This is a genomic window from Shewanella inventionis (assembly GCF_014641855.1).
Lineage (GTDB): Bacteria > Pseudomonadota > Gammaproteobacteria > Enterobacterales > Shewanellaceae > Shewanella > Shewanella inventionis.
The window spans coordinates 1-115,343 of sequence record NZ_BMII01000015.1 but is presented as its reverse complement, the minus strand read 5'-3'; the positions used below and the strand labels follow the sequence as shown (position 1 = coordinate 115,343).

Genomic DNA, 115,343 nt, shown 5'->3' with positions numbered 1-115,343 from the left:
CATCCTGGGGAATTTGATGGCACTGCATGACTTGGCAAATGCATAATAAGGCGACGACTTCTGCGTGCAAATAAATATGGGTTTTGTAGTATTGCCCTGGGGTGAGTTCAAATGAGCTGGTGATGTTGATACCACTGCCACCAAATTGGTTGCCTTTAACGTGTTTGCCTTCTTGTACTTCTTTTTCGAGTACATGTTGTAGTACTAAGTCGACTTTGCGTGATTGCAGTTTTAAAAAATCAACTACCGCTTTGGCGTCATTATCTAAATTACGTAATTGCAGTAAGCAGCTGGCTTCGAGACTTTTGACCTCAGTTAACAATTTTAAGCCAACAGATTGCATGTCTTTGAGCTCATCTTCGCTCGGCAAACCTTTACTTGCATCCCATAATGATAAGTAAGCATTAAAGCTATGAGGCACACTAAAATAAGAATTGCTGTCAGGTATCAAGGTTTGCCTCTTTATTTATCACTCTAATAACCCTATTATCGTGCCCAACTTAATGATTTAGCAAGTCATACGCATAGGCTTGTTGGTTTCATGCCCACAATTTGCTTGTTTGTCAGACTAATACGCTGTGATTAGCGCATAGGATTAGTATTTTTTTATGAATTTCGGATTTTCGTTTTTTATCGGTTATCGTTACTGGCGTGCTCGAAAGGCTAATGCTTTTGCGTCTTTTATTACCTTTTTTGCGGTTTCAGGTATTTTTTTAGGCGTTGCAGCATTAATTGTGGTGAGCTCGGTGATGAATGGCTTAGAAGGCCAATTAAAAAACCGCATTTTAGGTGCTGTGCCTCAGCTTACATTAATTAACGAGACTGGTTTTAATGATTGGCAATCACTTAGCGAACGGGTATTGGCCGATGGTCACTTAAAGCAAAATGTTCGTGGTGTGGTGCCAAGTACCACGACACAGGCGATGATCCAGTCAAGTAAAAATATCAGTGCGGTACAAGTCTATGGGGTTTACCCTGAGCTTGAGCAGGCGCTATCAAGTATTGCCTCTCATACATACTCTAATGCGTTTGAGCAGTTAACTGCAGGTGACTATTTTATTGTGCTTGGGAGTGAACTGGCGCGTAAACTTGATGTGAACACCGGTGATAGAATACGTTTACTCAGTGGTGACGGGGTTGTGTATTCCCCTATGGGACCTGTGCCTAGTCAGCGTAAATTTACCGTTGCAGGTGTGTTTGAAATGGGTTCACAGGTTGATGCGAGTGTGGCGTATGTCCATTACCAAGATGCCCGAAAACTGATGCGTAAAAACAGCCAAAGCATCGATGAACTAAGAGTGTATTTGAACGATCCTTTTACGGCGCCACAGATTGCGCCATTGATGGTGGCCTATTTTGCTCAACAAGGCGTTGAGATTAAAACCAGTGATTGGCGTCAAGACTATGGTCATTTGTTTTCTGCCGTGAACATGGAAAAAAACATGATGTCTTTAATGCTGAGCTTAATTGTGGCTGTCGCCGCTTTTAACATGGTTTCAGCCTTAGTGATGATGGTAATTGATAAAACCACCGATGTCGCAGTATTAAAAACCCAAGGTGTGTCGACGTCGTCGGTTATGACCATTTTTATTGTGCAAGGGCTGCTAAATGCGTTACTAGGATTAATATTAGGAACCATTGTGGGTATTGGGCTAACCCTTAATTTAAACACGATATTGTCTGGGCTGGGTATTTCTATTTTAGGCGCAGGGCAATCCTTGCCTGTTGCCTTATCTATGACCCAATTGAGTGTAATTATTGTTGGCTCGTTATTAATTACCTTACTTGCCACTCTTTACCCTGCGCTTTCTGCTGCTAGGGTTCAACCCGCTACTGCTTTGAGATACGAATGATGAGTCAAACACAAACCCCGTTATTACAAGTTAATCATGTCAGTAAACAATATCATGACGGTGAAGTGACCACACAAGTGTTGTCTGGTGTTGATATTACGGTTTATAAAGGTGAGCAATTAGCCATTGTGGGAAGTTCTGGCTCAGGTAAAAGTACCTTACTACACATTATGGGCACCTTAGATACACCCAGTTCTGGCACTGTGTTACTTGATGGTGAGGATTTGTATCAACTCTCTGCCGCTCGCCAGGCCCAGGTGCGCAATCAAGATTTAGGGTTTATTTATCAATTCCATCATTTATTGCCAGAATTTACCGCGCTAGAAAATGTCGCCATGCCGGCATTTATTCAAGGCAAAGATAAAAAGCAAACTTTAGCCGATGCACATAAGCTACTTGAACGCGTAGGGTTAGGGCACCGAGTTAATCATATTCCTGCTCAATTGTCTGGCGGTGAGCGTCAACGTGTGGCGATAGCAAGAGCCTTAATCAATAAGCCTAAATTGGTGCTTGCCGACGAGCCAACGGGGAACTTAGATGCCAGCAGCGCTGCTAATGTTTATGCGATGATCCGCGAACTGGCACATCAGTTCGACACGGCATTTGTTGTGGTAACCCATGACCACAGTTTAGCCGCAAAAATGGATCGTCAATTGACCATGAAAGATGGTTTGTTACAAACGGTTAAACAGGCCACAGGACAAATCAATGAGTAAGTGGTTGCCGTTAACAATAGGCTGGCGATTTTTTAGAGCTAAGCAGTCAAACAGTTTTATTGGGTTTATTTCATTTGCATCTACTGCAGGTATTGCCTTGGGTGTCAGTGTATTGATTGTATTGTTGTCGACCATGAATGGCTTTGAAAGGGAGTTGCAGCAGCGTTTGTTGGGTGTCGCCTCTCATGGTGAGCTGGTGGGCGTGAATGAGCCTATTGCAGATTGGCATGTTATTGCTAATAGTGCGCAAAATTTGCCACAAATTACTGGTGTCGCTCCTTTTATTCGTTTGCAGGGCTTGGTGCAAAAACCAGGCGGTTTTCAGGGCATAGTGGTGAGCGGGATTGATATTAATTACGAAGCTGATGTGTCGAGCATTCAACAGTATATGCCTGCAAAGGCCTGGCAGTCTTTGCAAGGCAAACAAAACAATGTGGTATTAGGGCGAAGCTTGTTGAATAAGCTTGAGCTTAAAGTGGGCGATACGCTAGCCATGTACACACCTGATGCCAATAACAGTCAACTGACGTCGGCTAAAAGTCATCGTTTTGTGGTGTCTGGTGTTTATGATGTTGGTGGCGAAATTGAGTCAACACAGGCTTATGTTCCTATTGAATACCTAGCTGATATTTTAGGCTTGGGCACAGGTGTCAGTGGCGTGCGTATCGAAGTCGCCGATGTGCTAAATGCCGCGGCCGTAGTGCGTGATTTAGGGTTTGCTCAAGAGCAATATTTGTACATTAATGATTGGACTCGCTCGCAAGGGCATGTATATCAAGACATTCAGTTAGTGCGGTTGGTGATGTACCTGGTATTAGCGCTGGTGATCGGCGTTGCTTGCTTTAATATTGTGTCCACATTAGTGATGGCGGTACGTGATAAAGCGTCAGAAATCGCCATTTTGATGACCATGGGATTAGGCCGTGCTGCTGTAATGACCATTTTTATTTTACAAGGGGCATTAAACGGGATCATGGGGTGCACTATTGGCGGTGTGTTGGGGGTTGTTTTGGCTTATAACCTCAGTGCTATTGCTAAGGGGATTGAGCAACTTTTTGGTTTTCAGTTGTTGGCGTCTGATATTTATTTTATTGACTTTTTACCCTCTGAATTACATAGCCAAGATGTGATAGTGGTGCTGATCATGGGATTAGTGATGAGCTTACTCGCCACGATTTATCCCGCGTGGAAAGCGACTAAAATTGCCCCAGCTACGGCGTTAGCGGGCCGATAAGGAATGCAAATAGGCTATGGCATGTGAGCAATGTAATGAGTCGGTTTTTAGGCAAAAAATTGGCCGTTGTAAACGCTGTATGGTGCAGTTAACTGTACTGAGTTTACTAACATGGCCAATTTGGTGGTTTGGGTTTGCCGACCAGCCTAAAACGGTTAATTCAATTGCACTGTTGTTTTTTGCAATCAGTTTTACACTCTTACTTGCTCTGCATTTATTCGTTTGGAGTTATCGAACGCTTTATCTGAACATCAGCCAACGATTATAACGGTTCAAGCTTTTTTTGCTGGCCAAAAGTGTCGGCGTCTGTTCCCCGTTTCCAATATCCTGTTGCACTGATTGCCCGTAGAGGCAATTGACGCTGGTCGAGAAAATGCTGTTTAATCAAGCGAACTTGTGAGGCTTCTAAGCCGATAAATACCTGCGTGTCTGAGGAAATATTGTCTAGTTGGCTAACCTTTTCTTGTAACCATTGATCTTGCTGTGTCTCAGTGATTGAAGGGGTTAATATTAGCCAATCAACGTTAAGGTGAGCAGGTATTGTGAGAAGGGCTTTTTCATGCTCACTGTGAATTATCATGATCACATTGCCACTTGCAGTTGCTGGTATGCGATCAATTACTGCATTAACAGCATTGATTGACGTTGAGTCACCAAGTAATACATAGTGGCTAGCATCAAACTGAGTCATTTTTAAAGGTCCTGGCCCGGCAATGGCAACCATGTCACCAATTTGTGCGCTGCTAACCCAATCAGTGGCAGGGCCGCGATGTTTGTTTATTACAAAATCAAGACTCAGTAGGCCTTGCTCTGCGTCAAAATCTCTAATGGTATATGAACGTTTAATCGCGGCATTAGGGCCACTTATTTGAGTATTAAGTTCAATGTCGCCAGCATTAGGGATTAACACTTTGACATAAGCACCTTGTTGATTGTCGGGGAAGTCAACCAATTGCTCACCACCTAATACAACACGACGTAAATATGGGCTGATATCAATAATATCACTAATGTGAGTCACTCTTACGGACGGTTTATTTGTTTTAAGGGAATGCATAAAGATTGCCTATATTGAAGTTGCATGAAGAAGTAATTTAGATGATAATATCTACTATATTTGAGTTTGTTGATTAAGTCAACTATATTGTGTGTTCAGCTGTTTTTGCTCGCTGAGATTGCACTAAGGAAGTTTTGTGTCAGAAAATATAAAAGAGCCGCTGTTTAATTTATTACACAGTATAAAGCGTTCATTACGCCAGGCCATTGACAGTAATGATTTGCAGCTAACGCCGTTGCATATGCGGGTTCTTAAAATGATTTCATTTAACAATAATCACGTTACCGCAAATGATATTGTGCAAAAAACCTTAATAGATAAGGCACAGTTAGCAAGATTGATTAAAGAACTCATTGGCCTTGGGTATGTAACTAAACTCGACAATCCAACAGATAAACGCAGTTATTACTTGGGTATTAGCTCAGAGGGGATTGATGTGGTTAAGCAATTAAGCGTTGCAGAGCAGCGCGTTAATGAAATCATGAAAAGCGGATTAACAGAGCAAGATATTGCAGACTTTACCCGGTTAGCAAAACATATGGCGCAAAATTTAAATCAACAAAATGACTAACGATGTACTGACAACAAAAAGGCCACAGAGAGTGGCCTTTTTGTTGCTTTTTCAACACGCTGCGAGAATTATTCGCCTTTACGTTTTTGCCATTTAAACAAAATCGAATAGCGCCACATACTTTTGATCACTAAATAGCCTATTAATGCCGACACGATGCTAAGCACTAAACTACCAACAAGAAATGGTGGGCCAATTGTTGACAGTGAGGCTTCAATCCATGCCCAAGTTGCTTCAAATTGAAATGCTTGTGGCTTTTGTCCAAGAATTTTTGCACCAATTAAATAGGCGCCGTAAAAGATAATGGGCATGGTAAACGGGTTTGTTATCCAAACCAGCGCAACTGCCACAGGAATATTAACATTAAATAAAATAGCAAACCCTGCTGCCACAACCATTTGAAATGGGATTGGGATAAATGCCACAAATAAGCCAACTGCGAATGCACCGGGAGCCGATTTTCGGTTAAGTGCCCATAAATTTGGTTTGTGTAATAAGGTACCAAATATCCGTAAGTATTTATGTTCACGGAGTATTTCTGGCTTGGGCATAAACTTTTTGATTATTTTTTTTGGCATATTTGTTAATTAATGTCTTAACTCATTCACTATGAATCAATTTATCTATGGCTTTTGTGCCTGCTCACTGTCAGCGATGTTATGGCCATCGCTTGTTCCTATTGGGTATCTGCCTATTTTATGTTTTTTGGCGTTGTTGTGTCTTAAAAAAGGCCCGTTTATAGCGGGTTGCCTGTTGGCTATTGTGTGGCTAAGTGCGTTTGTTCAATGTTTATTTTTGCACCAAAATGCTGAAAAGCCACAACAAATTCAATTCACGGCGCAGATAGTAGCACTTGTGAGCCAAAACAGCGACTGGATAAGTTTTGATGTGAGGGTTATACCACAAACACAAAATCGAACTTTTTTTGAAGCCGCTGCGTTAGCCAACGTGCAGCGATATTACCGATTAACTTGGCAAAAGCCAGCGAAAATTGAACCAGGGCAAATTTGGCAATTTACTGCACGGATGAAAGGCATTAGCAGCATTCAAAATCAAGGCGGATTTAATCAACAAAAGCACTATATTAGTCAGCATATTATTGCTAAAGGTCGAGTTAAACGGGCTGAAATACTGAATGAAGGGACTTCAATAAGACAAAAAATAATGGAGGTGACGTTACCGATTTTGCAACGCTTATCTCATGGTGACATTTTACAGGCGTTAATATTTGGCGATAAAAGCGCACTCGATGACGCGCGATGGCAGCAACTACGTCAAACAGGCTCAGGTCATCTTGTGGCGATTTCAGGTTTGCATTTGTCGGTGGTGTTTGGCCTTTTTTATGGTTTGTTAATGTTAGGCACCCGTGCGCTTGCACCAAAGCAACACCGGTTGAGAGTGCAGGTTATTATGCTCGTCGCTGCGCTTATCACTCTAGGTTATGGCTATTTGTCGGGTTTTGCCATTGCGACGCAACGGGCGTTGTTGATGATGTTATTGCTGGTTATTTTTAGCCTGGTTAAACAATTTAGTCATAGTTGGGATAGGTTACTCTATGCGTTATTTTTTGTGTTATTGATTGACCCTGTCGCCACGTTAGGTGCAGGTCTGTGGTTGTCTTTTCTTGCCTTGGCAATCATTCTCCTTGCTGTAACGCCGCAGCCAATATCGAATAAACCAGCAACTCCATTAGCTGCACATTCTACAAATGGTGTTTGGCAAAAATGTATGACAACAGGGCGTGCTATGCGTTTGGCTTTGTGGCAAGGCATTAAAATTTTGTGGTCAATTCAATGGCGTTTGGCGATTGGTTTAGGTGGCTTGCAAGCGGTGTTATTTGGCATGGTGACACCACACAGTATTTGGCTGAACTTATTGTTTGTGCCCTGGTTTAGCCTTGTCGCCATCCCTTTAACTATGCTGTGTTTTTGTTTGTGGCTGCTTTGTTTTACAGTGTTCGCTTTTTTAGGCACGGATCTGCATGTAGTTACATCGGTTGGCGCAACGCTATTTACCTTGGCTAATTTCAGCCTCATCCCTTTTGATAAGCTATTGCACTTAAGTGATCACCTGCCTTGGGCCTTGTTGCCTATATCTGAGCAGGCGTTGGCAGCACTGTTGTTTATGCTGATAGCCATATTAGCCATACATTTACGATTACACAGTGTTGTAGATAAACGGATTATTCGTTTTTGCTTAATGATTTTATGTTTACCTGTTGGTTTTCAAGCTATTGCAGCGTGGCAGCAACGTGGCTTGTTAAATCAAGAGTATGCAGGATTGTGGCAAATGCATGTGTTAGATGTTGCTCAAGGAACAGCAATTGTTATGCAGCAAGGACGGCATGGTTTTATTTATGACACGGGTGCTGCATATGGTGAATTTAGTTATGCTAAGAGGGCCATTGTGCCATTTTTAACAGCAAGAGGGATTTCTCAAATAGATTATATTGTGGTAAGTCATGATGATAACGACCATGTGGGTGGCTTATCTGTGCTATTACAGGCATTTAAATCTAGTCAGTTAATTGCTGATTTTAGTGATACACCCCATTCTCAAAATGCCATGTTGCAGCCCTGCAGTGGTAATATGCGCTGGTTAAATGTTGACATTCAATTGATGGCTAACCCTTTGATCAAGGCAAATGATAATAATAACTCATGTGTTATGAGCGTCACAGACGGACTCACTCGGGTGTTATTAACCGGCGATATTGAAGCGCCACGTGAGCTATCTCTACTGCAATCTGACAACAATATTACTGCGGATATATTGCTGGTGCCACACCATGGGAGTCGAACCTCTTCAACAGAGGCATTTATTGAGGCGGTTAACCCGAGTTTGGCCATTGTGAATGCAGGGTTTGCAAATCAATATGGTTTTCCTAAAGCGGATGTAATGGCCCGTTATCATCAGCGCAATGTACTAACGTTGCAAACGGGCTATGTAGGGCAAATAAGTCTTACATTTACAGAAAGAGGCTACAAAATAGCCACTTACAGACAAGATTTGGCGCCATTTTGGTACAATCAATTGTTTAAATTTGGTGAGACAACTAAAGCAGAGTAGAATACGGCTTATGTTTGCTAGTTAAGTATTGGATTCAATGTCAGCATCAACTTCGAATGAAAAAAATGAAATGTGGGTCGTTTTTAAACGTCTTATGACCTATGTTGCCCCGATGAAAACCATGTTTGTTATGGCTGTACTTGCGTTACTGACTTATGGTGCCGTAGATGCCGCGTTTATTGCGTTTATAAAACCGTTTATTGATGAAGGTTTTAGTCAGACGCCAGCGGTTGTATCTGGGGTAGATGTGCCCACTCATGGTGGATTTAATGCAGACAATGACATTATGTTCATGGCGCCGATAGTGGTTGTATTAATGTTTACCTTGCGTGGATTTGCTAACTTTGTGTCGACTTATTGTGTGTCTTATATTAGTGCGCAGCTGATTATGGTTATGCGCCAGCAAGTGTTTGAACATTATTTACGATTACCTGTGAGTTATATCGATAGAGAAAACAGCGGTAATTTGATTTCACGGGTAACGTTTGACACAGAACAAATTGCACGTGCGTCGGGCAGTGCGCTGATTTCAATCGTTCGCGATAGTATGACTGCGGTAGGCATGTTAGCCATTATGTTTTATTACTCATGGAAACTGTCGCTGTGCATTTTAGTGATTGGGCCAATTATTGGTGTCGTGATCAGTGTGGTTTCCCGCCGTTTTCGTAAGGTGTCTAAGCAGATCCAGGCTGCAATGGGCGGCGTGACAGCAACCACTGAGCAAATGATTAAAGGCCATAAAAATGTGTTGGTATTTGGAGGCCAAAAAACCGAAGTTGATCGCTTTTTTAAAGTCAATGATCGTAACCGATATCAAAACATGAAATTAGCTGTCGCTCAGTCGGTTAGCCAACCATTAATCATGGTGATTGGTTCGTTTGCGTTGGCATTTGTATTGTATGCTGCCACCTGGGACAGCATGAAAACTGATTTAACAGCAGGGACTTTTGCCGCCATTTTGGGGGCGATGCTTGCCACCTTGCAACCGATTAAAAACTTAACTCGAGTAAACGCTGAGTTTCAGCGTGGTATTGCAGCCTGTACTACTGTTTTTGAATTGTTAGATACCGCGCCAGAACCGGATAATGGTGCTTTTTCAGTTGATCGTGTTCAAGGGAAATTACGTTTTGATAACGTGACGTTTGCCTACCCAGAACAAGATAAACTTGCATTAAATGGGATTAACTTTGAAGTTCAGCCTGGTAAAACGGTTGCGTTAGTTGGCCGTTCTGGTTCGGGTAAGTCAACAATTGCGAGCCTTATTACTCGCTTTTATGGTGGCTTAAGTCACGGTGATATCACCCTCGATGACACCAGTATTTACGACTACCAGTTAAAATCATTACGTAATCAAGTTGCGCTCGTATCGCAACAAGTGACCTTATTTAATGACACCATCGCTAACAACATTGCTTATGCTTATCCTGGTGAAGTCACTCGCGAGCAAATTGTGAAAGCCGCCGAACTTGCCTATGCCATGGAGTTTATTAACACTTTGCCCGAAGGATTAGAAACACAAGTCGGTGAAAACGGAGTGTTATTGTCTGGTGGTCAGCGTCAGCGGATTGCCATTGCCAGAGCCATGCTGCGAGATGCGCCAGTACTTATTTTAGATGAGGCAACCTCAGCATTAGATACTGAGTCTGAAAAAGCCATTCAAAAAGGCTTAGATAATTTACGTCACAACCGTACCTCGATTGTTATTGCTCACCGTTTATCAACCATTGAAAGCGCTGATGAAATTTTGGTTATTGACCAAGGTCAAATTGTTGAGCGCGGTAATCACAGTGACTTGATTGAGCAAAAAGGCATTTACGCCAATTTGTATAAGATGCAGTTTAGCCAGTAAGGTCAGGGTGATGCAGCAACTTATCCATCGAATTTGGTATAAAAACCATTGGGCTAAATGGCTTTTATTGCCTTTTTCTTGGTTATTTAGTGGGATTTCTATGTTTAGGCGGACCTTGTTTCGTCTTGGTATTCAATCTGCTGAAGTATTACCCGTACCCGTGATTGTTGTAGGTAATATAACCGCTGGTGGCAGTGGTAAAACGCCTACAGTGATTTATTTAATTGAGCTTTTACGCCGTCAAGGCTATAACCCTGGCGTGATCAGCCGAGGCTATGGTGTTGATATCAAGGGCTGTGTTTTGGTTAGCTCTGGGGCTAAAGCCTGTGATGTAGGTGATGAACCGGCAATGATTATGGCGAGAACGCAGGTCCCTATGGTTGTTGGACCAAGGCGAGTCGACGCTGCAAACATGTTATTGGCGCAATCTAATGTTGATGTGATTATTAGTGATGATGGCCTACAGCATTATGCATTAGCACGAGATATTGAAATCGCATTGCTCGATGGGCAGCGCCGATACGGTAATCAGTGCTTGCTTCCAGCAGGGCCATTACGTGAAGGGCTTTGGCGTTTAGACAGTGTCGATTTTGTGATAAATAATGGCGGCCCAGCCTACCCAAATGAAATTTTAATGAGCTTAATACCTGCTCTTTTAGTGAATCTAAATAATCCATTAAGCGAGATGTTTAACATAGATAATCCCATAGTTGCGATGGCGGCTATCGGTAATCCACAACGTTTTTTTAATACTCTTTCTCAATTAGGCTATCAATTAGCTAATACTGTTGAATTTACAGACCACCAAGCTTTTTCAGCGTCAGAACTCAATAGTTTGTCTAAGGTACACCCATTAGTGATGACAGAAAAAGATGCGGTTAAATGTCGCGATTTCGCTCAAAGTCACTGGTGGTATTTACCGGTTAATGCGAAGCTTACCCCAGAATTTGATCAAGCATTGTTGAGCCGATTACAACAAGTGGCTCAAACTAAAAAAGGACTGTCTTATGGCATTTGATAAAAAATTACTCGAAATTGTAGCTTGCCCTGTGTGTAAAGGTAAGCTGGAATATGACAAAGCGCAACAACAACTAATTTGTAAATTTGATAAATTAGCCTACCCAATTACAGAAGGTATTCCGGTATTGCTAGAAAATCGTGCAACACCTTGGGTTGCTGAATAATACTGAGAATTGCTTTATTTAAAAACGTCCTTTGAGGCGTTTTTTTATGTCTGCGATATAGAGTCAGTAGGGCGATTGCCGCGTTTTGTATGCTAGCTGTTTTCACATAGCAGGTGGCGTCGCTATGGCCTATAACGATATCGCTAAGAGTTAAGGTACTTAATTGGTTTTTAATGCGCTTTTGTGTAATGCCTAGCTTAAATAAAAAAGCTTGCTGATGAGCAAGCTATTTTTTGTTTTACGTTTTTGTGCTTAAGTCTTGATAAAGCGTTTCTATCCATTTATCAGCAGAGATAAAGTTCCATTCCCAGTCTTTATATTCTTTGGGCACGCCCATTTGCTTGATTGCTGCAAGGTCATTCCCTTTTTCGATTTCGCCTCGCATCCAATTAATGCTGTCATCGAGCATATGTTTAAATTTTAATAACTCGTTACGAGTGGCAAGCTCGCCATGGCCAGGAATAACTTTGGTCTTGTTGTCTAGTTTATCTAAAATCGCACTGACATTATCGCGATACCCCATTACTGAACCACCGCCATTGAGATCTATGTATGGAAATCGGTCTTTAAAATACAAATCTCCCATATGAACAATATTGGCTTTTTTCCATATTACCACACTGTCGCCATCGGTATGCCCAGGGCCAAGGTGTACAACTTCAAGTGTGTCGTGATTAAAATGAATAGAGATGTGTTCTGCATAGGTGATAACCGGTAAGGCAGATTTTGGGGTTTTGGTGTCTTCTTTTAAGCGTTTTAATACATTGTGATGAGCTAAAATGGTGCCAGTGGCGCCAAAATGCGCATTACCGCCAGTGTGATCACCATGATAATGGGTATTAACGATGTATTTCGGGGTGCCAGCTTGTATATCGTTTAACGCAGCTAAAATTTTATCAGCCAGTGGCGCAAATTGGTCATCAATAATTAATATGCCATCACTGCCTGCCGATACACCAATATTGCCGCCTGCGCCCATAAACATGTAAGTATTGTCAGCAAGCTTTTTTGAGGTGATGTTAACATCGCTCATGCTGTTATCTGCCATAAGATTGCTACTCAGAGCCAATATGCTTAACCCAATCAATGGAGTGTAAAATCTCTGTTTCATGTGTGTCCCTTTATTTGCGCAGTAATATCTGCGATACACTACCTGTTAATACTGATATTTAGGTTTGTATGATCACTTTTAGGTTGCAAACTTGTTGTTATTTTCATTGTTAGGTCCAAGGTAACAGTTTTTGGGCAAAATTGTTGGCTAATCCTAATCGAATAGCCGCACGATGACGGATTAAATATAATGCTTGGTAACATAAAGGCACTAAATACAAGCTGGTTACCGTTGAAAAGGTCAACCCGCCAATAATAGCGATTGCCATTGGGGAGTATGGTGGACCACCTCCACCAATTTGAGTGTCTCCCATCGCCAATGGCACTAAGCCCAACACCGTGGTTGCAACCGTCATCAATACGGGGCGCAAGCGAGTGATACACACACTAATAATCGTGTCGCTTAGTTTGTCTAATTCCGGTGTCATTTGGTTTATTTGATCAACCAAAACAATGCCGTTATTCACCACTATGCCCATTAAAATCAAGATGCCAATCATCGCCATCACCGACATTGGGGTGCCAGTCAGCCACAACGCCCAAAATACTCCAGTGATTGAAAACATTATTGATGTAATGATTGCTGTGGGCAGAAGTAGTGATTCAAATAACGCAGCCATGACGATGTAAATCATTGCGATGGCTAAAATCATATTCACTGCCATTATTGATTGGTCTTCATCTTGACGTTCAAAACCGCCACGAAGCGAATAGCCGTAACCGTAAGGGAAATTCACAGAGTCCATTACCTGGGTAATTTTTTCTTGTGCTTCTTCGGTGGTAAAGTCGTCTAAATTAGCGCCAATCGATAGCGCTGTCTGGCGATTAAAATGTCTTATTGTGTCAAAACGAGGCACCACAGAGACCTGGGCTAAACTGTCGAGAGTAAACACTCTGTCACCTTGACGAATAATCGGCAGCTGTTTGAGTTTTTCCAGTGACTGTTGCCAGTGCTTGTCATAGGCTAATTCAATGCGCAGTTCACCGCTGGGATCATGTCTAAATGAGCGCAATGGTGACCCGCGAAGTGCGATGGCAATGTTGGTGGCAATATCATTTAGGGTAAGATCTAAACGTGCAGCTATTTCTCGGTCTATCACTATGATGACTTCTTGCTGTGCGCCGTTAACCTCAGAGCGTACATCAACTAGGCCTTTAATGTTGTTCAGTAGTGGAACCACTTGCTCACTGATCCGAATAAGCTCAGTGGTTGAGCGCCCAGTGAGTGTGACTCGTATTCCACTGCTTTCATTACCCCAGCCAAATTGTGGTGTGGCAATTGAAAACTTAGGAAATCCTTCACGGATCATTTTTTTCAACTCACTCATTTCGATAGGAATATCTTTTTTTAATAGAATGGTTGATTGTGCATCGTGTGGCGCGTAATAACTGTAAACAGCATCAATGTAAAACGTGTCTTTATTAGCGTATAAATAGTCTTCCATGCTGTTAATCATGGCTTCAGTTACGGCTAAATTATGGCGGCCTTCAAGTTGATAATTAATGTAGAGCCTATCGTTACCTTCGCCGTCACCTTGATCTTGTTTAACTAAACTCAATGGTAACGCTGTAGACACTAATAAGGCGATCGCGATTACACCCGAACGTTTAGGACGGGTTAATACCCAGGTTAAGCTACGTTGATAAAATAGCCCAAGACGGGTGTTGTGATTGGCTGGTTCAACCTCAAAATGAAAATGATTAAGCATGAGTGGAATAAGTGTTTTGGCAACTAATAAAGAGGCCGCTAACGAAATACAAATAGCCACAGCAACATGCTCTAAAAAGATAGTGAGCTGCACTTTTACCCCAAATATATTAGGTAAAAACACAATGGCCGTTGTTAGTGTTCCAGCCAATACCGCTAAAGACACTTTTTCAACACCGCTTAACACGGCTTGTTGATTTGCCTTTATTTGGCAGGTGTCGTCAATATTGGCCGCTTGTTTTTCTTGCAATACGCTTTCAGTGACTACTACGGCATTATCAATTAGCATTCCAACAGCCAGTAGTAGCCCCATCATAGATAAAATATTGAGGCTATAGCCTAATATGTACATGCCTGCAAAGGTCATACACAGCGAAATGGGCACAGACGACACCACGACTAAAGTCATTTTTAGGTTTCGTAAAAACAGAAACAAAACCCCAAACGATAACAATGCGCCGATTAACCCAGACAATAAGAGATCTTTTAGTGAGGATTTAACGCCAAAGGCTTGGTCCTCCATAATAAATAACTTTATCCCTTGAAATTGCTGATCTTGTTTAACGAGCTCGATAACGTTAAGCACTCGGTCTGAGACTTCAACTAGGTTGGCGCCAGACTCTTTAAACACATCAATACCGACTGCGTATTTTTGATCTAAATGTCTGCCTTCTATTTTTTCAGGTAACGCATAACTGACCGTTGCGATGTCTTGCAAATGAATACCAGGAACTATCACTAAGGTGTTTATGTCGTCGAGACTGGTAAATTCTCCTTTTGGGGTTACTTGGTAAACTTGGGCATTTGTGCGAATGGTGCCCGCACTGATGACAAAATTTTCAGCTAACAACCGACTACGAAGTGCCTGGCTGTTTATACCTGACGCGGCTAATTTATCGGCATTTAGCCGTATTTCAATTTGTTTTTGTTCAACGCCATAGAGGGTAACTTTAGATACACCATCGACCCGTTCAAGCGGTTTACGTAGCTGTTTATCAAGTAAATCAAATGCGTTAGACAGCTCTCTCTCGCTCGATATACGAATGGTTAGCACCGGCATATCAGCAGTAGAAAACTGTTGAATAAACACTCGCTCAACATCTTTAGGCAGCATATGCCTTACAGAATCTATTTTTTCACGGGCTTCTAGGCTTTTGGTTGCGACATCTTCACCCCATTTCATATTCAGTTGTATAAAGGCGCCGTCTTGGGTTGAGTCTGAGCGTACTTCTTCTATGCCGCTCATTGTGGCCAATGACTCCTCAAGAACTTTGGTAATATCGCGTTCGACCTCTGCAGGGCTTGAGCCTTTATAAGGCACATTGACAACGATTTGTGGAATATCAATGCCCGGAAACATCTCTAGTGGCAACATTCGGCTTGCCGCCATACCAAATAACAAAATGGCGATAAAAAACATGCTCGTGGTGACTGGGCGTTTTATTGCCAGTTGGGTGATATTCATATTGTTGACTCCATATTGTCGAACTCAACTGGCGCATTGTATTGTTTACGGTCAAATAATGCGTAAAGCGCAGGGATCACAACAAGAGTTAACATGGTTGAAATACTTAAGCCGAAAATAACGGTGATAGCCATCGGCGCGCGCACTTCACTGCCATCACCCATGCCAATCGCCATGGGTAATAACCCCAATGTTGTTGTTAAGGTTGTCATCAAAATGGGGCGTAAGCGAGATTGGGCTGCATCATTAATGGCTGTCAATTTATCTACGCCTTCACGGCGAAGTTGATTGATGCGATCAACTAATACAATGGCATTGTTGACAACAATACCGGCGAGCATGATAAGTCCAATAAACACCACCACACTTAAGTGAGTGCCAGTGATAAATAAACCAACAATACTACCTGCAACCGCCATGGGTACTGCTATGAGTATTAACAGCGGATGTAATAAGGATTCAAACTGACTGGCCATCACCAAGTAAACTAAAAAGATAGCCAGCACTAAAGCGATTTTTAATGAATCAAAAGAGTGTTCCATTTCTTCATTTTGACCGCCAAAACGAGCTTGAATTGAGCCAGGTAGTTGCTGTTTAGCGAGGATGTTATTGGCCTCAAGTACTGCCTCAGCAATATCGCCATAAGCTAAATTAGATGACACAATCGCCACGCGTTGTTGGCTAATTCGGTTAATGGCTGAAGGCCCGATTTGTAAATTTACTTTTGCAATGGCATTAAGGGGGATAGGTTGGCTGCTGTCAGGATTAATAATCAAGGACTCTATGTCACTAATTTGATCCCGCTCAGCGAGTTCACTTCGTACTAAAATATCGACTTTACGGTCTCGCACCGTGAACTGACTTGCAACGGTACCGCCAACACGTTGAGCGATACGATTTGCAACCGTTGGTGCATCCATGCCAAGAGCGGCTAAACGCTCATGATCAAAATGAATACTGATTTCGGGTTGACCATCGCGCAGTGAAGTATTGATATCGCTAAAGCGGTCATTTGCTGCCAATGCTTTAACCAGTTGATCAGCACTTAGTTTAAGTAACGTTAAGTCATAACCTGAGAGCTCAATTTCTATCGGCGTTTTAAAACTAAATAATTCAGGATGCTCTATTTGTGCTTCAAGCGCTGGAATGCTACGGGCTGTTTTACGAAGCACCTGGCTAACGGCATCAAAGGCTAAGTGATCAGCCAATACCACTTGTAATCGCCCCCAGTTTTCGCCACCTCTTGCTGTGTCTGATGTCATTAAGCCGCCGCTACCAGCCTGGCTGTATGCGTGTTTTACATCGTCGCGATCGTTAATTGATAATGCGAGCTGTTGAAGAACAGCGTCTGTCTCGCTAACTTCGGTACCTGGTGGTAATAGTATTTCTACATAAAACTCACCCTGATTCATGGGGGGAATGAGCTCCATACCAAGCCTAGGCAATAAACTGCTAGCAGCCAATGTCATTATCAACGCGACAACCACAGTGAACACTTGATGGCGCAGCGCATGACGTAAAATGCGGTAATAAAATGACTCAACTATGCGATAAACTGCATTAAAACCTGCACAAATTGGCCTTAATATTAATCCCATTACGCTACTGACACATCTGCTGATAACGATAACTGCGGTGAGTAGGCCTGCTGGGATATAGCTAAACAGTAACTTAAATGGAAATTGTACTATCGCCAGGGCGTAGTAACCTGTTTTGCCTTTTAGGCTGGTTGGTTTTGTTACAACATTAGCTGTAAGTGGCTGAGGCAAGCTAGTAAACCCATTGCGTGATGCCAACATGGGGATGGCGGTTAAAGCAACAAACAGTGAGGCAAGTAGAGCAAAGGTGACGGTTAACGCTTGGTCGGCAAACAGTGCACCAGCTATTCCATCAACAAACACTAACGGTAAAAACACGGCTAATGTGGTTAACGTTGAGGCAAAAATGGCGCCTGATACCTCTTTACAGCCTGTAACTGCGGCCTCAATTTTGCTCATTCCTTGTGCTTTGTAACGGTCTATGTTCTCTAAAACCACAATGGCATTATCAACTAACAAGCCGATGGCCAGTGCAATGCCGCCCAGTGACATGATGTTTAAACTAATATCAGCAAAATACATCATATTAAAGGTTGCAATAACTGAGAATGGAATGGAGATTGAAATAATGAGGGTGGCGATAATGTCGCGTAAAAAGAGGTAAATCACCATCATTGCCAATAAGCTACCAAACAAGGCGGCAGAGGTGACTTCATTAACGGCACTCTCAATAAATTCAGATTGATCGTAAATTACTTTTAATTGATGTTCATTGCCGGCCTGATTAATGTTAGCCAGTTCTGCGAGTAACTTTTTAGCCACGGCAACGGTATTGGCATCACCTTCTTTATAAATGGCAAGTTCAATCGACTCCATTTCACCGATACGCGTAATGTCACTGCGCTCTTTGTAAGCATCTGATATGGTTGCAATGTCAGCTAGCCTTACGAGAGTTTGTCCGTGACGATAAACGATGACTTGGCCAAGCTCGTCCAGTGAGTTGAATTGATTTAAGGTTCTAACTAAATATTCTTTGTCGCCTTGAATCACTTTACCCGCAGATAAATTGATATTTTCTTCATTTATGCGACGTTTTATTTGGTCGGCATTAAGATTTAATTGACTGAGTTTTTGCTGATTGAGCTCAATGTGGACTTCTTGTTCTAGCCCTCCTGATAATCGCACTGCCGCAACACCAGATAATGCTTCAAGACGACGTTTAAGTTCTTCATCAGCAAAGGTACGCATTTGTTTTAATTGTTCTGCGTCGGCATTAGGGACAGAAAACGCTAAGCGCATAATAGGATCTAAATTAGGGTTAAAGCGCAATAACAGGGGTTTATTAATGTCTAAGGGCAGCTCAATGGTGTCGATTTTTTCGCGCACTTCTAGGCTTGCCATGTCCATGTTTGTGCCCCATTCAAACTCAAGCACTACATCAGACATACCTGATCGTGAAATCGAGCTGATTTTACGTAAGCCTTTGACGACGCCAACGGCTTCTTCTATGGGTTTAGACACAAGCTGTTCAATTTCAACCGGTGCTGCGCCATCGTATGCGGTACGAATGGTCACGCTAGGGTAGCTTAAGTCGGGTAATAATTTTACAGCTAGGCGTGAAAAGCCCACCATTCCAAAAAGCATTACTGCAAGCATGAACATCCACACAGTGACCGGACGGTTCACTGAAGTATTTATCATCGACATGTTCTTGCTCCGTTATCTAATTGCAGCAAAGTTAAGTGGTGTAATTATCTCAACCAAAGACTGATCTTTAAGGTTTTGTTGGCCACGAATAACAATTTGCTCGCCAGCACTAACGCCAGACAAAATTTCAACGGTATTGTTTTCACGGTAGCCTAAGCTAACTTCACGTCGCTCGGCTGTTGTGTCTTTGATAACATATAATGCTTGAGTATTATCTTGGTTTATCAGTGCATTATAGGGCACGGTTAACACATTTTGATGGGTGTCATATTTCAATTCTACGCGGGTAAACATACCCGCTTTTAAGGCTGCATTTTGATTGGGTACCGCTAAGGTTACTTTAAATGTGCCACTTTGCGGATCGACAATCGGGCTAATCCGCAAAACCGTGGCATCGATTATCGTGTTGTTTGCTGTTGGATGTTGTTGAGAAATACTGGCATGTTGACCAATGCGTAAGCTGGTCAGTTCTTGTTCTGGCAAATGTAAAATACCGTGGAGCTGATCTTGATTAACCACATAAAAGAGTTCTTGAAATTCTTTAGCCATATTACCCACTTTGATATGGCGCGCTGCGATTACACCGTCAATAGGTGAGGTGATCTGACTTTCTTTGACTTGTAATTGCGCTAAGTCGCGTTGCGCTTTAGCGGCTTGAAGGTTGAATTCAAGTTTTGCTAATGCATCTTGGCTAATAAACTCTTTATTACTCATTTTATTTAAACGATTGAGTTCTTGCTCAATGATTTGTACTTCAGCTTCTGAGCGATTAAAGTCATATCGTTGGCGCTTAGCATCAATTACCGCCAGTACTTGTCCTTTAGTCACTCTGTCGCCTTCTTCTACATTAATGACTTCTACAATGCCTGAGATACGGCTCATCACGTGTGATTCTTCGGGGGCTTCAAGTGTTGCAGTGGTACTGTAAAATGAGGATACATTGCCGGTTTGAACGACTGTTGTTTCAACGGGTATAGCAAACTTTTCTTCCTGTTTACTCTTTTCTTCTTCGCCGCCACATGCGCTGAGTGCCGTGATACAAACGAAGGGGATGATGAGTTTTTTCATGCTGTTAAACCTATCCATTGGATACCTGCCAGTGTTATATTTTTTAGTTAATGACGGTTTAAAAATATGTTATGCCTTTATTGGTAAACGTCACGTTATCATTTGTAACTAATGTTAATTAACTGGGTGTAGCACTAAGTGTGCCAAAATTTATAAGTATTAAATTACAAAGAGTTATGTGGTATGACTTACTGTGTTGGCGAAATTGACAATGTTAAATTAGTGAGAATAATTACAATTTGGTGTGATTCGTGATCATTTAATCGTTGAATTGGTAGACGGGTGTTTGATGTGGATAACAATTGATCTTAATAAAAGGGAATATTAATGAGAGCAGCAATATGGTTGTGCACAGTAACAGCGGCATTGTTATTGTCTTCTTGCAGTATGTTAGTGAGTCAGCAAACAGGTAAGCAGTCAGTATCAAGTAGTTTGACAGACTTTTTGTATCCTAAAAAAGAGCAGCGAGCAATACACAGTGAAGAAATCCCTGTGCTGACTTTGCCTGTTAAAGTGGGTATTGCATTTGTGCCTTCGTCTGGATGGCAACATGATGGTATCCATAATAAAGATCAATATGAGTTACTTGATAAGGTTAAAAGCGCATTTGTTAAATATGACTATATTGATCATATTGAGGTTATTCCTAGCTCATATTTAGCGGGTGGCGAGGGGTTCACAACACTTGAACAAGTAGGGCGTTTATATGATATCGATATTATCGCGTTAGTGTCGTACGATCAGGTTACACAATCGGTTGAAAATAACGCGGCACTCTTGTATTGGACCATTGTGGGTATGTATGTGATACCGGGTAACGAAAATACCATTCAAACGTTTGTTGATACCGCAGTATTTGATATTAAAAGTCGTAAAATGCTATTTAGGGCACCAGGGATCAGCAAACTCGAAAAACGCACCACAGCTATTGGTATTGATGAAACCATGACTGAAAAATCGATGGAGGGGTTCAATATTGCTGTCAGTGATATGAGCAAAAATCTCGATGATGAACTTGCTCGATTTAAAGTGAGGGTGAAAGAAGAGAAGATTGCGAAGGTTGAGCACAGCAGCAATTACAGTGGTGGTTCTGTTGATCTGTACTTTAGCTTGCTGCTATTAGCCATGTTATGCATTCGATTTAGCGGTCATTACGTTAAGCGCTTGGTGTTGAGTGCTAAGTGCTAGCAAGCATTTTTCCTCTGCTGCATTGTAAACACCAGTTAATTTTACACAACAAAAAAGCGCCTTTCGGCGCTTTTTTAGTTTGGTTAATCAGGAGATTAACGCTTATCAACGCTCACAAAATCACGCGAAGACTCACCAGTGTATAACTGACGAGGACGGCTGATTTTATGGCCTGGTTGATCTAACATTTCTTTCCAGTGAGAAATCCAACCAACAGTACGTGACAATGCAAATAGCACTGTAAACATGCTGGTAGGGATACCAATGGCTTTCATGATGATACCAGAGTAGAAGTCAACGTTAGGGTATAGCTTCTTAGAGATGAAGTACTCATCTTCAAGTGCAATACGCTCAAGTTCCATTGCTACATCTAATAATGGATCAACCACTTTCAGTTCTTTAAGGACTTCATGACAGGTTTCACGCATGACTTTAGCGCGAGGGTCGAAGTTTTTATAAACACGGTGACCAAAGCCCATTAGGCGGAATGGATCATTTTTGTCTTTCGCTTTCTCGATGAACTCAGGAATGCGATCAACGCTGCCGATTTCTTCTAGCATCTGCAGACACGCTTCGTTAGCACCGCCATGAGCAGGTCCCCATAACGAAGCAATACCTGCTGCGATACATGCAAATGGATTAGCACCTGAAGAGCCAGCTAAACGAACTGTAGATGTTGATGCATTTTGCTCGTGATCTGCGTGTAATACAAAAATACGTTCCATGGCTTGTTCAACCACTGGATTAACTTTGTATGGTTCACAAGGCGTCGCAAACATCATCGACAGGAAGTTACCCGCATAACTTAAATCGTTGCGTGGGTAAACAAAAGGTTGACCCATTGAATATTTGTAGCACATCGCTGCGATGGTCGGCATTTTCGACACTAGGCGGTAAGCTGCAATTTCGCGATGCTTTGGATTGTTCACATCAAGAGAGTCTTGATAGAAAGCAGAAAGTGCACCGGTCACACCACAAAGCATTGCCATTGGGTGTGCATCACGACGGAAGCCTCTGAAGAAGAAGGCAATTTGCTCGTGAACCATAGTGTGTTCTTTCACCGTGGCAACAAATTGTTCATATTCAGCTTTCGATGGCAAATCACCGTAAAGGAGCAAGTAGCATAAATCTAAATAAGTTGATTCAGTGGCTAGCTGTTCAATTGGGTATCCACGATGTAACAAAATACCTTTATCACCGTCGATATAGGTAATTGCTGACTCACAAGATGCAGTCGCTAAAAAACCTGGATCAAAGGTGAAATACCCTTTTTTCCCAAGTGTACTGATGTCAATAACATCAAAACCTTCAGTACCTTTTTTAATAGGCAGGTCGATTGAATCGTTTCCTGGTAACTCTAATTTGGCTATATTATCAGCCATACCCCGTTCTCCTTACGTCATTCTTATCTATGAGTGCGGCATGTTAAGCGGACATTACTGTACAGCGAATGTGGATCTCAGATCAATTTAAATAAGCGTTTAAATTTGTTAGACCATGGTATATGTCCACTGAAAACCGCACTGTGCTTGCATTAGAATAAAAAATTACTAAAAAAACTTATTTTGCATAATGTGAGGTTTGTATTTGACAATTCCCGCGAGTATACTTGCCTGCGTCCCTAAGGGAGACCAACGTCACAGTTTAGAAATGATGAATTTACGAACTAAATAGTGATTTCTCAACTGACTAGATGTTTGAGAGTAGTCTGTTTTTTGTTTAATAGTGTTGTGCCGAATGTCGACATTGTCCATTAAGCAAAGAATAGACACATAACAAAAATAATGCTCAATGGAGCTGAGTGAGCAGAACGTGAAAAAGCAAAGACCTGTCCATCTAGACCTGCAAACGATTCGCTTTCCTGCAACAGCGATCGCGTCAATCCTACACCGTATTTCCGGTGTCATCATGCTATTTGCTATTGGTATCCTTCTTTGGTTGTTAAATTCAACTTTAACATCAGCAGACGGTTTCGCTAGCGTACAATCCTTGTTTGATAGTTTCGTGATGAAGTTCATCCTCTGGGGAATTCTAACCGCGTTGGGTTATCACTTATTAGGTGGCATTCGTCATTTAATTATGGATACCGGCCGTTGGGAAGAGTTAACGTCGGGTGTCGCATCAGCTAAGGCTACGTTTGCATTAGCAGCGGTCTTATCAATCATAGCGGGGATTTGGGTATGGTAACAAACGCAGCAAGTTTTGGACGCAGTGGTGTTCATGACTATATTTTATTACGCGCAAGCGCAGTGATTCTCGCTTGTTATACTATCTTTTTAGTAGGCTTTATCGCGTGTAGTGCCCCGTTAACCTTCGAGATTTGGAGTGGCTTATTCAGCTCGCTTCCAATGAAAGTGTTTACCCTAATAACGCTGATTGCTTTACTTATCCATGCATGGATTGGTGTATGGCAAGTGTTGACTGACTATGTCAAACACACTGCGTTACGTGGTGTATTACAGTTTACCTTTGTTGTTGTCGCGTTTAGTTATTTAGCGTCAGGCATTGTAATAGTGTGGGGTGTTTAAGTGAGTATTCCAGTACGCGAATTTGATGCTATCGTAATCGGCGCTGGTGGCGCTGGTATGCGTGCAGCATTACAGATTTCTAAAGAAGGTAAAAGCTGTGCGCTTTTATCAAAAGTGTTTCCAACTCGTTCACATACCGTGTCTGCTCAAGGTGGTATCACCGTAGCATTAGGTAATGCGCACGAAGACCATTGGGAACAGCACATGTACGATACGGTTAAAGGTTCTGATTTTATCGGTGACCAAGAAGCCATTGAATTTATGTGCCAAACCGGCCCAGAAGCCATTATCGAACTTGAACAAATGGGCTTACCATTTTCTCGTTTCGATAACGGTACTATTTATCAACGTCCTTTCGGTGGTCAATCTCGTAACTTTGGTGGCGAGCAAGCAGCACGTACTGCCGCAGCGGCTGACCGTACAGGTCACGCGTTACTGCATTGTCTATATCAACAAAACGTTAAGCATAAAACAGATGTATTTTCTGAATGGTATGCATTAGATCTCGTTAAAAACGAAGATGGCGTTGTTGTGGGTTGTACCGCGATTGAAATCGAAACTGGCGAAATTGTTTACTTTAAAGCTAAAGCAACCATTTTAGCGACGGGTGGTGCAGGGCGTATTTACGCGTCAACCACTAACGCCCATATTAACACTGGCGATGGTGTTGGTATGGCTGCTCGCGCTGGTGTTCAGTTACAAGACATGGAAATGTGGCAGTTCCACCCAACGGGTATTGCTGGCGCAGGTGTGTTGGTTACTGAAGGTTGCCGTGGTGAAGGTGGATATCTGTTAAACAAAGATGGCGAACGTTTCATGGAACGTTATGCGCCAAACGCAAAAGACTTGGCGTCACGTGACGTAGTTGCGCGTTCAATGATGACAGAAATCCGTGAAGGTCGTGGTTTAGATGGTCCTTTAGGCCCACACTGCTTGCTTAAACTGGATCACCTAGGTAAAGAAACTCTAGAAGCTCGTTTACCAGGCGTTTGTGAACTATCGCGTACATTTGCGCATATCGATCCGGCTGATGGCCCGATCCCTGTATTACCAACTTGTCATTATATGATGGGTGGTTTACCGACTAAAGTTAGCGGACAGGTTATTCGTAAGAATGATGACGGCACAGAACAAGATGTACTTGGCTTGTTTGCAGTAGGTGAGATTGCCTGTGTATCAGTACATGGTGCTAACCGTTTAGGCGGTAACTCACTTCTCGATTTAGTGGTATTTGGTCGTGCAGCAGGTCAGCATTTAGGTAAAGCATTAGATGCAACACCTGATCCAAAAGCAGCGACAGACGTAGAAATTAATGCATCACTTGCCCGTCTTAACCGTTGGGAAAGCAACAAAGACGGTGAAGATCCAGCGGTTATCCGTAAAGATCTTCAATTGTGTATGCAATTAAATTTCTCTGTTTTCCGCAGTGGTGAAGCCATGGCTGAAGGTTTAGAACAGCTTCAAGCAATTCAAAAGCGTCTTGAAAATGCTAAGTTAAGCGATAACTCAAAAGAGTTTAATACTCAACGTATTGAATGCTTAGAGTTAGACAACTTAATGGCTACAGCGCTAGCGACTGCCTATGCAGCTAACTTCCGTACTGAAAGCCGCGGCGCGCATTCTCGTGAAGATTATTTAGAGCGTGATGATGATAACTGGTTATGCCATAGCTTATTTGACCCTGTCACTAGAGCAATGAGCAAGCGTGATGTCAACATGGCACCTAAATTACGTGAAGCCTTCCCACCTAAGAAACGTACCTACTAAGGCAGGAGTTGCAAAGATGAAATTAACATTTGCAGTGTATCGTTATAATCCTGATGTAGATACTAAGCCTTACATGAAGGATTACACCCTAGAAGTGCCAGACGGCTCTGATATGATGGTGTTAGATGCATTAATCAAACTGAAAGAACAAGACTCAACGCTTGCGTTTCGTCGCTCATGCCGTGAAGGTGTTTGTGGTTCTGACGGTTTAAACATGAATGGTAAAAACGGACTTGCGTGTATCACGCCATTATCGACCTTTAAAGGGAAGAAAATTGAAATCCGTCCTTTACCAGGCATGCCGGTAGTTCGTGATTTGGTTGTAGACTTAACGCAATTCTACAAGCAATACGAAAAAATTAAGCCTTATCTAATTAATGATGAAAAGGCGCCAGCTCGTGAACATTTACAATCACCTGAAGAGCGTGCTCATTTAGATGGTTTATATGAATGTATCATGTGTGCCTGCTGTTCAACTGCGTGTCCATCTTTCTGGTGGAACCCGGATAAATTTATCGGGCCAAGCGGCTTATTACATGCTTATCGCTTCTTGATTGATAGTCGTGACACGGCCACTGAAGAGCGTTTGTCTGAGTTAGACGATGCTTACAGTGTGTTCCGTTGCCACGGTATCATGAACTGTGTTGACGTTTGTCCAAAAGGATTAAACCCAACAAAAGCGATTGGCCATATTAAGTCAATGTTGCTTAAGCGAGCTGTTTAATGCACGAAGTAGAGCAACATAATATTTATTATTAGCTCTTGTAAGAGTCATCTTCATATTGGGGATGGCTCTTTTGTGTGTTTAAGAAAGACCTTCTGCAATAATCTTGTTAAGATAATTTCAGAATACGTGTGAATAACCCTGCTTATTCACTGTTATGTTTATGGCTAGCACGTGTATCAAGTTTGAAAGGAATAACAATGCACCAAGGCATCATGAAAGCCTGGCTCGATTCATCACATTTAAGTGGTGCTAACTCGACCTACGTAGAAGAGATGTATGAAGCCTATCAAGAAGATCCGCAATCGGTAACTGCTGATTGGCAGCTTGTTTTTGATAATCTCCCGCCAGTGAACGGTGCCTCAGTAGATGTGCCCGAAACCGCCCACTCTAAAGTTCGTGACTATTTTCGTAGTTTAGCCCTTGAAAGTCGTTCAAAAGGCGCAGCGCGCGTAAGCGACCCCGAGCTAGACGCAAAACAAGTTAAAGTCTTGCAACTTATTAACGCTCACCGTTTCCGTGGTCACCAAAATGCAAATCTTGATCCTTTAGGATTATGGAAGCGTGAGGCTGTTCAAGAATTAGACCCTGCTTACCACGGCTTAACGGCTGAAGACATGCAGCGCGAGTTTAATACTGGTTCGTTTGCTTTAGGCGGCGAAACCATGAAGCTTGCAGATATAATTCACGCGTTGAAAACCACCTATTGTGGTTCGATTGGCGCTGAGTATATGCACATTACCGACACTGACGAAAAACGTTGGATCCAACAACGTCTTGAGCCAACACTGGGTAAAGCAAAATACGATAACGCGGTTAAAAAACGTATTCTTGAAGGGTTGAACGCTGCTGAAGGTATGGAAAAATACCTTGGTGCTAAGTTCCCTGGGGCTAAACGTTTCTCGCTAGAAGGTGGCGATGCGTTAGTACCTATGATGCGTGAAATTATTTACCGTGCAGGCGAAGCCGGAACCAAAGAAATTGTCGTGGGTATGGCTCACCGCGGTCGATTAAACCTGTTGGTCAATATTTTAGGTAAACGTCCTGCTGAATTGTTTGACGAATTTGCTGGTAAGCATGCTGATACTCATGGTTCTGGTGATGTGAAATACCATCAAGGTTTTTCATCTGATTTTGAAACCCCAGGCGGCAATGTTCATTTAGCATTAGCCTTTAACCCATCTCACCTAGAGATCGTTAACCCAGTGGTTATTGGTTCTGTTCGCGCTCGTCAAGACCGTCGTGGTTGTAAAGATGGCTTACAAGTGATGCCAATTACCATTCACGGTGATTCGGCCATTACGGGGCAGGGCATTGTACAAGAGACGTTTAACATGTCTCAAACACGTGGTTTTACTGTGGGCGGAAGTATTCGTATCGTAGTGAACAACCAAGTGGGCTTTACTACGTCTAACCATGCTGATGTGCGTTCTACAGAATACTGTACTGACATCGCCAAAATGGTGCAGGCGCCTATTTTCCACGTTAATTCAGATGACCCAGAAGCGGTAGCGTTTATTTCTCAGCTTGCTGTCGATTATCGTAATGAATTTAAACGTGATGTTGTTATTGATTTAGTGTGTTACCGTCGTCATGGCCATAACGAAGCCGATGAGCCTAGTGCCACTCAGCCGTTAATGTACGCAAAAATCAAAAAGCATCAAACTCCTCGTAAAATTTATGCTGACAAGCTGATTGCTGAGAAAAGTATAGATGAGGAAGAAGTAACAGGCTTAATTAACCATTACCGTGACGCACTAGATGCCGGTGATTGTGTGGTAAAAGAATGGCGCCCAATGACGCTACACACGGTTGACTGGACACCTTATTTAAATCGCGAATGGGATGAAGATTACGTCAGCGAAATTCCGATGGAACGCTTACAGAATCTAGCTAATAAATTAGTCGATATTCCTCAAAACCATGCTTTACAGTCACGTGTTGCTAAAATATATAGCGACCGCGTAGCAATGGCGAAAGGCGAAAAATTATTAGATTGGGGTTTTGCAGAAACCTTAGCTTATGCTTCTATCCTTGAAGATAAAAAGCGTGTGCGTATAACAGGTCAAGACTCTGGTCGTGGTACTTTCTTCCATCGCCATGCTGTTTTGCATAATCAAAAAGATGGCACAACATATTTACCACTTCGTAATGTGGCCGAAGATCAAGCGCCAATTAACATTACCGATTCTGTGTTGTCTGAAGCATCAGTACTTGCATTTGAATATGGCTACGCAACTGCAGAGCCTGGTGGATTGACTATTTGGGAAGCTCAGTTTGGCGACTTTGTTAACTGTGCTCAAGTGGTTATCGATCAGTTCTTGTCATCAGGTGAGCAAAAATGGGGCCGTTTATGTGGTCTAACAATGCTGCTTCCTCATGGTTATGAAGGCCAAGGCCCTGAACATTCTAGTGCACGTTTAGAGCGTTTCTTGCAACTTTGTGCTAACCATAATATGCAAGTGTGTGTACCTTCAACACCTGCACAGGTTTACCACATGTTACGCCGTCAAGTGGTTCGCCCTATGCGTCGTCCATTAGTGGTAATGTCACCTAAATCTTTGCTACGTCATCCTCTTGCAGTGTCAAGTTTGGAAGAGCTGGCTGAAGGGACGTTCCAAAACATTATTGGTGAAATCGATACATTAGATGCCAGTAAAGTCGATCGCGTAGTATTTTGTAGCGGTAAAGTTTACTTTGAACTGCTCGAAAAACGCCGTAAAGAAAACATCGAAAACATCGCCATTATACGTGTTGAACAGTTGTACCCGTTCCCTGATGTGGAAATGCGTGCAGCACTAGAAGCATATCAACATGTTAAAGACTTTGTATGGTGTCAGGAAGAACCACAAAACCAGGGTGCATGGTACTGTAGTCAGCATCATTTCTGGGCTAACATTCCAGCAGGTGCGCAATTAACGTATGCCGGTCGTGAAGCGTCAGCTGCGCCAGCATGTGGTTATCCAGCATTACATGTACACCAGCAAGAATCATTAGTGAATAGCGCATTAAAACTGTCGTAATAGATAATATATATAAGGGAAGCTTTCAATGAGTATCGAAATTAAGGTACCCGTATTACCAGAATCTGTTGCTGATGCAACGATTGCTACTTGGCATGTTAAACCTGGTGAAGCGGTCACTCGCGATCAAAATTTAGTTGATATCGAGACTGATAAAGTCGTGTTAGAAGTGGTTGCACCAGAAGACGGTTCTATTTCTGAATTGTTGTTCCAAGAAGGCGACACAGTTTTAGGTGAGCAAGTAATTGCTAAGTTTGTTGCTGGTGTTGTATCTGGTCAAGAAGTGACTAAAGCTGAAGCGCAAGCTCCAGCAGCATCTGCAACTACAGAAGCGGCAAGTGATGAGTCTAACGATGCATTAAGCCCATCTGTTCGTCGTTTGATTGCCGAACACAACCTTGATGCTGCCAAAATTAAAGGCACTGGTGTTGGTGGACGCATTACTAAAGAAGACGTTGAAGCATTCGTTAAGTCTGCTCCTGCAAAATCTGCCCCAGCAGCTGCACCCGTTGCACCTCTTGAAGGCCGTAGCGAAAAACGTGTCCCTATGACTCGTTTACGTAAAACCATTGCAACACGTCTGTTAGAAGCTAAAAACTCGACAGCCATGTTAACGACGTTTAACGAAGTTAACATGAAGCCAATCATGGATATTCGTAAGCAATACCAAGATGTGTTTGAAAAACGCCACGGTATTCGTTTAGGTTTTATGTCTTTCTATATCAAAGCGGTTACAGAAGCACTTAAACGTTTCCCTGAAGTTAACGCGTCAATCGATGGTGATGATATTGTTTATCACAACTATTTCGATATCAGCATCGCAGTATCAACTCCTCGTGGCCTGGTAACACCAGTACTACGTGATACAGATACCATGAACCTAGCTGAAATTGAAAAAGCGGTTCGTGATCTTGCTATTAAAGGCCGTGACGGTAAATTATCTGTTGCTGACATGACTGGCGGTAACTTCACTGTGACTAACGGTGGTGTGTTTGGCTCACTTATGTCTACCCCTATTTTAAACCTGCCACAAAGCGCAATCTTAGGCATGCATGCCATTAAAGATCGCCCAATGGCAGTTAATGGCCAGGTTGAAATCCTGCCTATGATGTACCTAGCACTCTCTTATGACCATCGTATTGTTGATGGCCGTGAGTCAGTTGGCTTCTTAGTCGCTATTAAAGACTTCTTAGAAGATCCAACACGTCTACTACTTGATCTATAAGTCAGTAGATAAACCCTCGTCGCTGGCTCACAACGAGCCAGTTGGATTTGATTAGAAGTATATGGATAGATCATCATGAATTTGCATGAGTATCAGGCAAAATCTTTATTTGCCGAATATGGTTTACCAGTCTCTGAAGGTTTTGCATGTGATACTGCTCAAGAAGCAGTTGAAGCAGCTGGCCACATTGGCGGAAATATGTGGGTTGTTAAGTGTCAAGTACACGCTGGCGGCCGTGGTAAAGCTGGTGGCGTTAAAGTGACTGGCAACAAAGACGAAATCAGAGCATTCGCTGAAAACTGGTTAGGTAAAAACTTAGTAACATATCAGACTGACGCTAAAGGTCAGCCAGTTGCTAAAATCCTAGTTGAAAGCTGTACTGACATCGCTAACGAACTGTACCTAGGTGCAGTAGTTGACCGTAGCACTCGTCGTGTAGTGTTTATGGCGTCAACTGAAGGTGGCGTTGAAATTGAAAAAGTAGCAGAAGAGTCTCCTGAACTTATTCACACTGCTATTATCGACCCATTAACAGGTCCTCAAGCATACCAAGCACGTGATCTTGGCTTCAAGTTAGGTTTAAACCCAACTCAAATGAAGCAGTTCACTAAGATCTTTATGGGTCTAGCTAACATGTTTAACGACCATGATTTTGCGTTATTAGAAATCAACCCACTTGTTATCACCACTGAAGGTAACCTTCACTGTTTAGATGGCAAAATCGGTATCGATGGCAACGCATTATTCCGTCAACCAAAAATCAAAGCAATGCACGATCCATCTCAAGATGACGCTCGTGAAGCGCACGCTGCTAAGTTTGAATTAAACTATGTAGCATTAGATGGCAACGTAGGTTGTATGGTTAACGGTGCTGGCCTAGCAATGGGCACAATGGATATCGTAAATCTACACGGCGGCAAGCCAGCTAACTTCCTCGACGTTGGCGGCGGAGCAACAAAAGAACGTGTTGCTGAAGCATTTAAGATCATTCTTTCTGACAGCAATGTTAAAGCCGTATTGGTTAACATCTTCGGCGGTATCGTTCGTTGCGATATGATCGCTGAAGGTATTATCGGTGCAGTGAAAGAAGTGGGCGTTAAAGTGCCAGTGGTTGTTCGTCTTGAAGGTACTAACGCCGAATTAGGTCGTGAAGTATTGGCTAAGTCTGGTCTTGATATCATCGCGGCAACAAGTCTAACTGACGCGGCTGAGCAAGTTGTTAAAGCTGCGGAGGGCAAATAATGTCTGTTTTAATTAACAAAGATACCAAGGTAATCTGTCAAGGTTTCACTGGTGGTCAGGGTACTTTCCACTCTGAGCAGGCGATTGCTTATGGCACGCAAATGGTTGGTGGTGTTTCTCCAGGAAAAGGTGGTCAAACTCACCTAGGTCTTCCAGTGTTCAACACTGTTAAAGATGCGGTAGCGGCAACAGGCGCAACTGCAACTGTTATCTATGTACCAGCACCATTTTGTAAAGATGCAATCCTTGAAGCAATCGATGCTGGCCTTGAGCTAATCGTTTGTATCACTGAAGGTATCCCTACACTTGATATGCTACAAGTGAAAGTGAAGCTAGAAGAAACTGGCACTCGCATGATCGGTCCTAACTGCCCAGGTGTTATCACTCCTGGTGAATGTAAGATTGGTATTATGCCTGGTCACATTCACAAGCCAGGTAAAGTGGGTATTGTTTCACGCTCTGGTACTTTAACGTACGAAGCGGTTAAGCAAACAACTGACGAAGGTTTCGGCCAATCTACTTGTGTTGGTATTGGTGGCGACCCAATTCCTGGTACTAACTTCATCGACGTATTGGAAATGTTCCAAAACGATCCACAAACTGAAGCGATTGTTATGATCGGTGAAATCGGTGGTAACGCTGAAGAAGAAGCTGCTGAATATATTAAAGCACATGTAACTAAGCCTGTTGTATCTTACATTGCTGGTGTGACTGCACCAGAAGGTAAGCGTATGGGCCATGCTGGCGCAATTATCGCTGGCGGTAAAGGTACTGCTGCTGATAAATTTGCTGCGCTTGAAGCTGCTGGTGTAACTACTGTTCGCTCTTTAGCTGACATTGGTAAAGCATTACGCACTAAAACTGGCTGGTAATTCATTACCCAGTTGGAAAAAGGCGCTTAGGCGCCTTTTTTATTACCTTTTATATAGGTTTTATAGATGGCCATTGCGAATATTATTTTTCCGATTATGTTTATAGTTACTCTTGGCTATGGACTGACTCGTGCTGGCTTTTTTAATAAAGATCACATTGCAGGCCTGAGTAAATTTACCTTTTATGTCAGTATTCCTGCGTTTTTATTTATTAATATGTTGGCGGCACCTTTTGCTCAAAGTATTGACCCGTATTTGTTATTAGCATTTTATATTCCAGTGATATTGGTGTTTGTTATCGGCTATCAGATTAATCGACATTTTGGCGCAAACACACACAGAACCAGCGATGCTAGTGCTGTTTTTGGATTAGGTTGTAGTTATTCAAACACTGTTATTGTTGGGTTACCGGTGATTTCTGCTGCACTGGGCAAAGCAATGATTGGTTCGATATTCATGATCATTACTTTCCACAGTGCTGTCTTGTTTGCGTTAACATTCTTATTGGCTTCACGCGCTCAGCAGCATGGCTTTTCTTGGCGCAACTTTGCCCGCTCCATGGTGCTAAATCCTGTGGTGTTAAGTATTACTCTTGGGATTATAGCTAACGGTTTGAATATCAATTTAGGCCAACAACTTAATGATGGACTGTCATTATTAGCTACGCCTGCTCTTGCTTGTGCTTTATTTGTGTTAGGTGCAAATCTGAGTTTTTATCGAATTGGCGAAAACTGGCGCTTTGCTTTGGTTGCGAGCATGCTGAAAATTTTAATATTACCGGCTTTGGTTTACCTGATGGCGGATAAGGTATTTGGCTTTACTTTACAAAATACCGTCATGCTGGTCTTACTAAGTGCTTCACCCTTAGGTGTTAATGCCTATTTGATTGCGACTGAGATTAAACAATATCAATCAACGTTAGGCAGTACAGTAGTGTTATCAACCTTGTTATCAGTATTGAGCTATAGCTTATGGCTAACCTGGTTGATTTAGGGATAAACAGGAATGATAGGCAATAAAAAACCAGCTAAACAGCTGGTTTTTTACATACTGACTATTCGTCGGCGTGATCGCAAGTGTCGTTGGTGCAGTGACCATAAAGATACAAACTGTGATGAGTTAATTTGATATTGTGGCGCATGGCGATTTCGTCCTGGCGACGTTCAATTACTTCGTCAGAAAACTCAATCACTTTATCACAGGTTAAGCACACCAGATGGTCATGGTGGTGTTGCGTTGACATTTCAAATACGGCTTTGCCACTTTCAAAATGATGACGATTAAGGATCCCTGCATCGTCAAATTGGTTGAGTACGCGATATACCGTTGCTAAACCAATTTCTTCGCCGACTTCGAGAAGTTTTTTATACAAGTCTTCGGCGCTGATGTGCTGATTTTCAGGGTCTTGCATCAGTTCTAGGATTTTAACTCGCGGCAGGGTTATTTTTAATCCGGCTTTTTTTAGCGCTTGATTTCCATCTGTCATTGCTAATCTCTTGATTGCAGAACCCATCGGTTCATCGGTGGATAATATAATCATTATATGTCTTGATGTTGCAAACATAAACCTCTTAACGCGCTTTATCAACTAATATGGAGAATATTTAGTAAAACACCGACTCAAGTTGATGCAATTTGTGCGATATTGGTTAAATAACAACAGTAAACTTACTTCTACTAAGGGATTATTGCACTTACTATGGGTAAGGTTATGATGAGACTATAAGATTTACAGTTAAAAAATGTGCTAATTTGTTGTAGATTTGACTGATATCTATCCAGAAAGTGTTAATGTTAAATCATGCAATTATATAAAATATAACAACAATAAAGGACGTAACATGTACCGGCATATTGTGGTACTGACCGGCGCGGGGATTTCAGCTGAGTCAGGGATTAAAACGTTTCGAGATCAACATGGTTTGTGGGAGGAGCACCATATAGAAGATGTGGCTACTCCTGAGGGGTATGCTCGTGATATTGAGTTAGTTGAGCGTTTTTACAATACACGTTGGCAGCAATTACGTGGTGGTGATGTCGCCCCTAATGCCGCCCATGAAGCCTTGGCTAAACTTGAAGCTGAGTTTGACGGTGAGCTTTTAGTTATCACCCAAAATGTGGATGATTTACATGAGCGAGCGGGTTCACGTCGTCTTTTGCATATGCACGGTGAGCTTGCTAAGGGCCGTTGTCCGCAATCCTTACAAACGTTTATATTACGTGAGCCATTTGGTGTCGATAACTGTTGTACCTGCTGTATTCCTGCAAGGCGATTACGCCCACATATTGTATGGTTTGGTGAAATGCCTTTTGGTATGGACAGAATTCATGATGCGTTAGACAGATGTGATTTATTTATCGCTATTGGCACATCGGGTACGGTGTATCCTGCTGCAGGTTTTGTCGATTCAGCAAATCATCACGGCGCACAAACGGTTGAAGTTAACTTATTGGCGGCAGACAGGCATAGCCAGTTTCAATATCATTTTACCGGCAAAGCAGGTGAGATTATGCCAAGGTTAGTTGAGCAAATATTAGCAGGGAAGGTGATAGGTAGTGACTCAGCAGAGCAATAAAATACCAACTGCGGATTTGTCAAAAGTAGCAATTATCATGCGTGGCTTACCAGGTAGCGGAAAATCATATTGGGTTGAACAATACATTAATTCTCTAGGAATTGAGCAATCATTGCATATTCGACAATATGGCTATTTTTCTACAGATGATTATTTTATGGACAATGGTGAGTACCATTTTAATCCCAAACATTTGGCACAATTTCATCAAGCAAATCTAACGGCATTTATTAATGCTATGTCGCACGGTGAGCCTGTGGTTATTTGTGATAATACCAATGTGGCTACATGGGAGTTTATGGCGTATGAAGCCGCAGCGAGGGCATTAGGTTATCAAGTAAGAGTGGTGTTGATTGGTCAGCCCAAAGATGCTGAACATCAGCTATTGTGTGCAGAGCGTAATCGTCATCGTGTTCCGTTAGCGCATATTCAAAAAATGGGACACTTATTTGACATAGATTAGGTGATAAAAAAGGCGCGGTTAGCGCCTTTTTTGTATTTGCTTTAGATTTATTGAGCGGTAAGAGGTGTTGTTAGATCAATACTGTAAATCGCAAAGCCAGCAACAACATCGTCAGTTGTTGGTAACTTCACCATTTTACGTTGTTGATTTTCTGCAACAAATTTATCAGCAAGTTCACTGTCCTGTGTTTCAAAACGAATGTCTAATGCAACGGTAGCATTGTCGATAGTTTTAAAGTCCCAGTTATAATCAGCAGATGGATCAACCATTGCTTCATATTCGCCCGCAGCATTAGGTTGTGATTGCTCTGTAATATAAGCAGATAGCGCATCACGGTTGGTATCTGGTAGTTCAAGCACAACATGATCAGAACCAGTGCCAGCAAATGATCCACCAAACGCGCGGTAGTTATTAGATGCAACTATGAATGACATCGCGGCTAATTCGTCACCTGTAATCACAGTACCATCAGGTGCTGTGTAAGCTAAGTCCACAATTCGATTAGCATCGGCATTAACTACAACACAACTACGGTCAAATTTGCTTGGTTGCGTCACGTCAATTTTATACGTTAAGCCATCGATAACATCAAAGTTATAGGTTGGGTGACCAGCACGGTTAATCAAGTTTTGTGGTGTGCTGATTGTTGGGTCAATTTGGTTGAACTGGTTGGCCGAACATTCTAGCCAATCTTTTAGCTCTGCACCGGTCGCTTTGACTGCAACCATGGTATTTGGGTAAAGATAGAGATCAGCTGCGTTTTTGTACGATAAGTTGCCCGCAGGCACTTGTACATATTGGCTGGCATCACCTTCTGCATAGCGTCCACCTGCTTTAAACGGCGCAGAGGCAGACAAAATAGGTAAGTCTTTTAAATCATCGGTGATTAAGGCCTTTACACGGGCGATTTGAGCATTTGAGACAATTTGAACCGTAGGATCATCTTGAACCAGGGTTAAAAAGCTATACATGTCAGCAGCGGCAACACCGATAGGTTGGCTAACATAATCAATGGTACCATTGTGCTCAACTTCAATCGCATCTCTTAGACTGGCTTCACCTGTGACTAACTCTACTTTATTGGCATTGTCGTAAATAGGGCGAGCTTTAGCGGTAGATTCTTCATGGATCACAGTCCATTTTCCTTCCACTTGACGTAGTACTAAATCGACAACGCCTAGGTTATCTCCCCAGCGACCTGGCATCACGGCTGGTATACCGTTTAATATACCTTTTTCTACATCAGTGTTTGGAAGATCACTGTACGTTGCTGATGGGAACACAGAGTGGCTATGACCAAAGAAAATAGCATCAATACCGTCAACATTGGTTAATGCGTAAGTTGCGTTTTCTGCCCAAGGATCGCCAGGATTTTCACTCGAGCCAATACCAGAATGCGGTATGGCTAAAATAATATCAGCGCCTTCAGCTTTCATTTGAGGCACAAATTTATTTGCGGCCTGAACAATGCCTAATACTTCAACTTTTCCGTCTAAATTTGCTTTGTCCCATTGTAAAATCTGCGGTGGAACAAATCCGATATACCCAATTTTTATTGTGTGCTCGTTACCATCAAGGTCAGTAACGACTTTTTCTTTGATGATATAGGGAGTGAACATGTTTTCATTAAATAAAACATCATCCCAACAGCCGTTTTTGTCTGCACAAATAACGTTAGCATTAATATAAGGGAAGTTTGCGCCATCTAATGACTGTTCTAAAAAATCTAATCCATAGTTAAATTCGTGATTACCGATATTGCCTACTTCATAGTCAAGCGTATTCATCGCTTTATAAACAGGGTGAGTATCGGTAAGCATATTACTGTCGGTTTTGAATTTATTTGCAACATAATCGCCCATAGGGCTGCCTTGCAATAAATCGCCATTATCGACTAATACTGAGTTTGTGACTTCAGCACGTGCAGCATTAATTAAGCTAGCTGTGCGCACAAGACCGATGGTTTTATCTTCTTTACCAGAATAATAATTATAATCCATCATGTTTGTATGAAGATCAGTGGTTTCCATCACGCGCAGTGAAATGTCTGCAATCTCTGTGTTTTTACTGTCATTATTTGAGTTACAGCCGCCAAGCCCCATTGCACCGGCGATAACAACGGCTAATATTTTTTTGTTTAACATATGTGTCTCTCTATTTAATTGACCCCAGGGCATATTTATTGTTATTTGCCCTTACGTAGCGTTAACATTGTTTACCTATTTTGATAATAAAATGAAAACACGGTCGTGATTATAAGCATAATAAATGAATAAATTGTGATGAAACGCTAAATTAAATGGATTAATCAGTGGGCTTGCTTATTTATTAATCATTTGTGTAAGTGTTTTTTTAATTGGTTTGTTAAAACGAGTGATTAAATTATGAAATGGTTTTAATGATATGTTTTTTATTCATCATTAATGATGAATAAAAAACACAAATAAAAATCATAGAGATAGCATTTTTAATCATAAAATTGGCGTATTTATTCTGATATGTTTTGAGTGCTACAGATAATATTGTTTTTTAGATTGTTGTTATATAGAAATGTAAACGCTTACATTGTTGTAAATAAAAAACCGAGTAACATTACGGTTACTCGGTTTAATTATTTTTTACACAAATGTGCATTACGCCAAATTATTTTATGGCTTAAGGATCACTTTTACAGTGGCATCTACATCTGCTTCGTCTATATAGCCGATAGCATTGGGACTACTGGCAACAGCTGATTTCATTGCCGCAGCATTGGGTACTGTAGCCGGTGGATTACCTTTACCGGTAAATACCTGCTTTGACCAGAAGGCCTTTAACTGCGCATCTGATTTACCCGTTACAGCTTGGTGGAATTCACTGCGAGTTGCATTGCCTTCTTCAAGCTCATATACCACAACAGAAGAATCACCTTTACCTAAAAAAGCTTTTTTTGCATCACTGGCAGATAAATCTCCAGCAGCAGGATTACCAATAACGACCACAGCGGCCTGTGCTGAAATAATCGTTGAAATGCTTAGAGCTAATACACTTAGTAACGTTCTCATTTCGACACTCCTTAGAATACTGCGTCAAATTTAACGGTGTAGATCAGGGTGTCATCATAAGTGAATTTACCTGTTGTAGTATCAAGACTGTTACTGGTTAATCCGCCTGAGGTATCGCCAAATTCGTCTGCATAGGTTATGTCAAATTTAACCGCTAGGTTATCAATTGCGTCCCAGCGTAAACCAAGGCTATAAGCCATGCGTTCAGCATTAAACGCAATCATTTGAATCGCCGCTGCTTGCGATAATGGCAAACGTTCGTCATTATCTTTCGTTTCCATGTAGGCGACTGTGACATAAGGCGTAAACGCTTTAATGCGGTAGCCTAAGGTTAAATAACCTGAGTCGGTATCAGGGTAGGCTTCATTTATCTCAGAGCGAGTCCATTCAGTAATCGCAATGATTTCACCGTTATCATAACTTGCACCAACACCGACAAAAGATCCTTTTTCATCGTCGATATCAAGTACAGTATATTTTGCGGTGGTGTTAACGTTGCTGGCTAATTCAACATCAACTTCGTTGACTACAGGGCCATCTAATTGTGCTTGAGCATAAACAGCGCGCAGGGTCCAAATTTCGTCTGTCCAGCTGACGTTAGCCCCCATTAAATTACTGAGTTTTACAGCTGAGTTTTTAACGTCAGACTCGCCACCAAAAGCTTGGACGGTAAGAGTTGAGTCATCGTAATCAACATCATATGACACCCCTGCACCAGTGTAAGAAGAAAAGGGGATTGTGCCATACACTTCTTGAGGTGGACGTGAAAACGGTTGAGCATATCCAACGTCTAAATAGTCAGAATACATAAATAATGGCACCCGCAGTTTACCACCACGAACTCTAATACCGTTGTCGAAACGGTGAGCCAAATAGGCCCATTCTGCTTCTACTTCCCAGTCGTACTCTCCGCGCATCATTAGCTGTAATACAGCCTGAGTCCGGTCTGTAATATTGAACGTGCCTTGGAAACCTAATTTGCTATCTTCACTAAAATTGGCGCTAGTGTCGGCATTGTTATAGCCTGCATCATTATCAGAGCTGATATAAGCGCCGCTAATAAAGCCATTAAACTGGACTTTATCGGCAAGACTGGCATTTTGCTGAGATTGCAATGCTTGCACTTGTTGCTCTAATTTGGCAATTTTGGCATCAGCAGCTTCATCAGCCTGTGAAGTACTTGATATCATGGCAATCGACATTGCGACTGACAGTGCTTTTAGCTTAAATGTCATGTTATGACTCCTGGTAGTGACTCATCATTCGCCCAATGGGCTAATTTTTATAGTGAATATGGTTAATGCAATTAACTCAAACCTTAAATTGATTTGTAATCGATTGCAGTTTTTCACTGATATTTTGGATATCAACGCTTATGCCGCCCATATCCGCTGTTGTCGCCCTGACTTTTTGCGCGCCATTTTCCATTTCGGCAACATATTGTTGGATTAATACAGATGTATTGTGTTGCTCCTCTGTTGCAGCAGCAATTTGATCATTGACCTCAGATATTGCGCTGACTTTATTGGTAATACTGGTTAATGCATCTCCCGCTGTAGCGGTAGATTGAACACCTTTATCTGCTGTTTCTATTCCACGCTGCATTGCATCAACTGCTTGTTTTGAGGTTGTTGTTAGCTCTTTAAGTACGATTTGGATTTCTTGTGTTGATGTTTGTGTGCGTGAAGCAAGTGTCCTGACTTCATCCGCTACTACCGCAAATCCTCGGCCATGTTCACCGGCTCTTGCGGCCTCAATGGCAGCATTTAAAGCCAACAGATTGGTTTGTTCAGCAATACTGCGGATGGTGTCAAGGATGCCATTAACTTTATGAGTAAAGGCGTCTAATTGATTAACAACAACGGCAGTGGTTTGCACTTCTTCTGCTAATGTTTTGATGGTGTTAACGGCATCGTTAACAATCACAAACCCTTTTTTAGCTTCGGTGTTGGCATTTTCAGCCTCTAAAGCTGCGCTTGAGGCGTATTCTGCAATGTGGGTAACGCTCACAAACATTTCTTTCATTGCATGAGATATCTGCTCAATCGCTGCATTTTGCTGCTCTACGTTCAATTCACTTTGTTGGCTACCATTTAATAAACTGGTTGCGACTTGGTTTAAGTGGTCTGTCGTGTGTTTTGTATCAGCAATAGACGATTGCAGTTTAGTGATGAACTGATTAAACCAATGCACTAATTCTGCTATTTCATCTTTACCTTTGTATTGAATACGTGAGCGTAAGTCGCCTTCACCTTCGGAAATGTTTCGTAAAGATTGGGTGACGTTATCAATTGTGCTGATAATTGACCTGTTAACTAACAAGCCCACTATAATCATGACTGCGGTAGCGACTAACCCAACAATTAGCACACTGTTTTCAGCTTGCGCTGTGCTGGCTATCGTGGTTTGGATTTGGTCTTGAAATTGCTTTGAGTATTCTTGTTTTTTATTGGCAAACTGTTTAACCAATTGCTGATAACGCTCAGCATTTGCAGCTGCTTGTGTTTGAATTTTAGTAAAATCAACATCGTCTTTAATAAATTCAGCGGCTAAATTTCTGGCGTTTTCATGGTAAAGGGTGATTTCTTTTTTTTGCTGTTGAACATGGCTCGTCTCTGAGGGCAGAAGTACTGCTAGCTCAGTCAAATTATCGATAATCTGGCTCACCATATTAGCAGCAACATCTAGGCTATCTTCTTCACCAGTGGTAATCGCCGACTGTATCGTTTGATCCAGTTGCAATAGTAAGCCTTGATTGACTGTCGCTAAATTAAGCGCAGGATAGAGTTGGTTTTGAAGTCCATTTAAGCGTTGCGCGTTGTCTTCACCGGTTTGGTTGTTGATGATTAATGAAATCACAAACGAGACGATCGCAACAAAGGTAAGCAGAGCAATTCTATGCCTGATTTTTAAGTTAGTTAGTTGCATAGTACCTTTTCATATCAAGTTGAGAACACAATGATAATATCATTTAAAAAAATGATGTAATCACTAATAAAAACTTACATTTAGAACATCTTTATATAAGTATGATCAGTTATTACAACAATGCAATTGCCGGTTGTTTAAATTTAAATGAGGATAGCTTGAATAAGACATTAGATTTTTCTAATGCTATGAATGTATTCAATTTAATGAGGTTGTATGCGAAAGGGCTGTTTACATTTTTTTTATGGTTGTTTAATTGGTATTTGGCGAGTCAATAAAAATCAAGAAAAATAAATTTGCATCAGAAAAATATCACTCGTTCAATTATAATATTTCAATCTTAATAATGGCGACTTTGCTAATTGTAAAGTCGCCATAGAAGTGAACTAGCTAACAATATCGAACAGGATTAATGACCGATGGCCGCTGAGCCTGCACGGCGTGGATCTGATGCCCCAAAAATACCTTGTTCAGTCACCATGATTGATTGCGTACTGCCAATAGACTCCTGAGTCTTAACTTGGTGGCCTTTTGCTTCTAGCAGTGAAATGGTATCGCGGTTTAACGTATGCTCTGCCCAAATAAAATCTGGTTGCCATTGATGATGGATTCGCGCAGCAGCGGTGGCTTCAGCGATATTCAATTTATGATCTATCACATTCATGATGATCTGTAAGGTGATGTTGATAATACGTGAACCACCAGGGCTACCTGTCACGATAAACGGTTTTCCGTCTTTCATTACAATGGTTGGGCTCATGGAGCTCAGAGGTCGCTTATTGCCCTGAACAGCATTGGCGTCACCACCAATTAAGCCATAGCCATTTGGTGTGCCAGGTTTTACTGAAAAATCATCCATTTCATTATTTAATAAAATTCCCGTTCCTTCAGCAACTAGGCCTGAGCCATAGCTAAAGTTAAGCGTATAAGTGTTAGCAACCGCATTACCCCATTGGTCTATAACTGAGTAATGTGTTGTTTGATCGCTTTCATATCCTGCAAGTTTACCTGGCTTAATTTCGCTGCTAGGGGTTGTTTTATTAATGGCGATTTTATTTGCAATACTGGTTGCATAGTCACGGCTAATGAGTTGTTTAACGGGCACCTTAACAAAATCAGGGTCGCCTAAAAATTCACTGCGATCTGCGTAGGCATACTTCATTGTTTCTGCCATTAGGTGCAGTGTATTGGCGGTATTGTGACCTAATTGATCAATTGGGAATTTTTCGAGCACATTTAGCATCTCAATAATGTGAATTCCGCCCGATGATGGAGGTGGCATTGAGACGATTTCGTACCCGCGATACTGGCCGCGAACCGGTTCACGTTCAACCACTTTATAATTAGCTAAATCTTGTAAACTCATTACGCCGCCAGCGTCTTTTACTGCAGCAACAATTTTTTCAGCGGTTTCACCATAATAAAAACCTTTACTGCCCTTGTCGGCAATGAGTGACAGAGAATGTGCCAGCTCAGGTTGTTTAAGGAGATCATTTACTTGAAAATCACTTCCATCAGGACGATAAAATATTTTTGCAGAGCTTGGCCATTGGGCAATACGTGATTTGAGTCCACTCAGTGAGTTTGATAAATCAGAGGTAACAAGAATGCCTTCTTTAGCTAATTTAATTGCTGGGGCAATGACTTGTTTTAAGTCCATTGTGCCGTATTTTTCAAGTGCTAGTTCAAACCCTAAAACGGTACCAGGCACGCCAACGGCCAAACCATGCTCACGACTAAGTTTGTCGACAGCATTGCCTTGTTCGTCTAAAAAGATATCTTTATGCGCTTTGCTTGGTGCTGTTTCACGGTAATCTATCGCGATGGTTTTATTTTGTTCGGCTAAGTGCACTAACATAAAACCGCCACCACCGATGTTACCCGCACGAGGCAGTGTTACAGCAAGTGCATAACCTACCGCAACCGCAGCATCAACAGCGTTACCGCCTTGCTTTAAAATATCAACACCAATTTGGCTGGCGATAGCTTCTTGGCTTGAGACCATGCCATGTTTGGCATAAATGGGTTGAGCTGTCGCCATTTCGCTGAAAATAGAGATATCATTGGCGTATACACCAGTGCTTAATGCCGGGTAGCAGAATACAACTGACAATGCAGTGCTAAGTAAAAGAGGTTTCAGTTTAGGGAGTCGGCTCACGATCATTCCTTGGTATTGATTTGATTATGTTGTAGAACATGCCACATGATAGTGACAAATGGTACGAGATTTTAACGAGAACGATTTAGCATAAACAGGTAGGATTCGGTGGAACAAAGTAAAACGTTAGTGTATCAATTCAAATTTGTTAATACTATTAGTGACATAAAAATATCTGACTGGAATACATATTTTGGCCATTTGAATCCCTTTACCCGTCATGAATATTTATCCGCTTTAGAATTAAGCCAATGTGTAAGCCATAACACCGGCTGGCAACCGCATCATCTTGTGGTCACTCAAGGTGATACGATTGTAGCGTTAATGCCGTTGTATATTAAAACTCATTCCTGGGGCGAATACGTGTTTGATTGGGCGTGGGCTGAAGCCTATGAGCGTAATCAATTAGACTATTATCCTAAACTGGTGAGCAGTATTCCCTTTACGCCAACAACGGGTGCCCGTATTGGTTTTTTGCCTACGTTAAGCGACATCGACAAGCAGCACGTCATTTCAGAAGTCATCACAGTCATAAAGCATCAATTAAGCGAGCGGCAATGGTCTTCGTGGCATGGTTTATTTAGCCATAAAGCAGAACATACCTTGTGGGCAAATACCGGCATTATTGAGCGTCATGGTTGCCAGTTTCATTGGCGTAATAATGACTATGTGGACTTTAATGATTTTTTAAGCAGCATGAGTTCTAGAAAGCGTAAAAATATCAGCAAAGAGCGGGCACAAATACACAAGGCGCAACTGCGTTTTACCTTTATAAATGGCGATAATGCTACCGATGAGCAATGGCAAGGTTTTGTTCGCTGTTATCAACGCACTTATCTTAAGCGTTCTGGCCATCAAGGGTATTTATCTGCGGAATTTTTCAGGTTAATTGCCCAAACAATGGGAGAGTCAATCAGATTATTAATGATACACAATGCACAAGATGAATTGGTGGCATCAGCGCTTTATTTTGTTTCAAACACCCATTTGTATGGTCGTTACTGGGGAGCATTGAGCGATTACGACGGTTTGCATTTTGAAGCTTGTTATTATCAAGGTATCGAATATGCAATTGCTAATCAGCTAAATGTGTTTGATGCTGGCGCGCAAGGTGAGCATAAAGTGGCAAGAGGTTTTTATCCGGTACAGACGTATTCAAGCCATGTGATTGAACACCCAGCATTTAGTGATGCCATTGCTCATTTTTGTGAGCAAGAGCAAGCACACATTAAATTGTACATGGAGCAGATGACGCAACAATTACCTTATAAAACCAGTAATTAATCTCGTTTTTTAAAGGGGCTAATCCAGCGCGAGCCAGACTCCTACGAGCATCATTAAGCTGCCGGCGATGCGGTTCATCCAGCGGATATTATCGCCGCGGCTTAAAAACAAACGTAAGCTTTTTCCGCCGCTAGCATACGCTAACATCGACACACTTTCGGTTATCATAATAATACCCAGCAACACTCCAAGTTGTGGACCAACTGGACTGTCGACATTGATAAACGGAGGCAGTAACGAAATCATAAATGCCCATCCTTTGGGATTGGCAATGGCAGTAATAAACCCCTGGCTAATTAAGCTTGTTCTGCGGGTGTTCACTTGTGCACTGTCGATAACCGCCATTTTACCTTTGGCGCGCCACATATTAATGCCGATATAGATTAAATATCCGCCACCCACCCATTTGAGTAAATCAAATACCTGTGGGTAATTAAGCATAATGCTGGCTACGCCCAGTACGGCTGCAATGGCCACTAATGCCACTCCGACCAGCTCGCCTAGCATCATCCATAAGGTTTTACGTACGCCAACACTCATGCCCAGTGTCATGGCTAAGGTCATGCACATACCAGGGGTGATGGAGACAAAAAAGAAGGTCGGAATAAACACGGCAAGTACGGCGTAATCAGGCATTGGCGTCAATTATCAATAACAGAATGTGGCCAAGTGTAATGGCCTAAAATGATAAAAACCAGCAATTTGCTGGTTTTTATGTATCAAATTATACCTATTGGTTATAACACACCGCGTTTGATTTGGTCGCGTTCAATAGATTCAAATAACGCTTTAAAATTACCTTCACCAAAGCCTAAGTTATTTTTACGTTGAATGATTTCAATAAAAATAGGGCCAAATAAGTTTTTAGTGAAAATTTGCAGTAAATAACCCTCGTCATCACCATCAACTAAGATTTGATGATGCTTAATACGTTCACGGTCTTCAGTGACCTGCGGTAATTTATCAAAAATGGTGTCGTAATATTCCGGAATAATATCCAATGTTTGGATTGATGTGCCTTCCATTGCATCTAAAGACGCCACAATATCGCGGCTTCTAAAGGCTAAATGCTGTACACCTGGGCCGTTATATTCACCTAAGTATTCATCGATTTGGTTGTTATTATTGCCTTTACCCTCGTTGATGGGGATACAGAAACTGCCATCGGGTGAACGTAAGGCATAAGAGACTAATGCCGTTTGTGCGCCGCTAATGTCAAAATAACGCACTTCGGTAAAGCCAAAGATATCTTTATAAAAGTTTGCCCATTTTTCCATGGTGCCTTTGTAGACGTTATTGGTTAAGTGGTCGACTTCCATAAAGCCTTTTTCTGGCGTGACAATTGGTTGGTCTAAATCGACAAAATCGCTTTGATAAATGTTGTTTTGCTCACCAAAGGTATCAATAAAGTAAATTAAGCTGTCGCCAATACCGTAAATGGCAGGATAAGGCATGTCTTTATTGGCGTCATCTGCCGGTTTTGCACCACGATTAACAGCCTCGCTGAAGGCAAAGTCAGCATCTTCAACACGCCAGCCCATAGAGCAAATTGCTGGACCGTGTGATTTAGCAAACTCAGCCGAAAAACCACTACGGCCTTTATTGAGTAAAAAGTTAATGTCGTTTTGTTTGTAGTAGACGATGTCGTTGTTTTTGGCTTTTTTTAACATCGAAAAACCAAAATCAATAAAGACTTGGTGCATAAATTGAGTATCCGGGCTGGCAAATTCAGTAAATTCGATACCTAAAAGCCCCAGTGGATTAAGTTCGCTAGCCATTTTGTTTTCCTTTATTTTTCTGTCAACACGCCATCACTCTTGGGTGACTTGGGTTAGTTAAATTACATCTTAGTTTTCTAACCAAGAACGGTTGTAGTCAGCACTCATGCAACGTTTAACATGGGTGGTTAAATTGAGTGGGGCGAATGTATCGACCATCACTGCGTATTCGTAGGTTTCTGTTTTGCCAATGGATGCTTCTGTGCGCCCAGGTTGTGGGCCGTGAGGCACCCCTTTTTGATGCAGCGTCATGTAACCGGCTTCAATACCGGTGCGGCTCATAAAGTCACCGTCGACGTAGTAAAGCACTTCGTCGCTGTCGATATTGTTGTGGTAATAAGGTGCAGGGATAGACTTAGGGTGAAAGTCGTAAGGGCGTGGTACAAAATTGCAAACCACAAAGTTGTGAGCACTAAACACAAGATGCTCAGATGGCGGCAAGTGGATCTGGCCCACTTTAGGGGCATATTCTGTAATATTAAATGCCCATGGGTACACACAGCCGTCCCAACCCACGAGGTCAAAAGGATGCCACTGCAATAGCATTTGTTGGTATCGCTCGCCAAATTTACACACCAAAGCAAACTCGCCTTTTTCAACCACAGCATCGGTTAACGTTGGTGTGCGAATATCGCGTTCACAATAAGGAGCGGATTCGAGCATTTGGCCATATTCATTTCTAAAGTGTTTTGGCACTTCAACCATTGACGATGACTCAATGACAAACAAGCGCACGTTTTGATAATCGTTAAAGGTTAATTGGTAAGTGGTACCGCGTGGAATGACCAAATAATCCCATTTCTTGGTATTAATCACGCCATATTCACTTAATAACTGACCTTCGCCCTCATGGATAAAGACCACCTCATCTGCATATGCGTTGCGATAAAACTCATTCGTTGGCTCAGTGACCTTAGCGGTATACATAGCGACATCGTTATTAAAAAAGATTTTATTACGCGCGCTGAAAAAATTGCCTTGGCAATCGGCCTGGCGTGAGTCAAGTTTGTAGTTTTGAATTAATGAGTCTTGCCATTGCTCGCCGTGACTTAACGCATAGGGTTTAACATCAATCGCTTTGGTTGGCATATTGTGATGATATTTATTGGAATAAATATTTGAAAACCCGTGAGTGGAGAACAACTCTTCACGGTAAAGTTCACCATTTTCTTTTTCGAAAGCGATGTGACGTTTTGGCGGCACTTGACCTTGTTTAACATAGAATGGCATTTGATTGTCCTCTGGCAAATCGACTGCATGTGATGCGGCTGAGTGTTAATTATTGTTATGGCCTAATCGCACTGGGCAAACCAATATGTGATCTTATTAACAATTTAGTGGTAAAGATCAACAAAAAAAAGAATAATAAAAAGCTTAACTCAATCAAATTTTTAGATTGTCTTGCTGGCTTTACATAGGTGTATTGATAACAAGACACGGGAGTGGGTATGCGGATTGATATCGATGCGTTTAATGTTTTGCAAGTTCTTGTTGAAGAAGGGAGTTTTGCTAAGGCATCCGAGCGTTTACATAAAGCGCAATCAGCGGTGAGCTACCAAATTAAGAAGCTAGAACAACATTTAGGGGTGACATTATTTAATCGAGATCACTACCGAGCAGAGTTAACGCCAGAGGGTAAAGTCATTTTGGCAGAGGGTCAGCGACTGCTTCAACATTTAGCCAATATTGAGCATCTTGCAAGTCGTTATAGTCAGGGCTGGGAGCCTAAGCTTGAATTAATCATTGACGGGGCATTGCCGATGGAGCCCATTATGAGCGCATTAAAGCTGATGTCAGAGCACAATATCCCCACCAAAATTCAATTAAATATGGAGTTTTTAGGTGGTGTGCAACATAGGTTTGAGCGAGAACAAGCAGATTTGATGTTGGTTAAAGATTATCGTACTGGGCCGTCGTATCATCCTAAACCCTTACCCACCATTACCAGTGTGCTGGTTGCGGCAAGATTGCATCCATTAAGCCAAAGGCGAGACATAAGCCTGCCTGAGCTGCAACAGCATGTAGAGCTCACCATTGAAGACTCATCGCCGGGTAAACGTGCGCGTGATGAAATGCAATTTGGCGGTGATAAAGTGTTTTATCTGTCAGGCTTTATTATGAAAAAAAATGCATTATTAAAAGGCCTGGGCTTTGGATGGATGCCGGATTTTTTAATCACAGAAGAGTTAGCCAATGGTGAGTTAACGGCAATTGATTTTGTGGGCGGCAACCGTTTTAGCTTTACCCCGCAATTAGTGTCAACCTCAGAGCGTCCTTTAGGCCGAGCTGGGCAATTATTTACTGAACTTATTTTGCAAGAATTTGCCTTATTTCAACAGCAACAAACAGGATTAAGTGGTGCAGGATTAGGTTAGTTAGGTGCATGTAATCCTCTTTGACATATTCTGTCATAAAGTTTCCATAGGAATAAAAGTAACATCTTGTTAACCTAAAGCAATAATAGCATCTGTGCTAACGCTGAATCTGCCACACTCATTTTTAAGGAGCAAAAAATGACCAGAAAATGTCACGAAGTTGATTACGAAATTATCGGTTCAAGTATGCAATTAGTTGAAATTGAACTAGACCCGCATGAGGCAGTGGTCGCCGAAGCTGGGGCCATGACATACCTTGAAGAAGATATTTCATTTGAAGCCAAAATGGGTGATGGCTCAGAACCAGAGTCAGGCTTTTTTGGTAAATTGTTGGGTGCAGGAAAGCGAGCCATTACAGGTGAGGGGATTTTTATGACTCACTTTACCAACGAGGGCGGTCGTAAACGTAAAGTGGCTTTTTCAGCCCCATTTCCAGGCACTGTCTTAGCTATCGATCTTGCCAAGCATAATGGCGAACTAATTTGCCAAAAAGACAGTTTTTTAGCCGCGGCAATGGGTACCCAAGTGTCGATGAAGTTTAATAAACGCCTTGGTGTGGGGTTCTTTGGTGGTGAAGGCTTTATTTTACAGAGCCTTAAAGGCGATGGCATGGCGTTTGTGCATGCTGGTGGCACCTTGATTAAAAAAGAATTACGCGGTGAAACTTTACGTGTTGATACCGGTTGTTTAGTGGGTTTTACCCCAGGCATTGATTATGATATTCAGCGTGCAGGCTCATTAAAATCGATGGTGTTTGGCGGTGAGGGGTTATTTCTTGCAACGTTACAAGGTCACGGCACTGTGTGGCTGCAAAGTTTACCGTTTTCTCGCATGGCTGATCGTATTATTGCCCATGCACCGTCAAGTGGTGGTAAAGATCAAGGTGAAGGTTCTGTGTTAGGTGGCATTGGGCGAATGATTAATTAACGTTTCTTTTTTCTGCTCAATTAAAAGGGGGGCTAAATTCAGTCACCCTTTTTTTATACTTAAATCATTGCCCTAGCATAACAATATGAGCAAATTCATCAGCGCTGACAGGTTGAACGCTTAACCGTGCACCTTTGGTCACTAATACCATGTCTTGTAAAGCCGGGTCACTTTTGAGTTGTTGTAAACTGACTATCTGATTCAGTTTTGCAGTAAATTGAATATCCACTTGCCACCACCGCGGTTTGTCTGGCTCTGACTTAGGGTCAAAGTAGCGAGATTGTGGATCAAAAGCACTTTCATCAAGTGTAGGCTGGCTAACAACTGTGGCAATACCGACAACCCCTGGTACTTTGCAACTAGAATGGTAAAACAACACTTGATCGCCATGTGTGATGTCATCGCGGATAAAGTTCCTTGCTTGGTAATTTCGAATACCTTGCCAAGCCATTGTATGATTTGGGCTATCACGTAAATCATCAATACTGATGTCATCGGGTTCGGACTTCATTAACCAATATTTCATACTTTACTCTTTTATATTCATTTTTTGGCATATTATCATCCGCACACTAAAAAGCCGACTACGAGATGTAATCGGCTTTCACTAAGAGGTTGTTTATACGGGCTTGGTAACGATAGTTTGACCAATTGGCGTTAAGCTTAATAGCGCTAACTTAATGTGTTGTATTGCAAACGGGATACCAATGATAGTGATAAAACAGGCCAGGGCATGGGCTAAATGACCAATCGCCAACCAAATACCAAAGAATAAAAACCAAATAACGTTACCAATTAAGCCAAAGCTACCGGTGCCAAGATCTTCATGGCCGGTTAAATGCTTGCGGTTAACGCTTTCTTGTCCAAATGGCCAAAACGCCATTTCACCAATCACAAAACACGCACGACCAAATGGAATACCGACAATACTGATAAAGCATAAGAGTCCGGCAAGCCACCAGGCTAAGCCCATCACAAAACCGCCCAAAACAAACCAAACAATATTAAACAGTAAACGTAAAAGTGACATTGTTTTTCCTTATTGAAATCTAAAAATTCAAAACGGGTACTGAACTGACTTAAGTTTAACTAAGCGATATTTATGCCAAAGTTTTAACTTATTGATTATAAATGTTTTACTGTTATTTTAATAAGGAGGGAATAACGCACGTTAGTGAAATCGTTAAATCAATCGGTGAGTTTTATCATTTATTAGTTAAAATACTCATATCAAGTATTTAGAGAGCGCCAATGTTTGCTATAAGCCCTGTACAGCCAATGCTATTTGAACAAAGACCTATCTTTGTCAAACGAGATGACTTATTACACCCTGACTTTAGCGGTAATAAAGCGCGTAAGTTTTATCATTTTTTATCGCAAGATTATGCGCATATTACCCAACTTGTCGGTTCGGGTTCTGCCCAAGCAAATTCGTTATATTCGATGTCAGTGCTGGCTAAACAACAGGGTTGGCAATTTGATTACTATGTCAGTCATATCAGCGATTTTATTCTCCAGCACCCTAATGGAAATTATGCAGCAGCTATTGCCAATGGCGCTAATATTATTGAAGTTGGCCAACTTAAGTTAGCGGATAAATATCAGCAGATGCATTTAGATGACGTCGTACAATGTATTGTTGCATCTGACTACAATAACAAAAATTCATTGTTACACATCCCTGAGGGAGGACGTTGCGAGTATGCTGAAACGGGTGTTGCCATATTAGCAACAGAGATTATTGATTGGGCAAGATTACGTAATACCAAAGCATTAAAAGTATTTTTACCTTCAGGCACAGGTACAACGGCAGCGTATTTAAATAAGCAGTTGCTACAACAACAGACAAACAACAATATTAATATCGAGGTATTAACTTGCAGTACAGTTGGCGGGGATGATTATTTACGCCAACAATTTTCTCAATTAGTTGCTCAAGAGTATTTTCCAACCATAGTGAATGACGGACACAAATACCATTTTGGCAAATTAACTCAGCGTTGTTATGAAATGTGGCAAACGGTGTGTCAATCTGGAATTGAATTTGAGTTGTTGTACGATCCGGTTGGTTTTTTAGTGTTAAAACATTATTTACAGCAACATTCGCAGTGGGCCGGCGACATCGTGTATGTACATCAGGGTGGGGTTTTAGGTAATCAAAGCATGTTACCTAGGTATCAGCGTAAATTTGGCTATTCTGAATAAATCAGAAAACGACAGACAGTTAACAACTAAATAAAAGTTAACGTTAGAGTGAGTGAGGTGTAACAGGAGGAGGTTCATTTTGCTCTGTTTTAATAAACATCGGTAAGTGAGAGGAGAATACCGAGAAATGAGTTTATTAAATAACAGAGCAAATGATTAACGCTAGGCGTTAGGAGTATTACTTATTTGCAGTAATTAACCATTTCATGAAGTTTAGTGCTTCAGTACGCTTTGAAAAGGTTTTTTTGTTTTTACCTAGGCTGTCAGTAAAAGCAATTGAATTTTTGTTTGATGAAATTGAATTAACTGGAAAGCTAACTGAAATTTCATGTCCATTAATGTTGTATGACATATGCCACACTCCTTATTTTTGCTATTCACCCTTGGGTGAGAAAATTGTTCAATAAAATATCCTTGGCATTTTTTAGTGGTGCGAAAGATTAACTTGTCGAGATTTAACTTAACCTATTCTGAACTCACTAATCAAGTGTTGTGATATAAATAGTTGATTAAAGTCAGGTTAACTTGTGATCACAATCAATGATCTGGGTTAACTTACAACTAGAATAACGTTTCACTTAACTCAGTAAGTTGAACATAATCATGTGACAAAAGCATGACCAATACAGTTTGTTTTTAAATTTTACAAACATTGGTGCTATGTCATGAGTATGTACAGAAGCTTGTCTTGGGTTTACGAAGGAAGTTGAGCAGACTTACAGGTAGGTAACCAAAATTAACAAGATTTTTAAATCTGTGTAGATTCTATACTCACTTTTCATTTATAGCAACAACGTTTTTCTAAAAAAAGACAAATAACATGCAATTTGTACGTATTTTAATCGATAAAAACTACAGCCGTAATAAAACACGTGATAAGTAGATGTTTTTAATCGCGATACGCTGTAGCTGATAAAGACACGTATCGCGATTAAAGGTTACATCACTTGCGTTAATACAATAAGTCACCAATTGGATTAAGTAACTTGCTTATCCCTTTTGTGAAATATAACGGAGCATCAACGATGGTGTAACACAAACAGCCTTCGGTTGTTTTAGGTGAATGCTCGTGGTTTTGGTCTAGCAGCATAAAGTCGCCAGGTTTGTAAGTGTTGTAGCAATCACTAAATTCACCTGCTAATAATAGGGTTAACTCTGAACCTTTGTGAGTATGGTCTGGTATTTCACCATTGGCTGCAATGTGTAATAAGCTTGCTCGAGCTTGTGGCTCGCCAGTGTCTAGTCGTAACCTACTCACCTTACCAATACCTTGCCATCCACTTGTAATCTGCTGTTTAAAAACACGAGGTAACATGTATTGTTGCCCCTTAATGGTGACGCTATTGTCTGCGACCAAGGAGGATTGTGGTTTCGTTTTTACTTCGGTGTCTAATGAATCGAGAGTATTATTTAAAAACTGATTCAGTAGATCATCAAGTTGCCCATGTTGCTCAATAGAGGCTGGTTGAATGGTTTGATTTTGCTCAAACTGCTGCTCAGAAAGTGCAAGTGTCATCTGATCTAATTGCTGCTGACAGTGTGCACAAAACTCGGCATGGGCTGAGATGGCGATAGACATAGACAGAGGCAATTCGCCTTTTGCATGGAGAGACAGCAAATGCTGATCTGGGTGGTAATTAATCATAATGTTTCTCCATAAAGCTTTTTAATTTTTCTAGACCTAGTCTGAGCCGTGACTTAACGGTTCCTATTGGGATATTGAGTTTGTCTGCGAGTTCTTGTTGTGTGAGTTCTTGCATGTAAATACCTTGCACAACTTGACGTTGCAATGGCGGCAGTTCTTCGACATGTTGCAGTAAACTGGCCGACAGTAAAAAATCGTCGTCATTATTTTCAGCGTCATCAGACTCAAATAGTGGCCAAATGTCGTCGCCAAATGCATCTTCACGGTTGTGTTGCACTTTACGCAGCATGTCAAAACACTGGTTGCGCATGATGGTGAACACCCATGTACTCACAGCCGCTTTGTCAGCATTGTATAGATGTGCTTTGGTCCACACTCGTGACATGGTTTCTTGCACCAAATCCATTGCCAGGCCTTGTTGACTTAATCGCTGAACCCCAAAAGAATTGATTTTTGGAGCAAAATGCGAAAACAATTTTGCAAATGATGTTTTACATCGGTTGTTAGCAACGAGCATCATCAACTGCGCAAGCTCATCTGTGAGCGGATTAGGTTCGTCTGAATTCATAGCACCACTTCGTTGATTAGAAGATCTTAGTGAAAGATTTCCTTTATCATAACGAGTTTGACTACTTTGTGATTGAATATTTTCCATTTTTTCACTCATATCCAGTAAATCACGATGAAGCATAGTATTTATGCCGTTTATGCTGCCTATAAAACAACCTTGGAAGATCGTTTGACATCACGTTATTGAGTAATACGCTGGTGAGCGATAAGTGGATCAGGAAAGCCGGAATTATTTTATGATGTCGAGCAAAAATGATTTTGCTAAAAGATGATCATGGTTATTAATGCACTGATATTTTTGGCTGGCACTTAAAGGGATTATCTCTAACCAACGTTGACAAACCCAGGCGATATCATTGAAGTCGCTTTCACTGTAGTGGGCTAAATGTTGTGGGTATTGCTGTAATAATTGTTTTAACGTATTACTGAGAAATTGATCCTTATCCCGCGCTTGTGATCGTATGTGTGGTTGAGCACTGTTTTCATCAATAATATTACTTGGCCAGCCGTCGATGAGTGTGACGTCTGCTCTCTTAAGCCCGTCATCTTCTACTGTTATGTTGTTAATTTTGAATGTTTGTTTACCTTGAACACAGATCCCTAATAGACCATCCTCAAGCGTTTCAAAATCAATGATGTGTGTCAAAGTGCCAATTGGCATAATGGTTTTTTTGTCATCAGACAGCATGCAAAGTCCAAATCCTTGGCCACTTTTGAGTGATTCAGACACTAATCTTTTGTATCTTGGTTCAAAAATGCGCAGTTGCGTATACCCTTGTGGGAGTAAGCAAATGGGTAAAGGAAAAATGGGGATTATCATTACAGCCTCTGGGTAAAATAAAACAATGTATCTGGGTTAATGTACGTGTTTAGTGTAATTATCGATCACCTTGATTAACCCATATGAGCTGATCTTCACTGATTGACAGGGCATTAAGTTTACCAATGAAGCGCTGTTTTATGGTTGGATTTATGTTAGGTGTTCGAGATAAAATCCATGCGTACTTGTTATTAGGTCCAATCACTAATGAGTCTGTATATAAGCCTTGTTCATTTTGCACTACGTCGTGGATTTGATAAGCGCCGTAAAATGGCCCAAAGAAAGACACCTTGAGTAAACCTTTGTCATCACCGTCAATAAAGTACGCTTTGCCTTCTGCTGAATCCCATTGCTGCTCGTCTTGTTTAAATCCTTTATTAATCACCACCACTTTGTCACCGTCAATGCTGTATTGCGCGGTCACATTGGTCATTCCACGTTCAAATGAATGATCCAGCCGGGCAACTTCATACCAGGTACCAAGGTACTGGTTTAGTTGAAACGGTTTAACGACATCAACAGGTTCATCAATGACGGTGCAGGCTGATAGCCCAAGCGCGCAAATGCCAAGAAATGGTAAGGTGATGAGATGGCGTAATGACGTTTTCATGGTTAACTCCGTTTCTACAACAACAGTATTTAATGTCAACTATACGACGCAACGGGTTGGTTTGATCTTGAATTGGCCGGTTTAATCTTATTTTGTCGGTTGTGTCATGCTTACAAAGTCCTTTTATAGGCCAATTTTTAGTATAATAAAGCCGATTGTTATTGTTAAGTTTAGGTGGTTTGTTTCATGAATAAAGTGCTAGATACGGTAGACCAACGTACCCAATTAGTCGGTCAAAACCGTTTAGAGCTGTTGTTATTTCGCATTAGTTCAACACAATTATTCGCGATCAACGTGTTTAAAGTAAAAGAAGTGGTTAAATTACCTGCAATCAATATGTTGCCCGGTAGTAACCCTAATATTTACGGTGTGGCTAATATCCGTGGTACATCCATTCCTGTTATCAACTTACGTGAAGCAATTGGTTTTTCGAAATTGCCGATTACTGACGACAGTAATTTAATTATTACTGAGTACAATCGAAGCGTGCAGGCCTTTTTAGTCGGTAAAGTTGAACATATTATCAATATGACCTGGAGTGATATTATGCCACCGCCGAAAACCTCAGGGGCACATAATTACTTAACCGCAATCACCAAAGTGGAGCAAGAGGGGATAACGCGGTTGGTGTCTATTATTGATGTGGAAAAGGTATTGGCAGAAATTATTGATTATGATGTGAGCTTGTCAGACGGGGTGCTCGACGAGAGCCTTGTACCGAGTATGCCTGGTCGTAAAGTATTAATCGTTGATGATTCTTCAACTGCTCGCAAACAAGTTCGCGACACATTAACACCTTTAGGCATTGAGATCATCGAAGCTTCAGACGGATTACAAGCGCTGAGGTTGCTGCAATCTTGGGCTGGTGATGGCAAACAAGTGGCCGATGAGCTGTTAATGATGATTACCGATGCAGAAATGCCAGAGATGGACGGTTATAAACTGACCGCTGAAGTACGCGCCGACACGCGCATGTCTGGGTTATTTATCACCTTAAATACGTCATTAAGTGGCAGTTTTAATAAGGCCATGGTTGAAAAGGTGGGCTGTAACGAATTTATTTCTAAGTTTCAACCTGACTTGCTGGTGGGTGTTGTTCAAGAGCGTTTACGCAGCCTTCTGGCACCATAAAATACCAGTGAGATATCTGTAGAGTCATCGCGTTTCAATCACTAATCAACCTGTGGTAGCTATCAAAGTGACTTGTTATTGATCTGCGTCTTCAATTAATTCATCGATAATTTTTCGTTGGTGTTCACGGGTTATGCCAATATTCAGTCTGGCAATTTTAATGGCGTGGCCAAATTTAGCCTTGCCTAGTAACGTCACTAGTTGTTGTAAAAAGTGCGGGTCTAAAGACAAGGTATGGCTGTAGTGTTCTATTGCTTTAGGCAAAGAAGTAAACCTGACGTCATCAAATTCAAACCCTGCCTGATAATGACCGCTTTCTGCGTCTAGCAATATTCCATCTAGACTAAGTGGCCATCCTTTAGCGTTAATGCGTCCTTGGGCTATTTGATACATCATCCAGGCACTTTTTTTAAAGCCACCAAAAATTTTGCATTCAAATTCAGATTCTTCCAGTTCCTGTTCAGTCCAATTAATGCCGATGGCTAAATCTTTTTGATAGATATGCATTAATTGATCTTTTACCGCATCGCGGCAATCCCAAATTGAGGTTAGGGGATTTTTTTTTGCAAGCCCCAGGCATTCTTTGCATGCAGGTACAGTCAATGACGGGTGAGGCGTATGTGTCATTCTGTAATATTCAAATAATTGATTGCTAGGCTCAGCGCAAAACCAGCACGTATGACGTTGATCAAATGGAATATCAATTAATGGAGGCATAAAAAGGCCATTTAATAAAAAAGCCACTCAAAAGAGCAGCTTAATGGATAAAAAGTCGATAAAGATTTATTCTTTTTCGAAGTCAACGAGTTCTTTTGCTAATATGATAGGATCTAGCTCTTCGCATTCTTGCTCGGCTTCCCAATCGATGCCAACCAGTACGCCGTCATCATTTAAATCGCCAACCCAGTACTCTAAAAACTCAGTTAAAGTAATCGTAACTGCTTTGTAATCAGCCCACTCTTCAGTGCAATGACTATTTGCTGCTGCTTCACTTGACCATAATGGCATGACATCGGTGTCTTCAAATTCAGATGAGTCACATACAACCCAACCTTCACCCGTTTCATCTTGTAAGCCCCATAAGACTTGGTGTTGTTTTACGTTTTCGATAAAGGCGATTAGTGCAGGAGTTTGTTCGGTCATGATATGTCGCTTCAATGAGTGAGAATTAACATCATTATACGTACTCAAAAAATAAGGAAAAGGCTTAATTAATGACAATTATGTTTATGTTGAAACTTTGTACCAATTAAAATACAAAAACACAATTTCTGATAAATAAACAGGGTTTAATGCTAACAACTCTTGTGTCCTGAATGGGGATGCGTCACGATATTCATTATTTAATTGTGAAAAGTAAGTGTTTACATGGTCCTTCAAAGTCGTTTTTCGGTGTTTATTGCAGCAATGTGTGTTTCAAGCACCTTGTTGAGTGCTTGTGCGGTATCTGCTTCTCCAGAGCCTGTTGTCAATGTTGTGCCTGAGCCTGTCGTTGCAGATTTTGCAAGCTGTGTTGTTAATCTTCAGCAAAAAGCAAAGCTTGCTGGTATATCACAGGAGATAATCAACACCACTGTTGCTAATTTAAAGTTTGTTCCGCGAGTGATTGAACTTGATAATCAGCAACCTGAATTTACGACCACTTTTGGCGATTACTTTGACAAGCGAGTCACAACGTGGCGAGTTGACCAAGGCAAAAAAATGTTGGCCAAACATCATAAGTTATTGGCTAATTTAACAACAGAGTACGGCGTGCCTGGGCAATATATCGTGGCTTTTTGGGGCTTAGAAACGAATTACGGCAGTTATAAAGGCAGTATGCCTGTACTGGATTCATTAGCCACTTTGGCCTGTGATCCTCGACGCAGTGATTACTTCACTGGCGAATTAATTCAAGCTCTTAAGTTAAAACAGCAATATCAATTTGCTGATAATAAAATGGTGGGTTCGTGGGCTGGCGCCATGGGGCATACTCAATTTATGCCAACAAACTATCGTAAATATGCCGTTGATGGCGATGGCGATGGTGTTGCAGATTTATGGAATAGCGAAGCTGATGCATTGACATCTGCGGCAAACTTTTTACAGCATTTAGGTTGGAAAGCCGATCAACGCTGGGGACGTGAAGTGCTGCTCCCGCAAGATTACAGCTTTGAGTATTTGGGCAGTCAGTCTGTTTTACCGTTATCGAAGTGGCATGCCTTAAACATTAAGCAAACTAATGGTCAACCCATTGCCACACCAGAAATGCAAGCGGCTTTGTATTTACCCGCAGGGCATACGGGGCCTGCATTTTTAGGCTACGATAACTTTAATGTGATTATGCGCTGGAACCGATCAGAGTTTTATGCCATTTCAGTAGGGCATTTGGCTGACAGAATTAAAGGCGGCGCCCAGCTGAGCCGTGCTGTGCCAAAACAGCCTAGATTAAGCCGCGAAATGGTAAAACAATTGCAGCAAAAGCTTAATGATTTAGGTTTTGATGTCGGTAAGCCTGATGGTATTTTTGGCCGTAACTCAGCACTTGGCTTGCAAGGCTATCAGAAAACACAGGGGTTAATTGCCGACGGTTTTCCTGATGTAGATACCTTTAAAGCGTTGGGGATCCAACTGTAATAAGCCTTTTTTGGCGAGCAACACTATTTTTGTGGATGCATTGGCAGTCATTTGTTAAGCTTCGGCAAAATTTAGATTAAGGGATAACAATGAGCATTAAAGATGATATGGTTGTGCAGTTTAATTACACACTGCGTGACGAAAAAGGCGAAGTGATCGAGTCTAATGAAGGTCGCGATCCCATTGCATATTTGCACGGCCATGACAACATGATGCCAGGCATTGAAGATGCGATTAATGGTAAATCAGTGGGCGATAAGTTCACGGTTACGCCACCTGCAGCAGACACCTATGGTGAGCGTCAAGAAGGTGCTGAGCAACGCGTATCGGTAAAACATTTAGTGGGTGCTAAAGTGTGGAAACCAGGTATGGCAGCAGTTGTTCAAACTGAGCAGGGACAACGTCAAGTCACTATATTAAAAGTGGGTAAGTTTATGGCAACTGTGGATGTGAATCATCCTTTAGCTGGCCGTGAATTAACTTTTGATATCGAAATTGTTGCTGCTCGTGAAGCGTCTGATGAAGAAATCGCCCATGGCCATGCCCATGGCGCTGGTGGACACCATCACTAAGTAAAAATACTGTTTACCTTGAAATCCCAAGTGAATAACTTGGGATTTTTATTTGTGGTATATAAATACATATAAAGGAAAATCGATGGTTATCGACTTGTCTATCGGTAAACTGATTGTCACCGAAACTGAAATTCAGTGTCGTTTTCATGCCAGTCAAATCGTATTAACTGCTTCAGTCGATGACATTAGCTGTTTTCATCAAGGCTTGGTTATCGCCGCAGACGGCGGAACAGTTCGCTGGAGTATTAAGCTTGATAACGCCACACAACTAGAGCAGGTGCTCAACTGTACCGGTATACAAGCACAGTAACGCTTACTTTACTCAAAATAACCACAATGGTGAAATGTACGTGCTTTATATTTAACAAGTAATTGATATAAAAAGGAATGCTTATGTCGTCTTTAGATAAAATTGTCATAGAACCTCAAAAGCCTGCTACAGCCTGTGTGATTTGGCTACATGGTTTAGGTGATTCAGGCGCTGGTTTTGCTCCTGTGGTTCCGTTACTGGGCTTGCCAAGCGATCACGCAATTCGTTTTATTTTCCCGCATGCGCCAGAACAAGCCGTGACCATTAATGGGGGTTATGTGATGCGCTCTTGGTACGACATTAAAAGCATGGATTTACATGACAGAGCTGACTTACAAGGTGTGATGGAATCTGAGCAAGCTGTGAAAGAGTTGATTCAAGCGCAAATTGATCAAGGTATAAAGGCAGATAAAATCGTTCTCGCTGGTTTTAGTCAGGGAGGTGTTATGAGTTTGTTCACAGGTTTGCGTTTTACTCAGAAACTGGCGGGTATTATGGCATTGTCTTGTTATTTACCCGGTGGTGAACATTTACCAGAGCAACTCGCAAATGAAAACCAGACAACCCCTATTTTGCAACATCATGGTGAGCAAGACGATGTGGTGCCTTTATTTGCCGGAAAAATGGCCTTTGATGCGCTGACTTCTGCTCATTATCAAACAACGTGGAAAAGTTATCCGATGGCTCACAGTGTGATGCCTAATCAACTTGCTGATATAGGTCAATGGATACTGCATGTGTTGAAATAAAAGTTTAACGCCACTGTTCTCTATTTGGGATAATTGGCTTGTGCTTGATCATAAAAAAAAGTAAGTAATTTAAGTGGCTTAGCAGTCTATCTGTAGAGCCATTTTTTTTACTTGTTTTTAACATGTCATTTAACAACTCAATTGTTTGCCTGAGTGGATTGTTATCTGTTTAAGTTATTGTTATTAGTGTATTAAAAATCACATTTTGTCATAAAAATGAAATCAAAAACCGTCAATCTTTGTTATCATTCTGCCTGTGAATTGGATTTTCACAGATTTAAAAAATAAATAATAACTCGGGGTAAATCATGACAAACATGTTAATTAAAGGATTAGTGGCAACAGCTGTACTAGCAGCATTGGCTGGTTGTAACAGTGACGATGACAAAAAAGAAGTAGAAACACCAGTAGCTGCAACCTGTGCTGAAGCAGGTGATGCATGTAAAAAGTTCACCGTACTACACACCAATGATAACCACGGCCGTTTTTGGCATAACAGCGATGGTGAATATGGTATGGCAGCTCGTAAAGCGCTGATTGACCAAATTCGTGCAGAAGTCAGCTCTAATGGCGGTGAAACATTAGTATTATCTGGTGGTGATATTAATACTGGTGTGCCTGAATCTGACTTACAAGATGCATTACCAGATTTTATTGGTATGAACGAGATTGCTTATGATGCCATGGCTGTTGGTAACCATGAGTTTGACAACCCACTTGCCGTTTTAGATTCACAGCGTTCTATTGCTAACTTCCCAATGCTTGCAGCCAACATCTACAAAGCTGACGGAACACGCTATTTTGATGCATATAAAGTATTTGATATTAATGGTCTTCGTGTTGCTGTGATTGGTTTAACCACAGAAGACACGGCAAAAATTGGTAATCCAGAATATATCTCGGAATTGACCTTCACAGATCCAGCAACTGAAGCTGCAAAAGTTATCGCGGAAATTAAAGAAGCTAATGCAGCGGACTTAATTTTTGCAACCACTCATATGGGGCATTACGCTGATGCGCAAAATGGCAGTAACGCGCCTGGTGATGTAACTTTAGCACGCACACTAACGGCTGGTGATTTAAGCGCTATCATTGGCGGTCACTCACAAAATCCAGTTTGTATGGAACCCGATACAAATAATTATGCTGACTTTGAACCAGGCGATGACTGTACTCCTGATATGCAAAACGGCACTTACATCATGCAAGCTCATGAGTGGGGTAAGTATGTAGGTCGTGCTGACTTTGAATATTTTAACGGTGAACTTCACCTTGCAAGCTATAAGTTACTGCCTGTTAATTTAAAAACAACAGTAACTGATGCCGATGGCAATGAAACTGAAGTCTTTGTTGCTGATGAAATTACGCCTGATGCAGAACTTGAAGAATTATTAGCTTATTACCAAGAACGTGGCCAAGGCCAGTTAGATGAAGTTATTGCAACCACTGACGCATTGCTTGACGGTGTTCGCGCTAACGTTCGTAACATGCAAACTAACTTAGGTCGCTTAATTGCTGAAGCTCAGCGCACTAAAGTTGGTGCTGATATTGGTGTGATGAACTCAGGTGGTGTGCGTGCTTCAATTGAAGCGGGTAACATTACTTACCGTGACGTGCTAACGGTTCAACCATTTGGTAATACCGTTACGTTAATGTCGATGACTGGTGCTGAAATCACTGATTACTTAGGTACTGTTGCTTCATTCCAACGCGGTGCAGGTGCATACGCACAAATTACCGGTGTTAAAATGATCGTTGATTGTGCAGCTAAAACAGTCGCTATCAGCGAAATTAACGGTAAAGATTATAGTCCAACTGAGTCTTACAGCTTTACGGTTCCAAGCTTTAACGCTGCAGGTGGCGACGGTTACCCAGTATTGGATCCAATTCAAACAGGTTATGTTGATGCTGAAGTGTTATACACTTTCTTCAAAGACAAAGGCACTATTGCTGCAGCTGATTACGCACCAATGGGTGATATTGAATATCAAAACTCTGATAGCACATTAGGTTGTACCGTTACCGCTAACTAATAGAGCATTTAATGTTGAGTCATGCGAATGACCAACCATTATGCTTTATGTTATGTGGCTAATACCATAATTAAAAAGGCAGCTTAGGCTGCCTTTTTGCTATTTAGCTATTTAGTTTTATGCTGTTAACCAGCCTATACGAGTCGTTAGCCTGTGGCTTTCACCCGGTGCTAAAACGACCTTATCTTCAAGCACATTAGCGGCTTCTAAGCACACCATGGTGAGATAATCATCGTTATTAAAACGAGACAATCTGGCTGATTTTGCTATCCATGGGTTCCACAATACAGCCGAATGGCTATTTTCACGACTAACCACAATCGAGCCATGTGGTGTGTGTAGTGTTTGCTGAGGCGCTAAGTGAGTGTATACCCGATCGGTTTCTTTAGTGAACTCAACAGCATCGGCGGTTTGCTGAAAAGGGCCTTCGCCAAATTCAATATATTGTGAGCCATTAAAGCCGCTTGCACTGAGCTTGTGAATATCGCCAATAGGAAAGTAACTGTGTAAAGCTTGGGTTAAGCTCACTGGGTGATTATCCTTGTTAGTATTAACAATACTAACAGTAAGAGTTTCACCTAAAGTGAACAGAACTTTGACTTGGGTGTTATGTGGCCAATATTGTTGTTCGTATTCACTTTGCGGCAGGCTAAATACCAAATCGACTACTTGATCTTTTATATCAACTGATTCAAGAGACCAAATTTTATTACGCGCAAAACCATGTTGTGGATACTGAGGATTTTCATGCGTTCCAAACCATGGCCAACATATTGGTACCCCACCACGAATACCATTACCAGGCTGATAGTCATCGGCAGAGGATACCCACAGTAAGGGAGGCTTACCAGACGGTATAAATTGATCTATTTGGGCGCCTTGCATGAAAATCCGCGCCTGGCAGAGCTTTGTTTCAATACTTACATACTCAAGACCATTAGGGTGTTTTTGGGTGGTAACAGAACCCATAGTAAGTGTCCTTGTATTAATCAAAATCGCGAAATGAATTAAGCTTGTAGCTTACCTTATTTTCAAACAAGTGATAATGGGCAAGTGATTGTTGGGATTATACTAATGTAAAAAGTAACATTCGGTTATTGGCTGGCATGGCTATGTCCTCTTTAAGCTCAAAGCTTTGTTGATGAGCTAATGACGTAATCCATTCAATATCTCGGATCCCACTAACGGGGTTTTGTTGCTTAAGCCAAACATCAAACTGTCTATTACTGTCGCTTGTATAATTGCCAGAGTAATTGAAAGGACCATAAATGACCAAGCATCCTTTACTTGCTAAATGCTTAGCACAGCCTGAAAACAATGCCACCACATTTTCTTTGCTCATGATGTGCAGTGTGTTGGCAGTAAAGATTGCATCTAACGTTGTGGGTAATTGCGGCCAACAAGTACTTACATCCTGCTCTATGGGAGGGGCTAAATTGGCTAAAGGAAAATGAGCTATTCTTGCATGTAATGTAGGTATGTAACTTGCTTGATCACTGGGTTGCCAATGAAGATGGCTAAGGTGTTTGGCGAAGTAGGTACAGTGTTGTCCAGTGCCGCTGCCAATCTCTAAAACATGTGACGAATTAGCAAACCAGTGAAATAAATTATCTACTATAACTGACTTGTTATTTTCACATGCCTGAGAAAATGGCAACTGTGCTAGTGGTATTATGTGCGGCATTACGAAAGATCAACTTTTTCCATTTCAAGTTGCTGTAATGCAATGACTGCTTGAGTGCGATTGCGCACGCCAAGCTTTCTAAATATTGCAGTCGCATGGGCTTTAATGGTGGCTTCTGACACACCAAAATCATACGCAATTTGCTTATTAAGTAGCCCTTCTGCAAACATTTGTAATACACGATATTGTTGTGGGGTTAAATCGGATAAGCGGCTGGCCATTTGGTCTGTTGGATCATCAGACACTGGCACTAATTCTGTGTCGGCAGGCAACCAAATATCGCCATATAACACCGCCGTTAACGCCTCGGTCAATGACTCCATTGACGCTGATTTTGGGATAAAACCGCTGCTGCCATAATGTACAGCGCGGCTTATGGTATTGATATCCTCGTGTGCTGAAATCACCACCACTGGAATATCCGGGTAGTGTGTACGAAGGTGGATCAAGGTTGAATAACCATGTGAGCCAGGCATTTGTAGATCAAGCAAAATTAAATCAAATTGGCATTCGCTGTTTTCAAGTACAGATTCCAGTGCTTCTGCACTGTCTGCTTCGAGCCATTGTGTATGATTAAATGCGCTGCTTAATGCTTGGCGTAAGGCATTACGAAATAGCGGATGGTCATCAGCAATTATGATATTTAAATTTTCGAGCTTCATGGCTTTTTTTATTCTATGTTGCACGTGAAGATTAACTCAATGTAACAGAAAAGTAATCGAGTGTTCTATTGCTTTGTGACATAAAAAGAGGGTTTTTTGCGAATAACCATTCAATTATAGACTTTAGTCTATGGCGCAAGATGGCTTCTGGGTAACAAATGCAGCCAAATGACCGCATTTGTTACATTGTGCTTAAGCGTGAGGCCACACTTGTGTGGGTTGTCTGTTTTCATCAACGGCAACAAAGGTAAACACACCACGAATGGCATGCTCTCGATGATCTTTGTACATGTCTTCAACATAGATATTAACCTCGACTTTTACTGAGGTATTACCCACATGAATGACTTTGGCAATGAGTTCAGCAAGGCTGCCAGCAGGTATTGCTTTTTTAAAGTCGATACGGTCTGAACTCACTGTCACTAACGATTTTCGACAAAAACGCGTGGCTGCGATAAAGGCGGTTTCATCCATCCATGCTAATGCATCCCCACCAAATAAAGTATTGTGATGGTTGGTGTTAGAGGGAAAAATAGCTTTGATCACCCGCGCTTCAGATTGAATGATCCTCGCCGCGATATCGTCAGGGAAATGGGTTTCTGTTTGATTTGGATTTTGAGCAAGCGACATACAAGGACCTAAATTAACTAATAGACAGGAAAAGCGGCGCGCATTGTACTGTATGAGCTTAAGATATGTCGAATATTACCCAGTATTATTTATCCTGATTGGTATTGCTGTTTAATTTAATCGAGTTGCAAATGTTTGAATATGGCATGTTCATTGAGTACATCAATATGCTTAATGTCAGTTAACAAAATGGTTATTGGTTGCTGCTGTTGTGTTACGCCGCTAATTGCTTCATGTTTTGTTTCACCCTGGTGAACGATAATGGTTTGGCTAAAGCGCCCCACAAGCTCAACACCTGAACGTAAGCTTATCTTCACTTGGTACTGCTGTAAGCACATGATTTCTATGTAGTCATAGTGTTCACATTTTATTAGAGTCATTTTTTATACCATTTCAGTTGTCGATATTGAGCTAATCTAAGCTGTGTTTGTTTTTTAATACTGATGTTGTTTGAAAATATAACGGATTAAGCACGGCGAATGAATTAGCGCCTAGCGGTTTAGAGCATACTCGTTGAACAAAGCAGTAAGTATGTACAAGAGTCTGATGATTTTTCCTGTTTTTTGCAGCGTTTGTTGGCCATTATTTTTGTTGGCCATTATTAAAGCGTTATCGGTTTTTTATCTAGATCGTTATTTTACCTTTGAATATATTTATCAACTAAGATAAACACGCACTTGGTGCTCAATTCATTTGTGCACAGAGTGAAACCGCTAATATGTTAGACATCGATTTTGACTTAATAACAACAGCAAATAGGGCGGTTAATATCGTAACAATACGGTAGATACTTGGTGATTATTGGCATCAAGCGTGATGATATAAAGCCTGTCAAATTCAGTTGCATCATTTATAGCGGGTTGTTTTTCTGCGCCCAGTTGTTCTGCAAGCGCTGTGGTTGTATTGCTGTGGCCGATCACCAAAATATGCCCTTGCTGTTTACGTAATATTTCTGCGGTAGAGTTAAGATCAGATGGGTCGTACAAATGGGGTGCTAGTTGTTGGTCTTTTGCAACCGCAAGTGCAGTTTCGCGGGTTCGCTTGTAGTCAGTGGTATACACTTTGGCCAATGGTGTACTTGATAATACGCTCGCTAAACGAATGGCACGTAGTTTACCTTGGGCCGACAGGCTAGGGTCGTTTCCCTCTAGTTTTTCAGCGTGTCTCACTAAATAAAACACTTTGGATTGGGCTGCAATGATGCCATCTTTTTCTACTGGTTCAATGGTTTGTGCCATAGTGTAATGACTAAAAAATGTTACTAAAAACAAAAAACAGTATCGAATGCTAAGCGTCATGCCTTACTCCTTTAACGATGTATTGTTTATCAATAGCGGATTAGCAAAAAAGGCAAAAGATTCACTTTGCCATAATTGTAAAGTTTATATGCAATTTTACATCATTTGAGTTACATGAGTTAAAGGTTATTCATGGGTTATTAATCGTGATCAATTTTTTGCTAGTTTGCCATTATCCAGCAATACTTGCTTTAAGTTGATGCTCATGCGAACCGCATCTATTAATGCAAGCACGATGGTGGGTGCACACAAACTAAGGATGGGTTATGTCTGAATCTTTAACCGCACAAATTATTCAAATAGAGCCAGATGATGCCTTGCCGTTATGGCGCCATACTATTTTTATGCGCTTATTTACCACTCTCGTGATCATATGTGTTCCTGTCTATATTACGAGTGTTTACTTGTGTATTGAGCAAGGCATCTGGTACATGGCTATATTTGATACCATTGCATATGGCCTAATGATATTTGTGGTGTTTTATTCTTCTATAACTGATAAAACCCGTTATATGTGTGGTTGCGGTTTGGCATTTTTTATTGGGGCAGGTTTTTTAATTGTTCTTGGTCCTTCTGGTGCTGGATTTTTTTGGTTATTTACGTTTCCCCCATTAACCAGTGTGTTACTGGGTTCAAAAGCTGCTATTGCTGCGCAACTTATCAACGCTGTTTTATTAATCATAACGGGTGTGGCTTTTCACTATCAATGGTTACATTGGCCTGTAATGGAGCACTTTTCAACCTTGATTTGGTATGTTGTAGTGATTAACTTTTTAGTCACCTGTGCCATTGTTACTCAGTCAATTTCTTACCTATTGGGTAAATTAACCCATTCATTACAATCTACTTTAGCATCTAGACAAGCCACAGTGATTGGTTTGGCAAAGTTAGCAGAATATCGCGACAATGATACGGGGGCGCATCTTATTAGAATGCAGCAATACGCGAAAATGTTAGCTAAGCAAAGATTAGAAGATGAACAGGTTCCAGAGGAGCTCACAGAAGCTTTTATTAAAGAAATAAGCTTGTCTTCAATTTTACATGATATTGGTAAGGTAGGGGTTGCTGATCATATTTTGCTTAAGCCCGGTAAGTTAACGCCTGCAGAGTTTGAACACATAAAAGCTCACCCACAAATGGGCGCAAAGGTCATAGACAGTTTGCTAAAGTATGCTCCTCAATGTCAGTTTTTGTTAATGGGACGAGATATTGCGGGAGGACACCATGAAAAATGGGATGGCAGTGGTTATCCAAAAGGCATTAAAGGTGAGGCGATCCCTTTATCGGCAAGAATAGTGGCGTTAGTTGATGTTTATGATGCATTAACATCCCCCCGTTGCTATAAACGTCCTTTTACTCATCAAGAGGCAAAAGACATTATTTTGGCTGGTCGTTCTACTCATTTTGATCCGGCATTAGTAGACAGTTTTATCTCCATTGAGCATCGCTTTGCCGAATTATCTCAAGCCTCTTTATCACACCATTCTGCAAGTTATGAATCTGCCTTAAAGACAGCTAACAGTGTGTGATGATTTGTGTCTATATTGGTGCTGTGTTTGTATTTATGAATAAAAAATGCCAGTCTATTTTGACTGGCACTTGATGTGTGGCACGTACATTATTTGGCGTGTAAATTACTTAACCTCAACTCTGGTTAAGAGATGAATAAATAACATCGATTCTAACAATAACTCCATACGATGCATTCAAACTTGAAATTTGCGCTGATAACTAGGCAAATTTACGCGTCAATAGCGAGTCTATTGCAAGTGAATTTAACAACGTTATCGGTGCAAAGAACTGTTTGAAATGCATTTATTATCCAGAGTTAGGTTACTTAGCAAGTAAGTTTATACGGTCACGAGAGGCTTGGGCTAATTCACGTAATAGCTTTTCAGAATCTGCCCAATGTAGGCAGGCATCGGTAATACTTTGACCATACACAAGAGGTTGGTCTTTAACCACCTTTTGATTGCCCTCAATCATAAAGCTTTCTGCCATAATCCCAGCAATTGCAGTACTGCCTGCGCGCATTTGTTCCATAATACTCTGAGCAACGTTTAGCTGGTTTTTATGCTGTTTTTCGCTGTTACCATGGCTAAAATCAACCACCATGCGTTGAGTTACACCAACTTGTTCTAGCTGTGCTCGAGCGGTTTCAATGTCTTTAGCAGAATAATTAGGTGTTTTACCACCCCGTAAAATAATGTGGCCAAATGGATTGCCGTGAGTACGGTAAACAGCCATTGCGCCATCTTTATCTGGCGAGTAGAAAATGTGTGGCACTTGTGCTGCACGAACGGCATCAACAGCAATATTGATATTACCGTCGGTACCATTTTTAAACCCAACAGGGCAAGATAGTGCAGAGGCCATTTCACGGTGAATTTGGCTTTCAGTGGTGCGTGCGCCAATAGCACCCCAGGTTATAAGATCTGCAATATATTGACCATTGACCATGTCTAAAAATTCAGTAGCGATAGGCAATTTAAGCTCAGTAATTTGTTGCAGCAGCTGCCGTGCCATACGCAAACCTTTATTAGGGCTAAAACTGCCATCTAAATCTGGGTCTGAAATAAGGCCTTTCCAACCTACAATCGTGCGTGGCTTTTCAAAATATACTCGCATTAAAATACATAAGTCGTCTTTGAGCTCGTGATGCAGTGTGGCTAATTTTTGAGCGTACTCTAAAGCCGCCTTGGTGTCATGTATTGAACAAGGCCCGATAATCACTAACAAGCGTTGATCTTCACCGGCAATAATGGCTTCTACTTCGCGGCGCTGAGCCACTAAATAATCTGCTGCATCTTGAGTTAAAGGGTATTCTGACGCCAACTGAGCCGGAGAAATCACTTTGCTTAGCAGGGTTGTTCTTAGTTCATCTGTTTTAATAGTCATGCACATTACCGAAAAATCGTGAGATGCATCAGCATCATAATGCTCGGGATTATATACCCAAAGAACTTAAAGATGCGAGGCTTAGCCTAGGATTGTCTGGACTAAAAAAGCGATTGCGTTAAACGTGAAAGGCGAATTGACCCTAGTCAATGTCGCCACCTGATGGTTTTATCGGCTATTTGCAACCTAAATCGATTGTTTATTTATCAGAACATATGGCGTTCAAGGCCTGTGATGTCGAGTATTTTTGTGGCTATTTCTTCTACAGAGTGATTCGTGGTGTTCACAAAAGGGATACGTTCTCTTTTGTACATCATTTCAACTTCTTTAACTTCAAGGCGGCATTGTCTTAATGATGAATAACGGCTGTTTTCCATGCGACTTTGTCTAATTTCATGCAGTCGTTGAGGGTCAATAGTTAGGCCGAATAACTTTGATTTATTGCGTTTAAGCGACTCAGGTAACTTAAGATTATCCATGTCATCTTCAGTAAACGGGTAGTTCGCAGCTTTTATACCAAATTGCATGGACAGGTATAAACTCGATGGCGTTTTACCACAACGAGATACACCTAATAAAATAATGTCGGCTTTATCCATGTGTTTCATGGTTTGGCCATCGTCATTTTCCATTGCATAGTTTATGGCATCAATTCGGGTCTCATAGCCATGATTACCTTTACCATGAGTACGATGCAAAATGGGCTTGGCTTGTACCCCTAAGTGTTGTTCGAGTGGCGCAACAAAGGTATTCAAAAAGTCGTAATCGACACATTCGCTCGAAAAAATCACATTACGAATTTCAGGATTAATGATCGAATGGAATACAAGTGGTCTTTCGCCTGTTGTAATAAAACAATCATTTATTTGTTGTTTAACTTTTTGTGCTCGTTGGACCGTTTCAACGAAGGGAATTGTAAGTGCTTCAAATTCAATAGGAAACTGTGAAAGAACCGCATGTCCAAAAACCTCTGCTGTGATCGCGGTCCCATCTGAAATATAAAATACTTTTGGCGCCATTCTGACCTCTTGTAGTAATAAAATTACAAATAAAATTATAGATTTACGCGTGTTGTATGGGAGTGTAAGATGCTATTGCCCTCGTGTGAAGTGGCCACTGAAATAAAAACTTGCGGAGATAAAACTGTGCAGCAATACGTACTCTGGTATCAAGAATTAGGCATGGGTGATGTAAACAAGGTTGGCGGAAAAAACGCATCCCTTGGTGAGATGATCAGCAATCTGGCTAATGCAGGGGTTCAAGTTCCTGGCGGTTTTGCTACGACTTCTCATGCGTTCAATGAGTTCCTTGAACAAAGTGGAGTAAACCAGAAGATTTTTGACATTCTGGCTACATTGAATGTGGATGATGTCAATGAACTGGCAAAAGTAGGTGCACAGATCAGGCAATGGGTGATTGAAACCCCATTCCAGCCAGCACTTGAAAATGCTATTCGTGAAGCATATGAGCAATTATCAAGTGAAACGCAAGATGCGTCATTTGCGGTGCGTTCATCAGCAACGGCTGAAGACATGCCAGATGCATCATTTGCAGGCCAACAAGAAACATTTTTAAACGTAAAAGGGTTTGATGCTGTCATGCTAGCGATTAAGCATGTATACGCGTCGCTCTTTAACGATCGTGCAATTTCTTATCGTGTTCATCAAGGTTATGAACATCAAGGTGTTGCTTTATCTGCTGGCGTACAACGTATGGTGCGTTCAGACAAAGCGGCTTCTGGTGTGATGTTTACAATGGACACTGAGTCAGGCAATAACGACGTTGTGTTTATCACTTCATCTTTTGGTTTAGGTGAAATGGTTGTACAAGGTGCGGTTAACCCTGACGAATTCTACGTGCACAAACCAATTTTATCTCAAGGTCACGATGCCGTTGTGCGCCGTAACATTGGTAGTAAGTTGATTCAGATGGTTTATTCTGATGACGCTTCTCATGGTAAGCAGGTTAAAATTGAAGACGTGGCCGCAGAGCAACGCCGTGTATTCTCTATTAATGATGCCGAAGTGATGGAGCTTGCTAAGCAAGCCATGATCATTGAGCAACATTATGGTCGTCCAATGGATATCGAATGGGCAAAAGACGGTAACGACGGTAAGTTGTATATCGTTCAAGCTCGTCCAGAAACCGTTCGTAGCCGTGAAGATGTACAATTAATTGAACGCTACCACTTAAAAACCAAAGGCGATGTAATATGTGAAGGTCGTGCCATTGGTCATAAAATCGGCACAGGTGTGGCCAAGGTGCTAGCGTCTATTGAAGACATGGACCAAATTCAGCCTGGCGATGTGTTAGTGACAGACATGACAGACCCAGATTGGGAACCCATCATGAAGCGCGCAAGTGCGATTGTTACTAACCGTGGTGGTCGTACATGTCATGCTGCAATTATCGCTCGTGAATTAGGCGTACCAGCAGTTGTTGGCTGTGGTGACGTTACCGACCGTATTAAGAGCGGCGACATTGTTACTGTATCTTGTGCCGAAGGTGATACTGGTTTGATTTACTCAGGCGAGCAAAAGTTTGAAGTTATCACCAATCGTGTAGACACTTTGCCGTCATTACCAATGAAAATCATGATGAACGTGGGTAATCCAGATCGTGCATTCGATTTTGCTCGTTTGCCAAACGAAGGTGTGGGCTTAGCTCGTTTAGAGTTCATCATTAACCGCATGATTGGTATTCACCCTAAAGCCTTGCTTGAATTTAACGACCAAACTGCTGAGCTACAATCTGAAATCAATGACATGATTGCTGGTTACGACTCACCCGTTGAATTTTATATCGCTCGCCTAGTGGAAGGCATTGCAACGATTGCGTCTGCTTTCTATCCGAAAAAAGTGATTGTACGTATGTCAGACTTTAAGTCTAACGAATACGCTAACTTAGTCGGCGGTGATCGTTATGAACCAGAAGAAGAAAACCCAATGTTGGGCTTCCGTGGTGCAAGCCGTTATATTTCTGAGTCATTCCGCGATTGTTTTGCGCTTGAATGTGAAGCGATTAAACGTGTACGTAACCAAATGGGCTTAACTAACGTTGAAGTGATGATCCCGTTTGTTCGTACAGTAAGCGAAGCATCACAAGTAATTGAATTACTCAAAGAGCAAGGTTTAGAGCGTGGAAAAGATGGTTTACGTGTCATCATGATGTGTGAGCTTCCTTCTAACGCCTTATTAGCTGACCAATTCCTTGAGCATTTCGATGGTTTCTCTATCGGTTCAAACGATTTAACTCAGTTAACATTAGGGTTAGACCGCGACTCAGGTATTATCAGTCATTTGTTTGATGAGCGTAATGATGCTGTTAAAGCATTATTATCTATGGCCATCAAAGCCGCAAAAGCCAAAGGTGCTTATGTAGGTATTTGTGGCCAAGGCCCATCAGATCATTCTGATTTTGCTGCATGGTTAGTTGAACAAGGCATCGACACAGTGTCATTAAATCCTGATACCGTCATTGATACTTGGTTATATTTAGCCGAAGCTCATGGATAAATAACACCAAAATTGCAATTCAACCTGCAATTTTATCAAGTTGTCTTAAAAGCCGCTTTTTAGCGGCTTTTTTTTGTTTATAATGAACTCAATATACCAACAATTAAAAAGCCCTCTATGTTACCTTTGCTATCACATAAACAAACATTAGAACCTATCTATCTTGAGTTTCTTGACACGCTCGAACAAAGTGAGTTTGAGGGTGAAATAGACAAGCGCTACAGTGCGAGGCTTATTCAGGCAACCGATAATTCGGTATACCAATTTTTACCCCAAGCGGTGATATACCCACTACATCAACAAGATGTTGAATTAGTGTTATCACTAGCCGCACAGCCAAAATATAAACAAGTCACGTTTAGTGCTCGTGGTGGCGGTACGGGTACTAATGGCCAATCATTAACGCACGGGTTGATTTTGGATGTGTCACGCCATTTAAACCAAGTACTTGAAATAAATGCAAAAGAAGGCTGGGCAAGGGTACAGGCTGGGGTTGTTAAAGATGCATTAAACGATGCTTTGCGTCCACATGGATTCTTTTTTAGTCCAGACTTATCAACGTCTAACCGAGCAACTATAGGCGGTATGGTTAATACCGATGCCTCTGGTGCTGGTTCATTGGTTTACGGCAAAACTTCAGATCATGTGTTAGGTATCACAAGTGTACTTATAGATGGAAGTGTATTGAGCACAACCCCAATAGAACACCATTTACTTAAGCAGCAACCCTTTGGTGATAATCAATTAGCCAATACTATTGCCACTAACATTGCAGATGTCTGCCGTGCAAAACGCGACGCCATTATTGATCGTTTTCCAAAACTTAATCGCTTTTTAACCGGTTACGATTTAAAGCATGTGTGGAATGATGAGTTAACACAATTTGACCTATCACGTATTTTAGCGGGCTCAGAGGGCACGCTTGCTGTTATCACTGAAACTAAACTAAACCTAACTCCGTTACCTAAAACCCGGATAATGGTTAACATCAAATATGATTCATTTGAGTCTGCACTGCGCCATGCTCCGTCGTTAGTACAAGCTAAAGCGACAGTTGTTGAAACCGTTGACTCTAAAGTACTTAACCTAGCTCGTGAAGATATTATTTGGCATTCAGTAGCAGAGCAAATTAAGGCGGTGCCTAATAAAGTCATAGAAGGTCTCAACATGGTTGAGTTTGCCGGTGACGATGACGAAGTGAACCATAAGGTTGCACAGTTAGATGCCATGTTGAGTGAACAACTCAACCAACAGCTATATGGATTAGTTGGTTTTCAAGTTATTACCGATAGAAATGATATCGACAATATTTATGCCATGCGAAAAAAGGCTGTGGGTTTATTGGGAGCAACAAAAGGCAACCGTAAGCCATTAGCATTTGCTGAAGATACCGCCGTGCCCCCAGAAAATTTAGCCGATTATATTATGGAATTTCGCGCATTATTAGATGGCCATAATTTACAATATGGGATGTTTGGTCATGTTGATGCTGGAGTGTTGCATGTGCGACCCGCACTAGATATGTGCGATCAAGCGGACGAAAAACTGCTTAAAGTTATATCAGATCAAGTGGCTGCGTTAACCCTTAAATATGGCGGCTTAATGTGGGGCGAACACGGTAAAGGTGTTCGCGGTGAGTATGGCCCAGCAGTGTTTGGTGATGAACTTTATGCTGTGCTCGAGCAAATAAAAGGCTGGTTTGACCCTGATAATCGTTTAAACCCCGGAAAACTAGTTGCACCAGCGCAATCTGGCCCACTTATGTTTAATGTCGACAGTGTTAAGCGTGGTAGTTTCGACAGACAAATCCCAGTGCAAACGCGTAATGCATTTCCAGATGTGATGAATTGCAATGGTAACGGCTTGTGCTTTAACTACAGCAGTTACTCTCCAATGTGTCCATCGTTTAAAGCGACAGGCGATAGAGTACAATCTCCAAAGGGCCGTGCAGGATTAATGCGAGAATGGTTACGTTTGTTAGAGGCCGAAGGTGTTGATGTAGAACAACTGGCCAAATCTAAACCATTAGGTTGGATGCAGCGTACCCAAAATACCCTAAACAACCAGCGTGATTACGATTACTCCCATGAGGTGATGGAATCGCTAAAAGGCTGTTTAGCTTGTAAGGCTTGTTCTGGTCAATGTCCTGTTAAAGTGGACGTGCCAAAATTTAGGGCGCAGTTTTTCAATATTTATTACAAACGTTATTTACGCCCAGCAAAAGATTACCTAGTCGCGGGTATTGAAGACACATTACCCTTGATGGCGACGATGCCAAAGGTCACTAATTTTGCATCGCAAAACCCACTTAGCCAGTGGGTGATTAAAAAAGCCATTGGTTATGTCGATGCACCCAAATTGTCAGTTCCCACATTAAAGCAACGCTTAGATGGGCACGCCAGTCGTGGCTATGACCTTGATGCTTTGTGTGCAATTCCCGAGGCTGAACGCAGCCAATATGTATTGGTAGTACAAGATCCATTTAATAGCTTTTATGATGCAGGCTTGGTATATCGTTTTATTCAGCTCATTGAAAAGTTAGGTTTAAAGCCGGTGTTATTGCCGTTCAAACCCAATGGTAAACCTACACACATTAAAGGCTTTTTAGACAAGTTTGCTAAAACTGCACAAGACAGTGCAGACTTTTTAAACCGTGTTCATGCGCTAGGCATGCCAATGGTTGGCCTCGATCCAGCCTTAGTATTGTGTTACCGCGATGAATATAAAGAAGCACTAGGCCAACGCCGTGGCCCGTTTGAAGTCAAATTGGCTAATGAGTGGTTAAGCTCAGTGATAGCAACTCGTGCAGTGGTTGAACCTTTAGCCAAAGATACACCACAATTTACCTGGTTTAGCCATTGTACGGAATCGACCGCAAAACCGAATACCGCTAACGAATGGAAAGCCATATTCAGTCACTTTGGGGCCAAACTCAATAGCGTTAGTTTAGGTTGTTGTGGCATGGCGGGGACTTATGGCCATGAACTGGATAATCTCGAACGTTCTGAACAATTATTTGAAATGTCTTGGCAACCAAGTATTGAAAAAATTGCACAACATAGCCAGGTGCTGGTATCGGGGTATTCTTGTCGTAGCCAAGTAAAACGTTTTGCAGGCTTTAAACCTCAACACCCAATTGAAGCATTACTTAAGTTGATGGATTAACAATAGATTAAGGCGGATCGCATGGCAGATGAAACAACAGCGCTAAACTCATTTACCCATCCAGATGGCGTGGCGTTATGCAGTGAGGATGTGTTGTTTCATATTAAAGAAAATGGTGATTGGCTGTACCTTAACAGCCCGTTGCCAGCAAAGTTTGCTGCGTTATTTAGCAGTATTTTGCACTGTATCGATAATGAATATTTCCTCATTACACCCGTCGAAAAGGTAAAGGTGGCCGTAGAATCCTATCCTCTCGTGCTAGTAGATTATCAATCAATTGCCACGTCAGCTGATGAACTGTTTTTTACTACCAGTATTGCAACACAAGTTAACGCCGTTAAATTGCAAGATATACATGTCACTGATGATGGTATTTATGTTCCATTAATCAGGGGGTTAACTGGAAAACTAAATCGAGCTTGTTATTACCGATATATTAACGATTATATCGATTTTGATTAGCATAGGTGTACCAGTTTATTCGTTAGCTCTTTGTTTTATTACAGAGTGTTTTTGTGCACGAGCCTAACAAACACGTTTCAAACAGTCCTTAGTCCTGTTAACTGCGTTGAATGAACTTGCAATAGGCGTTAATTAGGGTCTGTTGAACTTTGCTGTTTGAATTTTGTTCGAGTTAAAAACGTTTTAATCGAGACGAATGGATTGATGCCTAGTCATCTAAGCAAAATCCATTCAACAAAGAGTAAAACGTTTTTAGCCGAACCTTTCAGGCAGCGTTTGTTGGCCATTTTTACTGCGTTATCGACTTTTTATGTAGAATAACTACACCTCAAAGTCTCTGCCGCGCAGTTATATATGTGAGTAAAGACCAACAATTCGCTGCAAAAACAATCTTGAAAGATCAACAGACCCTGGCCTTGTGAGTAAAATAAATGACAAGATTGACAGTGGATTTTAGTCAAAACATTGTTTTTTATTGTTATAAATATCGCTGTGAGTTAAAAAATATTTTATGTAACACAATGAAAAATATGTTCTTTACTATATTAAATACAAATGGTTAACATTTTTTAATCGATATATTCACTCAAACTAAGGCTAAAGCGCTTCTCTTAACGTATAGACATGGTAATCTTAATTTGTTCGCGTTCGTTGAATTGCTATCGAAAGTAACTCAACATGCTAATGACGATGTAGGAGGTATCATTTGAAACGTTTTGAAAGTTTAAGTTACCTGATTTCCCATCTTAATATTGCTTTACAGCAAGAACTTGATACACGCTTAAAGCGTTATGAGTTGGACAGTAAACTCTGGCCTGTGCTATTTGCTTTATGGCAAGAAGAGGGCTTGAGTCAAACTGAGCTGTCTAAACGGTGCGATGTAGCAAACTACACCATGACACGCCTGCTCGACACACTTCAAGTGCAGGGGTTTATCACCCGTCATCAAGAGGCAGACAATCGTCGTGCTTTTCAAATCTTTTTAACTGACAACGGCAAAGCGTTAGAACAAGATTTAGTCCATGAAGCGCAGTGGGTTAATGAGCGCTTTTTAGCGGTGTTGTCAGATGAAGAGCAACAGGAATTTATGCGCTTACTAAATAAAGTGAATCAATTTAGTCAATAAGTGTTAACTCATTTCTCATCATCCTTGTAATTGATTAATAATAAGATATTATTCTGTACGACATTGTTTAAGTCGCAAAAATAGGTGTAGCACTAACAGTATCGCCAGAACTTTTGAAATCAGTCAGATAAACTTATTGTTCAGAGCTATCGGTAAAGTAATGAAATCGAGCTATGTTTTTGCTTAAATGTCACTTGCTTAAATGTCACTTGCTTAAATCTCACTTGCTTAAATCTCACTTGCTTAAATGTCACTTGTTTAAATGTTACTTGCTTAAATAATGTAAGCGTCCAGCAAACTGCGCCTTGCCCAGTTCAACTAGCCAGAGTCATACACTGTTGAAGTCAAAATCAAGATGGGATAATTGTTTTAAGCAGTGTTTGATATAATCGAACGGGATTAGTCCATTCGCTTTGGCCGTTTCTATGATACAGTACAATATAGCGCTCGCCTCTACACCACTGTGGTTGCGGTTAAAAGTGATGTGATATCTTATTTTGGTGATCCTATTGGGCTGCAGATTGGACATATGAATTAAATAGCACGATGGGAAATAGTCCAACAGGTTTATCAAAAACCGCAATGTTGTTCAAAATATAGGTTGCTTCATTTTGTTACTCAGACAATGTGTCAGCTCTTTACATGATCAGAGCACCCAACAACGTATATTTTACACGTTTCTTTTTTTCCAAATATTTACGCGATAAGGGCTTTCCTTGTTTAAATATGTGATCGATACGCGATAAGGACTTCCTCTTTGATGTATGTGATGGCATGTAAACCCCCAGGGCAACCGCATGAGTGCTTACTTTTTGAACTCTATGTTTAACCTACAAGCAGAAGAACAAGAAACTATCCTAATTATGAAGATTTATCGAACTACGGAAGTTTATTTTATGACCTGGTTCTGTTCGAAAAACGTTCGCGATCTCACCCTGTGTAAACCCCTTGTACTTTATTATCTATCTAATCAACACCAATCAAAAATGGAGTTAGTTTCTCTTATTCCTTATTCGAATAGTGAAGCCTGTTAATTATGAAATTCAAGTCAAAAAAATACAGTATAGAATCAACCGATTATCAGGTTGGTCAAGACAATATTTTCAAGTGGGGCATGGATGTCCACAACACAGTTTTTAGCGTTTCCGTCGGTTTATCTATCTTATTTATTGTGGCTCTGCTGGTTTTCCCCCCTGCAGATGCAAAAGCCGCTATCGATGCAGTGAAGGGCGCAGCGTTATCTCACTTTGACTTCGTGTTCATGTGGACTGCTAACATTATGCTCATTTGTGCTATCGGGATTGCGTTTTCTCCATTAGGTAAAATTCGCTTGGGCGGTGATAACGCCACAACGGATTACTCGACAATATCCTGGGTATCTATGCTATTTGCAGCAGGTATGGGTATTGGCCTTATCTTCTGGGGCGTGGCAGAGCCAACTGCGTTTTACACTGATTGGTTTGGCACCCCGCTCGACGTGGCACCTTTTACACCAGAAGGCCGTGAATTAGCGCTTGGCGCTTCGGTATTCCACTGGGGGTTTCATGCTTGGGCTATCTACGGTATGACCGCGCTGTCATTGGCATACTTTGTTTATAACAAGGGCTTACCACTTTCAATGCGTTCGGTTTTCTATCCCATATTAGGTGATAAAGTTTGGGGCAAAACCGGTGATGTGATCGACATTATGGCCGTACTGGTTATTTTGTTCGGCCTTGCAACGTCTCTGGGTTTAGGTGGGTCTCAAGCGGCCAGCGGAATAAGCCACGTGTTTGGTTTTGAGAATAGCATTTTTCTGCAGCTGACGATTATTCTGGTCATTATGGGGCTTGCTATTCTATCAGTTGTTCGTGGCATGGATGGCGGGGTTAAATTGTTGAGTAACATCAACATGGTTATTGCCTTTATATTTCTTGGTTTTATCAGCATTCTTAATTTCACGACTGTGCTTGATTCATTGGTCACAGGCGTTGTCGGTTACGTCAAAAACATCATACCATTGAGCCAAAATTCTGGTCGTGAAGACACCAGTTGGCTACACGGTTGGACGGTATTCTACTGGGCTTGGTGGATTGCGTATGCGCCATTCTTTGGTATGTTTGTGGCACGAATTTCACGTGGCCGCACTGTACGCGAGTTTCTGGCTTGTGTGTTGATTATACCCACTTTAGTAACCACCGCTTGGATGTCATTTTTTGGCGGTATCGCGATTCAACAAATCATTGATAAAGTTGGCCAGCTAGGCGTAGAGCAAGGTATTACAGACGTTTCATTGAGTTTGTTCTACATGCTTGATGCTTATCCTATGGGGGATATCCTGTCCATTATTGCGGTATTACTGATTATCGTGTTTTTTGTGACAACCTTAGATTCAGGCTCTATCGTGGTCGATAGCATGACCGCAGGTGGTAAGTTAGAATTACCGATGAAGCAAAAGATTGTGTGGGCGGTTATCTCTGCGCTAATTGCGATGGTGATGTTGTGGATTGGTGGCACTGACTCCATTAAAGCGCTTCAGTCGGTTACTATTATCGCTGCGCTTCCGTTTGCCATTATATTAGTGCTTGCTTGCGTTAGCTTGGTGCTTGGCATGTTTACTGAAGTCAAAAAGCCGCAATTAAACCGTAATCAATCCGCTTAATTACGATGAAGGGGCTTACAAGGTACATTCTTGTAAGCCCTTCTTTTTGTATACGTCACACTGGAAAATGAAGTGCACAGGCTCAAGCAGCAAGTAAGTCGATTTAAAGCATAGATGCTCTGTATCGTTACAGTAGAGCATTACGCTCCTTCTTCAATATAGTGTCGGAGTCAGTCTTAATAGGACATATGACAACTTGGCAATATTCGATAGCCTCTATTTACACCTTTTTAACTCATATAAAATTCAATCAACAAAGATCAACATGCTGAGTGACTTGTGATTAATTATTTAAATAAATCATATAGCTAAATAAGTTTGAATCTTAAATAAACCTGAAATTATTATCTATTTTTGCTAAAATCCGTTACACAAATTATATCGACCCTCACTTTTAAAGTGTCAGGTCGCTCTAACAAAGGTTTTATGATGATGAATAAGGACAAGTACAGTATAGATAATACCGATTATACTGTTGGGCAAGATAACATCCAAAAATGGGGTTTTGATATACATAACGCCGTTTTTGGGATTAGCGCAGGTTTAATTCTTGCTTTTTTAATTGCCATATTAATCATTGATCCGGCTACATCAAAAGAATTTTTAGACGGTTTAAAATGGCAAATTATTGGTACATTTGACAGCCTCTTTATGTGGTCGGCAAATATTTTTGTGGTTTTTTGCTTGGTATTAATCGTTTCTCCTTTCGGTAAAATCCGCTTAGGCGGAGAGGGTGCAAAAGCCGATTATTCAAGACTTTCCTGGATTGCGATGCTATTTGCTGCGGGCATGGGAATTGGTTTGATGTTTTGGGGGGTTGCTGAACCGTTAGCCTATTACACTGGTTGGTATGAAACACCGTTGAATGTGGCAGCAAATACGCCTGAAGCGGTAGAGCTAGCACTTGGTGCAACCATGTTCCACTGGGGATTACACCCTTGGTCAATTTATGGTGTGGTTGCCTTGTCTATGGCTTTCTTTGCTTTTAACAAAGGTTTACCTCTTTCAATTCGTTCGGCTTTTTATCCAATTTTGGGTGATCGTACATGGGGCTGGCCTGGGCATATCATTGATATTTTCGCCGTATTAGCCACATTGTTTGGTCTTGCAACGTCTTTAGGCTTAGGTGCTCAACAAGCTGCATCAGGATTTCATCATGTGTTTGGCATTGAGGCAGGCTTAACCTTACAAGTCACTATTATTGTTGTTGTGACGCTGTTAGCTGTTATCTCTGTTGTCAGAGGCCTTGAAGGCGGGGTTAAAGTTATCAGTAACATTAATATGTTACTTGCTGTTGCCTTGCTCATCTTTGTTGCACTTGTGTCTTTTGCTGTTTCAATGGGGACAATACCTACAACGGTAATGGGTTATATTAAGAATATTATCCCGCTAAGTAACCCAATTGGTCGAGAAGATGAAGCTTGGATGCACGGTTGGACAGTGTTCTATTGGGCTTGGTGGATCTCTTGGTCACCATTTGTGGGCATGTTTATTGCGCGAATTTCTCGTGGCCGTACAGTACGTGAGTTCCTTGCCACTGTATTGATCGTGCCAACGGTAGTGACTATTTTATGGATGTCTGTGTTTGGTGGCGTTGCCATTGACCAAATTATCAATAATATCGGTACATTAGGGAGTAAGGGATTAACTGAGGTTCCGCTTGCTATGTTCCAAATGTTTGATTCGCTGCCATTAGGTAATCTGTTATCGATGTTGGCTGTGTTATTGGTATTGGTATTCTTTATTACCTCTTCAGATTCAGGCTCACTCGTTATCGACAGTATTACAGCAGGTGGTAAAATTGATGCTCCGATCCCACAGCGTATCTTTTGGGCTGTTATAGAAGGTGCAATTGCTGCTGTTTTATTGTGGGTTGGTGGCACTCAGGCGATTGAGGCATTACAAGCGGGTGCCATTTCGACAGGCCTTCCGTTCACCATTATTTTATTGTTGATGTGCGTGAGTTTGATAATGGGCATGCGGACCGAAAAGCATAACCAAAACTAGCTTTTGGGTAACAACAAAAGCCGATGATAAATTCATCGGCTTTTTTATGCATGTTGATTTAGGTTAACGGTATTACACCCATAAGTTTTTGATCGCAGTGTCTGGACTAAAGTGATACTTAATTTGTGCCTGCAGTAATTCAGCCGTGGCAATCGCATCGGTTAATGCATCGTGAGGCGCGTAAGCGGGTAAGTTATAACGTTCACGGCTATTTGCTAACCGAATTGAATGCGGACGCTTACGTTTAAAGAAATTAAAAAATCCCTGAGTTTTGGCGCGATGCAAATTAGCTTCAATTTGCATGGTATCGATTACCGGAAAAACAATGCCTTCATTGATTAACAGGCGTAACGTGTGATTAAGAAAATCACGCTCAATATGTCGATAATGTACCACCACCACTTTACCTGCCAGTTGGTCTAAAAGCTGTTCTAAAATCAATAAAAGATCTGGAGCATCTTGTAGATCTGAGTGAGTGATGCCATGAATAATAATTGAGTTTTCTTGGAGCTTATCTTGTGGATTGAGAAACCATTTTTTGGCTTTACGGCAAAAAATACGCTGTAACGTAAAGGGCACTAGACCAATGCTAATGATGCTATTTTTCTCTGAGTCTAAGCCGGTGGTTTCAAAGTCTAGGGCAACAAAATCAATATCACTTAATGGTGTTTCATTGTGATAGGTTCCAGCATGGTAAAAGTCAAACAAGCGCCGATCTTTACTTTTTTGCATTTTTAATTCGAGAAAGGCTTGCCAGTTTAAAATTTCTGATTTACTGAAATGTGTCATAAGTTGGCCTTTAACGTTTGTTTGAACTGTAGCGATATTTCAAAAAGTTCTGCGCATTGCTTAGCACTAAAAAAGCATCTTTAAGATTACGACGTTCAAAATCAGACATATTTTCGGGTTCAATATTATTATCAGGCTCAATCCCAGATTCAATATCGGATGATTGGTGACGTAGGCGTACTAAAGAGATAAGTTCCATCGCATGTTGTAAATCTTCCGCTTTTGAAGTGGGAAGAATCCCAGCGTCGATAATATCCTCTAAGCGTTCAAATGAGTTTTGCGATTGTGAGCCAATGGCGAGAGCATGTACTCGGATTAAGTCTGCTAATGGCGCAGTGCCACGACGTTTTAAATTGATGGAATTGTTATGACGACCATCTTTTTCCATCACAAAATCTTTAAAAAATCCTAGCGGCGGTGTCCGGTTAAGGGCGTTGTGTGCCATGCAAGCTAAAAAGTGGTTGTTTTTCTTGGCTTTGTTTAAGATAAATGCATTTAATTGTTCAGCCCATTTAACCCGACCATAAACCCCAGTTAGATCGAAGAAGATAGAACAGTTTAATAAGGCTTGCGGGTTGGGTTTTTCTATCCAGTCACCAAAACAGGCTTCCCATTCTGAGCGAGTTTTACGGTACTCTGGGTTACTGGCCATAATATCGCCAGTGCAATAACTGTAACCGCAAGCAGCTAAACCATCACATACAAAGTCTGCTAACTTTGCAAAATACTCACCGTGCACTGCGGCGTTATAGCTGTTATCTAGAATAATCGCATTGTCTTGATCGGTTACCATCAGTTGCTCATCGCGAGCCATTGAGCCTAGCGCTAAAAAACAATAAGGAACTGGTGGTGGGCCGAATTTTTCTTCTGCAAGTTCTAATAAACGCTGCTTAAAGTTACGGCCGATTTCAGACATTGCCCGCCCGACCATATGTGAGTTGGCGTCTTCATTAACCATGCGCACAAAACAGTTTTTTAACTGTGAAGATAACAACACTAAATCTTCGCAGCTTTTTTGCTGAAAGATACTACTGACAAATAACAAACTGTTTTGCGACTCGTAACGGATTATATCGGCTACTTCAATTAGGCCTATGGGGATTTTATTTTTAAGAATAGGCAGATGATCAATTTTATTACGAAGCATAAGTAGCATAGCTTCAAAGATGTATGCATTGTGATCCAGTGAAATTAACTCGGTCGACATGACTTGTGAAATAGGACTATCTACATTCACTCCAGCAGCAATCACTTTAGCGCAGAGATCATGTTCAGTAATAATACCCACAAAACTACTGTCTTGTTGATCTTCAATATCTGGATCATTAATTAATACCGCAGAAATATTTTCTTCAGTCATTATCTGGGCAACAGCTTGTATGGTGCTATTACAAGGTAGAATAACAGGCTCTCTGGTCACTAACGTTTTTACTTTAGAGGTGGTAAGGGCATTAGCATCTTCTGTTTTACCCTTTACAGCTTGCTTTAAGCGAGTGGTATCCTCAGCCTCTACAAAATCTGCAAAATCATCATAGTTTTCGCATAAGTCATTGAACACAGATTCAGGTATACAGTATACGAGGGTATCTTTTACTGCTTTGGCCGGAAAACGCACTTTATTGTTGGTCAATAAGCCCATTTGGCCAAATAACTGCCCCTGATCAAGACGATTATAGAGCTCACCTTTACGACGATATAACTCTACAACGCCACTGCGGATCATATAAAGTTCGGTGATCCTGTCATTAAAGTTAACAATCATACTATCGGTTCGGTAGTAAGAAATCTCGACACTTTTGGCAACGTCAATTAAGACGTGTTCTGGAAGCTGATCAAACGGAGCATACTGAGCGATAAAGCTCTGAATTTCGAGTACTTCGGCTGTCATGAGTAGACCTGTTAATGTGATAACTTGAACTTTGTTTATAGCTATGTCGATATTATACGAGTAAACAAAGCAATATGGGGATTTATCGAGTTCTTGACTATTTTGCAGCAGAACAGCGCAAGGGAGGTGGTCTGTTCTAAGCAGCTCTCAACTCCAATATAAGGGTGAAAAACAATCTGATTGTCATGGGCCTTAGGGTTTGTAGAACTTTTAAGCGTTTTTTACAATAGGTTTTCCTCGATTACTAAACTGCAATTCACTCACCACGCTTAATTTTATTTATCTTGAATAAATTCAGCAAAGATAAACACACTCTAACCTTAAGTGATACCTTAATTATCTCAGAGGACCACAATGAGTTTGATCATAAAGCTTCAAAATCAATATCATCAAAATAAGAGCTCAGTGGCCTAGATGGTGTAGAATAGGGCACAAGCGTCAGATGCAGGTGATTCTGGTTAATCATTTGCGCAACAAGGCTTTCATTTTTACTGTATATGAGATTGTAATGTCAAACCTTACTTCCCCTGAACTTAATAGCTTCGTGCAAGAGTGCGTAAACGCATTAACCGACAATAGATTACAACGCCTGGTGTTTTCTAAATACCGTGGCGATGACAAAGAGCTTAATCGTATTGCGGTGCGCAGTGTCGAGCTTAAAAACCAGCTTGTTGCATCTTGTTTATATGAATATCGTACAAATCATATTACCAAAAATGTTGAAATTACTGAGACTGGTGCGTTGTTTCAACAATGGTTAACCGCCGATTTTCAAAGTGCACATTTGATATGCAGTGATTGGGAAGTGCAGTTGAGTATCAGTAAAAAGGGCAAAGTATTAATTAATAAATACCGCAATAAAAATGCGCCCAAAACGAGTAATAAGGAAAATACCGAAGACAGTGCAATGTCACACAATCGGGCCAAAAAGCGCTTTGTTGAACAACATCGTCCTTACTTACGCGAGCTCGGTATTACGGATGCAAAAGGCGAGATTATTCCGGCAATGTCACGAAAGTGGAAGCAAATCAATAAGTTTATTGAAGTGCTATCTCGTGCCATTGACAACACTGGCTTAGCTGAAAAAAATGAAGTGCATATTGCTGATTTTGGCTCGGGCAAGGCGTATTTAACTTTTGCCGTGCATGATTATTTTACTGATAAGCTACGCGTAAACACGCAGGTTACTGGGGTTGAGCTACGTCAGGGATTGGTTGATTTGTGCAATCAAACCGCATCAAAATTAGCGTTAACCGGGATTAAGTTTGAGCAAGGCGATGTGCAGCATTTTAAAGCCCAGGGCATTAACATCATGATTGCCTTGCATGCGTGTGATATAGCGACTGATTATGCTTTGCATATGGGAATTAGCACTGGCGCCGAAATTATTATGTGTTCGCCATGTTGTCATAAGCAAATTAGACCACAAATGAAAAGCCCTGACATGCTGGCGCCTTTACTACAACATGGTATTCATATGGGGCAAGAGGCCGAAATGGTCACCGATGGCCTACGTGCATTATTGCTAGAAGCAAATGGTTACGATACCCAGGTATTTGAGTTTATTTCACTGGAGCACACCAGTAAAAATAAAATGATATTGGCGCAAAAACGTCAGCAACCGCGTGATAACAGTGCAATATTAGAGCAAATTGCAGGTATTAAATCGTTTTATGGCATTAAAGAGCAGTGTCTCGAAACCTTGCTCAATAGTAAGCCTTAAATTGATAGCTTGATGTAAACTCCTAAGACACATCATCATCGATGTGTCTTAGGTTAGTAAGTGAAAGGATACATTTATTGGCGTTTTTGACTAAAAACTGTATTGCGCTCTAAACGAAAACGCATTGTCATACCCAAACGTTTCACCGTCTTCTTGATGTTTAGCACGGATGAGGTTGGCTTTAAATATCAGGTCGTTATTGACAAGATAATTGATTCCAACGGCAAAAGTTTGGGCTTTGCGATCTTCCTGCTCTAACTCAAATTGGCTCACTCGCCATGTGAGTTCCCAGTCGTGTTTGGCCTTAATGGTGCCTAATTTTCCATCGTTGTATCGACGATTTTTACCAGAGAGTGGGTAACTCATTTGGTAATATCCACCTTGATAGTGGTACTCACCACGAGTTGCATCGTCGATATCTGTTTCAATCCATTCTGCCATCGACACCACGCCTAAGTATTGCCACATGAGCTCTATACTCGCCATTGACATATCTTCTGCATCTAAGCGTGTGCCTTCAAGTAACGAGTCGCTAGAGTACACCTCTAAGGTTTCGTTAATTCTAAACTCATCACCGTTACGTTTTCGCTTACTTAATGCTGAGCCAAGGTGGATAAAGTTGTCATCTTGATCTATCAATGCCCAGGTTAACCTACCTGTTACCCCCTGGCTGTTTTGTGAGTTGTCATCCTGAAAATAACCGATATTCCAGGTAAAGTTGCCAGGATTACCGTCGAGCTTAACGCCCATACTGCGACCAGGGGCTAGTGCCTCTGTGACCATGCTGCGTTCTATCATAAAGGTGTCGCTCGAGCTGGTCAGTTTTTCTAACCCAAACGGTTCTTTTTGCTGGCCAAGTGTGATGTTAGCCCAATCCATACCTTTATACTGTATGTAAGCATCTTTAATATCAAACTCACCTTCAGCAATATCTACCTGAAATTTACTACGCCAATCATCACTCAATTTAGCCTTGGCACTTAATCTTGCACGGCGAATGTCGGTTCCATCATTTGAGTTTTCCTCATCTTCAAGATACAGATCTGAAAATTGATCATGATCAACCATAATATAACCGCCAATACTCAGATCAGGGTAGTCGGTGGCATTTGTACTTGCAGCGAATACTAATAAAGCTGGCGCAACATAGAGGCTTAACTTTTTCATGATTTTGCTTCCACTGGATTTGTATGAGTCGTTGCGAGGTCTTGCTTTGGGCTATCGGGAATGTAGTAAACGATAAGTTCGGCAGTGTCTCTTAAAAAATCGATATGTGCTATTTCTACGTTGGTGACTTCTAAGCCGGTACGTTCACGAAGATCAGCTAATAATAATGCTTTATTTTTAGGTTTAATGTTCTCAATGCGTTCGTATGCAATACGTTGAATTTTATGATGTCCTTGAAAAAAGCGGGTGTCGACTAAAAATGCAACAAAACATAAAAAAGCATTGATTAAAAACAATTGTAACGTAGGCAATTTACTTACAGCACATAACAGGGCTATAGCGGTGACCATGAACAAATACGTCATTTCTTTGATTGAAATGGTGTCTGTGCGATACCGCAACATGCCAAATACGGCAAATAACCCAAAAGCAAACTCCATCGACATATCAACGCCATGGAGCAAATAGGTAATTAAAAAGATCCCAATGCCAAAGAGTACAAATGAGCCCGCAACAGTGGCGTTTTTATTACTGCGGAAATAACAACCGTAGCACAGCATCACAATCGAGATAAAATTGACGGCAAAAAGCACAATAAAACGTGGGGTAATTTCGGTCATTTTAGTGACTCCATAATGCAGTATGTTGGTTGGATTGAGTTAATGATGAAAGTTTCATCAATGTGGGTTTAAAGCGGTTGTATTTAATCGTTTGCTGGTTAAGCAGAACACAACCGATGCAGTATTTACTGAATGCTGTTGGTGCAAAATAGTGCTGTGGCATCAACTGATAAAATGGCGAGTTTTTTGAATGTTTTAGCTGCTTTAATTCCACAATGAAAAAGCCGTTAAGATCGATGCGTTCATGCCCCATTGATGATTGATACCATAGGTTAAAATCGATAGTTAGTCGCTCTGGTATGGCTTCATTAGCAAGTGCAATTCGTTGGTATCCACCTTGTTGTGAAATTGAAAGTTGAGCAAAGTCATAACCTAAATGCTGTTGAATAAACGAATGATTATTGTCATCTGACTGCAGATTATCATTGCAACGAATACGGCTTTTGATAGTGCGTTTGTGGTTATTTTTAAATTTAACTTCTAAATATTGTGTCTGAGTGTCGAGATAAGTGCGCTTACGCACTTTAAAGCGGTTTAATTTGCCGTTGTGGTGGTCTTTATAAAAACTCATTTCAGGGGTGTCAAAGTACTGATTAAAATAATTTGACGTACGCTTACCGTTAATTTCTAACACACTGTAATGCTCACGAGCGGCTTGCAGTAATGTAGGTAAATATGCCAAAGGTAAAATGAACTTAGAGTCCACTCTGTCTTGTAAATTAGCATGTGTTAAGTCGTCTAAATTATGGCTGTCAAAGTTTGATAGCAATTGTTCAATATTATGGTTAATTATATTCATTTGAACCACTTATCATTATTAGTATGGTGTTTACTTAAGTTGGTATCGCGATAGTAAATAGGCATATATTTGCCACTGAAACTGGCAGAGTTATTAACAGGCAAGTATTCGTTTAATTTTTGTGTTGCTCTTTAAATTTCAACGAATATTACAGTTATGTTAAGTGTACAAAGGGATTGTGCAGAAAATATGATGTAAGTGTGGAGAAAAGCTGTAGATATCAATCTAATTTAATTGGTTTAATCAGATAAATATTAATCAATGTTGATGGTGGACTATTTAATTCAGTGTGCATGAAAATCCAATAGTAATTGGCACTATTAGTCATTAAATAACTTGTGGGTACAGAGTAAAGTCGCTCATAAAATGAATGCTTTGTGTCTAAACAAAAAATATATAAAAAATAGTTATTCTTCATATTTGTGGCACTAACGCTATAGGGCCATTTCTCAGCGGTAAATCATTCAATCTAACAGCTAAGCATCAAGAGCAATTTGCAAACAAAATGCTAGCTCCTCTCTAATGTTTCACTCGAAATCTCATCGTTGTTAGCATTTTTCCCAAGCTGCAATCTTGAATGTTAAAAAAGATGCAACATAAATAATAGGTAAACCATTGTTAATTATGGGTTTAAATTAAGGTGTTAAATTTTTTGTGTTTTTTTATCGTTAAAGTTATTGACGAAAAAAACTCTAGGTGGGAATGTGCTCAGTAGTTGAGTAAATGCTTATTTTGGGGTGCAAAAGCTCAACAGGTTACTTTTTGGTGATGTTTTTTAGAGCAATAAATCGAGAGGTAAGAGGATTTTTCTCGGTTTTATGCACTGATAAATCATCAATATTAAGAACGTTTTTCGCTCTTAAAGTAATTACATAACAATACTTATAAAAAAGGTTTTACTATGTTTAAAAATATTAAAAAAAATTTAGTAATAACGTCTATCGCGTTAACAGGTTGTATCGGTGTTCAAGCTCAAGCTCAAGAAGGTGGGGAGTGGGATTTAGGTTTTGGTCTTAAAACTAACCATTTATGGCATGGTTTTATTGTAACTGATGGGGTAATGACTGCTGCTTCACTTGAATATAAAACGCAAGATAAGAAAACCACTTTTGGCCTTTGGGGAGGCGGCTCATTTAACGGTGAGTTTAAAGAGTTTACTTATTATGTGTCACATAAGTTCACAGATAATTTTTATGTTGAAGTGGTTAACCATGGTAACCATTCTTCAATCCCAGATGGTGAAGTTGATATATTTGATTATTCATCTGATCCGTCTAAAACCGGTAACTTTACTGACATTGGTGTTGGCTATACCTTTGAAGGTAGCACGCCTATTTCGGTTTATTATTCGGTAATTGTTCAAGGTATCGATAAATTTGAAGATGAAGACACGGGTAAAAACGAACGTGCTTATACTAATTATATCGAAGTGTCTGCACCTGTTTGGAAAGGCGTTGATGGCGATAGTGTAAAAGCCTTTGTTGGCGGTGCTTTCTCTCCTGTTCAAAAACAAAATTTCTACTCTGATAATGCAAACATCAATAACGTTGGCTTTACTTACTCAAAAGAGCTAACAGTATTAGGTGCAACATTACCTGTATCGGCAACCGCAATGTGGAACCCAGCACTGAACAATGGTGCGCTGCAAGTTGCGGTCGATCTTTTCTAATTATTGAAGCATGCGTTAGTCGTGAAGTTCGGCTAGCGCCTTTACTTTTAATAAATTATACAGGTAATTATTATGACGATGAAATTATCAGCAGTGGCTGGATGCGCATTATTATTTAGCACGTCTGTATTAGCCGAAACCATCACAATCGCTACCGTCAACAATGGTGACATGATCACCATGCAAGAATTGAGCAGCGACTTTACAGCAAAACATCCCGACATTTCCCTCAAGTGGGTCACACTTGAAGAAAACATTTTACGTCAACGCGTTACAACAGATGTGGCAACTCGTGGTGGCCAATATGATGTGATGACCATTGGCACCTACGAGGTACCAATTTGGGGCAAACAGGGGTGGTTAACTGAGTTAGATAAACTTGGTGCAGATTATGATATGGATGATTTGTTACCTGCTATTCGTAGTGGGCTAACCGTCGATAACAAGCTGTTTGCTGCACCATTTTATGGTGAAAGCTCAATGGTGATGTACCGCAAGGACCTAATGCAAAAAGCAGGTCTTGAAATGCCAACAAAACCAAGCTGGGATTTTATTCGTCAGGCCGCCAAAGCCATGACAGATAAAGAGGCTGGCGTGTACGGTATTTGTTTGCGTGGCAAAGCTGGTTGGGGCGAAAACGTGGCCTTAATTACGGCGATGTCTAACTCGTTTGGTGCGCGCTGGTTTGATGAAAATTGGCAACCACAATTTGACAGTAAAGAATGGCAAGCCACCTTAGAGTATTATGTTGAGTTGCTTGAAGAGTCTGGCCCACCGGGCGTATCTGCAAATGGATTTAACGAAAACCTTGCGCTATTTCAAACCGGTAAATGCGGTATTTGGATTGATGCAACGGTTGCCGGTGCATTTGTGACTAACGTTAAAGATTCAGAAGTGGCCGACAAAGTGGGTTTTGCATTAGCACCAGACAATGGCTTAGGTAAGCGTGGTAATTGGCTATGGGCTTGGACCTTAGCGGTGCCGAAAAGCAGCACTAAATCTGATGCTGCAATGAAGTTTATTAGCTGGGCAACCTCTAAAGAGTATTCTGCGTTAGTGGCAGAGAAAAAAGGGTGGGCAAAGGTGCCACCTGGGACGCGTGCTTCTTTGTATAACAATCCTGAGTACATAAAAGCGGCGCCTTTTGCGCAAATTACTTTAGAGTCTATTCAATCTGCGGATCCAATTAATCCAACCGTTAAGCCTGTACCTTATGTAGGTATCCAGTTTGTGGCCATTCCTGAGTTTCAGGGAATTGGTACTGCTGTAGGGCAACAATTTTCGGCGGCATTAACGGGTCAACTTACCGTAAAACAAGCGTTAGACAGTTCGCAACGCTTAGTTGAACGTGCAATGAAAAAAGCGCGTTACCCTAAAAAATAATATCTATTAATAACGGATAAGTGGCTGACACTTATCCGTTTTAATATTTTCTTTCGCTTAAGTTAACAATGAAAATGATAGGCCAAACCGCTGTTTAGCCTTTTGTATCATCTGTAATGCTCTTTACTTGTGTTGGTTATATCTGGCAGGTAATTGTGTTTAATCTGATTTTCACTGTGTCGCTCAAGCAGAAGTTGCTTATCAAAAGGTCTAGGTTATGGCTACGACAAATTCACGCTCACTTGCTCGGTTGATGTTATTCCCTTCAGTGTTATTACTGTTGGCTTGGATGATCGTACCGTTATGCATGACGTTGTACTTTTCTTTTTTAGATTACAATCTTTTAACACCCGGAAATGATGAGTTTATTGGTTTAGTTAATTACGAGTTTTTTTTAACTGATCCAGCGTTTATTGAATCATTTTTTAATACACTTTTATTAGTGACTGGCGTGCTGTTTATTACCTTGGTCGGCGGTATTGGCTTGGCTGTATTATTAGACCAAGCAATCTGGGGCCGAAACTATGTACGCATTATGGTGCTGGCGCCCTTTTTTGTGATGCCAACCGTATCAGCATTAGTATGGAAAAACATGTTAATGAACCCAGTTAATGGGTTGTTTGCTCACTTTGCGACATGGATTGGGGTTAACCCAATTGATTTCTTTGCTCAAATGCCATTGTTTTCAATCATTATTATTGTGTCTTGGCAGTGGCTGCCTTTTGCGGCATTAATCTTGTTAACCGCTATTCAGTCGCTTGACCGTGAGCAACTCGAGGCGGCAGATTTAGATGGCGCAGGGCCCATTAGCAAGTTTTTATACATAGTACTGCCGCATTTATCACGTGCTATTACTGCGGTGATTTTGATTGAAACCATCTTTTTATTGTCTATTTTTGCCGAAATTTTGGTGACCACAAGTGGTGGGCCAGGTTATGCGTCGACCAACATTACTTACCTTATCTACACTCAGTCGTTACTGCAGTTTGATGTGGGCGGTGGTTCTGCTGGCGGTATTGTTGCGGTGATCCTTGCCAATATCGTTTCGATATTCTTAATGCGTTTAATCGGTAAAAATTTGGAGGGCTAAATTATGGCGATAAATAAAAGCAATAAGTCAAAGTTCATTTATACCATTTTAGCTTGGGGAATAAGTGGTTTAATCTTTTTTCCGATTTTATGGACGCTGCTAACCAGCTTTAAAACTGAGGCCGAGGCAATTTCTGCCAGTCCTAGTTTATTTATGTTTGATTGGACATTAGAAAACTACCGAGATGTGCTTGCACGTTCTCCATATTTTGACCATTTTTGGAACTCGGTGATTATTTCTTTAGGCTCAAGTTTATTGGGTTTACTGATCGCTATTCCAGCTGCTTGGTCAATGGCATTTGTGCAAAATAAACGCACTAAAAACCTATTGATGTGGATGCTTTCAACCAAAATGTTGCCGCCTGTTGGGGTGCTTATTCCGATTTATATGTTGTTTCGCGATTTTGACTTGCTAGACACTAAAATTGGATTGGTGATTGTGATGACCTTGATCAATCTGCCTATTATGGTGTGGATGCTTTACACCTATTTTAGAGAGATCCCCAATGAAATATTAGAAGCGTCTCGTATGGATGGTGCCAATATTATTGACGAAATCTTTCACGTGTTATTGCCTATTGCGTTACCCGGTATCGCATCTACGTTATTACTGAATGTCATTTTAGCTTGGAATGAGGCTTTTTGGTCGCTCATTCTTACCGCTGCGAATGCTGCACCATTAACGGCATTTATTGCCAGTTATTCCAGTCCTGAAGGGTTATTTTATGCCAAGTTATCTGCTGCCTCTGCAATGGCCATTGTGCCAATTTTAATACTTGGTTGGTTTAGTCAAAAACAATTAGTGCGTGGGCTGAGTTTCGGCGCAGTAAAATAGGAGAATTTGAAAATGGGTAGCATTACATTAAAGCAAGTGACAAAAAGTTTTGGCAAAGTAAACGTGATTAAACCAATTGATCTTGAAATCAAAGATGGTGAGTTTATTGTGTTTGTTGGACCTTCTGGCTGTGGTAAATCGACACTTTTACGCATGATTGCTGGGTTAGAAGACACCACAAGCGGCACGATTGAAATTGATGGTCAAGACGCAACCGACACGCCACCGGCTAAACGTGGTCTAGCAATGGTGTTTCAGTCTTATGCTTTGTATCCGCATATGACAGTACGTAATAATATTGCGTTTCCACTTAAACAGGCCAAATTGAGTCCTGAAGAAATCGATAAAAAAATTGCCAATGCGGCAAAAATATTAAACTTAGATACTTATCTTGATCGCAAGCCTGGCCAGCTTTCGGGCGGGCAGCGTCAACGCGTTGCCATTGGTCGAGCTATTGTTCGTCAACCGTCGGCATTTTTATTTGACGAGCCGTTATCAAATCTAGATGCCTCTTTACGGGTCAATATGCGTTTAGAGATTTCTGAACTGCATAAAAGTTTAGCCACCACTATGGTTTATGTTACTCACGATCAAGTTGAAGCGATGACCATGGCAGATAGAATTGCGGTATTTAATGCCGGGATTATTGAGCAAGTTGGAACGCCTTTAGAGCTTTATAATAAACCGGTTAACCAGTTTGTTGCTGGGTTTATTGGCTCACCTAAAATGAATTTTATGAGCGTGAAACCTGTTGAAAATGATCCCACCGTCACTATTGGGGTACGTCCTGAACATCTTGTGATTACAAAAGACAGTGGTAAGTGGCATGGCACCGTTGGCGTGATTGAACATTTAGGTTCAGAAACGTTTTTACACGTTCATATTGATAATGGTGAAACATTAACCGTACGTGCAGATGGTAATTGTGATATTCAATATGGTGATAAAGTATACCTTAATGCCTCGCCAGACAAAGTGTTACATTTTGATGCAAAAGGGCTAACCTTATCTTTAGCAGCCAAAGACACATTAATGTCTGCATAATTGATTATTTTTAGTCAAAGTGTGTAAGCAAAAGCTCATCAGAAATGATGGGCTTTTTTGTTATAGGTATAGAGTGTAATATCTTGATTGTTAGATGCTATATCATTCATACACGATGGGGAAATACATGACTAAATCGATGAAATATCTGTTATTAGCCGCCGTGGTTTGCTTGGCGTTAGTGTGTTTATTTATCGGGAGTGTGCTGGGCGCTGTGGCATTTATTACGATGGGTCTCCTGTTAGAAAGTGCCTTTTGGCTTGGTATCATCACCTCGGTGCAAAAACGCAAACCAACTTAATATTGATATGGTTTATGCCTGCTTGAGTGATACTGATGCGGTTGAGTAATGAACTATCATTGTCGTAATAATTGTTTAATGGCCTTAGGGATATAATCCAGTAAATCACTGGCGAGAACTGAATATTCGCTTAACTCTTTGGCTGCTAAATCACCGGTTAAACCGTGTAAATAGACACCTAAACAAGCTGCATTTAACGGGCTTACTCCCTGGGCACAAAATCCACTGATAATACCTGTCAATACATCGCCACTGCCAGCTTTGGCTAGGGCGCTATTACCTGTGGGATTAATCAATGTGTATTCACCATCTGTGATGATGCTATTTTTACCTTTTAATACCACGGTAGCGCCAAATTGTTTTGCCGCAATTTTTGCATAATGGGCTCGGTTGTTTTGAATGTCGTTGACATCAATATTGAGCAAGCGAGCGAGTTCCTTAGGGTGTGGGGTGATAATGCTTTTAATTGGTAAACTGGGTATTGATTGATGTGAATTTTTACTGTGATGCAGTAAATGGCTGATAAAATTGAGCGCGTCTGCATCAAATATCACACTTTGTTGGCAGGTGTGTAGCTTAGCGAGTAACCCAAAGAAAAAACCATGATTGCCTTCAGCAATGACATCTTCAGTTGCCATTGTTACAGTAAATTGATCTTTACTTTGGGCAATGCTCAAACCGCTACCCACACTAATCACATTGGCTTGTTTTAATTTATCGTCCAGTTGCAATAGCGCTTTTTCGTCAATTGATTCAGTATCGATAGATTGCAGTTCAATAGAGACTGACTCCTCAACATTTGGGTTTATCTCGGCATAGATAATTGGACGAGTTAACAAAGGATGCATAACAATATTGGGTGTTAATGTACTGACACTTTGGCAAACCCCCGGGCTACTGGCCAAAGTAACATAGCCCGCACCAACGCGCATTGCGGCAATACTCGATAAATACGCAGCGCCACGATAGTGAAGTGATCCTGCAATATTAAGCACATGGCCAAATGATAATTTATGGCTGTCCTGTGGTCGATTCGGTAAAAGTGTTTTGATGTATTCTTGCGTGAGGGTCTTCATTTTACCGTCCATTATCGTCAACTCCTTTTGTATAAACATATCATAAGGGCGGTTAAAAATTGTGCGCTAGAACAAGAAATGACAACAAAACAAGATGTTGTATTTTTTTGGGTAGATCATTTCACATAACGCGGGTAGATGGATTTCTAGCGAAAGAGGTGTCATTAATATATTGATTACCTCATAAGGTAATCAATAAGGCAATATTATCAACTTTTGTTTGTCTAAGTTAATGTTTTAAAATGGAATGTTTAGATTTTAACCTGTGTGCGTATTGCGTCGATAATGTCGTTAGGTTCGGCACGGGTACGGTAATCAACATCGACAAAACGCCAAACAACTTTGCCTGCACGGTCAACCACAAATGTTGCAGGGATAGGTAATATTGTGCCGTTACCATTGTTTATAGCGTCTAAATCGAGCTTGCGATCCACGCGCATATGCTCACTTAAAAATGCTGGGACTTGCCACGCCACACCAAATAGTGCCGCAACTTTTGCATCTTGATCAGACAATACCTCAAAATCCATATTACTGATTTCATCTTGGGTCATTGTGCCGTCGGGAATTTGTGGACTAATAGCAACAAGTTGGGCATCGAGTGCGTTAATATCACTTAAGCGTGCTTGCAATGCACGCAGTTGTAAATTGCAATATGGGCACCAACTGCCTCGGTAAAATGTCACCACCACCGGGCCTTTTTGCAGTAAATTAGCCAATGAAATTGCTTGTCCATTTGCATTAGGTAGTGAAAAGTGTGGGGCAGTTTGCCCAAGTTTTAACGCGTCGTTACCTTGTTGAAACGATTTTTATTGAGCAATTATTTCGTCAACTTTTTGCATAAACACAGGATTTTTTTGTCTTCCTTCTGCGATTTTCGCATCGGTTTGCAGTTGTAAGCTTTGCATTGTGTTTTTCCTATTGGTATTACGCTGTTTTACAGCCTGTAATCTTATTGGTTGTAGAATAAACACAAACAAGCTATAACAAAAATATTATTATTTTATGGAATCTATACAAAATTTGCATTTGAGGTGATTATGGACATTAAAATATTGAAAAGTTTTATAAGCGTTGCTGCACATCAGAGTTTTTCTGCTGCGGCGCGCGAACTCAACACGGTACAGCCTGCCATTAGTCGTCATATTGCCATGCTTGAAGACGAGCTTGGGGTTGCGCTGTTTATTCGCAACTCGCGCGAAGTGGCAATTACCAGTGCTGGTGAGCAATTACTGCATGATGCCAAACAGATCATTGTCTTAGCTGATAAGGCCAAAGACCAGGTAAAGCGCGCGCAGCAAGGGCAGGTGGGCGAGTTAAACATTGCTTATTTAAGTTCAGCTTGTTTAAGTTTTATGGCGGATCTTATTCGAAGTTATTCGCAGTTATATCCGGATGTGCATGTGAGTTTATTTGAGATGACCGCCAGCGAACAAATAGCAGCATTTAATCAAAATCGCATTGATGTTGGGTTTTCTCGGCCATTACCTGCAGGTATTCAAGATGAATTTATCAGTACAGACATTTATATCGACAAGCTTGTTGCTGTTGTGGGAGCACATCACCCTTTAGCACAATATTCTCAAATTTCATTGAGTCAGCTGCAGCAACAAAAAATGATATTATTTCATCGAGATGAAGCTGTCGGGTTATTCGATGACACGATAATGATGTGTAAGCAGGCCGGGTTTTCAGCCAATATCGTGAGTCAGCCGCGGCACATGCAAACTTTACTAACCGAGGTGGCAGCAGGCTTAGGTGTCGCCATTGCGCCGTATTGTATTAGTAAATTATACAGTCAAGGTTGTCATTTTTTGCCAATCAACGATGCACATAAATCGATACCCACTCAGTTACATGTTAAGCGCGTTAATTACAGTGCAGCAGTCGATGGATTTGTGGCGCTAGTCATCGCTAATCAACCAAGCATTGCAAAAAGTATGGCCTAATAAAAGTCGGGGTTTGTTGCCGTATGTGAATCATGCCCTAAAATAGCCTTATTGCCGATGGTTATCGGCATATTATCGCGGCAATAATTACACGAATAAGCCAGAGGAAGGCATTAATGATGAATGAGGTTTTACCCCAACGTAAACGCTATTCTGAGCTTGATTGGTTACGGGTTATATTAATATTTGCTGTTTTTTTACATCATGCTTTTATGCCATTTAATGGTGATGGTTGGCATGTCATGAATAATGAGTCTAGCAAAGTGCTTGACGATATTATGGTTTACTTTGAACAACTTAGGCTGCAAACGTTATTTTTTATTGCCGGTGCTGGTAGTTTATTGTTACTGCAAAAAACGTCGGCAAAGTCATTTATGCTAAGTAAATGTCATCGGTTATTTATACCATTATTGGTGGGGATGATATTGATTGTTCCGCCGCAAAATTATATCGAAAATATCGCAGATTATGACTCGTTTTTATCGGCATACGGTCAACTCATGCTGTCGTTTGATACCAATCACTTATGGTTTATCGAGTTTCTGCTGATATTTATGTTACTGGCTATCCCGTTTAAGCGCTTTTTAGATGGCGCAACGGGGATTGTGTGGCTTAAATGGCTTGAGCGATTAAGTCAGTTTAAATTGGGGTTAATTGCGTTAGTTATCGTGCTGGTACTGATCCGAGGCTTAGCAAAATACCTGATGCCAGATGACAGTCATCTTTTGCTAAGTGGTCATTTATTGCATTTATCTTGTCAAATTATTAAATCTCCTTTGCTATTATTTAATTACCTTTTGAGGTTTCATCAAACCTTAAATTGGATTAGGAATAATTAGTGTACAAAGCAAGTAATAAAGTTGTTGGAGATTCAAAACGGTTTCATAGTATACAAGAAAAGCAATAACATCAATCCAGTCATTCTAATATTAGCAAGTTAAGGCAGTTAATATCTAAGCATAAAATATCATAGTTATATTTTACCTAATAATATAAGTTGAGCTTATTAAATGGTTTTGAATATTTACTTACGAAAGTTATTTCTTTAGAAACTTATTATGGTCATTTATCTAATTTGCTTAAACGGGAAAAATTGAATACTTAAATGTATTGGTTGTAATGGATCTTCCGGAAGTAAGCCTCTCAATATCACTCATTCAAATACAACATAGTTATTGTTTTGTAATGGCAAGTGTTGTTTGTTAAGTATCTGATTTGTGATAAAAACACAGAGAGCTGTGGATCTTCATTAACTTCTTATAGGTCTTTTGTTACCGATGTTGTGCCTGCTAATTTGAATTGAATCGCTATAGTTTCCTCGAAACCTTTTCATTAGATATGGTGCACCTCTAGGGAAATTAGCTCTGATTTATAGTTGAGCAAACCCTGGAATAGAAAAGTTATTCAAAGTCTTCGATGTTACACAAATTCGTAATCCAGAAATGTCCCTTAATGTATTGAAAAATAGCAAAAGTCTTTTTGTGACTGGGCTTTTAGCTGTCTATCATTGATAAATACTTTACAAAAATAATTTTAAAAAGTGGTGTCACCATATTTTGTTGTGGCGGCTTAAAACGGAGAGCTAAAGGTTAAAACAACCTTTTCTCTGAAGCCACCGAGAAGCTCACATGACAATGATGTCGCAGGGCCAGAGTGGTCTAGCGACAACAACTCTGCCTGATGTGGCATTTGCTCATCGAAGCTGGCTCGCTCTAATTTGAGTTCGCTCATGTTCGTTGGTGGGATATCTTTCGACCGCAAAGAAAGGGTCTTATCAGCGCCTTGTGTGACTTCAGTTTCAATTGACTGCCTAAACACCACTGGAATGTCAGGTATCTCTTCAGCTATGCGGTTTGCAAACTCGACAAGTTTGGGTGCCGCGAAGGTGTATAGCCAAGCTTCTTGGTTTCTGCTTTTATTTTTGCGTAATACTCTACCTAGAACTTGCCTAAAATAGAGCTCAGTTTTGACTCTGCTTAGGTGACAACATACCTGCAGACGTGGGATGTCTGTTCCCTCGCTAATCATGCCAACGCTAACAATCCAGTTTGTTGTGCTATTTCTAAACTCGTTGATTTTTAGTGAGGGTTGTTGTTCTTTGTAGGTAACGATTTCAGCCGTTTGTGCTAATTCCTGTCTAAGAATATTCAAAATATGTGTGGCATGTTCTACAGATGATGCAACGACAAGGCCTGCAGCGTCAGGGTTGTGCAGCCTAATGTCGTTGAGCTTGTTTGTTGCAAGCTTCAATACATGACGAATCGCCACACCATTTTTGATGATGCACTGGTAAGAAATCGATGAACCTTTGAATAGATCATCTAGGCAATTAAACGTCTTTGTTTCATTATCTTCATTGATAACCGAAATTTTTTCATTATCGATTAAGACGAGCTTGGGATTTCTGCATACTCCGTCGGTTACCGCTTCCCTTAAACCGTATACGTAATCACATTGAATTTGGTTATTCGGATCTGTGTAGTAAGAGAGAGCTATCGGTGCCTTATCTGAGCGCCATGGCGTGCCCGTTAAAGCTAGGGTGTATTCTGCTTGGTTTTGAATATTAAGTAAGATTTCTTCTCCCCATGCATTTGCATCTTTTAGAGAACTGCCTGCGCAATGGTGGATCTCGTCAAAAACGACGAGTACACGATTTCGCTTTAGCAACTGCCAAAAATCTTCGTTGAATGACAGCATACTTTGATAAGTATAAGAGCAACCAATAGCACCGATCACGCCATCGAAACGGCAGTTCAATCGTTTTGAAAACGAAAACTTGATCCCCTGAGATATATTTATCGAAGGTGAAAAGCAAATCACAAAGTCGATTAAGTCTTCTTCAAGTAGTTGAGCAGCAACTTCTGAAGCCATAATCGTCTTACCGGCTCCAGGAGTTGCTAAACAAAGGAAATGCCTGTGTTTTGAATTAAAGTGCTTCAGAGCACGATTGACGCACTCTGATTGCCATTTTCTAAGTTGCATGTCGGTTACTTTTGTTGATGAGAAAGCACAGATTTAATTGCTTTGATTTTCCCAAGTAGTTTTGAGCTTTTTTCTCGGGCTTGTAAGTACTGGGATTCGAGATGTGTCTTCATTTCGGGGAAAGATTGATACAACCGCATATACTCTTCTGATTCACCAATGCTAGTGAGTAAATCAACTTCAGATTCTTTCAAACGTTCTTCAAGTTGCTTAATAGCATCATTAGTGATCACAGGAGCTGATGTTGCCTTGCTTACCGTGGGCGCTGTTGTCCTTTGCACGATGAATTTGGCCTCGAAAAACAGTTCAGACTTTCGGTACACAATACTTTTAGAGTTCTTCGATCCTTTCTTCAGCAATAAGCCTTTATTAATCAACCTATGGATTTGTCTGTAAACATATTTGCGAGCTTCAACCGGTTCTTCGGTTGTTGAGGCCATTGTTAAATATGTGTCACGTAGCTGTGTCACACTAAAGTTGTCAAAGTTCTCTTCCTGGAGAATTGAATTTAGCTGAGCGTTTATCTTGATGGATGGTTTTGGCATTACTTTCTCACAAGAGGAATTTTAACTCTAGCTCACAGGGCTAGAAGAACTTCATATTAACAATGCGGATTATAGTCCGTGGCTTTATAAGCCGCAACTTTGGATAGTATTTATCTTTAACGAGATGAAAAATGAAAGACTTAGCTATCCAATTTGGCTCGAAATTACGAGATAAGCGCAAGGCGCTTGGGATCTCACAAGATAAAATGGCGCTATTAGCAGAGGTAGATCGCAGCTATGCGGGACGAATTGAGCGTGGTGAAGTCAACATCACGCTTGAAAAGGCCTATCAGCTAGCAGAGGTCTTGGAGTGCGACATTAGGGAGTTATTGCCCTAACGTAGAAGCTATCGCTATTTCAATTCTAAAGGTGCCTCAATGTTATCCTGCAACCTCACCGTTAGTACCTTCCTCACTCAGAAGTGTCGGATAGACGACACTTGTTACCAAGTGCCGCCCTCCTAAGAACCCAGCGTGCAACTTTCACTGCACTAGGCTCAAGCCTCCACAAAGGTATCGTTTGATACCCAGCAACTTATAAAGCAGTGAGAGCAGGTTCATTCCAAGCGTTACGAGCTTGCCTTTTCGATTTTCTCCTAGCCAAGTATTCTTGGTATTGAGGATCGAATGGTATAGCCGCACTTCGAATTTTCACATGCCTCTCAATAGGCACTTTGGCTATTTGGAATAGATTGAATTGGCAATCCATATCCTTGACCTTCTGCCAACCGTGAAATTGCCATTGGCCTTTTCGGTTGATGAAGTATTTAAGGGCTACCCAAGTCTTAGACTTTGTTGGGTGACGCCTTACTGCCCAGTGCCATAACGAATAGAATAGTTTGTGCCCAACATACCCGAATACTTGTTTAGCAACGCAATGACGATAATAATTCGCCCAACCCCTTAGTTTTGGATTTATCAGTTTGATAAGATCGTTAACAGGGATAGTAGCGTGCTTTTTGATGAGTTCGCGCAGGTTACTCAAGAACAACAAGGTATTGGACTTGCTCGGTTTGATGAGCAATTTTCCTTTGTACTTCCTATGATTGAACCCTAAGAAGTCAAAACCCTTGTTGATGTGGGTAATATGCGTTTTCTCTTCGGAGAGTGTTAAGCCTCTTTCCGCTAAGAAATCAGCTATCAACGGTTTGATATCGTTCTCGAGCACTTCCTTTGAGGCGCAGGTGACGACGAAATCGTCGGCGTATCCAATAAAGTTGGCTCTGGCACCCTTTTTGAGTGCTGTAGACTTTATGCGCTGCTCAAGTCCAGCAAGAGTCATTAGCATCAAGGTGGGGGATATAACCCCTCCTTGTGGCGTGCCCTCATCAGTACGATAAAACAGCCCTTTGTCCATAAAACCAGACTTTAACCATTGTTCCAACATTCGTTTATCTATGGCGATGTTATCAATTAGCCATTGATGCCCGATTTTGTCGAAGCAGGATTTGATGTCCCCCTCAAGAACCCATTGTGCTGATTTCTTTAGAGCCAAACATTTGAAGCACTGATCGACTGCGTCAGCAGTGCTACGATTTGGTCTAAATCCATAGCTGTTAGGGTCGGCAAGCGTCTCCGATATAGGCTCTAATGCAAGAAGGTGGAGCGCTTGTTGTGCTCTGTCTATCATGCATGGGATACCAAGAGGTCTGAGTTTGCCATTCTTTTTGGGGATATAGATACGCTTGAGTGGTTTGGCTTGATATGCCTTCCTGCTCAATTGATTTACTGCTTTCATGCGGCGGGTATCTGTATTCCAGATAACACCGTCTATTCCAGGCGTTTTACTGCCTTTATTTTGTGATACACGCTTAACAGCAAGAAGTTTTGCTGAACGCGAGTGAGTCAGTATCCACTGCAACGCTTTCGCTTTACCGTGTTTCCCTTCTCGTGTTGCCTTTGCAATACGCATCTGAAGCTTTAATACATGCGGTTCAACAGATTTCCAGTCTATGGACTGCCATTGTTCGCTGTCAGGAGAGGCACTAATCTCTGTTGAAATCATCATTTGCGTTTCTCCTTGAATAAAGTTCTTCACATTATCTTGCAACGGGAGACCAGTCGGAAGTGGGCTCACTTTCGTGACCAGACACAAGTCTGTATCTGCATCGTTACAATGCAGCCTTTGCTTTTTCCAACCTCCTATACCTACATCACTATCGGCCAAATCAGCTTTCCCAAAGGGAGCGATATAGGCTTACCGTGTTCCGTATGTCGCGCAATGTCAGGTTAGATGCCCGCTATAGTGCGGAGAGCGTATTGATCACGAAAGAGCATGGGGCAATCTCTTTCCAACTCTCATGCCTTTTGGCTACAGCGTATTAACCACTTCCGCTGTTTCATCACATAACGCACCTTACGCGGATTCACGTATGTTCATCATACTGACTACCTAGCACTCACCCGATTTGTGGTTATCAGGAGGATCGTCCTCTCACGATTGAGATCCCGATTAGTCCATGACCAATCTTCGTTACATTGTTAGGCTCGCTACTTTATTCAGAGCCCTAGGTTCATCTGGTGATACAGATGGTTCACTCAAAAGCGGTGAACAGCGCTTCATACGACCTCACGTCGCACGCCCCATTATGAGTTAACCACAATTTCTGACTTGCATCATTTATCTAATGATAGACCCATTGTGAGCTACGTTCGGTTAATCACTCAGTGCACAGAGGAATAATTTGAGATACATTTAGTAATTCCAAAAATATGGAAGTAAAGTCAGATTACACCTCTATCTAAGTGATCAAATTCAGCGACCACTACATACTGAGATCCTATCGAAGCTTGCGGTAATATCCTCCTCAAGATTGGTGAACACATGAAATCAAAAAACGAATGTCTAGCAAAGCTCAATTATTTGAGAGAAACATTTTGGTTTAGTCTCGGCGCTTATGGCCTAGCGACTAAAGAGCCTACTGCAGGAGTAATTGCGCAGCACAAGATTGAATTAGCAGGTAATCAGATATATGTGTTAGCTGAAAATGAAAAGGGTCCTGAGTTTTGGCTTAAATATTCGGTTGGGTTCTCTGAGGCTCTTTCCGATGGTTCTGCTAAAACATTTGTCAGGCAAACCTTCTTGATGATGCTGCTTGAGTCATTTGAGGCATCTAAAAAATATGCTCAAGCAAATGGACAGCTCGACTCCTTCAAAAAGCAAGAATGGTACCCGTTTGCTAGACACCTAAGGAATGCTATTGGCCATAACGAAGTGTGGAGTATAGGTAATAATCCCAAGGATCTACCTACGACCTTCAGGAACAAAACCATTGATGTTAGTCTAGATGGTCAACCGCTTGGTGAATTTATTGATTGGGTATATGGATTGCAACTACACGCTAATTTTACCAACTGGGTTCATCTAGAATCGACAGAGCGATAAAGACCAAAATAATTATTTATGCCCCAAAATGAGCTAACGTAAATGCTCTGATTTTTGTATATAAATCAAGTTTAATCCTTTTTTCATTGAAATATAACACTACTTGTTTAGTATTAAATATGTACAGCGTGTCACTTGTAGAAACAACTTAAAATAGCAGTATGAGTTTGCTGCAAGCGAGGATAAAAAATTACTGGTTATTAAAATCAGTTTTTTCAAGGAGAAAGTGATGTTTAAGTATTTTATGGTCTGTATGGCCATACTTGTTTTTTAATCTACCCAGCTATGCTGCTGATAAACCCAATGTGCTTGTTATATGGGGTGATGATGTTGGCATGTGGAATATTAGTGCCTACCATCGCGGTATGATGGGAGGAAGTACTCCTAACATAGATAGCATCGCCAATGATGGCATGATATTTATGGATCACTACGCACAAGCTTCTTGTACCGCAGGGCGTGCAGCATTTATCACAGGTCAGTACCCGATACGTACAGGACTTAGTACGGTAGGTCTTCCAGGTGCTCCGCAAGGCTTGCAGAAGAAAGATCCAACACTCGCAACTATGCTTAAATCCAAAGGTTATGTAACAGGTCAGTTCGGCAAAAACCATTTAGGTGATCTTGATGAACACTTACCAACTAATCATGGTTTCGATGAGTTCTTTGGTATTCTGTATCACCTCAACGCAGGTGAATATGTTGAGCAGCAAGATTATCCGCAAGACGCTAAAACACAAGAAAAATTCGGCTTAAAAATGCGTGGTGTGATCCACTCTAAGGCACTAGGTAATGGTAAGCAAGAAATTAAAGATTTAGGGCAGTTTGGTAAAGAAAGTCAGCGTAACCTAGATCAAGAGGTACTTGTAGAATCAAAACGTTTTATTCGTGATGCTGTAAAACAAGATAAGCCTTTCTTTGTTTGGCATAACACCATACGTATGCACTATCAAACTAACTTAAATAAAGATTATGATGGTAAGACTGGTTATGGCTTATACGCTGATGGTATGGCCGAAATGGATGATGATGTGGGCGAATTGCTTAACTTGCTTGATGAGTTAAAAATCACAGACAACACGATAGTGATGTTTTCGACTGATAATGGCGCAGCATCAAACTCTTGGCCTGATGGTGGTAACCAACCATTCCACGGTGAAAAAGGCGTTGGTGGCTGGGAAGGTGGTTTCAGAGTGCCATTAGTCGTAAAGTGGCCTGGTCACATTCCTAAAGGTGTAAGTACTGGTGAGTTCATGACAATGGAAGATTGGATGCCTACAATTATGTCATGGGTGGGAGATAAAGACCTCAAAGCTAATTTATTGAAAGGCACCAAAATTAATGGTCAAAGGTATAAAGTGCATTTAGATGGCTTTGATCAAAGTGATATATTACTAAAAAACGGTAAAACAAAGCGTAAAGAGTTTTATTATTTCACCGAAACTACTTTCCATGGCATGCGTTATGGTGATTGGAAGCTTATTTTCACTGAGCAGAACCACTGGTTTAGATCAACGCAAAATGCACTTACTTCTCCTTACATTATTAACTTAAAAATGGATCCATTTGAACGCTTTATTGATGCTCGGGGTTATGATGAATGGGCAGAAAACCGTAGTTGGATTTTAGGCCCCGCAGGTAATCAAATTTCAGAATTTGTGAAAACCTTTAAAGCTTTCCCACCAAGTCAAGAAAGTATGTCTGTACAGGTTGGAAGTGTCGCTGAAATGATTTCACAGCAAGCACTCAATCGTTAGTAATGATTTAAATCACAGATTACAAATAAGAAGAGCTCCAGACTAATGCCGCTCACTTAATGTGAGCGGCATTTTTTTAGAGATAATACCTAGGTCGTTTTTCAAGCTTCATGAAATACTCTTTCTTGCGATGTTTCATCGGATTCTTACATATTGAAAAGATTGTTCAATTGAACTAGCAATTGATTTTTAAATTGGTCGGTATTAAATTGTAATGCTCAGCTTTTTTACACAACAAACATAAATTTTCTATTACTAGTTGTTTAGATTTAAATCTTTAATCGTCTAAGAAAATTAAAACTGTCAACGGTAGTTGTTGATACAAAACAGTCTTCGTTCTAACTTATATTTGTCCATTAACGAGTGAGTAAATTGCAAAACTTGCGCATTGCTTCTGCCCCAAAGTGAGTAAAAGTAAATGCTCTAAAGACTGCTTAGAGCGAGTTACGGACATTGAACATATGCTGGTGAACGTGGATATTCTAATATTTTACAGTTGAAAAAAATGTCTCAACAAAACTAATGGACTTGTTGCCATTAAAGTATGATGAAATCTACCCGAGAAAAGAGTCCTAATATTCAGAGTAATATTGCGTGTAGTGCTGTAAATCATTTTTTCAGTTTTTCTTAAGTAAATCTTAAGGTTTGCCTGATGTTTTATTAAGACACTTTTTATTTAGCCAATAGGTTTCTTTAATTGCTTGACTTATCGGTGATTAATTTGCATATTTATTATCGCTAATAACTAAAAAAACAGGGATTTATATATGTTATCAGTTGTACTTCCTGCCAAAGACGAAGCCGAAAATATTGGCCATCTCATTGAAGAAATTCATACCAGCCTTGCTGATTTATACCCGTTTGAGATTATCGTTGTCGATGATGGCTGTAGTGATAGTACCTTTGAAACCGCCCTCGAAACTGGAAGAACATTAGGCTGTGATGTAAAAGCTATCAAACATGCCTACAGTGTCGGACAAAGCACAGCGATTGTGTCGGGTGTGTTACAGGCGAAATACACCTTGATGGCGACCCTTGATGCCGACGGACAAAACGATCCGGCTGATTTGCCTAAATTAGTTGAGCGCGCTCAACAAATAGAAGCCGCTAATTTTTGCGTAATTGGCTACCGTAAAAACCGAAAAGACACGCCTTGGAAACGTTTTCAGTCGCGTTTTGCTAATAAATTCCGCGATGCTATTTTACATGATGGTGTGCCAGATACCGGCTGTGGTTTGAAAGTAGTGCCCACAGCCACATACCTAAGGCTACCACACTTTAACCATATGCACCGTTATATTCCTGCTTTGGTCAAACGTATGGGAGGCGAAGTGCAAGTGCAAGAAGTGAACCACCGCGATCGTGAACATGGTCTATCAAAATACACGGCTTGGAATCGAGCTTGGGTCGGTATTGTTGATGTATTAGGCATGATGTGGCTTATTCGTCGTGGCAAAGTGCCAATGGTTAATGAAATTCAAACGAGTAACACTAGTGACGATTAACAGGCTCGCTAAATTTATTGTTAGTTTGTCGTTATTTATTGCGATAGCGTTTGCAGTTCAACAAGGTTTTTTTGAACATATCGCTGACAGTAACTGGGTCGCTAAGTTTGTTAAAGAACAAGGCAAACAAGCCGTTGTTGTATTGATGGCGATGGGGGCTGCCTATGCCGCTCTTGGTGCGCCACGCCAATTGTTAGCGTTTGCGTTTGGTTTTGCTTTTGGGGCTGTTGAAGGGGCACTTTTAGCGTTAGTAGCAACAGAGCTCGGTTGTATTTTGTCATTTTACGCCGCCAAATGGTTGTTTCGCTCAAGCTTGCAACGCAAATTTAATAAAAGTTTAATGAAATTTGAACGCTTGGTTAAAGACAATACCACCTTAAAGGTATTGATGATTCGGTTGTTACCTATCGGCAGTAACTTGTTTACTAATGTCGCAGCTGGAGCAACTACAGTACCGGCTCAGGGGTTTTTTCTTGGTAGCTTTATTGGCTACATTCCACAAACCTTAATTTTTGCCTACGCTGGCGCTGGAATTGGTTTATCAGAGCACGAAAAAATACTCATCAGTATTGCGCTGTTTATTGTTTCATCGGTAATTGGCTCACTGCTTTATCGCAGTCAATTTCGTCGTAAAGTACAAGAACTATAAAGAAGTTAGGTTATGAAAAATATAATAAAAACCTTCGAACAAGATGATTATTACGCCGTCTTAAAAATCTTACTGGCCTTTGCCGCTGTTATTATTTTATTAGGTATTGGTATTCGTTCACCGTGGCCTGCTGATGAACCTCGATTTGTTGAAGTAGCCAGAGAAATGGTTGCCACTGGCAATTGGCTATTTCCAATGCGTGGCGGTGAATTTTATCCTGATAAACCACCAGTTTTTATGTGGTCAATCGCTCTTTTTTATTCACTTATTGGCAACCTAAAACTGGCATTTTTACTGCCAAACGCCATCTGTGGCTTGATCACTTTATTTTTGGTGTATGATCTTGGGGCAAAACTCCATAGTGTTCGCGTGGGTCGCAATGCCGCTTTACTTTTATTAATTACACCACAATTTTTGATCCAAGCTAAAGCTGCCCAAATTGATGCGATGGTGATGTGTTGGATAACGATTGGTTGTTATGGCTTTATCCGTCATTTCATTTTAGGGCCCAATTGGCGCTGGTATTTTATTTCGTGGGCATTTATGGCGCTCGGCATTATTACTAAAGGGGTAGGTTTTTTACCTGTACTCATGTTTATTCCCATCATTGCTTATCGCTTGGCGAATAAAGACTATTTTAAAGGCAGGCTCACCTTCGCTTGTTGGTTAGGTTTTGTGCCCTTTTTCTTGGTGTTGGCGGCTTGGTTTGTACCGATGATGATTACGGTGGCAGAGCAAGCGACCCCTGAATTAATTCAGTACAAAAACAATATTCTGTTCAAGCAAACGGGCGAACGGTACGCCAATGCCTGGCATCACCTTGAGCCTTGGTATTATTTTATTGTTAGTGTAATTCCCGTGATGTGGTTTCCATTACCAATTTTATTGTTGAGCTCGCTAAAGCATGTTTATCACAAATTAAAAACAGATCCAGTATTGATGATATTGTTTGCTTGGGTTGTGCTTGTGGTGTGTTTTTTCAGTATTAGTCCGGGCAAGCGCGGGGTTTATGTGTTACCTGCATTGCCGATGTTGTCGCTGTTTACCACCATTGCTTACCATGAAGTTAAACTACCGTTATGGTTTAACCGCATCAGCAAAAGCATTTTATGGTTAATTGCTATTGTGCTTGTTGTCGCTGGCATTGGTTTATTAACGGGTCATAAAAAATTAGTGAAACCATTAACCGCATACCCTGAAATGATCCCGTGGGCGGCAGGTTTAGCGTTTATTTTAGCAGCGATATGGTTAGTTAGTTTATGGCGATTACGGTCGAAAAACGCCTTTTTTAATTTAGGAATGGTAATTGTCGCTTCTTGGTTAATAGTGAGTACCTTAGGATATTGGCTAGCCGAGCCCCTGCGCACACCCAAACATGTTATTGAAGAAGTGGAAAACACCTTAGGTCAGCATGGTGAGCGCGGTGAACTTGGGTTAGTGAAATTTAAAGAGCAATTTTTATTGTTTTCACAATTACCAATAACGCATTTTAGTTACCTAGCAACGGATGAAGAAGAAGAGCGTAACGCATGGCTATGGATGGGCGAGAAGGCGGGTCGATTTATTTTAGTGCCAGATGATGCCAACTTAACGTGTTTCGATGTGTCTAACGGGCAAGATATGGGCTACGCTCACAGGCAGCACTGGTTATTATTAAGTGCTAAGCAAATGGCAGAAAACTGCCAAGCGCCAAAAGTTATTAAGCGTTTTAGTGTTCCTAGAGAAGCGTATTAATGAAAATAGCTGTAGTAGGAGCAGGTTTTGTTGGTTTGTCTAATACCATTTTACTTGCTCAGCATAATAAGGTGGTTATCTACGATATCGTTCCAGCGAAAGTAGATTTAATTAATAGTCGTAAATCTCCCTTTGTCGATAAAGAAATAGAAGCTTTTTTTATTTAAAGATGACCTCGATTTATCAGCAACTATCGATGAACGAGAAGCGTTAATTGGTGCAGTCTATGTACTTATCGCGACCCCAACTGACTACGATCCAAAAACTAACTATTTTGATACCACTAGTGTTGAGAATAGTATTACCAAAGTCGTTGAAATTAATCCTCATGCTACGATTATCATCAAATCTACCGTACCCGTGGGGTATACCGCAGGTATTAGACAAAAATTCGGTCATGTGCATATTATCTTTTCGCCTGAATTTTTAAGAGAAGGCAAAGCACTGTTTGATAACTTATACCCTTCACGCATTATTGTCAGTGAGCACAGTGAAAAAGCACAGCAATTTGCGGATTTGTTGGTACAAGGCGCTGAAAAAGAAAACATAGATGTCCTATACACTGATGCAACGGAAGCAGAGGCAATTAAGCTATTCTCTAATACCTATCTGGCTATGCGAGTAGCCTACTTTAACGAATTAGACAGCTATGCCGAAAGTCACGGACTGAACTCACGTCAAATTATTGAGGGCGTGGGATTAGATCCGCGTATTGGTATGCATTATAACAACCCTTCTTTTGGTTATGGTGGTTATTGTTTACCTAAAGATACCAAACAATTGTTGGCCAATTATCAAGATGTTCCTAATAATATGATTCGGGCGATTGTTGATGCGAATACAACTCGAAAAGACTTTATAGCTGATTCAATTTTAAAGAAGAAGCCACAAGTTGTTGGGATTTATCGGTTAATTATGAAGTCGAGATCGTGTAATTTTCGCTCATCAAGCATTCAAGGCATTATGAAACGCATAAAAGCAAAAGGCATTGAAGTGGTTATCTATGAGCCTTCATTCACAGAAAGTGAGTTCTTCCATTCAAAAGTGATGACAGATTTAACTAAGTTCAAAGCCATATCAGATATTATTGTTTCTAACCGTATGGCGGATGAGCTGCTTGATGTAGAACAAAAAGTCTATACGCGAGATCTTTTTGGCTCTGATTGATGTTGGCTGTTAGCCACTGAATTTTTATTTAATGGTTTTAGGTTATGAAATATCTAGTCACTGGCGCAGCAGGTTTTATTGGTTTTCATGTAGCACAGCGATTGTGTGAGCAAGGTCACCAAGTTATTGGTATCGATAATATCAACGATTATTACGACATCAATTTAAAGCAGGCGCGGTTAGCAACATTGAACAAAGCGCATCAAGCAACAGGTGCGTTTAGCTTTATAAAATTAGATATTGCTGATCGACATGCCGTTGCAGAGCTATTTAAGAAAGAAAAGTTTAATCGTGTTATCCACTTAGCAGCACAAGCCGGTGTACGCTACTCCATTGATAACCCGTTAGCATACGCAGATGCCAATTTAATTGGCCATTTAACCATTCTTGAAGGTTGCCGTCATAATAACGTTGAGCATTTAGTGTATGCGTCATCAAGCTCGGTATACGGACTAAACAACAAAGTACCTTTTGCTACCAGTGGCAGTGTTGATCATCCTGTATCGCTATATGCGGCCACGAAAAAATCGAATGAGTTGATGTCGCAAACCTATTCTCATTTATATGACTTACCCACCACAGGTCTTCGCTTTTTTACAGTTTACGGCCCATGGGGCCGACCTGATATGGCGCTGTTTAAATTTACCGAGCGATTATCAAAGGTGAGAGTATCGACGTTTATAATAACGGTGATATGCGACGAGACTTTACTTATATCGACGATATTGTTGAAGGTATATTACGCATTCAAAATATCATTCCACAGCGCAATACACAGTGGGCAGTGGAAACTGGCAGTGCCGATGAAAGCTCTGCTCTCTATAAGGTGTTTAATATTGGCAATGGTCAGCCAATTAATTTTCTCGATTTTGTTCAGCCACTTGAAAGCGCGTTAGGAATTAAAGCCAAGAAAAATTTTATGCCGATGCAAGCGGGCGATGTTTACCAAACCTTTGCAGATATTGATGACTTATTTAATGTTACCGGCTATAAGCCTAAAATGAGTGTTGAACAGGGCGTTAATAACTTTGTTGACTGGTATCGTGAATTTTATGGTTAAGTGATTTATCTATCCATTTTTGCATAATAGTGACATCTAGAGATGTCCGCCTATATTTCTAATATCAGTAATTATCTGCTGTAATCAAACAGGACACTTTGATAATGGAATATAATCCAATACTATTCATCAAGGTCCGTTCATGGCACAAAACCGACCTCAGTCTCTAACTCATTTTTGTCCACAAATGGGTTAGGGGCTTAACCCATTTATGCCCCATTCCTCGTTAGAACTGATATTTCAAGTTCGTAATAGTGATTACATTTGACCTATATTTTCTCATGCAAAATTCATCTATCTAATCTGCATTTTATTCGGCATCCCAATTTTAATCACTTATGGTGCGCCAGAATCGACCTATGTAAAAGCGATCGATGATTTCTCGCAAATCACGGCTAAAGGCGGCAGCCAAGTGAATGGCCCTCAGTATTTTGAAGTCGTCACTAAGGCGGGAGAGACTTACTATTATGGCAATCCAGGATTGGGTGGCTGGATAGCCACCACCAAAAGCCAACTAGAGACGGCAGCATTGAATTAGCTGAAATACTTCAATAACCCTAATCGGTTATGAGTAACAATTAGGCCTAGTGAAGTGAATAATAATCAATTTGATGATCCCTCAGTTTTACCTAGGTATCAAGACAA

Annotated in this window: 97 protein-coding genes and 4 pseudogenes (1 of these 101 running past the window's edge); 56 read left to right on the top strand and 45 right to left on the bottom strand. The window is 41.0% G+C overall.

Going from position 1 to position 115,343, the window contains the following annotated elements; translation table 11 throughout:
• Positions 1-451: the 5' portion of a hypothetical protein gene (locus IEW93_RS10425; protein WP_188739267.1), read on the bottom strand. It extends 146 nt beyond the left edge of the window; 451 of the gene's 597 nt are visible here — the first part of the coding sequence; the start codon lies at positions 449-451; the stop codon falls past the left edge of the window.
• 157 nt (positions 452-608) lie between these two features.
• Between IEW93_RS10425 and IEW93_RS10420 the strand changes: the two genes are divergently transcribed.
• From IEW93_RS10420 to IEW93_RS10405, 4 genes are read left to right on the top strand one after another with little or no spacing between them, the layout of a single operon-like run.
• A complete protein-coding gene (locus IEW93_RS10420; protein WP_188739266.1) occupies positions 609-1,853 on the top strand; it encodes a lipoprotein-releasing ABC transporter permease subunit in 1,245 nt (414 codons plus the stop codon).
• Positions 1,853-2,569 (top strand): lipoprotein-releasing ABC transporter ATP-binding protein LolD, encoded by a 717-nt coding sequence (gene lolD, locus IEW93_RS10415; protein WP_188739280.1) that lies wholly within the window; start codon positions 1,853-1,855, stop codon positions 2,567-2,569. Before IEW93_RS10420 ends, lolD begins: the two co-directional genes overlap by 1 nt.
• Positions 2,562-3,803, top strand: a complete 1,242-nt coding sequence (gene lolE / locus IEW93_RS10410; protein ID WP_188739265.1) for a lipoprotein-releasing ABC transporter permease subunit LolE — start codon at positions 2,562-2,564, stop codon at positions 3,801-3,803. The genes lolD and lolE overlap by 8 nt, the downstream gene beginning before the upstream one ends.
• A 16-nt stretch (positions 3,804-3,819) precedes the next feature.
• Positions 3,820-4,071, top strand: a complete 252-nt coding sequence (locus IEW93_RS10405; protein WP_188739264.1) for a DUF3624 domain-containing protein — start codon at positions 3,820-3,822, stop codon at positions 4,069-4,071.
• On the opposite strand, the gene IEW93_RS10400 is transcribed toward IEW93_RS10405, so the two are convergent.
• On the bottom strand, positions 4,066-4,860 hold the full coding sequence (locus IEW93_RS10400) for a siderophore-interacting protein (protein WP_188739263.1): 795 nt from the start codon (positions 4,858-4,860) through the stop codon (positions 4,066-4,068). The genes IEW93_RS10405 and IEW93_RS10400 overlap by 6 nt on opposite strands.
• 136 nt (positions 4,861-4,996) lie before the next feature.
• Here IEW93_RS10400 and IEW93_RS10395 point away from each other — a divergent pair, with 136 nt between their 5' ends.
• Positions 4,997-5,431: a MarR family winged helix-turn-helix transcriptional regulator gene (locus IEW93_RS10395; protein WP_188739262.1), complete on the top strand. Its 435-nt coding sequence runs from the start codon at positions 4,997-4,999 to the stop codon at positions 5,429-5,431.
• A 68-nt stretch (positions 5,432-5,499) separates the two neighbouring features.
• Here IEW93_RS10395 and IEW93_RS10390 read toward each other — a convergent pair whose 3' ends face one another.
• Positions 5,500-6,009 carry a DUF2062 domain-containing protein gene (locus IEW93_RS10390; protein ID WP_188739261.1) on the bottom strand — a complete coding sequence of 170 codons (510 nt, stop codon included), beginning with the start codon at positions 6,007-6,009 and terminating at the stop codon, positions 5,500-5,502.
• Positions 6,010-6,040: 31 nt separating this feature from the next.
• Here IEW93_RS10390 and IEW93_RS10385 point away from each other — a divergent pair, with 31 nt between their 5' ends.
• From IEW93_RS10385 to IEW93_RS10370, 4 genes are read left to right on the top strand one after another with little or no spacing between them, the layout of a single operon-like run.
• Positions 6,041-8,500: a DNA internalization-related competence protein ComEC/Rec2 gene (locus IEW93_RS10385; RefSeq protein ID WP_308419211.1), complete on the top strand. Its 2,460-nt coding sequence runs from the start codon at positions 6,041-6,043 to the stop codon at positions 8,498-8,500.
• A 37-nt stretch (positions 8,501-8,537) separates the two neighbouring features.
• Positions 8,538-10,349, top strand: a complete 1,812-nt coding sequence (msbA, locus tag IEW93_RS10380; RefSeq protein ID WP_188739259.1) for a lipid A export permease/ATP-binding protein MsbA — start codon at positions 8,538-8,540, stop codon at positions 10,347-10,349.
• 10 nt (positions 10,350-10,359) lie between these two features.
• Positions 10,360-11,367, top strand: coding sequence for a tetraacyldisaccharide 4'-kinase (lpxK, locus tag IEW93_RS10375; RefSeq protein ID WP_188739258.1), 1,008 nt, complete (start codon positions 10,360-10,362; stop codon positions 11,365-11,367).
• Positions 11,357-11,533: a Trm112 family protein gene (locus IEW93_RS10370; RefSeq protein ID WP_188739257.1), complete on the top strand. Its 177-nt coding sequence runs from the start codon at positions 11,357-11,359 to the stop codon at positions 11,531-11,533. The genes lpxK and IEW93_RS10370 overlap by 11 nt, the downstream gene beginning before the upstream one ends.
• A gap of 238 nt (positions 11,534-11,771) precedes the next feature.
• Here the strand turns inward: IEW93_RS10370 and IEW93_RS10365 are convergent, their stop codons facing one another.
• From IEW93_RS10365 to IEW93_RS10350, 4 genes are all read right to left on the bottom strand, one after another.
• Positions 11,772-12,644: an MBL fold metallo-hydrolase gene (locus IEW93_RS10365; protein WP_188739256.1), complete on the bottom strand. Its 873-nt coding sequence runs from the start codon at positions 12,642-12,644 to the stop codon at positions 11,772-11,774.
• A gap of 109 nt (positions 12,645-12,753) precedes the next feature.
• The gene (locus IEW93_RS10360; RefSeq protein WP_188739255.1) at positions 12,754-15,816 is read right to left on the bottom strand and encodes an efflux RND transporter permease subunit; all 3,063 of its coding nucleotides are present in this window, start codon (positions 15,814-15,816) and stop codon (positions 12,754-12,756) included.
• Positions 15,813-19,061 (bottom strand): efflux RND transporter permease subunit, encoded by a 3,249-nt coding sequence (locus IEW93_RS10355; protein ID WP_188739254.1) that lies wholly within the window; start codon positions 19,059-19,061, stop codon positions 15,813-15,815. The genes IEW93_RS10360 and IEW93_RS10355 overlap by 4 nt, the downstream gene beginning before the upstream one ends.
• A gap of 12 nt (positions 19,062-19,073) precedes the next feature.
• On the bottom strand, positions 19,074-20,147 hold the full coding sequence (locus IEW93_RS10350) for an efflux RND transporter periplasmic adaptor subunit (protein ID WP_188739253.1): 1,074 nt from the start codon (positions 20,145-20,147) through the stop codon (positions 19,074-19,076).
• Between the two features lie 309 nt (positions 20,148-20,456).
• Here IEW93_RS10350 and rhlP point away from each other — a divergent pair, with 309 nt between their 5' ends.
• Positions 20,457-21,317, top strand: a complete 861-nt coding sequence (gene rhlP / locus IEW93_RS10345; RefSeq protein WP_188739252.1) for a rhombotarget lipoprotein — start codon at positions 20,457-20,459, stop codon at positions 21,315-21,317.
• Between the two features lie 95 nt (positions 21,318-21,412).
• On the opposite strand, the gene IEW93_RS10340 is transcribed toward rhlP, so the two are convergent.
• Entirely contained in the window at positions 21,413-22,699 is a 1,287-nt protein-coding gene (locus tag IEW93_RS10340; protein WP_188739251.1) for a citrate synthase, read from the bottom strand.
• 409 nt (positions 22,700-23,108) lie between these two features.
• Here IEW93_RS10340 and sdhC point away from each other — a divergent pair, with 409 nt between their 5' ends.
• From sdhC to IEW93_RS10295, 9 genes are all read left to right on the top strand, one after another.
• Positions 23,109-23,504 (top strand): succinate dehydrogenase cytochrome b556 subunit, encoded by a 396-nt coding sequence (sdhC, locus tag IEW93_RS10335; RefSeq protein ID WP_188739250.1) that lies wholly within the window; start codon positions 23,109-23,111, stop codon positions 23,502-23,504.
• Positions 23,498-23,845 (top strand): succinate dehydrogenase, hydrophobic membrane anchor protein, encoded by a 348-nt coding sequence (sdhD, locus tag IEW93_RS10330; RefSeq protein WP_160054166.1) that lies wholly within the window; start codon positions 23,498-23,500, stop codon positions 23,843-23,845. The genes sdhC and sdhD overlap by 7 nt, the downstream gene beginning before the upstream one ends.
• Positions 23,846-25,612, top strand: coding sequence for a succinate dehydrogenase flavoprotein subunit (gene sdhA, locus IEW93_RS10325; protein WP_188739249.1), 1,767 nt, complete (start codon positions 23,846-23,848; stop codon positions 25,610-25,612).
• Positions 25,613-25,628: 16 nt separating this feature from the next.
• Entirely contained in the window at positions 25,629-26,336 is a 708-nt protein-coding gene (locus tag IEW93_RS10320; protein ID WP_188739248.1) for a succinate dehydrogenase iron-sulfur subunit, read from the top strand.
• 200 nt (positions 26,337-26,536) lie between these two features.
• Positions 26,537-29,359, top strand: a complete 2,823-nt coding sequence (sucA, locus tag IEW93_RS10315; RefSeq protein WP_188739247.1) for a 2-oxoglutarate dehydrogenase E1 component — start codon at positions 26,537-26,539, stop codon at positions 29,357-29,359.
• A 28-nt stretch (positions 29,360-29,387) separates the two neighbouring features.
• Positions 29,388-30,584 (top strand): 2-oxoglutarate dehydrogenase complex dihydrolipoyllysine-residue succinyltransferase, encoded by a 1,197-nt coding sequence (odhB, locus tag IEW93_RS10310; protein ID WP_188739246.1) that lies wholly within the window; start codon positions 29,388-29,390, stop codon positions 30,582-30,584.
• A 75-nt stretch (positions 30,585-30,659) separates the two neighbouring features.
• Positions 30,660-31,826 (top strand): ADP-forming succinate--CoA ligase subunit beta, encoded by a 1,167-nt coding sequence (sucC, locus tag IEW93_RS10305; protein ID WP_188739245.1) that lies wholly within the window; start codon positions 30,660-30,662, stop codon positions 31,824-31,826.
• Positions 31,826-32,698: a succinate--CoA ligase subunit alpha gene (sucD, locus tag IEW93_RS10300; RefSeq protein ID WP_188739244.1), complete on the top strand. Its 873-nt coding sequence runs from the start codon at positions 31,826-31,828 to the stop codon at positions 32,696-32,698. The genes sucC and sucD overlap by 1 nt, the downstream gene beginning before the upstream one ends.
• Before the next feature lie 66 nt (positions 32,699-32,764).
• Positions 32,765-33,691, top strand: a complete 927-nt coding sequence (locus tag IEW93_RS10295; RefSeq protein WP_188739243.1) for an AEC family transporter — start codon at positions 32,765-32,767, stop codon at positions 33,689-33,691.
• 61 nt (positions 33,692-33,752) lie between these two features.
• Here the strand turns inward: IEW93_RS10295 and fur are convergent, their stop codons facing one another.
• Positions 33,753-34,184 carry a ferric iron uptake transcriptional regulator gene (gene fur / locus IEW93_RS10290; protein WP_188739279.1) on the bottom strand — a complete coding sequence of 144 codons (432 nt, stop codon included), beginning with the start codon at positions 34,182-34,184 and terminating at the stop codon, positions 33,753-33,755.
• Positions 34,185-34,539: 355 nt separating this feature from the next.
• Here fur and cobB point away from each other — a divergent pair, with 355 nt between their 5' ends.
• Together cobB and IEW93_RS10280 are read left to right on the top strand one after the other, a co-directional pair.
• Complete coding sequence (cobB, locus tag IEW93_RS10285; protein ID WP_188739242.1) at positions 34,540-35,274, top strand: Sir2 family NAD+-dependent deacetylase; 735 nt, start codon at positions 34,540-34,542, stop codon at positions 35,272-35,274.
• 37 nt (positions 35,275-35,311) lie between these two features.
• Complete coding sequence (locus IEW93_RS10280) at positions 35,312-35,737, top strand: ATP-binding protein (protein ID WP_188739241.1); 426 nt, start codon at positions 35,312-35,314, stop codon at positions 35,735-35,737.
• Between the two features lie 47 nt (positions 35,738-35,784).
• Here the strand turns inward: IEW93_RS10280 and IEW93_RS10275 are convergent, their stop codons facing one another.
• The 5 genes from IEW93_RS10275 to ggt form a co-directional block, all read right to left on the bottom strand.
• Positions 35,785-37,881, bottom strand: coding sequence for a bifunctional 2',3'-cyclic-nucleotide 2'-phosphodiesterase/3'-nucleotidase (locus IEW93_RS10275; protein ID WP_188739240.1), 2,097 nt, complete (start codon positions 37,879-37,881; stop codon positions 35,785-35,787).
• Positions 37,882-38,385: 504 nt separating this feature from the next.
• The gene (locus tag IEW93_RS10270) at positions 38,386-38,781 is read right to left on the bottom strand and encodes a type 2 periplasmic-binding domain-containing protein (RefSeq protein ID WP_188739239.1); all 396 of its coding nucleotides are present in this window, start codon (positions 38,779-38,781) and stop codon (positions 38,386-38,388) included.
• An 11-nt stretch (positions 38,782-38,792) separates the two neighbouring features.
• Positions 38,793-40,016: a hypothetical protein gene (locus IEW93_RS10265; RefSeq protein ID WP_188739238.1), complete on the bottom strand. Its 1,224-nt coding sequence runs from the start codon at positions 40,014-40,016 to the stop codon at positions 38,793-38,795.
• 76 nt (positions 40,017-40,092) lie between these two features.
• A complete protein-coding gene (locus IEW93_RS10260; protein ID WP_188739237.1) occupies positions 40,093-41,709 on the bottom strand; it encodes a methyl-accepting chemotaxis protein in 1,617 nt (538 codons plus the stop codon).
• A 409-nt stretch (positions 41,710-42,118) separates the two neighbouring features.
• Positions 42,119-43,873, bottom strand: coding sequence for a gamma-glutamyltransferase (ggt, locus tag IEW93_RS10255; protein WP_188739236.1), 1,755 nt, complete (start codon positions 43,871-43,873; stop codon positions 42,119-42,121).
• Between the two features lie 102 nt (positions 43,874-43,975).
• Here ggt and IEW93_RS10250 point away from each other — a divergent pair, with 102 nt between their 5' ends.
• Positions 43,976-45,151 carry a GNAT family N-acetyltransferase gene (locus IEW93_RS10250; protein ID WP_188739235.1) on the top strand — a complete coding sequence of 392 codons (1,176 nt, stop codon included), beginning with the start codon at positions 43,976-43,978 and terminating at the stop codon, positions 45,149-45,151.
• Between the two features lie 18 nt (positions 45,152-45,169).
• Here the strand turns inward: IEW93_RS10250 and IEW93_RS10245 are convergent, their stop codons facing one another.
• The 3 genes from IEW93_RS10245 to IEW93_RS10235 form a co-directional block, all read right to left on the bottom strand.
• Positions 45,170-45,787 (bottom strand): LysE family translocator, encoded by a 618-nt coding sequence (locus IEW93_RS10245; protein WP_188739234.1) that lies wholly within the window; start codon positions 45,785-45,787, stop codon positions 45,170-45,172.
• A 101-nt stretch (positions 45,788-45,888) separates the two neighbouring features.
• Positions 45,889-46,929, bottom strand: coding sequence for a 4-hydroxyphenylpyruvate dioxygenase (gene hppD / locus IEW93_RS10240; RefSeq protein WP_188739233.1), 1,041 nt, complete (start codon positions 46,927-46,929; stop codon positions 45,889-45,891).
• A 69-nt stretch (positions 46,930-46,998) separates the two neighbouring features.
• Positions 46,999-48,159, bottom strand: coding sequence for a homogentisate 1,2-dioxygenase (locus tag IEW93_RS10235; protein ID WP_188739232.1), 1,161 nt, complete (start codon positions 48,157-48,159; stop codon positions 46,999-47,001).
• Between the two features lie 218 nt (positions 48,160-48,377).
• Between IEW93_RS10235 and IEW93_RS10230 the strand changes: the two genes are divergently transcribed.
• Together IEW93_RS10230 and IEW93_RS10225 are read left to right on the top strand one after the other, a co-directional pair.
• Positions 48,378-49,304 carry a LysR family transcriptional regulator gene (locus tag IEW93_RS10230; protein WP_188739231.1) on the top strand — a complete coding sequence of 309 codons (927 nt, stop codon included), beginning with the start codon at positions 48,378-48,380 and terminating at the stop codon, positions 49,302-49,304.
• 138 nt (positions 49,305-49,442) lie between these two features.
• Positions 49,443-50,231 (top strand): TIGR00266 family protein, encoded by a 789-nt coding sequence (locus tag IEW93_RS10225; protein ID WP_188739230.1) that lies wholly within the window; start codon positions 49,443-49,445, stop codon positions 50,229-50,231.
• Between the two features lie 64 nt (positions 50,232-50,295).
• On the opposite strand, the gene IEW93_RS10220 is transcribed toward IEW93_RS10225, so the two are convergent.
• Together IEW93_RS10220 and IEW93_RS10215 are read right to left on the bottom strand one after the other, a co-directional pair.
• Positions 50,296-50,757: an EVE domain-containing protein gene (locus IEW93_RS10220; RefSeq protein ID WP_188739229.1), complete on the bottom strand. Its 462-nt coding sequence runs from the start codon at positions 50,755-50,757 to the stop codon at positions 50,296-50,298.
• Positions 50,758-50,850: 93 nt separating this feature from the next.
• Positions 50,851-51,261 (bottom strand): YccF domain-containing protein, encoded by a 411-nt coding sequence (locus IEW93_RS10215; protein WP_188739228.1) that lies wholly within the window; start codon positions 51,259-51,261, stop codon positions 50,851-50,853.
• 221 nt (positions 51,262-51,482) lie between these two features.
• On the opposite strand from IEW93_RS10215, the gene IEW93_RS10210 reads away from it, so the two are divergent.
• Positions 51,483-52,436 (top strand): 1-aminocyclopropane-1-carboxylate deaminase/D-cysteine desulfhydrase, encoded by a 954-nt coding sequence (locus IEW93_RS10210; protein WP_188739227.1) that lies wholly within the window; start codon positions 51,483-51,485, stop codon positions 52,434-52,436.
• Between the two features lie 178 nt (positions 52,437-52,614).
• Here the strand turns inward: IEW93_RS10210 and IEW93_RS10205 are convergent, their stop codons facing one another.
• The 5 genes from IEW93_RS10205 to IEW93_RS10185 all read right to left on the bottom strand — a co-directional run bounded on the left by IEW93_RS10205 (position 52,615) and on the right by IEW93_RS10185 (position 56,081).
• Entirely contained in the window at positions 52,615-52,788 is a 174-nt protein-coding gene (locus tag IEW93_RS10205; protein WP_188739226.1) for a hypothetical protein, read from the bottom strand.
• A 600-nt stretch (positions 52,789-53,388) separates the two neighbouring features.
• Entirely contained in the window at positions 53,389-54,081 is a 693-nt protein-coding gene (locus tag IEW93_RS10200; RefSeq protein ID WP_188739225.1) for a ChrR family anti-sigma-E factor, read from the bottom strand.
• Entirely contained in the window at positions 54,074-54,736 is a 663-nt protein-coding gene (locus IEW93_RS10195; RefSeq protein WP_188739278.1) for a sigma-70 family RNA polymerase sigma factor, read from the bottom strand. The genes IEW93_RS10200 and IEW93_RS10195 overlap by 8 nt, the downstream gene beginning before the upstream one ends.
• Before the next feature lie 144 nt (positions 54,737-54,880).
• On the bottom strand, positions 54,881-55,471 hold the full coding sequence (locus IEW93_RS10190) for an LON peptidase substrate-binding domain-containing protein (RefSeq protein ID WP_188739224.1): 591 nt from the start codon (positions 55,469-55,471) through the stop codon (positions 54,881-54,883).
• A 58-nt stretch (positions 55,472-55,529) separates the two neighbouring features.
• Entirely contained in the window at positions 55,530-56,081 is a 552-nt protein-coding gene (locus tag IEW93_RS10185; protein ID WP_188739223.1) for a lipocalin family protein, read from the bottom strand.
• A 186-nt stretch (positions 56,082-56,267) separates the two neighbouring features.
• Between IEW93_RS10185 and IEW93_RS10180 the strand changes: the two genes are divergently transcribed.
• Positions 56,268-57,212 carry a chemotaxis protein CheV gene (locus IEW93_RS10180; RefSeq protein ID WP_188739222.1) on the top strand — a complete coding sequence of 315 codons (945 nt, stop codon included), beginning with the start codon at positions 56,268-56,270 and terminating at the stop codon, positions 57,210-57,212.
• Between the two features lie 75 nt (positions 57,213-57,287).
• On the opposite strand, the gene IEW93_RS10175 is transcribed toward IEW93_RS10180, so the two are convergent.
• Entirely contained in the window at positions 57,288-57,929 is a 642-nt protein-coding gene (locus IEW93_RS10175; RefSeq protein WP_188739221.1) for a hypothetical protein, read from the bottom strand.
• Positions 57,930-57,995: 66 nt separating this feature from the next.
• The gene (locus IEW93_RS10170) at positions 57,996-58,355 is read right to left on the bottom strand and encodes a DUF2750 domain-containing protein (protein ID WP_188739220.1); all 360 of its coding nucleotides are present in this window, start codon (positions 58,353-58,355) and stop codon (positions 57,996-57,998) included.
• A 225-nt stretch (positions 58,356-58,580) separates the two neighbouring features.
• Here IEW93_RS10170 and IEW93_RS10165 point away from each other — a divergent pair, with 225 nt between their 5' ends.
• The 5 genes from IEW93_RS10165 (at position 58,581) to ushA (ending at position 63,495) form a co-directional block, all read left to right on the top strand.
• Positions 58,581-59,828, top strand: coding sequence for a lytic murein transglycosylase (locus IEW93_RS10165; protein ID WP_188739219.1), 1,248 nt, complete (start codon positions 58,581-58,583; stop codon positions 59,826-59,828).
• 89 nt (positions 59,829-59,917) lie between these two features.
• Positions 59,918-60,400 (top strand): FKBP-type peptidyl-prolyl cis-trans isomerase, encoded by a 483-nt coding sequence (locus tag IEW93_RS10160; protein ID WP_188739218.1) that lies wholly within the window; start codon positions 59,918-59,920, stop codon positions 60,398-60,400.
• Positions 60,401-60,485: 85 nt separating this feature from the next.
• Positions 60,486-60,713, top strand: coding sequence for a DUF3389 family protein (locus IEW93_RS10155; protein WP_188739217.1), 228 nt, complete (start codon positions 60,486-60,488; stop codon positions 60,711-60,713).
• 77 nt (positions 60,714-60,790) lie between these two features.
• Entirely contained in the window at positions 60,791-61,462 is a 672-nt protein-coding gene (locus tag IEW93_RS10150) for an alpha/beta hydrolase (protein ID WP_188739216.1), read from the top strand.
• 308 nt (positions 61,463-61,770) lie between these two features.
• Positions 61,771-63,495, top strand: a complete 1,725-nt coding sequence (gene ushA / locus IEW93_RS10145; RefSeq protein WP_188739215.1) for a bifunctional UDP-sugar hydrolase/5'-nucleotidase UshA — start codon at positions 61,771-61,773, stop codon at positions 63,493-63,495.
• 117 nt (positions 63,496-63,612) lie between these two features.
• On the opposite strand, the gene IEW93_RS10140 is transcribed toward ushA, so the two are convergent.
• The 6 genes from IEW93_RS10140 to IEW93_RS10115 all read right to left on the bottom strand — a co-directional run bounded on the left by IEW93_RS10140 (position 63,613) and on the right by IEW93_RS10115 (position 67,769).
• Complete coding sequence (locus IEW93_RS10140; RefSeq protein ID WP_188739214.1) at positions 63,613-64,464, bottom strand: D-hexose-6-phosphate mutarotase; 852 nt, start codon at positions 64,462-64,464, stop codon at positions 63,613-63,615.
• 97 nt (positions 64,465-64,561) lie between these two features.
• A complete protein-coding gene (locus IEW93_RS10135) occupies positions 64,562-65,179 on the bottom strand; it encodes a DUF938 domain-containing protein (protein ID WP_188739213.1) in 618 nt (205 codons plus the stop codon).
• The gene (locus tag IEW93_RS10130; protein ID WP_188739212.1) at positions 65,179-65,841 is read right to left on the bottom strand and encodes a response regulator transcription factor; all 663 of its coding nucleotides are present in this window, start codon (positions 65,839-65,841) and stop codon (positions 65,179-65,181) included. Before IEW93_RS10130 ends, IEW93_RS10135 begins: the two co-directional genes overlap by 1 nt.
• A 192-nt stretch (positions 65,842-66,033) precedes the next feature.
• Entirely contained in the window at positions 66,034-66,471 is a 438-nt protein-coding gene (locus tag IEW93_RS10125) for an acyl-CoA thioesterase (RefSeq protein ID WP_188739211.1), read from the bottom strand.
• Positions 66,472-66,587: 116 nt separating this feature from the next.
• Positions 66,588-66,851 carry a Rho-binding antiterminator gene (locus IEW93_RS10120; protein WP_188739210.1) on the bottom strand — a complete coding sequence of 88 codons (264 nt, stop codon included), beginning with the start codon at positions 66,849-66,851 and terminating at the stop codon, positions 66,588-66,590.
• A gap of 384 nt (positions 66,852-67,235) precedes the next feature.
• Positions 67,236-67,769, bottom strand: coding sequence for a SixA phosphatase family protein (locus tag IEW93_RS10115; RefSeq protein WP_229706666.1), 534 nt, complete (start codon positions 67,767-67,769; stop codon positions 67,236-67,238).
• Positions 67,770-68,035: 266 nt separating this feature from the next.
• Here IEW93_RS10115 and IEW93_RS10110 point away from each other — a divergent pair, with 266 nt between their 5' ends.
• On the top strand, positions 68,036-69,298 hold the full coding sequence (locus IEW93_RS10110; protein WP_188739209.1) for an HD-GYP domain-containing protein: 1,263 nt from the start codon (positions 68,036-68,038) through the stop codon (positions 69,296-69,298).
• 304 nt (positions 69,299-69,602) lie between these two features.
• On the opposite strand, the gene IEW93_RS10105 is transcribed toward IEW93_RS10110, so the two are convergent.
• Together IEW93_RS10105 and ppsR are read right to left on the bottom strand one after the other, a co-directional pair.
• Complete coding sequence (locus IEW93_RS10105) at positions 69,603-70,667, bottom strand: 3-deoxy-7-phosphoheptulonate synthase (protein ID WP_188739208.1); 1,065 nt, start codon at positions 70,665-70,667, stop codon at positions 69,603-69,605.
• A 206-nt stretch (positions 70,668-70,873) separates the two neighbouring features.
• On the bottom strand, positions 70,874-71,686 hold the full coding sequence (ppsR, locus tag IEW93_RS10100; RefSeq protein WP_188739207.1) for a posphoenolpyruvate synthetase regulatory kinase/phosphorylase PpsR: 813 nt from the start codon (positions 71,684-71,686) through the stop codon (positions 70,874-70,876).
• Positions 71,687-71,812: 126 nt separating this feature from the next.
• Here ppsR and ppsA point away from each other — a divergent pair, with 126 nt between their 5' ends.
• The 4 genes from ppsA to IEW93_RS10080 all read left to right on the top strand — a co-directional run bounded on the left by ppsA (position 71,813) and on the right by IEW93_RS10080 (position 78,935).
• Positions 71,813-74,182 carry a phosphoenolpyruvate synthase gene (gene ppsA / locus IEW93_RS10095; RefSeq protein WP_188739276.1) on the top strand — a complete coding sequence of 790 codons (2,370 nt, stop codon included), beginning with the start codon at positions 71,813-71,815 and terminating at the stop codon, positions 74,180-74,182.
• 117 nt (positions 74,183-74,299) lie between these two features.
• Positions 74,300-77,347, top strand: coding sequence for a D-2-hydroxyglutarate dehydrogenase YdiJ (gene ydiJ / locus IEW93_RS10090; RefSeq protein WP_188739206.1), 3,048 nt, complete (start codon positions 74,300-74,302; stop codon positions 77,345-77,347).
• 21 nt (positions 77,348-77,368) lie between these two features.
• Entirely contained in the window at positions 77,369-77,809 is a 441-nt protein-coding gene (locus IEW93_RS10085; protein WP_188739205.1) for a DUF1285 domain-containing protein, read from the top strand.
• A gap of 706 nt (positions 77,810-78,515) precedes the next feature.
• Complete coding sequence (locus tag IEW93_RS10080) at positions 78,516-78,935, top strand: MarR family winged helix-turn-helix transcriptional regulator (protein WP_188739204.1); 420 nt, start codon at positions 78,516-78,518, stop codon at positions 78,933-78,935.
• Positions 78,936-79,263: 328 nt separating this feature from the next.
• Here IEW93_RS10080 and IEW93_RS22325 read toward each other — a convergent pair.
• Positions 79,264-79,389, bottom strand: a pseudogene (locus IEW93_RS22325) (transposase domain-containing protein); the annotation flags it as partial.
• Between the two features lie 582 nt (positions 79,390-79,971).
• Here IEW93_RS22325 and IEW93_RS10065 point away from each other — a divergent pair.
• Entirely contained in the window at positions 79,972-81,576 is a 1,605-nt protein-coding gene (locus IEW93_RS10065; RefSeq protein WP_188739202.1) for a BCCT family transporter, read from the top strand.
• Between the two features lie 426 nt (positions 81,577-82,002).
• Positions 82,003-83,583: a BCCT family transporter gene (locus tag IEW93_RS10060; protein ID WP_188739201.1), complete on the top strand. Its 1,581-nt coding sequence runs from the start codon at positions 82,003-82,005 to the stop codon at positions 83,581-83,583.
• A gap of 72 nt (positions 83,584-83,655) precedes the next feature.
• Here the strand turns inward: IEW93_RS10060 and IEW93_RS10055 are convergent, their stop codons facing one another.
• Complete coding sequence (locus IEW93_RS10055) at positions 83,656-84,372, bottom strand: 3'-5' exonuclease (RefSeq protein WP_188739200.1); 717 nt, start codon at positions 84,370-84,372, stop codon at positions 83,656-83,658.
• A gap of 10 nt (positions 84,373-84,382) precedes the next feature.
• The gene (locus IEW93_RS10050; protein WP_188739199.1) at positions 84,383-86,260 is read right to left on the bottom strand and encodes a putative nucleotidyltransferase substrate binding domain-containing protein; all 1,878 of its coding nucleotides are present in this window, start codon (positions 86,258-86,260) and stop codon (positions 84,383-84,385) included.
• Between the two features lie 508 nt (positions 86,261-86,768).
• On the opposite strand from IEW93_RS10050, the gene IEW93_RS10045 reads away from it, so the two are divergent.
• Complete coding sequence (locus IEW93_RS10045; protein ID WP_188739198.1) at positions 86,769-87,983, top strand: class I SAM-dependent methyltransferase; 1,215 nt, start codon at positions 86,769-86,771, stop codon at positions 87,981-87,983.
• Between the two features lie 90 nt (positions 87,984-88,073).
• Here the strand turns inward: IEW93_RS10045 and IEW93_RS10040 are convergent, their stop codons facing one another.
• The 3 genes from IEW93_RS10040 to IEW93_RS10030 are packed head-to-tail and all read right to left on the bottom strand — an operon-like array spanning position 88,074 to position 90,569.
• Positions 88,074-89,150, bottom strand: a complete 1,077-nt coding sequence (locus IEW93_RS10040) for an OprO/OprP family phosphate-selective porin (protein ID WP_188739197.1) — start codon at positions 89,148-89,150, stop codon at positions 88,074-88,076.
• Complete coding sequence (locus IEW93_RS10035) at positions 89,147-89,770, bottom strand: DUF4956 domain-containing protein (RefSeq protein WP_188739196.1); 624 nt, start codon at positions 89,768-89,770, stop codon at positions 89,147-89,149. The genes IEW93_RS10040 and IEW93_RS10035 overlap by 4 nt, the downstream gene beginning before the upstream one ends.
• Position 89,771: 1 nt before the next feature.
• Positions 89,772-90,569 carry a polyphosphate polymerase domain-containing protein gene (locus IEW93_RS10030; RefSeq protein WP_188739195.1) on the bottom strand — a complete coding sequence of 266 codons (798 nt, stop codon included), beginning with the start codon at positions 90,567-90,569 and terminating at the stop codon, positions 89,772-89,774.
• 901 nt (positions 90,570-91,470) lie between these two features.
• Here IEW93_RS10030 and IEW93_RS10025 point away from each other — a divergent pair.
• From IEW93_RS10025 to IEW93_RS10000, 6 genes are all read left to right on the top strand, one after another.
• Positions 91,471-92,238, top strand: a complete 768-nt coding sequence (locus tag IEW93_RS10025; protein WP_188739194.1) for a hypothetical protein — start codon at positions 91,471-91,473, stop codon at positions 92,236-92,238.
• 78 nt (positions 92,239-92,316) lie between these two features.
• A complete protein-coding gene (locus IEW93_RS10020) occupies positions 92,317-93,621 on the top strand; it encodes an ABC transporter substrate-binding protein (protein ID WP_229706667.1) in 1,305 nt (434 codons plus the stop codon).
• A gap of 217 nt (positions 93,622-93,838) precedes the next feature.
• Positions 93,839-94,711: a carbohydrate ABC transporter permease gene (locus tag IEW93_RS10015; protein ID WP_188739192.1), complete on the top strand. Its 873-nt coding sequence runs from the start codon at positions 93,839-93,841 to the stop codon at positions 94,709-94,711.
• Between the two features lie 3 nt (positions 94,712-94,714).
• The gene (locus IEW93_RS10010; RefSeq protein WP_188739191.1) at positions 94,715-95,545 is read left to right on the top strand and encodes a carbohydrate ABC transporter permease; all 831 of its coding nucleotides are present in this window, start codon (positions 94,715-94,717) and stop codon (positions 95,543-95,545) included.
• A gap of 12 nt (positions 95,546-95,557) precedes the next feature.
• Entirely contained in the window at positions 95,558-96,589 is a 1,032-nt protein-coding gene (locus IEW93_RS10005; protein ID WP_188739190.1) for an ABC transporter ATP-binding protein, read from the top strand.
• Positions 96,590-96,716: 127 nt separating this feature from the next.
• Positions 96,717-96,890 (top strand): hypothetical protein, encoded by a 174-nt coding sequence (locus tag IEW93_RS10000; RefSeq protein ID WP_188739189.1) that lies wholly within the window; start codon positions 96,717-96,719, stop codon positions 96,888-96,890.
• 56 nt (positions 96,891-96,946) lie between these two features.
• Here the strand turns inward: IEW93_RS10000 and IEW93_RS09995 are convergent, their stop codons facing one another.
• Positions 96,947-97,966: an NAD(P)H-hydrate dehydratase gene (locus IEW93_RS09995; protein WP_188739188.1), complete on the bottom strand. Its 1,020-nt coding sequence runs from the start codon at positions 97,964-97,966 to the stop codon at positions 96,947-96,949.
• Between the two features lie 251 nt (positions 97,967-98,217).
• Positions 98,218-98,874 (bottom strand): annotated as a pseudogene (locus IEW93_RS09990) (peroxiredoxin-like family protein).
• Positions 98,875-99,021: 147 nt separating this feature from the next.
• On the opposite strand from IEW93_RS09990, the gene IEW93_RS09985 reads away from it, so the two are divergent.
• Together IEW93_RS09985 and IEW93_RS09980 are read left to right on the top strand one after the other, a co-directional pair.
• Positions 99,022-99,915, top strand: a complete 894-nt coding sequence (locus IEW93_RS09985; protein WP_229706665.1) for a LysR family transcriptional regulator — start codon at positions 99,022-99,024, stop codon at positions 99,913-99,915.
• 116 nt (positions 99,916-100,031) lie between these two features.
• The gene (locus IEW93_RS09980; protein ID WP_229706664.1) at positions 100,032-100,754 is read left to right on the top strand and encodes an acyltransferase family protein; all 723 of its coding nucleotides are present in this window, start codon (positions 100,032-100,034) and stop codon (positions 100,752-100,754) included.
• A 730-nt stretch (positions 100,755-101,484) separates the two neighbouring features.
• Here the strand turns inward: IEW93_RS09980 and IEW93_RS09975 are convergent.
• Together IEW93_RS09975 and IEW93_RS09970 are read right to left on the bottom strand one after the other, a co-directional pair.
• Positions 101,485-102,897 (bottom strand): DEAD/DEAH box helicase, encoded by a 1,413-nt coding sequence (locus IEW93_RS09975; protein WP_188739186.1) that lies wholly within the window; start codon positions 102,895-102,897, stop codon positions 101,485-101,487.
• Between the two features lie 5 nt (positions 102,898-102,902).
• Positions 102,903-103,442 (bottom strand): VspR family transcription factor, encoded by a 540-nt coding sequence (locus IEW93_RS09970; RefSeq protein ID WP_188739185.1) that lies wholly within the window; start codon positions 103,440-103,442, stop codon positions 102,903-102,905.
• 131 nt (positions 103,443-103,573) lie between these two features.
• On the opposite strand from IEW93_RS09970, the gene IEW93_RS09965 reads away from it, so the two are divergent.
• Positions 103,574-103,780 carry a helix-turn-helix domain-containing protein gene (locus tag IEW93_RS09965; protein ID WP_188739184.1) on the top strand — a complete coding sequence of 69 codons (207 nt, stop codon included), beginning with the start codon at positions 103,574-103,576 and terminating at the stop codon, positions 103,778-103,780.
• 196 nt (positions 103,781-103,976) lie between these two features.
• Here the strand turns inward: IEW93_RS09965 and ltrA are convergent, their stop codons facing one another.
• A complete protein-coding gene (ltrA, locus tag IEW93_RS09960; protein WP_188739274.1) occupies positions 103,977-105,449 on the bottom strand; it encodes a group II intron reverse transcriptase/maturase in 1,473 nt (490 codons plus the stop codon).
• An 816-nt stretch (positions 105,450-106,265) separates the two neighbouring features.
• On the opposite strand from ltrA, the gene IEW93_RS09955 reads away from it, so the two are divergent.
• The 8 genes and pseudogenes from IEW93_RS09955 (at position 106,266) to IEW93_RS22255 (ending at position 115,236) form a co-directional block, all read left to right on the top strand.
• Positions 106,266-106,826 carry a hypothetical protein gene (locus tag IEW93_RS09955; RefSeq protein WP_188739183.1) on the top strand — a complete coding sequence of 187 codons (561 nt, stop codon included), beginning with the start codon at positions 106,266-106,268 and terminating at the stop codon, positions 106,824-106,826.
• 263 nt (positions 106,827-107,089) lie between these two features.
• The gene (locus IEW93_RS09950; RefSeq protein WP_229706662.1) at positions 107,090-108,583 is read left to right on the top strand and encodes an arylsulfatase; all 1,494 of its coding nucleotides are present in this window, start codon (positions 107,090-107,092) and stop codon (positions 108,581-108,583) included.
• 767 nt (positions 108,584-109,350) lie between these two features.
• Positions 109,351-110,088 carry a glycosyltransferase family 2 protein gene (locus tag IEW93_RS09945; RefSeq protein ID WP_024603948.1) on the top strand — a complete coding sequence of 246 codons (738 nt, stop codon included), beginning with the start codon at positions 109,351-109,353 and terminating at the stop codon, positions 110,086-110,088.
• Entirely contained in the window at positions 110,084-110,737 is a 654-nt protein-coding gene (locus IEW93_RS09940; protein ID WP_024603947.1) for a TVP38/TMEM64 family protein, read from the top strand. The genes IEW93_RS09945 and IEW93_RS09940 overlap by 5 nt, the downstream gene beginning before the upstream one ends.
• A gap of 12 nt (positions 110,738-110,749) precedes the next feature.
• Positions 110,750-112,471 (top strand): ArnT family glycosyltransferase, encoded by a 1,722-nt coding sequence (locus IEW93_RS09935; protein ID WP_188739182.1) that lies wholly within the window; start codon positions 110,750-110,752, stop codon positions 112,469-112,471.
• Positions 112,471-113,638, top strand: a pseudogene (locus IEW93_RS09930) (nucleotide sugar dehydrogenase). Before IEW93_RS09935 ends, IEW93_RS09930 begins: the two are co-directional and overlap by 1 nt.
• Positions 113,639-113,682: 44 nt before the next feature.
• Positions 113,683-114,698 (top strand): annotated as a pseudogene (locus IEW93_RS09925) (NAD-dependent epimerase).
• A gap of 412 nt (positions 114,699-115,110) precedes the next feature.
• Complete coding sequence (locus IEW93_RS22255) at positions 115,111-115,236, top strand: hypothetical protein (protein ID WP_268237051.1); 126 nt, start codon at positions 115,111-115,113, stop codon at positions 115,234-115,236.
• The last annotated feature ends 107 nt before the right edge of the window (positions 115,237-115,343 follow it).

What these genes read in the sequence shown, in the direction of transcription:
- IEW93_RS10420 (WP_188739266.1), top strand. Translation starts at nt 609, where the DNA reads ATGAATTTCGGATTTTCGTTTTTTATCGGTTATCGTTACTGGCGTGCT.
- lolD (WP_188739280.1), top strand. Translation starts at nt 1,853, where the DNA reads ATGAGTCAAACACAAACCCCGTTATTACAAGTTAATCATGTCAGTAAA.
- lolE (WP_188739265.1), top strand. Translation starts at nt 2,562, where the DNA reads ATGAGTAAGTGGTTGCCGTTAACAATAGGCTGGCGATTTTTTAGAGCT.
- IEW93_RS10405 (WP_188739264.1), top strand. Translation starts at nt 3,820, where the DNA reads ATGGCATGTGAGCAATGTAATGAGTCGGTTTTTAGGCAAAAAATTGGC.
- IEW93_RS10400 (WP_188739263.1), bottom strand. Translation starts at nt 4,860, where the DNA reads ATGCATTCCCTTAAAACAAATAAACCGTCCGTAAGAGTGACTCACATT.
- IEW93_RS10390 (WP_188739261.1), bottom strand. Translation starts at nt 6,009, where the DNA reads ATGCCAAAAAAAATAATCAAAAAGTTTATGCCCAAGCCAGAAATACTC.
- IEW93_RS10385 (WP_308419211.1), top strand. Translation starts at nt 6,041, where the DNA reads ATGAATCAATTTATCTATGGCTTTTGTGCCTGCTCACTGTCAGCGATG.
- msbA (WP_188739259.1), top strand. Translation starts at nt 8,538, where the DNA reads ATGTCAGCATCAACTTCGAATGAAAAAAATGAAATGTGGGTCGTTTTT.
- lpxK (WP_188739258.1), top strand. Translation starts at nt 10,360, where the DNA reads ATGCAGCAACTTATCCATCGAATTTGGTATAAAAACCATTGGGCTAAA.
- IEW93_RS10370 (WP_188739257.1), top strand. Translation starts at nt 11,357, where the DNA reads ATGGCATTTGATAAAAAATTACTCGAAATTGTAGCTTGCCCTGTGTGT.
- IEW93_RS10365 (WP_188739256.1), bottom strand. Translation starts at nt 12,644, where the DNA reads ATGAAACAGAGATTTTACACTCCATTGATTGGGTTAAGCATATTGGCT.
- IEW93_RS10360 (WP_188739255.1), bottom strand. Translation starts at nt 15,816, where the DNA reads ATGAATATCACCCAACTGGCAATAAAACGCCCAGTCACCACGAGCATG.
- IEW93_RS10355 (WP_188739254.1), bottom strand. Translation starts at nt 19,061, where the DNA reads ATGTCGATGATAAATACTTCAGTGAACCGTCCGGTCACTGTGTGGATG.
- IEW93_RS10350 (WP_188739253.1), bottom strand. Translation starts at nt 20,147, where the DNA reads ATGGATAGGTTTAACAGCATGAAAAAACTCATCATCCCCTTCGTTTGT.
- rhlP (WP_188739252.1), top strand. Translation starts at nt 20,457, where the DNA reads ATGAGAGCAGCAATATGGTTGTGCACAGTAACAGCGGCATTGTTATTG.
- IEW93_RS10340 (WP_188739251.1), bottom strand. Translation starts at nt 22,699, where the DNA reads ATGGCTGATAATATAGCCAAATTAGAGTTACCAGGAAACGATTCAATC.
- sdhC (WP_188739250.1), top strand. Translation starts at nt 23,109, where the DNA reads ATGGAGCTGAGTGAGCAGAACGTGAAAAAGCAAAGACCTGTCCATCTA.
- sdhD (WP_160054166.1), top strand. Translation starts at nt 23,498, where the DNA reads ATGGTAACAAACGCAGCAAGTTTTGGACGCAGTGGTGTTCATGACTAT.
- IEW93_RS10320 (WP_188739248.1), top strand. Translation starts at nt 25,629, where the DNA reads ATGAAATTAACATTTGCAGTGTATCGTTATAATCCTGATGTAGATACT.
- sucA (WP_188739247.1), top strand. Translation starts at nt 26,537, where the DNA reads ATGCACCAAGGCATCATGAAAGCCTGGCTCGATTCATCACATTTAAGT.
- odhB (WP_188739246.1), top strand. Translation starts at nt 29,388, where the DNA reads ATGAGTATCGAAATTAAGGTACCCGTATTACCAGAATCTGTTGCTGAT.
- sucC (WP_188739245.1), top strand. Translation starts at nt 30,660, where the DNA reads ATGAATTTGCATGAGTATCAGGCAAAATCTTTATTTGCCGAATATGGT.
- sucD (WP_188739244.1), top strand. Translation starts at nt 31,826, where the DNA reads ATGTCTGTTTTAATTAACAAAGATACCAAGGTAATCTGTCAAGGTTTC.
- IEW93_RS10295 (WP_188739243.1), top strand. Translation starts at nt 32,765, where the DNA reads ATGGCCATTGCGAATATTATTTTTCCGATTATGTTTATAGTTACTCTT.
- fur (WP_188739279.1), bottom strand. Translation starts at nt 34,184, where the DNA reads ATGACAGATGGAAATCAAGCGCTAAAAAAAGCCGGATTAAAAATAACC.
- cobB (WP_188739242.1), top strand. Translation starts at nt 34,540, where the DNA reads ATGTACCGGCATATTGTGGTACTGACCGGCGCGGGGATTTCAGCTGAG.
- IEW93_RS10280 (WP_188739241.1), top strand. Translation starts at nt 35,312, where the DNA reads ATGCGTGGCTTACCAGGTAGCGGAAAATCATATTGGGTTGAACAATAC.
- IEW93_RS10275 (WP_188739240.1), bottom strand. Translation starts at nt 37,881, where the DNA reads ATGTTAAACAAAAAAATATTAGCCGTTGTTATCGCCGGTGCAATGGGG.
- IEW93_RS10270 (WP_188739239.1), bottom strand. Translation starts at nt 38,781, where the DNA reads ATGAGAACGTTACTAAGTGTATTAGCTCTAAGCATTTCAACGATTATT.
- IEW93_RS10265 (WP_188739238.1), bottom strand. Translation starts at nt 40,016, where the DNA reads ATGACATTTAAGCTAAAAGCACTGTCAGTCGCAATGTCGATTGCCATG.
- IEW93_RS10260 (WP_188739237.1), bottom strand. Translation starts at nt 41,709, where the DNA reads ATGCAACTAACTAACTTAAAAATCAGGCATAGAATTGCTCTGCTTACC.
- ggt (WP_188739236.1), bottom strand. Translation starts at nt 43,873, where the DNA reads ATGATCGTGAGCCGACTCCCTAAACTGAAACCTCTTTTACTTAGCACT.
- IEW93_RS10245 (WP_188739234.1), bottom strand. Translation starts at nt 45,787, where the DNA reads ATGCCTGATTACGCCGTACTTGCCGTGTTTATTCCGACCTTCTTTTTT.
- hppD (WP_188739233.1), bottom strand. Translation starts at nt 46,929, where the DNA reads ATGGCTAGCGAACTTAATCCACTGGGGCTTTTAGGTATCGAATTTACT.
- IEW93_RS10235 (WP_188739232.1), bottom strand. Translation starts at nt 48,159, where the DNA reads ATGCCATTCTATGTTAAACAAGGTCAAGTGCCGCCAAAACGTCACATC.
- IEW93_RS10230 (WP_188739231.1), top strand. Translation starts at nt 48,378, where the DNA reads ATGCGGATTGATATCGATGCGTTTAATGTTTTGCAAGTTCTTGTTGAA.
- IEW93_RS10225 (WP_188739230.1), top strand. Translation starts at nt 49,443, where the DNA reads ATGACCAGAAAATGTCACGAAGTTGATTACGAAATTATCGGTTCAAGT.
- IEW93_RS10220 (WP_188739229.1), bottom strand. Translation starts at nt 50,757, where the DNA reads ATGAAATATTGGTTAATGAAGTCCGAACCCGATGACATCAGTATTGAT.
- IEW93_RS10215 (WP_188739228.1), bottom strand. Translation starts at nt 51,261, where the DNA reads ATGTCACTTTTACGTTTACTGTTTAATATTGTTTGGTTTGTTTTGGGC.
- IEW93_RS10210 (WP_188739227.1), top strand. Translation starts at nt 51,483, where the DNA reads ATGTTTGCTATAAGCCCTGTACAGCCAATGCTATTTGAACAAAGACCT.
- IEW93_RS10205 (WP_188739226.1), bottom strand. Translation starts at nt 52,788, where the DNA reads ATGTCATACAACATTAATGGACATGAAATTTCAGTTAGCTTTCCAGTT.
- IEW93_RS10200 (WP_188739225.1), bottom strand. Translation starts at nt 54,081, where the DNA reads ATGATTAATTACCACCCAGATCAGCATTTGCTGTCTCTCCATGCAAAA.
- IEW93_RS10195 (WP_188739278.1), bottom strand. Translation starts at nt 54,736, where the DNA reads ATGGAAAATATTCAATCACAAAGTAGTCAAACTCGTTATGATAAAGGA.
- IEW93_RS10190 (WP_188739224.1), bottom strand. Translation starts at nt 55,471, where the DNA reads ATGATAATCCCCATTTTTCCTTTACCCATTTGCTTACTCCCACAAGGG.
- IEW93_RS10185 (WP_188739223.1), bottom strand. Translation starts at nt 56,081, where the DNA reads ATGAAAACGTCATTACGCCATCTCATCACCTTACCATTTCTTGGCATT.
- IEW93_RS10180 (WP_188739222.1), top strand. Translation starts at nt 56,268, where the DNA reads ATGAATAAAGTGCTAGATACGGTAGACCAACGTACCCAATTAGTCGGT.
- IEW93_RS10175 (WP_188739221.1), bottom strand. Translation starts at nt 57,929, where the DNA reads ATGCCTCCATTAATTGATATTCCATTTGATCAACGTCATACGTGCTGG.
- IEW93_RS10170 (WP_188739220.1), bottom strand. Translation starts at nt 58,355, where the DNA reads ATGACCGAACAAACTCCTGCACTAATCGCCTTTATCGAAAACGTAAAA.
- IEW93_RS10165 (WP_188739219.1), top strand. Translation starts at nt 58,581, where the DNA reads ATGGTCCTTCAAAGTCGTTTTTCGGTGTTTATTGCAGCAATGTGTGTT.
- IEW93_RS10160 (WP_188739218.1), top strand. Translation starts at nt 59,918, where the DNA reads ATGAGCATTAAAGATGATATGGTTGTGCAGTTTAATTACACACTGCGT.
- IEW93_RS10155 (WP_188739217.1), top strand. Translation starts at nt 60,486, where the DNA reads ATGGTTATCGACTTGTCTATCGGTAAACTGATTGTCACCGAAACTGAA.
- IEW93_RS10150 (WP_188739216.1), top strand. Translation starts at nt 60,791, where the DNA reads ATGCTTATGTCGTCTTTAGATAAAATTGTCATAGAACCTCAAAAGCCT.
- ushA (WP_188739215.1), top strand. Translation starts at nt 61,771, where the DNA reads ATGACAAACATGTTAATTAAAGGATTAGTGGCAACAGCTGTACTAGCA.
- IEW93_RS10140 (WP_188739214.1), bottom strand. Translation starts at nt 64,464, where the DNA reads ATGGGTTCTGTTACCACCCAAAAACACCCTAATGGTCTTGAGTATGTA.
- IEW93_RS10135 (WP_188739213.1), bottom strand. Translation starts at nt 65,179, where the DNA reads ATGCCGCACATAATACCACTAGCACAGTTGCCATTTTCTCAGGCATGT.
- IEW93_RS10130 (WP_188739212.1), bottom strand. Translation starts at nt 65,841, where the DNA reads ATGAAGCTCGAAAATTTAAATATCATAATTGCTGATGACCATCCGCTA.
- IEW93_RS10125 (WP_188739211.1), bottom strand. Translation starts at nt 66,471, where the DNA reads ATGTCGCTTGCTCAAAATCCAAATCAAACAGAAACCCATTTCCCTGAC.
- IEW93_RS10120 (WP_188739210.1), bottom strand. Translation starts at nt 66,851, where the DNA reads ATGACTCTAATAAAATGTGAACACTATGACTACATAGAAATCATGTGC.
- IEW93_RS10115 (WP_229706666.1), bottom strand. Translation starts at nt 67,769, where the DNA reads ATGACGCTTAGCATTCGATACTGTTTTTTGTTTTTAGTAACATTTTTT.
- IEW93_RS10110 (WP_188739209.1), top strand. Translation starts at nt 68,036, where the DNA reads ATGTCTGAATCTTTAACCGCACAAATTATTCAAATAGAGCCAGATGAT.
- IEW93_RS10105 (WP_188739208.1), bottom strand. Translation starts at nt 70,667, where the DNA reads ATGACTATTAAAACAGATGAACTAAGAACAACCCTGCTAAGCAAAGTG.
- ppsR (WP_188739207.1), bottom strand. Translation starts at nt 71,686, where the DNA reads ATGGCGCCAAAAGTATTTTATATTTCAGATGGGACCGCGATCACAGCA.
- ydiJ (WP_188739206.1), top strand. Translation starts at nt 74,300, where the DNA reads ATGTTACCTTTGCTATCACATAAACAAACATTAGAACCTATCTATCTT.
- IEW93_RS10085 (WP_188739205.1), top strand. Translation starts at nt 77,369, where the DNA reads ATGGCAGATGAAACAACAGCGCTAAACTCATTTACCCATCCAGATGGC.
- IEW93_RS10065 (WP_188739202.1), top strand. Translation starts at nt 79,972, where the DNA reads ATGAAATTCAAGTCAAAAAAATACAGTATAGAATCAACCGATTATCAG.
- IEW93_RS10060 (WP_188739201.1), top strand. Translation starts at nt 82,003, where the DNA reads ATGATGATGAATAAGGACAAGTACAGTATAGATAATACCGATTATACT.
- IEW93_RS10055 (WP_188739200.1), bottom strand. Translation starts at nt 84,372, where the DNA reads ATGACACATTTCAGTAAATCAGAAATTTTAAACTGGCAAGCCTTTCTC.
- IEW93_RS10050 (WP_188739199.1), bottom strand. Translation starts at nt 86,260, where the DNA reads ATGACAGCCGAAGTACTCGAAATTCAGAGCTTTATCGCTCAGTATGCT.
- IEW93_RS10045 (WP_188739198.1), top strand. Translation starts at nt 86,769, where the DNA reads ATGTCAAACCTTACTTCCCCTGAACTTAATAGCTTCGTGCAAGAGTGC.
- IEW93_RS10040 (WP_188739197.1), bottom strand. Translation starts at nt 89,150, where the DNA reads ATGAAAAAGTTAAGCCTCTATGTTGCGCCAGCTTTATTAGTATTCGCT.
- IEW93_RS10035 (WP_188739196.1), bottom strand. Translation starts at nt 89,770, where the DNA reads ATGACCGAAATTACCCCACGTTTTATTGTGCTTTTTGCCGTCAATTTT.
- IEW93_RS10030 (WP_188739195.1), bottom strand. Translation starts at nt 90,569, where the DNA reads ATGAATATAATTAACCATAATATTGAACAATTGCTATCAAACTTTGAC.
- IEW93_RS10025 (WP_188739194.1), top strand. Translation starts at nt 91,471, where the DNA reads ATGTTTAAAAATATTAAAAAAAATTTAGTAATAACGTCTATCGCGTTA.
- IEW93_RS10020 (WP_229706667.1), top strand. Translation starts at nt 92,317, where the DNA reads ATGAAATTATCAGCAGTGGCTGGATGCGCATTATTATTTAGCACGTCT.
- IEW93_RS10015 (WP_188739192.1), top strand. Translation starts at nt 93,839, where the DNA reads ATGGCTACGACAAATTCACGCTCACTTGCTCGGTTGATGTTATTCCCT.
- IEW93_RS10010 (WP_188739191.1), top strand. Translation starts at nt 94,715, where the DNA reads ATGGCGATAAATAAAAGCAATAAGTCAAAGTTCATTTATACCATTTTA.
- IEW93_RS10005 (WP_188739190.1), top strand. Translation starts at nt 95,558, where the DNA reads ATGGGTAGCATTACATTAAAGCAAGTGACAAAAAGTTTTGGCAAAGTA.
- IEW93_RS10000 (WP_188739189.1), top strand. Translation starts at nt 96,717, where the DNA reads ATGACTAAATCGATGAAATATCTGTTATTAGCCGCCGTGGTTTGCTTG.
- IEW93_RS09995 (WP_188739188.1), bottom strand. Translation starts at nt 97,966, where the DNA reads ATGAAGACCCTCACGCAAGAATACATCAAAACACTTTTACCGAATCGA.
- IEW93_RS09980 (WP_229706664.1), top strand. Translation starts at nt 100,032, where the DNA reads ATGATGAATGAGGTTTTACCCCAACGTAAACGCTATTCTGAGCTTGAT.
- IEW93_RS09975 (WP_188739186.1), bottom strand. Translation starts at nt 102,897, where the DNA reads ATGCAACTTAGAAAATGGCAATCAGAGTGCGTCAATCGTGCTCTGAAG.
- IEW93_RS09970 (WP_188739185.1), bottom strand. Translation starts at nt 103,442, where the DNA reads ATGCCAAAACCATCCATCAAGATAAACGCTCAGCTAAATTCAATTCTC.
- IEW93_RS09965 (WP_188739184.1), top strand. Translation starts at nt 103,574, where the DNA reads ATGAAAGACTTAGCTATCCAATTTGGCTCGAAATTACGAGATAAGCGC.
- ltrA (WP_188739274.1), bottom strand. Translation starts at nt 105,449, where the DNA reads ATGATGATTTCAACAGAGATTAGTGCCTCTCCTGACAGCGAACAATGG.
- IEW93_RS09955 (WP_188739183.1), top strand. Translation starts at nt 106,266, where the DNA reads ATGAAATCAAAAAACGAATGTCTAGCAAAGCTCAATTATTTGAGAGAA.
- IEW93_RS09945 (WP_024603948.1), top strand. Translation starts at nt 109,351, where the DNA reads ATGTTATCAGTTGTACTTCCTGCCAAAGACGAAGCCGAAAATATTGGC.
- IEW93_RS09935 (WP_188739182.1), top strand. Translation starts at nt 110,750, where the DNA reads ATGAAAAATATAATAAAAACCTTCGAACAAGATGATTATTACGCCGTC.